Source organism: Peribacillus sp. FW305-BF15, from assembly GCF_058783805.1.
On sequence record NZ_JBYSYV010000014.1, the window covers coordinates 57,672 to 143,007 of the forward strand.

Below are 85,336 nucleotides of genomic sequence, written 5' to 3' on the forward strand. Positions count from 1 at the left end.
ATTGTCCCCATCCCGATCACTTGCGTTACAGTCAGCATGAATGTATAGATAACAGAGACAAGGGCACTGATCAATCTTGTCTGAGAGTTATAGCGTTTCTCAAGCATTTCACTGATCGTCAATACTTTTAAATTAAATATCTTATTTGTTAAAAACAGCCCGATAGCGATAATGCCGAGCCCGATCATCACCACTAGCCAAATACCGGATATCCCAAACTGATAACCTAACTTTGCTGTTCCTAGAGTGGAAGCCCCCCTAATATCACAGCAGCTAAACAGGATAAATACATAAAATGACCAAGATTGCGTCCTGCCACAATGAAATCATCTGCTGTTTTTGCCCGTTTGGATCCGATTACTCCCACAATGATCAAAACAGAAAAATATAGAATCATGATCGATATATCCAAAATATGCATGTACACATCTCCTTTTGGGCTTGTATTGTTCTTATCGCTTTGTAAAAAGGGAAGAAAGGACTTACAGCTTCCTTCCTTCTCTATAATTAAATGAGGAAACTAATTATTAAGCTGCGTTTCCAAATCTCCTACTCTCTCTGTCTTCTCCATTTTCCCTTTTTTTGCGAGTGCGATGAGTGTGATGAATTCATAGACAATATTAGCAGCTGCAGCAGCCGTTATTTGTCCGTGATCGTATGATGGTAAAACCTCAACAAGATCGAATCCAACAAAATCTATATTCGTCAATCCTCTTACCAAGGCTAAAGCATCATCAATGCTGGCACCGGAAACTTCTGGAGTCCCCGTCCCCGGGGCATAAACCGGATCTAAAAAATCAATGTCAAAAGATAAAAACACCGGACCATTCGCAACACGCTCATGAATGACCCTTAGCATCTTCTCGACCCCGATACGCTTATAATCGTTTGTCGTGTAAACTCCCAAACCTAAATCCCGGGCATCCTGAAGATCTTCGGGTCCGTACAGACCGCCCCTCATACCAATTTGAAGAGATCGCGATACATCGATGAGCCCCTCTTCTATTGCGCGTCGAAAAACGGTTCCGTGATTATACTTTTGATCAAAATAACTATCCCAAGTGTCAGAGTGGGCATCGAACTGAAGCAGGGCAACGGGTCCATGTTTTTTTGCGATTGCACGTAACTCCCCTAGTGTAATGGAATGATCGCCTCCCAATGAAATCGGAATGATCCCTTTTTCAATGACGGGAGTAAGCTCTTCTTCGATCTTTTTATATGTTTCCGAAATATACCCCGGGATGATCGGAACATCGCCATAATCAATTCCTGATATATAGTCAAAAATATTAATATCTTGTTCTGGATTATAAGGACGTAAAAGGATTGAAAAATCGCGAATGGCTTCTGGTCCGAATCTCGCACCCGTCCTAAACGATTGCCCGGAATCAAAGGGAATTCCCGTAATGACAAAATCCATATTTTCATCTATCTGTTCAACAAATGGGAGCCGCATAAACGTACGCACTCCACAAAAACGGGGTGATTTGAATGAGTCTTTCGGTTGATACTTCGTCATGTAACATCCTCCTAAATTCTAATTCTACTATTAATTTTTTCAATCCATTGCAATTGCAGATGTCATACAAACTTCCACCTTTACTAATAGAATGGATATTCATAACACCCTTGGTTGGAAATTCCCTTCTTACCTTTTACATAAGCAAGATTCAGGCCAACTATTTCGCTGCGGTATATAAGGCTTTTCATTATTTTGTTTCATCAAATGATTAAAAACTTAATCATTTTCTTATTTCTTGATTTAAATTTTGATTATTTAGACTTTTTGATTTATATTTTAATTAAGCAGCATCCCAAAACCCAAAGGAGCGTAACGTATGTACGATGATATGCTGGAGGAAGAACTAAATAAAATTATTGAAACATCGAATAATAACATTCTCATTACCGATCAAGATGGAATCATTTTATATTCCAACCCAAAGCTTTGGGAGATTTATGGTATGAAAAGTGACTCTTATATCGGTACCTCCGTCTATCAATTAGAAAGCGAGGGCCTTCTTGCACCTTCCATCAATGCGATTGTTTTAAAGGAAAAGAAAGCGAAACGCATAATGCAAGAAACAAAAACGGGTCATGTTGTCATGTCTACTGGCTATCCCATTTTTAATAAGGAAGGACACCTCGTTAGGGTAATAAGCTATGGTCAGGATCAAACCGAGATCCTGCAATTGCAGGATCAATTTGAACAATTACAACGAAAAGTTAAAGGCTACCAAACGGAAGTTGAGGATTTAAGAGAAAAAGAACTGGATAACCATTATCTGATTGCCAGAAGTAATGAAACGAAGCATATTTTAAAAACGATCCATAATGTTTCAAAAACCGATGCCACGATTCTCTTATTAGGACCTTCCGGCGTAGGGAAAAGCACTTTTGCCCGTGCTGTTCATGACCAAAGCAACCGAAAGAAAGAACCCTTTATCGAAGTGAATTGCAGCACCATACCTGAAAGTTTGTTTGAATCAGAAATATTCGGCTATGAGCCGGGATCATTTACAGGGGCAAATAAGCAAGGGAGGCAAGGCCTGATCGAGCAGGCTGACAGCGGTACTCTTTTCTTGGATGAAATTGGGGAACTCCCACTTGCCATGCAAGCTAAATTACTGAATGTACTACAGGAGAAAAAGATAAAGCGCATCGGTGGAAAAAAAGAAAACCATATTAACTTCCGCCTAGTTGCAGCGACTAATCAAGATTTGAAGGAGATGGTAAGTCAAGGTAAGTTTAGATTGGACTTATTTTATCGTTTGAATGTGATTCCCATCCAAATTCCGGCATTGCATGAACGTAAAGAAGATATCCCTCTCCTAATTCAGCATTACTTAGAAAAAACCAATGATAAATACCAGAAATACAAAAAAATCCATCCATCGACATATGAAGTTTTAACCCATTACCATTGGCCCGGAAATATACGGGAATTAGAAAACTTAATTGAACGGTTAATCCTGACCATCGAAGAGCCAATTATATTTCCCGAACACCTTCCGCAATCCATCACAGGGCAAATTGAACAGCCTGAAGACTCCAACTTCCTTGCAATCGAACAGGATTGTGAAGAGAATTTCGATTTAAAAAAGACACTGGAAAAGGTTGAAAGGCAACTAATTGCAAAAGCATGGAAAAAATGTAAAACCACATACGAAATGGCAGAACATTTAGGCGTCAGCCAGCCAACAGTCATCTATAAATTAAAGAAATACAAACAGTATTTGTAATCTGGACTGAAATCCCCCGTAATCCATGAATGGTCCTTGGCCTTTAGCCATAGATGCTGTTCAAGCTAAGGGCGCTTTTTAATATTTGCCGGCAATTCGAAGTGAAACGTATGAAGATTATCGGCCATTATTTCAATATAAAGGCCATCAAAAAAATCCACATTCAAGTTGAATGGGATTCACAATATCACGTTTCCATATTTTAATGTTACAGCTTTTTAATTCAAACGGATGATCTCCGTGAAGCTCCTGCCACACTGTACATGATCCAAATTTTGGATTCCCGCTCCTGTAGATCCTGTTGCTCCCGCTTCTCCTGTCGCTTTCCCCTGGCCCTGATTGATCCGGTTATTCCTTTTACTCCTGTGGCACCAGCTGCTCCAAAGATTCGCGGATGGATCAACGCATCTTGCAGAATGAATTTTTTCTTTTCATGGTACCGCCTTTCATTGTGGGCAGTAATGATTCTGGATGAATCGACTTCATGTACTTTATAAGGAAATCCCGATATCAATTCCCCCCCAGCAAAAATGATATTGTACTATATCAACAGACTTGGAATTACATAACCTATCCCGAGATTTCATCAATAAAAAGAGGCACCCATAATGGGAGCCTGAATTTTAGTGAAGGTAAGCTATTATATGTGAACGGTAACCTTTCCGTATCCTTATGCTAACAAGATGTTTGAGAAATGGGATATTCCACCCAGTTACTTATTTGGACGGAATTTAAAACAGGCTAGTTTAAGGTCAGTTATTTCACTGCCTTTTTAATCGCCTTCACTTCATATAATGATCCTTCCGAACTGACGATATATTCAGGCTTTGGTTTCCCTAGGTTTGCTTTATGGCCTGCGATATGGGCTTCACTCTTTTCCCACTGCTTCCAATGCGCCTCAGACTCCCAATTGATCATAATGATGACCTCTTCATCCTCGCGTCGCACTTTTTTCACCATTACACTTAAATCGATGAATCCTTCCTGCTTTTCTATGATCCCTTCCCCGCTGAACCGTTTTACTACTTGTTCTGCATTACCTTCCTTTACCACCATTTTTCTCATCTGAACGAACAATATGAACAACTCCAATCGATATACTTGTATTGAATCATTTTATTCGATAACGATTCTCATTGTCAATTAATGAGACTTTTACTTAAGTGCACTACTTAAAATTCTGATTACCAAAAACAAAATAAAAAAAGGATCAGGAAGTCTTGCATATCTTCCTGATCCTTTTTTTATTGTCACTCACCTTTTATCTTTAAGACTTTTGGGAACATAGTCATTCAGTTTGTTAAATAAAGAAGTAATGTAGGAGCTGAGTTCGAATCGATCCTCCTGAACAAATTCAGCTAAAGACACTCCATTCTTTTTCATAACTTTTCCCCCTTTAAGTTTTTATCCCGGTGCATGAACTTTTCAGCAACTAATACCTGTGAATCCCGCCATTAGCGCACTTACACTCTTCTCTCCATCGTTTCTTTATTTGATTATACAAGAAAGCGCTTACAATGTAAAATATTATAATTCTATAGATTGCTATTTACTTAGTATGTTCCAGGTAAATGAAGTTTTTTCATCGGCATATTTATGGTTATCAGCTTTGCTGGCTATTCAGTGTACATTCCATATCCTAACTACTTGTCTTGTTCACAGAGAATAAAATTTCAGGAAATGCCCTTCAATATTTCAGTTAAACGTAGGAACTCTTCCTTATCACGATTTCTTAATGAGTCATCGATTTCTTTTTCGATTTGTGCTTTCCGGTAATCACTAAGGGCCTTTTTTAAAACCATTTCAGCCATCTCTTCAGGTTCAAGCGATGTTCCTGGCAATTGCTTCTCCATACGAAACCAACTCCTTAACCTTTTTTCTATTATACTAAATAACTTGGAGATTATTATTATTTATTAAAATCTTATCCTTTCCTCTTTTTCATTTTTCATTTCCTTATCCACATGATTTCCACTTTGCCACTCTTCTATACACAAAATTTCTAAATATTCAGTTTTCTAGCCAGTGACATATTTTCTTTTTATCCACTTAGTCATTTTACCCGGAAAGATCGGATCGTTTATTTCCATTACTTTAGAATTAATTATATGCCATTACAGGTGAAGGGAGCTAAGTTATTTGCTTCATTTTTTTCAGAAAAGTCAGAAATATATTGACCGGTATGGATAGTCCCTCTAAAATAATCTAAATAATCCAGTTTTTTACTTATATTCATTTACCATCATTTTTGTTCATTTCGGCTTTATTTATCGTTGAAAACAATTTTGATGAAAAACTTTGCATTAAAGGAGCATTTATCATGAAAAAAAGTCGAGTTCTTTTCGCAAGTTTAGCGGGTTCCGTTATTGAGTGGTACGATTTCTATTTATACGGAACAGCAACGGGCCTGGTTTTTACGACGCTATTCTTTCCCAATCATGATCCAGCGATTTCACTTCTTCTCGCCTTTGTCACATTCGGGGCTGGTTATGCAGCCCGTCCAATCGGCAGCATCCTGTTCGGGCATATGGGTGATCGCATCGGACGGAAGGCAGCACTCATGTTCACCCTTATTGGTATGGGAGGGAGTTCAATGCTAATCGGTGTTCTGCCCACTTATGCCCAGGTTGGGTTGGCCGCCCCCGTCATCTTGGTGGTGCTGAGGTTGATTCAAGGAATTTCCTTGGGAGGTGAATGGGGCGGAGCCATCCTATTGGCAACGGAATCTGCTCCTAAAGGTGTTCGTGGGTTATATGGATCCATTCCCCAACTAGGGGTCCCCATCGGCTTGGTTGCCGGCTCGTTCAGCCTAACCCTCATCAGCTCCTTGACAACCGATGCCCAATTTTTATCTTGGGGTTGGCGGATTCCATTCCTTTTAAGCGGTGTACTGATCGGGTTGGCAATTTGGGTAAGGAGTGGCATTGAAGAAACGCCGGAATTTAAAGCGCAGAAAGATAGCGGCGATCTTGCGAAAGTTCCCATTATTGAAACGTTGAAACACGATTGGAGAAGTGTGCTGCAAGTGATCGGACTAAAAATTGGGGACGGCTTCTTCAATGTATTCATCATGTCCTATGTTCTCGTCTTTACTACGCTGTATTTTGGTTATTCCCAAGATTCAGCTCTTACCGGTTTAACGATTGGCTGCGCTACAATGCTGATTACCATTCCTGTCATTGGTTACATTTCAGATTTCATTGATCGAAAAATCATCTATTTTGGGGGCCTGACTCTCCTTTTCGTCTTGGCCATCCCATATTTCACAATGATTGGGCGTGGGGTTGGCTGGTTCTACATGATGCAGGCAGTTGTACTCGGTGTCATCTGGGGAGCCATTTTTTCCACACAAGGGACATTATTCTCGGAGCTCTTTCCAGCCAAGGTCCGTTATACTGGATTATCCGTCGGTTATCAGGTCGCGGCAGCCATTGCGGGTTTCGGTCCGCTCATCTGGACCGCCATGGCAGAATCATATGGCCCATCCCCTTTGGTATTTGGCGGATTCATGATGGCAGGTCTCGCGATTTCCCTGGCGCTTTGTATATTATCCCCGCATTTCAGCAGAAGAAAAGAAAAGGATCAAACACTCAAACCACATAAGCTGGATTTGAACTGATTCTAAAATCTCTTGCATGAGTAATAACAGAGGCTGCACGTCTATCACTCGGACAAGCGGCCTCTGTTTTTTTACAATGCATATACCACCCTATACTTGTTTACTTCCTACAATCTCCAAAAGATCAGTGAGCGTCCGGATTTCATAGGTGGGCTTGATTCCCAGATCATTATCCTTTTGATGGGGATTGTACCAGCATGTATCCATTCCATAATTCAAGCCGCCCTGTATATCTGAAGTCAAGGAGTCACCCACTATCAACGCTTTCGATTTATCTGTGATCTTTAACTTGGAAAATGCATAATCAAAAATCCCTCTATCAGGCTTCTGAAACCCAGCCTCTTGGGAAACTATCAAGGTCTCAAAGGTGTTGCAAAGGGCTGACCCGCCGATCCTTGCTGTCTGCACTGCCGTGAAGCCATTTGTTATAATAGCAAGCCGGCATCCTCCAAGCTTCTCGCAAACCTCTATAGCCCCGGGCAGAAGATGTATTTCCTTTCCCAAATGTCCCAGGTACGCACGGCTGAACGCATCCGCATCCATATCAAGCCCATGCTTCAGGAACAACCGCTTGAACCTTTCCACTCCCAGAATGGTTAAATCTATATGCCCCTGTTCCAAATTCCTCCATAATACCTTACTGATTTCTTGGTAGCATCGCGCATAATCCTCCGCCCCTGTTGGCAAACCGAACTCTAAAAAAGCTTCATGCAGCGCATTCTTTTCCGATATTCCAAAGTCTAGCAAAGTATCATCAACATCAAATAAAATAATTTCGTATTTCATCGCTGCCCCCATAAGCATTTTAGTCCAACTTAACACATTTCCTTTAATTACGTATCGAAAATATATACTGAAAGCTTGGAAAACTACAAAAAGGATAGCTCAAAGGCTATCCTTTTGTATGGTTCTATATAGAGAGTCATGGAAGATAAGGAGCATGGGACGTTTTCTACATACCAAGCATCTTTGATCAAGAAGTGATTATTCGTTTAACCGGCTCTTCTTCCTGAATCATTTGCTGGTCTTTTCTTGTGAAAGCACTGACAGCCAGCATGACGATAAGGTTAAAGGTAATGGCGACGATCCCTATATCAAGATCCTGTATGAAATGGGGTGCCTTCGGTAATAAAGTGGCCATTGTTGCCTCTGCCAGCGTAAAGTAAGCGACTAACACCACCCCTAAAATCATTCCTGCAGAGGCCCCCGCTTTACTTACCGGGTTTCTCTTAAACAAGCTGAATACTAAAGGAGGGAAAAGTTGCAGGACAAAACTGTAAGCCATGGTCAGTAACGCAATCATCGTATTACCTCCATAGAATGTAAAAATTAACGATACCAATGAAACGATTGGAACAAATATACGGGTTAGTTTGGCAAGCTGTTCATTCGATGTGTCAGGCTTAACAGCTTTATAAATATTCTTTGATAAAATCGTGGCTGCCGTCAAAATTAACATCGAGCATGGTACAAGGGCTGCAAGCATGCCTGCTGCTCCGACAACGCCAACAATCCAGGGCGGGAAAGCATCTTTCGCGATTTTAAATAAGGCAAGGTCCGTATCTCCGCCTTGTAGATTCGGTATCTGCAAAACCGCAGTAAAACCGATAAAAAGAATGAAGACCAGAATGATTTGATACAGAGGTAAAATGGCAGAGTTTTTCCTGAGAGCTGATTCGTTTTGGGAAGATAAACTCGCTCCAAAGCAATGCGGCCACATATATTGGCCCAATGCGATGGTCAGGCAAAGGGAAATATACCAAGAGATGCTAAACCCTTCATCCGGAAGCAATAAGAATCCCGGTTTTGTTGCTTCTAGAGTTTCGAACATTGGTTGTATTCCACCGAAGTAATGTATGGGCAAATAAATGCCCAGAAACACAATTACGACAAGAATGAGGATATCTTTCAATACTGCCGTCCAAGCCGAACCGTGAATACCTGACACATATACAAAAACAGTTACGCAGAGCATTCCAATCCAAACAGCAACCGTTGGGGGAATCAATCCATATGATGCTTCGGAAACGATGATTTGAAAGCCTTTTAATTGTAATACGATATAGGGAATCATTGATAGGACCCCAATAACAGCAACCAGAAGTCCCAATGGCTTACTATTATACTTTTTTGTAAAAAAGTCAGATTGCGTCAGCACATTATGTTTTTTCGCATAGCGCCAAATAGGGGGTAAAATCCAGAAAGGAACGATGTAAGTAAGAGCGCAAAATATATAGATAGTGGGACCGCCCATACGGTATGCCGCTCCGCTGGCGCCAAGAAACACAAAAGTCGAAAACATCTCTCCTGCCATCAGAACGAACATGATTAAAGAACCGAAGTTCCTCCCCCCGACTGCCCACTGGTCAAGCTTCATTTCGCGCCCCTTTCTTGCACGGATACCTAAGTAAAAAGCCAAAACAAGAGTCATGATGATGATTAATATGGAACTGTTCATTTATTCTCCTCCTGTCTATCACAGATCACACTGCTAATATAAAGGCAGATGGATGTCAAAATAAGCCAGGCTGTGGACCAAAAGATAATGAAAGGCAAACCGAATATATATGGCTCCACACGGTTAATCACGGATAATGAGCCAATCGCGGGTATGACGCTGAGCAGCACAATGATTTTCTTCAAATTGAAGTCCCCCTCTTAATAAATCTGTTAATGAAACGACTGTGAAAGCGCTTAAAAAAATGGGTTATGCACCTTGTTCCTTAACCACCTTCACAATGGCAGTAGCTTCACTACTAACCTAAAAAAAAAACAATATTACAAATTTTCAAACTACTATTATCATTTTCTCTCTAATTAAAGTTGCAGGTCGGATTCCAGTGTAATCACCTTTTCCTTGGCTTACATATAGCATAAGAGACAAAATTATGCATCATCTGTTATGTCATTTCCTTATGCCTGGAATCTATTATAATGGATGAACTTTCCCCCCTTCATATTATTATTTGCAAGAGTTATGCCAATTGCTTTTATTCATAACGCTTCACCCTTTAAACCTATTAATACGAGTGATTTGAGAATCCTAAGGCTTTTATTAACCTTACAATTTGTTTTTATATTATTGAGCATCTGTTTCTTGAGTTCTAATCACCTCACCTGAACTGTTTTTAACTCATAAAACAAGTGACAATGTTGAAAACCAAACATAAGGAAGTCTCTCCTCCCTTCTTTTATAATCAGTTTTCACTTGCAGGAATGATTGGCAATAGAATGCGAGAAGGAAATTCCTTGCTATGATAAATCATTTGTCTGGCCGTTTTCGTTTCACTGCTTTCGATCATTGATTTCCCTGTATTCGGATTGGGGGCATATTGTGGAAAACTGCTTGATGAAATTTCAAGCAAGATTCGATGACCCGGAAGAAAGACATTGCTTGTAGCCCACAAGTTAATTTCGTATTCAACGATTTCCCCATTCAGTTCTTTTTCAGCACGATGGCCGTTCCGGTATTTTGCATTGATGATTCCCTCGGTTAAAATAATCGCTGTGCCATCCGGTGATTCATCCACAAGCTTTGCAGTAAAATCAGTGTCCGCAGCGTCCGTTGATGCAAACAACTTCAGTTTAACCGGACCTGTTACTTCAAGTGCTTCTTTCAATGGCTCTGAAGTATAAACGAGCACGTCGTTCCGCTTTTCGATGTCGCTCTGATCATATGGACCCATTGTAAGTGGGCCGGAAAAAAGTGTAGCTCCACCTTTTGTCGGTACAGGGTTTAGGGGATCATATATATATGAATCCGTCTTTTCACCTTCCTGCTCATCCGTGCTTAAGCGCCCATCACCTGTTTTCGTATTCGCCTTTCCCTTACTGTGCAAATAATAACTCGTATATTCAGTCCGTTCAAGCGGCCATTCATTTTCATCACGCCATTCATTAATCCCCATTATAAATATTTTCACGGGCGGTTCCTTCTCAATACCATTATCGATGCCTTTCAGCCAGCGATTGAACCAGCGAATATGAAGGGCGGTAATATCTTCTTCAAGGTTGATCCAATCCCCGGACGCATGCACTCCAAAAGAGCGTTCACCCTGGTTCGAAGAAAAAAGGCCATGGCTCCATGGTCCAATAATTAGTTTTTGAGTATGGCTAAGGTGGTCATTCACTTTGTTCATTTCCACGTAATTTTCCAGGGTAGGGCCGATAAAACAATCATACCAACCTCCCAAATGAAAAGCAGGCAGCTGTATCCTAGCAAATTTTTCAGTAATACTTGAGTTCTGCCAATAAGTTTCGTCTTCGATTGGGTGATTCAAATGTTCAAAGAAAAAGTTATTTTCGTCCAGAACCTTTAATGGCGGCCAATCATTAATAGGTGCATATGCATACAATTCCTCAATATTGTTGAGGGAGTCAGCAAGCTTACGAAAAACCGAAGTTCTTTCCTTATTTTTTTCATACCTTCGCTTCAGCAAATCAGGTACAATTGACTCCAATGTCCACGTTTCAAAAAGGCCGAGAGCAAAAGCCCCATTACGATAAACCGTTCCATTTCTTTGGTCATTCAGCGTCATTGCTGGAAAAATGGCGATTAAGTGTGGAGGTTTTTTTTCCGCTGCAAGCAGCTGGGTGTATCCATAATAGGATAGGCCAAACATGCCCACTTTCCCTGTTGAATACGAGAGTGAAGCCGCCCATTCCACTGTGTCGTATCCGTCATCCGCTTCCTGGCTGAATGGTCGGAATTCTCCTTCTGACTGAAATCGTCCTCTCACATCCTGAATGATGACAACGAACCCATTTTCAACAAGACGATTAGTGTCCAAATAACGATGGGAGTAATTCGGTAAGTCCTTACTGTATGGAAGCCTGGTCAATAACACAGGAAATTGCCCAGGAAAATTGGGTCTGTATACATCCGCATAAAGGACGGTGCCGTCCCTCATGATGCATGGCACATTTTTTTCGACAACGATTTCAACTTTTTTCATCATGACCGCTCCTCTTAGCTATACCATTGATTTGAGTGATTTTGCCTGTGTATTAATGATCACCATTCCGGGTTCCTTGCTCGTGAAAATTAAGAGACCAAGTGCTTTTCTTTCTAAGCCTTGGCCTCTTGATTTTGTATAAACGATTGGCTTAACACCCTGGATGCATCATTATATTGAGGTGACCATTCAATGAATATTGAACGTTCCCCATATCCATTCAAGTCAGACCTTGGATAAAATGATTGACTCGATGATTTCCGTCACCCTGTCCCCCACTTCGGAAGTGGACGCCGTTCCATGCATATCAGGCGTGAGCACCCGGTCTTCCAGCAACAGTTGCTCAATTGCTTCAAGAACAATCTTACCATGTGATTCATAGCCAAAAAAGTCGAGCATTTGGCTTGCTGACCAAATGGAGGCAAGTGGGTTTCCGATGCCTTTGCCGGCAATGTCAGGAGCTGAGCCGTGAATTGGTTCAAACATCGATGGAAATTCCCTATCGGGATTAATATTGGCACCGGCAGCAAGGCCGATTCCTCCAGCAAGCGCAGCCCCTAAGTCTGTTAAAATATCACCGAACAGGTTCGAAGTGACAACGACTTCAAAGCGCTTCGGGTCTTTGATCATCAGCATTGCCGCTGCGTCGACAAGATATGAGGCCGTTTCGACTTCAGGATATTCCCTGCTGACCTCTTCGAATACTTGATCCCAGAAAACCATGGAATAATTCAGGGCGTTGGCTTTAGAGATGCTCGTGAGCGATCTGCCTTCATTTTTCGCGGTTTCAAAAGCATAACGGATGATTCTTTCCGTCCCTTTACGGGAAAACACACCGTTTTGCAGAACCACTTCATGTTCCTGCCCTTTAAACAGCCAGTCTCCAGCGCCTGAATATTCACCCTCGCTGTTTTCGCGGATGAACAGCATATCAATATCTTCACGTTTCACATCAACAAGAGGCAAGTGTGCCCCTTTTAACAATGTCACGGGCCGGATATTGACATATTGATCAAAGCTTTTACGGATTTTCAATAATAGCTCCCATAGTGAAATATGGTCTGGAACGCCCGGAAACCCGACCGCTCCCAAATAAATTGCGTCAAAAGCTTTCAGCTTTTCAATCCCATCATCATCCATCATTCTACCATTTTCGGCATAAAATTCGCAGCCCCATGGGAAGTATGTGAAATCCAATTGAAAACCTGAATCCAGTTCAGCCACTTTTTTTAATACCTTTATGCCTTCATTAATCACTTCAGGGCCAATGCCATCTCCTGCGATGACTGCAATTTTGAATTGTTTCATAAATGATCTCCTCGATTTCAGTCTTGATTCCAAACAACCAATTTCATTTCGGTCATTTCTTCCACAGCGTATTTAATGCCTTCACGGCCAGTCCCGCTTTCTTTTACTCCGCCGTATGGCATTTGATCGACACGATAGGTAGGTACATCATTGATGATTACACCGCCTACATGCAATTCCCGTGAAGCGTATAATGCGTTTTTGACATTGTTTGTGTATATACCGGCCTGCAAACCAAAGCGGGAATCATTCACTTGATCAATCGCTTCCATCACTGAACCCACTTTATTGACAATGACAACCGGTGCAAATGCTTCCTGGCATGAAACTTTTAACGTATGATCCGCATCTGTAATGATTGTAGGTTCAAGAATGTCCCCTTGCAATGCCCCCCCTGCAGCGATCGTTGACTTACTGTCTTTAGTTTCCTCAATCCAGCCCATTACACGTGCCGTTTCCCCTTTGGAGATCAGGGAGGAAATATACGTATCCGGATCTAATGGATCGCCAATTCTAAGTTTTTTGGCCGCTGCAGTGAATTTTTCGACAAACTCTTCATACACTTCTTCATGTGCATACACACGTTGCAATGAAATACAAACTTGCCCTTGATTGGAAAAGGCACCCATGATGCAGCGATCAATAATTTTATCGATATCTATATCTTTATCAATGATTAAGGCCGAGTTCGAGCCAAGTTCAAGTGTGGTCTTTTTCAGCCCGGCTTTGTTGCGGATCCCGATTCCAACGCTTGGGCTGCCTGTGAATGTGATCATGCTCACCCGATCATTTTCTACAATCGCTTCCCCAACCGTGCTGCCCGGACCCGTAACCACATTTAATACGCCAGCCGGCAGACCCGCCTTTTCAAAAATTTCTGCGATGAAAAGTGCCGAGAGTGGAGTTTGCGAAGCTGGCTTCAACACAATGGTGTTCCCAGCCGCTATTGCCGGTCCGACTTTATGCGCCACTAAATTCATCGGGAAGTTAAACGGGGTGATGGCTCCAATGACCCCGATCGGCTCTCTTAACGTGTAACCAATTCGGCCAACCCCGCCTACGGCTGCATCAAAAGGAATCATTTCACCGTGAATCCGTTTAGCCTCTTCAGCCGAGAACTTATACGTTTCGATGGTCCTTCCAACTTCCGCTTTTGCAAACATGATCGGTTTGGCTGATTCACGGGATATGATTTCTGCCGCTTCTTCCGCATTCTCAACTAATAACGCGACAGCCTTCTCCAATATATCCGCCCTTTGATAAGCTGGCATTTTTGCCATGACTTCACGTGCATTGTAGGCGGCTGCAATCGCCTTTTCCGTCAGCTCTTTATCCGCCATGGCAATTTGGGCGATTTCTTCCCCGGAATAAGGGGAATATAGCGGAGCATAACTTACCGTTTCCACTTTTTCACCATTGATCATTAGATATTGTTTCATTGATTTTAGTTGATTCGCTATTTTACTCATTTAGGGCCTCCAATACCATTTCATGAAATTGAACAATTGCTTTTTCCGAAGAGGAATATCTGCCTTTATTAAAGGCACGGGAGCGGAAACCTATTTGTTCCAGCTCAACTAGTTCCACATCTTCCTGTCGGACTTGTTCGGCAAACGTAACAAGATCTTTCTCTTCCTGAGTCAAATTCTCATCGCGGAAATAATATGTGTAAACAGCCAAAGTCGTTTCGTGATCAATCGGGACCATTTGAATGGTTGCCATATTTCCGGGGCCTGGATAAATGGTCAACATCAAGTTAGGCCACAGCCAGAAAAAGGATCCACCTTGCATTTCCGCCTGATTTAAATCGACCGTTCCGTAATTTTTATCTGGTTTAACGATCGAACCTTGCAGTGAATAGTTATCGCAAGTAATGATTTGGTAATCATCCATATCGAGTGCTGCAACAAAGCTTGGATGTGCGACATGGCAATGATCACATTCTAAATAGTTATCAATGAACGCTTTCCAGTTTGCCTTGATCACCCTCGTTTTTTGACTTGTTCTTTTTAACTCACTTAAAAACGGGTATTTACTTAAACGGTCAAAGAAATCGCCATAAGATTCGCTAAGCGGTTTCGCATGATCATCCAAGTTTACAAAAATTAGGGATTCCAAGATTTCCATGCGTACTGAGCGTAAACAGGCATCTTGAACACATGCTTCATCTTCGCCTTTGAAATTCGGCGCTTTGTTCAACTTCCCATCCAATTTGAATGTCCAACCATGATAACTGCATTGCAAGATTTTCTTCTTGCCTGATTCACTTTTTTCAAGCTTAGTAGCACGATGAGGACATACGTTATAAAAAGCGCGAATCACCTCATCCTGGCCGCGGTTCACGATGATCGGCTCATTGGCTACCTCTGTCGTAAAGAATGATCCCACTTTTTCCAATTGGCTGACATGACCCACAAGCTGCCAAGACTTAGAGAATACTAGATCGATTTCCTTTTCGAGAACTTTCGGATCCGTGTATTTGTCATACGTCAATGTCCTTTCAAATGTACGATTCGTAACATTTTCCACCTTGTTATAAGCCATCATTATTTCCCCCTAAAAAATGATTACAAGCATTCCTGATATTTAGATTAATATCCCTTAATTGATCCGGCCTTCCGCTTCAACCGGCTGTCACTGGTATATTGGCAAAAGGTTCCGCCGCCAACTTAATTGAATCTGTCGGACAGCCATCAAAAGCATCTTCCAAGTCCTCCTCCAGATCTTCGGATACTTCAGTTATTCCTGTGTTGGCATCCAGGATTGAAAAAGCGATCCCTTCATCGTTATAATCGAAAATTTCCGGTGCAGTCGCTCCACATGCCCCGCAAGCGATACATGTCTCCTGATCAACCATTGTGTATATAGCCATGTGGCTCCCCCCTTTCACATAATTAAACGGATGTTGCGCTTTTCTCTTTTCCTCCCATTGTGCTCGTGCTGTGCAGCGGCTGAACTTTCGCACCCGGGTCGATATGAACTTTTGCATTACTCACTGCTGTAGGCGCTTCACCGAACCCGCTGGCAATCAGCTTCACCTTCCCTTCGTACGTGCAAATATCTCCTGCGGCGTATATGCCTTTGATATTCGTTTCCATTTTAGAATTGACAACGATGGAATTGTTCTCAATTTCAAGGCCCCAATCCTTTATTGGCCCTATTGATGATACGAATCCGTAATTGCCGAGAACGTCATCGACTTCCAATTCAAGCTGTTTTCCACTCTTTGCATCCGTCACAATCACTTTTTCTATTCTTTCTTCCCCAATCAGTTCGTCAGGGAGATAAGGAGTCAAGACCTCAACCTTGGATTGTTTAAGCTGCTCTACACTGTGTTCATGGGCACGAAATTTATCCCTTCGGTGTATGAGTGTCACTTTTTCAGCTATCGGTTCAAGCATTAGCGACCAGTCGACTGCCGAATCGCCGCCACCGAACACAACCACTTTCTTATCAGCGAATTGACTCATATTCTGAACAAAATAATGAAGGTTGGCATTTTCAAATCTTTCTTCGCCTTCGATTTTTAATTTTCGAGGCTGAAATGCCCCGTTTCCGGCAGTGATGATTATCGCTTTCGTATAATGTGTTTCTTCGGATGTAGTAATGGCAAATATCCCATCCGAAGTACGAACAATGGTCTCTACAGATTGATTAAGACATATATCCGTTTTGAATTGGCCCATTTGTTCCAGTAATCGATTGATGAGCTCTTGGGCCTGAATTTTTGGGAAACCCGCAATATCATAAATATATTTTTCAGGGTACAAAGCAGACAGCTGCCCTCCCAATTGAGGGAGACTTTCAATGATTTTCACTGAAGCTTGGCGCATCCCCGCATAAAAAGCGGTAAACAAACCAACCGGTCCTCCCCCGATAATAGTGATGTCAGTGACTTCATACTTTTCTTCCAAACTCATTCCCCCCTGGATGTCTTACGTAATACGATTCCATTTACTAGAATCGCTTTGCTTACAAATGCATGCAATAATTAATGACATGCAAACCTAGCCAATCGTCAATTTCAGCAATTGATAATTTTATATATTGCAATATGCGTGCCAACCACGGAAACCGCCTTTCATATACTAAATATTTAGAATTCTTTTTGAAAACGCTGTCATATTGAGTTATAATTAACTCAAATTTGATGAAACGTTATTCAGAATTCACTCATTCCCTTTTGAAAAGAGAGGATTACCTTATGAAAAGTACGGATTGTACTGAAAGTGTCGAGATGACACTCCAAACTCTATTAAAAATTCTTGATCATTCCTCAGATGAGATTTTCGTCCTTGACGGTGAAAAGCGGATTCTTTACGTCAACAAGGCATGTGAGCGCCATTATGGGCTGAAGCCTTCTGATGTCATCGGCAAAAATAATGTGGACTTATTTGAAAAAGGATACTGGACGCCCTCCATCGTGCCTGAAGTATTTAAAAGAAAAAAGCCTTGCTACATGAAACAGCAAACGTATATTGGGGCTGAATTGATGACATCGGCGATTCCAATTTTAAATGATGCAGGGGAAATTGAACTGGTGGTTACTACATCCACAGAAACACAAACGTATAAAATGTTAAAAGCAAATGAAGCAAGTAGTGAGTCGAAATTGACTCATGACGAAGATGAAACGGGGAGATTCATTACTAACAGCGGTAAAATCAACCGCATCCTCACTTTTTGTGAAAAGGTGGCACCAACGGATTCCACGATTTTGATCCAGGGGGAGTCTGGAACGGGTAAAGGTGTGCTTGCCCATTTCATCCACCGGATCAGTAAGCGGAAAAGTAAACCTTTCCTGACGATCAACTGTGCAGCCATTCCGGAGGAACTGCTCGAATCCGAACTATTCGGCTATTCAAAAGGAGCATTTACCGGTGCAAATAAAACTGGAAAACGCGGATTGATTGAATCCGCAGACGGCGGCACTGTCTTTCTTGATGAAATTGGGGAAATACCGCTCGCTCTGCAGGCAAAGCTTCTCCAAGTAATCCAGGATAAGCAATTCATTCCCGTCGGCGGCAGCGAAATGAAAAAAGTGGACATCCGCATCGTCGCCGCAACAAACCAGAACTTAATAGAAATGGTCAATGATAAAAGATTCCGGGAAGATTTATTTTACCGTTTGAATGTGATTGATATTCAATTGCCTCCATTGCGGGAACGTAAAGAAGATATCATTCCCCTTACGTACAATTTTTTAAATAAGTTCAATGAAAGGTATCATGAAAATAAAGTCATTTCGGAAGAATGCTTGAACCTATTAATTCATTATTCATGGCCTGGCAATGTACGCCAGCTCGAAAACTTGATTGAACGGTTGGTCTTAATAAGTGACTCCGTTATCCTGATGTCCGACTTGCCTGAAATGATAACCGAGAACGTTGAACAGGTCACACAGATTGATCTCCCCACTACTCTCGATAAAGCACTTGATGAAACGAAACGGATATTGATCAGGAAATCTTACCAAACATATAAATCATCAAGGAAAGTCGCGAAGGACCTCTCTATCAGCCAAACGAAAGCCTCAGCGTTGATCCGGGAGTACTGTGGGGACTTAATGAATAAATAGGTATCATGGAAATGACAATGCTTGTTTAACTTTAAACAAGTCCATTTTCCCCCACCCGGCATGCTGGTTATTCGTTGCTAGTGATCATGGTGAATGGTAAACACTTATATTCCAATTCAAATGAGCTCCCATTGTTAATCGCGGCGACTTCTTCTTGTTTAAATCACTTAGCTATTAAATTCAGGTACGAACAGAAAATAAGAGACTTCCCCTTTGCGGGAAAGTCTCTTATTTTCAAGAAGATCCTACTATTTTTTCGCCTCTCGGCTTTGTACTATTTGCATCTGGTTCTCTTGTGATGCCAATTTGATTGAATTTATCATCTATGGACAGTTTGTATGTCAATGATCCTGTACCTGCTTCATCAGGCTTGAAAGTTCCTGCATTTCTCCGTTTTCCATCTTTCAGCAACCACACCTGATACACCTCGGACTCTTGAAGGCTAGGCAAATTCTGAATCTGAACGATTAACCTTCTTTCGTCACCTTGCTGCAAAATGTATGCAGCCCCGTCCGTATTCATATTTACAGCGGTCTTATCGGCAGGCTGCAAAGATAGCGACGTTTTAACCTCCATTGGCAGATTGATAGCTGCAAGTTCTTTTTTCAGTTGAATATTGGAATATAACAGCACAAACGCCAAAACCAGAACAGCCAACAAAAGACCTGAAGTGACTGGTGTAAACTGCTTAAAGAAAAAACTACTCCAATTCTTTTTCCTTCTCACCGGAACTTCATCGTCAGTCTCAAAGACAAAATTCATGACCTCTGATTTCAGGGAAGAAGAAGGTTCCATTTCTTCGAAATCCCATTTCAATGAATTCCAGGCTTCTGTCATTTGTTCATACTCCCTAGTGCATTCAGAGCATTGCATTAAGTGTTCCGTGAATGCTTTTTTTTCTTTTTCTCCCAGTTCACCCGATAAAAATGAAAGCAGGTTAGCGCACTCTGTATTCATTTACAAACCACCTACTTCCAAATGCTTTTTCAACAATTTAAGCGACTGGTGAAGTCTGCTCTTGATGGTACCAACCGGTTCATTTTCAATTTTGGCAATTTCCGTTAACGAGTACCCTTTCCAATACAGTAAATCAATCAGCCTTTTTTGCGGCTTGCTTAACTTACTTTTTGCATTGGCAATTTCACTGTGTAATAGCCCATTTTCTATATCATTATTAGGATCTTCTATGTCAATTGGATGACTCATGTCCATGTGATTGTTATTCCGGATATGAACGCTGTCTTTACGGACATAATCCACACTCACATTTCGTGTAACGGTCAAAAGCCAGCTGACAAAGTGCCCCTTTTCGGGATTGTAACTGCTTTTTGTGGTCCAGAGCTTTAAAAAAACCAACTGCACAATCTCCTTTGTTTTTTCAGCATTTCCATTTGTGAACTTAAAAATATAACCATAGATTAATTTAATATAGCGGTCATAAAGTTCTTCCAGAGCAGGACGATGCTTTTTCATGACTAATGCCATCAATTCCTTATCAAGTTTTTCTTTCAATCGCACCTGCAACTCCTCACAAGTAAATTTGGAAAAAATGTGTAACAGGAACGACCATCACTGATCGCCCCTTTTTCTTATTTCGGAAAAATAGTCTTATTATTCACAATATACCAAACATTTTTCACACCTTCACCATTGACATCTCCCGCTGCCTTATCATTCGCAAAATAGTAGATTGGAAATCCTTTGTACGTCACCTGCTCTTCCCCTGTATCTTCCCTTTGAATGGTTCCAAAGTCATTTTCCTCAAATCCTTTAGGGACAGCAAAATCGCTTTCCATGAACGGCGGCCATTTTTTGAGACAATCACCCATGCAATTGCTTTTTCCTGATTTATCATTCTTGAAATAGTAAAGTGCCATTCCCTTGGAATCAGCCAGGTATTCGCCTGTTGTTTCACTTTCCAATAATTTTAGGGTTACCGCTTTTTCATCGGCAGTACCACTAACAGCTTGATCCTTTTCGGGTGAATTCTTCGCTTCATTTCCACATGCCGCCAATACTAAGACCATCATAAAAACTGAAAATACCATCCACTTTTTCATATACTCTCACTCCTCATAAATTTTACTTCCATCCCCATTTTTGAAACACTTGATGGGATTCTTCCGTTTTAAGATAAGCAATGAATTGTTTTGCCTTTTTCTTGTTTCCACTCTTACTTGTTATGCTAACCGGGGTCCCTCTATAGAGCTTGTCTTCCTCAGGGAGTTGAACCAGGTCCGTCACATCCGCCAGACGGTAATGCCAGGATTCATATGTAATCCAGGCGTCCAATTTTGAATTTGCCTTCCATAAATTAATAGCTTCTGCACTGGACTTCACTGAAATGTCAATATTCCTGCTAATTCCAGGAATCAATCCTTTTCTTCCAGCTAAATCTTCCCATAGCCCCAGTTGCCCGGCTCCATTAACATCCACAATCTTTACGCCCTTCTTCGTTAAATCCTCCAATGACTGGATATTCTTTGGGTTTCCTTTTCTAACCAGGATTCCAGCTGACCGTGCATACAATTCTGTACGGTTTTTTCCATCAAGGACCTCCGGATGATCATGCATGAATTCTGTTAGCATATACTCGGACCCTCCGTATATGATATCCGCATCCTGTTTGGCTTGATTAATCCATTTTTCTTCGGGTCCCGCTGTTACTTCAACTTTTATCCCCGTTTCTTGGGTGAATCGTTCCGCCACTTCCTTGATAGGTCCAAAAGGTCCTCCTGGTCCATATACTTTTACGACATCGTTGACAGCTTGCCCCCGATTCGAACCCATTTCCGATGAAAATCCTAACAGTACTAGCATCAATGATATCCACCCTACAAAAATGACCTTTTTCAAGTCTTTCTTCTCCCCCTTCTAAAAAGCCTTTGTACTATAGATAACGGGACAAACTTCCAAACGGTTTGAAAAAAATTATTAATTATTTTTAACTTGCTGTATAATACATCTGGTGATATTAAGCTATTCTTCTTTTTTCTCATAAAAAAACCATTCGAAAAGTATCTTTTTTCGAATGGGGCATGACTTTAATTACATACTCTTTCAAGTCTCTAAAACCAGTGACAGAAAAGGTTAGCTTGAATTGCTTCCCTTTTTTCTCTGTCTATTTCTTTTAACAACAGCTATCACCAACAATAACAGAGGAATCAACGTTTGCATCAAAACCCCATAAAAAGGGAAGGCGATGATATCAAAACGACTGACATCCATAGCGCTAGGATACGACCAAAAGCTGAATTCTACAATCAAAATCCCTATTGGCCATACAACAGGACGATAGTCGGAGAGATTCAGCCACTGCGCGGTACCCAAAGCAGCCGCATAATAAAACACAGAAATTTTGACAAACGCTCCTACTATCCATACGGCCATGATGGCGGACTCCAAATGTTCAAAAAAGTCGGCAAAACTGATGTACCGAGATACATTCATCAGAGGATAATTCTTGGTGGATGTTGTTGATCCGAGTACAAAAAGAACGATAAGATTCACCACAACTAACGTCATCATTACAGCAAACACAGTCCTCATCCCATATTTCATTCCTTTTTTCATATCCGTTAAAAAAGGGAGTAGAAAAATCATCAGAAAAAACTCGCTGAACCATCCACCTGGTACAATCGAACCCTTGATTGGAGGCATAATTCCATTCCCTAATATCGGGAATATATTCTTAAATTCGAGATCAGGGCCCAGTAGGATGATTAAGAGGAGGATTGGAATGATAAAAACGGGAACCAACAATTGGGCAGCTCTCCCCAACACCTCTATCCCTCCGCGTACGATAAAGGCACAGAGGAGTATCATCGATGCCATGACCACGCTAATTGGGGTTTTGACCAGAAAAGAGTCGACAATATATTCTCCGTAACTTCTTAGGATTTGCCCTGTGATCGGGATATAAAAAAACAAGAATAAAAAACCGAGAATTTTCCCCGGAATCCGACCAATGATCTGTTCACTGAATTGGATAACCGTTTGTTTCGGATAAAGTTTGTGCAGTTTATAAGCGATATACACCGTCACATACCCGATGAGAGACGCCACAATGGGGGAAAGCCATAAATCAGTTTTGGCATATTTCGCTGTGATGCTTGGAACACCGAGAACAGCCGTTGCCACAATCGTCGGATACATCATGAATGCCATCTGTAAAGATGAAATCTTCCCTTTCTCCATCATCTTCCTCCTTTCTGTGATAGTATGTAAATCTGGAATCACGCAACCCACTGATAGAATTACTTTTTCATAAACTCTTCAAACGGCTTAATAAAGAGATTAATCCATTCAGTACGTCCTGCCCACTGCACGAGTACGAACTTGTGTAGCACCAAAACGATAGGATATTTAGCATAAAAAATGCCCAGTCAGCTAGTTTTGGTTCCTTTACGATTTCTTTTCCTTACAATAGCAATCACCAACAATAACAGAGGAATAATCGTTTGCATCAAAATACTTTGTAAAGGGAAGACGTTGATATCATTACGACTGACATCCACAGAGCTAGGCAACGACCACAAACTGAAAATGACAATCAAAATCCCTATCGGCCATACAACAGGACGATAGTCGGAGAGATTCAGCCACTGCGCTGTACCTAAAGCAGATGCATAATAAAAAACGGAAATTTTCACAAACGCCCCCACTATCCATACCGCCATGGCAGCGGATTCCACATGTTCAAAAAAGTCGGCCAAACTGATGTATCGAGATGCATTCATCAAGGGGTAAAGCTTTGTGGACGTTGTTGACCCAAGTACAAAAAGAACCGTAAGATTCACCACAATTAACGTCATCATCACGGCAAAAACAGACTTCATACCGGATTTCATCCCTTTTTTCATATCCGCCAAAAAAGGAAGAAGGAAAATGATCAGGAAAAACTCGCTGAACCATCCCCCGGGTACAATCGCACCCTTGATTGGGGGCATTATACCATCCGCCAATACCGGGAATATATTCTTGAATTCGAGATCAGGAATCAGCAAGAGGATTAAGATAAAGATTGGAAAAATGAAAACAGGTACAAACAATTGGGCAGCTCGCCCCAACACTTCTATTCCCCCGCGTACGATGAACGCACACAGAAGCACCATCGATGCCATGATCACACTAATGGGGGTACGTACCAGAAAAGAGCCGACAATAAATTCTGCGTAGCCTCTAACGATTAGCCCCGTGTTCTGGATATAAAAAAACAAGAGTAAAAAACCGAAAATTTTCCCCGGAATCCGACCAATGATCTTTTCAGTGAATTGGATCACCGTTTGTTGTGGATAAAGTTGGTGCAGTTTATAAGCGATATAAACCGTAAGATATCCTATGAGCGCAGCAAAAATGGGGGACAGCCATAAATCAGTTTTGGCATACTTCGCTGTGATGCTGGGAACCCCGATAATAGCCGTTGCCACAATAGTCGGATACATCATGAATGCCATCTGTAATGATGAAATTTTCCCTTTCTCCATCTGCTTCCTCCTTTCATTAATAGGATGAATTGAGTAACGCAACACCCACTAACAGATTCATTTTTCCATAAACTCACCAAATGGCTTGAAAAGAGTTTCGATCCATTGAGTGGGTCCTGACATCTGTGGGAGATTGAACATGGATAGAACCAAGCCAGTGAGGAGCAGTGTAAGAAATGCCACTTTATCTTTTTTAGGATTTTGTTTCATTTTCGGCCATTCATACAAAATGATTAAAGCTACGATCACGGTTGTACAAATAAAAGCCCCCCATCTCACTTGTCCTTCACCTCATTTTCAGACAACCCCGCCGGTTTGTTTATATAGCCCTGTCTTCGAATATGGGCCGCAACATCGACTTCCACTTCCATTTCCGCGAATATCTCATCCCAGTGGTTATCGACCTTATTAAACTGTTTAGGATATTTACGATAGAAATCTTTACCTAAGCCTAAAATGTCCGCTTTCTTATGCTGGGTATTCAGAAAAGCCATCTCGATGCGTTTTTCTATATCTTTTTGATATGCTCGTTCTGCAGCATTTAGAGACTTAGGATTTGAAAGGTTTAAATTCGTTCCATTCTGTATAACAGCTCCATCTGTAATTACCTTCACCGATAATCTCCATTTTTCATTGATAATTTGCGGAATGATCTTGACTTTGGCTGACACTGGACTTAAAGATATCTCCCCTTTTACCCCTTTGGGTTTTATGGTCACGGTATATGATTCCACTTCATCCCTTAACCACAATAGCCCTCTTGTTTCTTTTTCCGTCATCATCCCAGTCATTTTATCCTTTTTGAACACAGCTGTCCCGGCAATGTAAGGAATTCCCTGTAATTTCGTTTGCCCTTTCGCTGGTGGTAAAATTTTAACGAATGGAAGTGCAGCCGCTTGAGGTATACCCGTTAACATTTCATCTAAATCCTGCATAGTGACCAGCATCCCAATATGTAAATCAGATAGTTCCCTAAGCACTTCCCCTGAATAGTTTTCCAGGGGTGGTAGAGATTCAAGGATAGGCTTCGCTTTCCCCATGCTGACATATACATTTGCTTTCTCTCTAGGCTGCGGATGGCGCAGCAAAAAATCCAGCTGCTCTTGAATTCCTTCCTTCGCTAACTGTTCACCGAATACAAATACTTTACAATGTCCCCAAAATACTTTTCGCGGAAGCTTGCTTTGAAGCTTGGACAATGCATCTGAAATATTGGAGCCTTTTTCATATCTCACCAATGTCGTAACCGCCCCCCCTCCTGGACTGGTCCCTCCTCCTTGACCACCGCCTCCACTACTTATTGAACTTGGAATAAAGACTTGGACGGATAGTTCTATTTGATTATTATCCTTCTTATCGATGGCGGCTGCTGTGACAATCGCCAAATCAGTGATTTCTGTTCGATCCCAACAACCGCTTAGAAAAGGGGTTGTTCCACTAATACCGAGAAAAAGAAGGACGCTTTTCAAGAAATGACGCCTCTTTACTTTCTCCAATATCTTTGTTCGCCTCCAGCAATTATTCACTCCGTTTCACTTCCCCTTTTTGGATTTGGTCCCTGCTCCGGGGGTTGACGGTATACATTAGAATCCCCTGTGAGACGCGGGCGTGTATCCATCCTCCACCAAGGAGCTCTCCACAGCACATCTTTCAGCTCTTGACCTTTTAACGGTGCCAGTGGCGTTAAGTAGGGAACGCCGAAGGAACGCAAGCTGCATAAGTGAATGACTATGGCAATGATCCCCATCATGATACCAAGCAGTCCTAATGTACCGGCAAGCAGCATCATTGGAAAACGCAGCATCCGGAAAGCAATTCCGGCAATATAACGAGGCATCATAAAAGAAGCGATTCCCGTAATCGCAACCACAATGACCATTGGCGCTGAAACCAACCCCGCTTGTACGGAAGCTTGACCAATCACTAGCGCGCCAACAATGCTGACAGCAGAACCTACCTGCTTCGGCAATCGAACCCCTGCCTCTCTTAGTGCTTCAAAGGTAATTTCCATAGCCAATGCCTCTACTATTGCAGGAAAAGGGACCGATTCCCGTGATGCCGCGCTGCTTAGCAGGAGTGAGGTTGGGACCGCCTCATGATGGAACGTCAAAATAGCAACATATAGGGACGGAAGCAAAAGAGATAATCCCATAAAAATATAACGTAACCAGCGGATAAAAGTGCCTGCCATAAAACGTTGAGCATAATCCTCTTGTGATTGAATCAAAGAAAAGAAGGATATGGGTGCAATTAAAGTAAAAGGGGTTCCTTCTACAAGAATGACAGCCCGTCCCTCCAGCAAACTGGCACAGGCTACATCCGGCCGTTCTGTCGTCATGATCTGAGGGAAAGGTGAATACGGATTGTCCTCAATCATTTCCTCGATGTACTCGCTTTCTAAAATACCGTCTATTTTAATTCGTTCCAACCGAGTTGTAATCTCTTCAATCAGTGTTTTATCCGCAAGTCCATCAATATAAGCAATCGAAACATTCGTCCTGGTATAAGTTCCGATCTTCATCGATTGTATTTTAAGGGCAGGACTTTTAATAATACGTCGCAATTGGGACGTATTTACCTCTAGAGATTCAATAAATCCCTCTCGTGACCCCCTTACTCCCCCCTCTGCCATAGGTTCTTCAATCGCCCGCTTTTCCCATTTGGACAATCCTAAAGAAAATCCATCACTTTCCCCTTCATATAGAAGGATCGGGTTTCCAGTAGAAATTGATTCAATGCAGTCCGCCAACATATTCACTTTTACCACTTTAGGAACGGGCATTTTATGTTCAATAAACTCATTTAATGACTGTGGCTCTTTTGATGACTCCTGCATGAGTGGAGATAGCACATATTGCTCTATCGCCTCGATGTCTGAGAGTCCCGCAATGTAAATAAGCATGGCTCGCGTTTTTCCGAAAAGTAAGAACGAGCGGAACATGACATCCGAGCAATTATCATAAACAGAACGAAGTGTTTCTACATTTAGACTGAAATTCGCATCAAGTGCATCTGCAGGCTTAGAATCTTGGTAATTATTCTGTACACTGGATTTTTTTTCTTTCGTTTTCTTTAACAATCTACCCACATTACGAATCAAGCTGAATCCCCCCATTTTTTTGCAGGTCGCTCTAACTCCATTTTTCTATGTTTCTTCATTAAGGGTATTTTATACAGAAAATCCTGTTTCCGACATGAACTAATTTTCATGGAAAAGCCATGTCATAAGTTGATTTTGAATAAACCGTAAACTCTTGTGATATCCTGTTTGTAATTAATAACTAAGGGGTATATCAAAAACCGAGGCTATTGTCGAAAATACTGTCTCTGGCGGAGTATTGTTTTTTGAATAAGCTACACAGGACCATAAAGTAGGGGTTACTTTTTTAAAGAAAGGATATTGTTTTAAATACCTTTTTTATATTGCATGGGCAATCAGACTAAAACATTAGAAGATAAGGGAGATTCTATGTCATTCTTAATCACATTGCTCGGATTATTGGTGTCCACAATAATCGCTACAATATTAAATGCTATATGGCCTCGTATCCCACTTCCGATATATCAAATATCCATGGGAGCAGTGTTCTCATTATTACCATTTCAATTATCATTTGATTTTCATTCAGAATTATTTATGATCTGTGTCATTGCTCCGCTGCTTTTTACAGAAGGAAAAAATACGTCTCGTAAAGAAATGCTAGAATTGCGTAAGCCAATTCTGTTATTGGCCTTTGGGTTAGTATTTGTGACGGTTTTTGCAGGAGGCTTTTTCATCCACTGGTTAATACCTGATATGCCGATGGCTGTGGCTTTTGCTTTAGCCGCAACAATTACTCCAACGGATGCGGTAGCGGTACAATCGATTACAAAAGGATTGAAATTGCCTGGAAACATGATGCCCATCCTTGAGGGTGAATCACTTTTCAATGATGCTGCCGGAATCGTCGCTTTTAAAGTTGCCCTGGCAGCTGCCTTAACTGGAGTGTTTTCTATAAAAGATGCATCGCTTAATTTTATATTTGTAGCTTTAGGCGGCATCTTTATAGGGATCCTATTGGGCTATTTAATCGTTAAATTACGATTATTTTTACGGGTTCATGGACTTGAAGAAATCCCAATGTCTATTGTCATTGAACTAATTACGCCTTTTGCCATCTATATGGCAGCTGAAGAATTCCATGTTTCCGGAATCTTGGCAGTGGTTGCTGCAGGTGTCATTCATGGCATCGAGCGGGATCGCCTTCAGAGTTCCACGACTAAATTGCAAATTGTATCAACTAATACATGGTCTGTATTAGGTTATGTCTTGAATGGACTTGTATTTGCTTTGTTAGGATTTATGTTGCCGAGTGTTTATCAGGAAATTGAGTCCAACTTAAATAGGGGCATTCTTTTTGGGATAAGTGTCTTAATCGTTCTTTTATTATTGGTGATCCGTTTTATATGGGTATACATCCTGCATGATACTTTTACGAAAAACAGAGTGAATCCATTAGAGCAATTCATTATGTCCAGGGTTCATCCAGAAGATAGCAATGACACCGATGAGGAGAATGTTTCAAGATCCCGATTTGCATTTTTGACATCCGTTTGCGGCATTCATGGAACCATTACATTGGCTACAGCTTTATCCATACCATATTTCATGCGGGATGACACTTTATTCCCGATGCGTAATACAGTCTTGTTTATCGCAGCTTGCGTTATATTGTTAAGCGTCACCTTGGCTACGGTTCTCTTGCCATTACTGGTAAAGACACCGATTGAATTCAAAGATGAGCGTCTAACCTCTGAGGAGGCTTATAAAATTGTTTTAAATAAAACGATCCATCAACTGAGCAAAGAAGCAACCATCGAGAATCAGAAAGCGGTCCATCAAGTAATGGAAGATTTAAATGAACAACTGATAGATTTGGAACGGGGAATAACGAATCGACCGGATGATCGGACAATACGCGAATTAGTGGAGCTAGGAGCCAATAAGGAATTGGAAGTCGTTTCTGGATTAGTCGAAAAAGGGACTATATCTGAAACAGCCTTTGAACTATATAAAGTGTATCTTTCAAGAACCTCGAATTATATGCAAAAATCCTCCCTGAAAAGGGCTTGGATCAATTTGCAGGCTATTCTTTTCAAGAAAAAGATCAATGTCAAATGGGATAAGAAATGGGAAGCGAAATTAGAGGACTCCATCGTTAAAAATGCGGACCTGATCAGGGAGTTTCGTAAAGCACAAAAAGAAGCTTCAAAGGAAGCCATTTTATTGATCAAACAACAAACTGCACCTGAAAACCGCCATGAAGTCATGCTTGTCATCCAAAGATATAATCGTTATTTGAATCCGTTCGGAACCTTAAGTGAAAAAGAAGCAAAACGCTTTGAAGAGATGGTAAGTCAATTTCAGTTGAATGCGATGCAAATCGAACGTGATATCATTGCGCAAATGGTTGAAGATGAGCAAATATCCATACAAACAGCAACTGAGATTAGACAAAACTTAATCTACGATGAAATGATAATGATACAAAATTGATAAAATATTAAGAGACTCCGATGCAACAGGAAGCGGTGTCTCTTTATTTACATTCCAAGGCAAGGATGAATACCTCAGGAAAAATAAAATGAAATGACTGTAGATCGAGCAGGTATAAGGGCTTTCATCGAAATTCCAGAGGATTCATGGCATCTGTTCCCATTATTCTTTATGGCCCTCACAATGGAGTTAAATCACCGTTTTGCAGCTTTTACAATTGAACCTAAATCAGTTCATAAAAGTATCATGAAGCTGGCAGGTCAATACAACGAACTCTTCTTTGAATTCAAGATGCATCGTAATGACAATGAAAAAAAGCATGTTCGTTTCTGTGTTTCACGAGTATTCGCTCCAAACTCACGAGTATTCGCTCCAAATTCACGAGTATTTGCTCCAAACTCACGAGTAAAAACATCAAATTCACGAGTAAAAGCATCAAACTCACGAGTATTCGCTCCAAACTCGCCTCTAAAAGCACCAAACTCACGAGTATTCGCTCCAAACTCTCCAGTAGAAGCCCGATGCCCCCTTCCAATTTACTCGGTTGATCAATCCTCTGTGCCGATCCTTCTCAATCCCTTCTTTATCAATTCCTTCATTCATTATTTTCACTTGGAAGCGAAAGTAGAGATAGAAAGCTTTCGAAAATCCCCTGTTTCGTCCGCACCATTATCGAATCTTGCTCTGTGAACAAACAGATGATTTCTTCTGCCCGGAAAAACATGCTGCATTTCTCCTTTTCTGCCGACAAAATACGGTCTTTTCCTCTCCTTCAAGCATTCCATCAATACCTACACTTCCTCATTCCATTCACGATTGCGGATAAGCAACTCTATCGCCTTGATCTCCTTATCTATCTCTACGTTTATTTTCATCCATGCAACCTCCCTTTGCTTATAATGTAAGTATATTAATATCTTAATATTTGGCTTGTAATTTCCAGCTACATGCCCCTTTATTACGATAACATGCTTGAAATGGATACTCAGATACACTAAATAACCGTCCAAATAATTGGACGGCCCTTTGATAGTGCATCTAATTCCGGATTCGATGCGTTTACATAAATTAAGATCACTCTTTACTTGTAAAAGTACTTGGCATCACCACAGCGATTACCTCTCCACGGGCGCAAAGTTTATCGAGTGCAAATACCTCTGTTTCGATTCTCCATTTCTTAGGGTGAATTTCATGAATCGTCCCAACAGCCATTAATGGCACATCATTTGGGGTTGGCTTTACGAACTCCACATTCAGTGACGCAGTCACGAACCTGGGTGGTTCCACTCCATCTCCAACTTCATGACCGTTTTTACGGTGTAAAGCCAATGCAGCGGAACCTGTTCCGTGACAATCAATTAAAGAGGCAATCAAGCCGCCATAAACAAATCCTGGAATTGCAATATGCTCTGGACGTGGTGTATAGATAGTCCTTGTTTGCTCGTCTTGCCAACCTGTTCGAAAATGATGACCATCTTTGTTCAAGCGACCGCATCCATAACACCAGGCAAATGCATCTGGATAATCATCTTGAATCGCTTTTATCACATTCTCCTCCATCATCTCTCCCCCTTTTTCAGAATATTATAACATCATTAAAGTATAAGGGGTCTATTTGGATACATGCTGAAAGGTTAGTTTTTTGAAATTCCATGAGTCTTTATTGAGGGTAATACCAAGTTTTAATTTTCATAGAATAGTAACCTGATGCAGCTTTAATCGAAAACACACATAAAAAGTTTGCAAGAATCCCTGCTCCTTTTACTCGATATAATTGACAAAGGCCCCTGTAAGCCAGAAGCATTCAGGAGCCTTCCTTTGACTGATATAGAGTTAAGAAGTGTCTACCATTCTATTGCAGGCTTACCTTCTTATTAAAAGTTAAGCCTTTTTCTTAAATCCCAATACTTGAATGTCATTTTACCCATTTTCGACTTTGAAAGTGAATTATATTTACGTCCAAGTGCTTGATTTTGTTTTTCTAGCTTAGTAATTTGTTTAAGTTGAACTGTGTTCAGTTTTTTTAATTGCTTTACTTCTTTAGCTAATTCCTTATTTTTCCCTTTCATATCATATTTTTCTTTATCAACAACTGCCCGTTCTTTGATTGAAATCTCCACATCTTTTGGTTTTAGCTTTGGATTGCCAAAGGTTTCAAATCCTATCGTTTTTAGATAAGGGACGTTATTTTGAAAATTTCGTTCAAAGTTTCCATACCTTTTATGGATGTGGAGAAATGTATAACATCCAGCTTTTTCTGCTGAAATGATTTGACCATACCCAGACAGTTTAAACAGTTTTTCGACTCGGTTTATTTCTTCAGGTATGTTTTTGACAATATAGATGAAAACTTCGTCAACATTAAACTCCGCAGGCAATATTTTCACTTTTTTTAATGATGTATGCCTAATCAGTTCATCAAAGTCATCTTCATCAATATAAAACATATTCGCACTTTCATTCACATAATCGGTAATGCGCTTGCTCCATAATGGTCCTTGCAGTTTTTTTATTGCTTCCGAAAATAAAAACTGCCTGCTAACTTGATACATTCGTTGGGCCGCAAACTCATATATATCCTTATTACATAATGCTAATTTGACAGCGTCACGGAAATCCTTCTCTGTAACAGCATATAACGGGTAATCTTCGCCAAAAAGCTTCATATGCATTTTGGTTGGATTCATTATTACAGCCTTCCTTAAAATCCCATACTCCAATAGCTTTGTAGACAGTTCCAGACTGCTGTCCATTTCCTCACTTCTCCAGGTTATCCCAATATCACTATTCACGATTAATTGTTGGGCATTCTCCCTTGTCAAAGCACCGTACCATGTAAGCCCATCCGTATTTTTAAGGAGGTATGCCGCCTCTTCCTTAAACTGAGAATCATCTTTAACCCATTTGAATTTATCCCCCGCCACATCAAGTGATAGATTCGGGATCTCACGTTTTAATTCTTTAAAAGCAGTAATAATGGGAATGGTCTTCCAATCCGGGTCGAATTTCCCTGTATATACAAGCTTGTTTTTTAACCGGGTCTGCCATTCCGCTGATTCAACGTTTGGTATCATCGGGGTAAGCAGGGAAACTTTGTTTTTTTCTTTATTCAAATTAAGAATTTCGATGACAAATTCGCACATCTCTTCTGTTTGACATAAGAAATACGCACACTGATCATATATATTTTTGATGCTCTCGAATTTCTCTTCATTAACATCCTGACCTATGTGAGTCAATCCTGTAGCATAAACTAATGTATTCTTTATGATATGCTTATGCTTTGCGATTTTTTCAACAGTCTCAATGCTTCTGACAAATAGCCAATCATATTCCTTTTGACTCCAATAATGAGAAATGAGCATTTCAGCTATATCGAAATCAATGACACCTTTTTTTACCCATTCATCACCGGCGGCATTAAAAAAAGGATCTACAAAAGGATTGAGAATGGTTATATTATCAAATTTCTCTAGTGGCTGAATTAAGATATCACGTTTGACCGGACTAGCTAAAAGTAAGTCAACTTCGATGTTGGAATCTAACGCAATGGTCGATGCTAAGGAAGATAAAAATACTGCAGATCCATCCATTGAATTCATGTCAATAAAGCCAAATAGAAGTACCTTCATTTTTCTGTTTTCAACTAGTTCATGTGAATTCAAAGTTTTCACTCCAATGACTGAAATCTGATATGAATTTTTATTTCTTTATTTGTTCTTTAATAGATGATTTAAGCGCAAGATATTTTAATGTGAATTTCCCTGCATACGTAACGTTGAATTTATGTTCTAACAACTTAAGTCTTCGTATTTCTTTGTTAAGCTTAATATTTTCCTTTTGGGCCATCTTACTTTTTTCTAATTCTTCTCGCAGCCTATTATTTTCTTTTGTAACTTTCTCAATGGTTTTTTGTTTTTCCATGCCGTTGCTCTCTATGAGCTCCAATGTCATGGACATCATGTCTTTCATTTGTAATTCGAGTTCCTCATACATCGTTTTCCAATATTCGTTTCGCTCGTCCATATTGAAAAAACTCCCCTCCATTAACCTTTGATGATCTCCAATTCTCTTTTTATAACAACATCTACAGCGCATTTTTCCCGAATCGACTGAGAAGCTTGTTTTGACACTCTTAAAAATACGTCCGAGTTGTAATATAAGCGCTCTATTGCATCGGCAATATCGGTAGGAGACTCAGGTTTTGTTAGAAGGCCAGAAACGTCATGTTTAACGAATTCCGGGATTGCCGTAATATCTGTTGAAATTGGCACTAGTCCGCTCGACATTGCCTCACACATGGAAACCCCTTGAGAATCCAAACGGGTCGGGCAAAGGAAAATTCCATACTTCTTATGTAATGCAGCGATTTTCTCCTGAGAAAGGAAACCTTTATGAATCGTTACATTCTCAAAATCCCGGATTGGCTCAACGGTTTGATCGAACAATTTTCCATCGCCATAAAATGCAAATTCCAACTTATCGAAGTATGGTCTCTTCGATAGTTCCAGCACTGCTTTCACCGATAGGTCATTGGCGTATTTTCGTGAAGCGTATGGCCTGATTGAAAGGACTTTTGTCCGCATTTCAGCTGGCTTTTCAATAAAGGTAAACAGATTGTCATCTATGACATTAGGAATGATTATTGAATTTTTCGATTCTGCTCTTGCATCACATTCCGCTATATGCTCTTTGAACCATTTGGATATATGAACAAAGGTTGTATCCAATTCAGTCGTTTGATAAAACCAATTCATAAAAGAAAGCTGTGATACATAATAATCGTCCGACATTTCAAGTATCTTCCTCAAGCTTTCAGGGCTTTCAAGAAAATTAAACCATCTTCTATGCCATGCCTCCGTTTCAAATCCATGTATCCAGGTGATAATCGGTAAATCCGTGTTCGTTTCTTTTATCGCTTGCACCATTTTTGGATTAACAAAATGAATGAGCGCTTTTTTATGTATTTTATGATTTAAGAAAATGCGCAAATGCTGTTCAGTTCCTCGATAAACAGGCACATCTTCATACGTATACTTTTCCGCTTTTTTATAGGCAGGATGCAAAACAAAGACATCCACCTTCAAACCCTCATCCAGATAAGCCTTGACTCTTCGGTGGATAAACCCATTCCGATATAACTGATCTTCATGTGGATAAGCATTCGTAATGATCACATATCTATCTTTTTCACTAAATGTAAGCTCATATAGATTTATAGATTCCTCCATTTTTGTTCACTCCTACTATTCAGTCATCTTCAATCAGCCTGCTACTTATCTGTAAATGAAGGATTTTAAAAAAAAGACCCTTTTCCAACCACTTTTTAAAACCGTCAATCGATTATAACAAACATGTATTACTGAATATTGACATCAGTGTGAGAATTCTGTAAATAAAAGTAAAGTTTTCATGAACTTTTATATGTTTTTGTAAAGCTTCAGTATGTATAAACAAGCAAAATAAAGAAGGACGATCCAGTTACCGGAATCGCCCTTTCATATATTTCCCAAAAGCTTAGACTTGATTATTTTTATATCCATAATGGGGTTATTGGTATAGTTACCAGTCAGTTACTTTTTTCTACTTCCAGAATTATTCAAGCATGTTTTTGTAAGAATAGAATAAAATCGAAAAAAGACCAATTTGCTGAAGAGAGTGATATAGATGGAGGCAATTACCTTTAAAGCATGTGCAATCAGTAATGAAATCGATTTGAACAAAATCGCCATTCATTGCGGCATCCCCAAAAAATTCACCTGGGAAGAGCCTTTAATTCTTAAAGGCGATATTCTACGTTCCATCCTTTATAAAAATGTGGACGAATCGCAGCAGGTGCTGGTTTTTTCCTTTGGCAGCATCGTCTTCATCAATTACTCACATGAGGATGAGATCAAGGCATTTTCCTCCTTTATCCAATCATTCGAGCCCGACATTGATCTCGTCAATGTAGATAGATATACGGATGATTACAGCCTTCACTTCAGTGAAACTGAAAACATCAATTTGACAGACGAATATGTAGTTGTTCCTAAATATGAATTTTTCTACCCTGAATTAATTTCCACCATTCTCGCAAAATCGGTGGCACTTGAAAAGACGGAGGAACAACTAGGAAAAATCCACGACAAGCTTGAAGCCATGATTGACCGACTGGAAAAAGGCAAGCTCAGAATCGGTAACAAGGAACTAGCGAGGACTACGGCAAAAATCGTACGTCACGAGTACAATACCCTGGCATATATCATGATTCTGGATAAACCTGATATTACATGGACAAGCAGCATTGCCGGCGAATTTTATGATAGAATGCTTGAATTTTTTGAATTGAATGATCGGTATAAAATCTTGAAAAGTAAAACCGAAATTTTATATAACATCATGGATGGGTTTTCTAACATCAGCCATTCGATCAGGGGACTATTCGTTGAATGGATTATTGTAATTCTCATTGTCTTTGAGATTCTTCTGACGATTTTAGAAATTATAGGATGGATTCCATGAATTCTTAATCATATCGTTTGGAATATCTTCAAAAAAATAAGCATCGTTTTGATGCTTATTTTGCGTTTAACCACTTCATCATATTTAAGCTGACTGTATACTGTCGTTTAACTACATGCTTTTCCTATCGGGACAAAGCATTCCAGAAGTTAGCTAAATCCCCCTTGATCCAGAGCAAAGTGGAAAATGAATTCCTCCCCTTCTTCCCCGTTAAATCTGTATCCTTTGTCAATGAATCCAACTTTCTTATACAAATTTATCGCTGGGATATTCGAATGATGCACCGTTAGAATAATCTCATCTTTATCTGGATGACTTAGTTTGATCATATCAGGAAGCACTTTTAACGCCTTAAAAGCTATGCCTTTTTTTTGATGGCGCAAATCCAAGGAGAATGATTTAAGAAGGATCGCATTCTCATTATTTGTATATTGATTTCCCGCTTTATCCGTATATAAGGCAAAACAACCAATCAAATCCTCATCTAAATAAATGACCATGGGGAGATTATATTTATCCTTCCTGAAGTCTTCGATAACTTTTAAAGGTATAGAAGTATAGATTGCTTGTTCTATAGGTAAACAATAATTGCTCAGCGCCTCAAGGTCACTTTCCATAAAAGGTCTAATAATTAAGCCAGCCATCATACTTGCACCCCATTTTCATATTTCAGATAAAGCCATATTAACAGAAACTAATGTTTTACACTCCAAGTAAAGTAATTTTCAAGAAAATTCATTCACACAAAAAAGGAATGGATTTGTTTACCACTCCTTCAGACTGTGGATAAGCTCAATGAAAACAAGTTTACCTGCATTTTTTATTTGAATGGTTCTGTTGATTTCAGAAATCCGCTCCCTTTCCGCCGACTGTCTGCCAAGCCTCCTCGGCGCAAGCGTCTCCGGGGTCTCCGGCTAGCCAGTTATTGGGCTGGAATGTCGCAAATCTCTTTAATCCAATGAGAATTACAGGAAAAAAAACACCAATGAAAATCTAATCTTGTTTTAATTTCATGGTTCGGGGTGGGACCAATTCGAACACCCTTTTGTCAATAAATTGTTGGAACAGCCAGACTGTAGACGAATTGGAAAAAAGCCTGTTTCCCTACAATATCACTTTTATAAAATTCCAGTTGATTGGAACGGAAGGTACGAGACTCCTGCGGGAAAAGCGTAGCCAGGGAGACCCCGCAGGCGAGCGCCGAGGGCGGACCGCCCGCGGAAAGCGAGTGCCTGGAGTGGAAATCATTACACATCCCCCCTTTCGGAAACCCGCTCCCTTTCCGCCGACTTTCTGCCAAGCCTCCTAGGCAGAAGCGCCTGTGGGGTCTCGGCTAGCCAGTGATTGGGCAGGTGTGTCGCAAATTTCTTCAATCCTATGAGGCTTACAGGAAAAAAACACCAATGAAAATCTAATCTTGTTTTAATTTCATGGTTCGGGGTGGGACCAATCCGAACTCCCTTTTGTCAAAAAATTGATGGAACAGTCAGAATGTAGATGAATTGGAAAAGAGCCAGTTTCCCTACAATATTACTTTTATAAAATTCCAGTTGATTGGAACGGAAGGTACGAGACTCCTGCGGGAAAAGCGTGGCCAGGGAGACCCCGCAGGCGAGCGCCGAGGAGGCTCCCGCCCGCGGAAAGCGAGTGCCTGGAGTGGAAATCATTACACATACCCTCTTTCGGAAATCCGCTCCCTTTCCTCCGACTGTCTGCCAAGCCTCCTAGGCAGAAGAAGGAGTTTCCAATCCTTTTTTCTTCTGTTTTTGAACGCTTGATGTTAAATCATTTAGGCGCTGATAATTCGCTTTCGGTTACCCATTTATGGTTCTTCACTTTTTCTCCTCCCGTAGTCGGTGTGAAATCGACCATATAAACAGTCGTTTTTTCGGCAGATTCAACTTCAGCGACTGCCCCGTTCATCCCTTCCATATGAGAAGCATTTACTGTGACCTCCGCTCCGGGTTCATACGCCACTTCACCTGCATCTTTGATTTCTTCGTGAATGATCCATTTATGATTTTCCACTTTTTCTCCGCCAGTTGCAGGCGTATACGAAATTGCATAAGCAGTCGTATCAAAGGCACCCACTATTGTTGCTTCCGCCCCTTTCATGCCTTCCATATGACCTGATTCGATAATCGCTTGACTTCCAACTTCATAGGTTGGATTTTCTGCCGGTTTTAATCCCTCCGGAACATCATCCGAGCTAGAATGGTTCATGTCCATTTCACTATGTTCCTTTACTTCTTTCTCTTCTTTGTTTTTATCATCGCTGTTGGAACATGCTCCAAGGACTAAAAACAGGGCTGCAAATAATGATAAGATGATAGGCAATTTTGTTCTTATTTTCATATTGAATAAAACCTCCTTTATGATTACATCCATCTTACCAATTAAATATGCAGAAAATATGGAGTACACTCGTGACTGAATGTAACCTGATGGCGATCATATTAAAGGTCTGGATAAAAGTGAACAGCATGCCATCGAGCGTGGTTTAACGAGGAAAAAGAATGGTTTAGTGATAGAGAGGGTATTTGAGGTATTCATTCCTGCCGGATCGTGCTTGGAAATCAAGCAAGAAGGACTTGGTCAAAAGTCCTTCCTCTGTCTAGTCTTCCAAAGTTGATTGTTCGATTTTTTGCATGATATGTGAAAGGTTCAGGGAGGCATGTTTTTTATAATCCCTGCCTATGGATTTGAATAACCCTTTCGCTATACCTATTAACATGATTTTCGTATGTCCATCAGAAATAATGGACTTATTAGGGAAACTTGATTCAGCATGTGCACCGCCAATTTTATTAGCTGTTTCCTTAATAAAATCAATGACTTTAATTTCCTGGGTTTTTCCTTCGATGTCGATTTTATAGATAATTTGATTTCTCCAAAGCTTTAGCTCAATCCTTTGTTTAGTATAATCGAAGAGTTCTTCCGTAATATGATCATGATCATTGCTCATTTGATTGGAGTCTTTAATGGGATACAATTTCGGGTTAGGATTGATTTTCTTTATTAAGGATTGGTCAATTGTGACCTTTTCCCGCTTTATGCGCGTATTTTTCGTTTCACAGAGAATCAGCCTTAACTGTCCGGCAATTATATTGTTGAATTCTTGTAATCCAAAGAATTCAACAAGCATTACACTATATTCCAAAATGGTGATGGCTTCATCGAATTTTCGTTTAGCAGCTGCATTCGATCTAGTAAAAACCAATCGGTTCTTCTTCTCCATATCCTTCTCACCCCACTGAATTCGAATGTATTGAATAAATAGTAAAACATCCATAATGGATGTTTCAGACTGTAGACAAATTCGTAGTAAGACAGTTTGCCTACAGTTTTCAAGTGTTCTCAGAAATTCGCTACTTTTCCGCCATAAAGCATTCAGCGGGTTCTCTACCGGCCAACTATTCGGCAGGAGTGTCGCAAATTAATATAGTAATAGTTTTCTAAGTCTTGCATATCCATGACATCCTATGGAAAGACCATTCTATAAAAAACTGTCTAGAATGGACAATCTTTCGATAAGGATGCCTTTGATATTCAGATTTTTTTATACTATCTATCGAAGTGCTGTTTCATTAACTCTTTAAATCGTGTTCCATCTATTTCTTCTTTCGTCATTTTTCCATTTTCCCACTGTGTAAAGGAAGTATCGGTTAAAGTGATGTTCCCGCTGTTTGTCAAACGGGTGATTAATGGATGTTTATTGAATGGCGATTGGGGATTTTCCCTGATGATCGTTTGGACCTCATTAAGTTCCGCTACATTTCCCACGGGTTGTGAAGAATCGAAAGCATAGCCTATTCTCCAATCGCGATCTTTATGTTTCAGTTTTAATTCAAGGATATGATCTCCGTGGTTAGTACTTTCTTTTTTTATCCTGAATTCGCCATTTCGGGAAACGACCGTTTCTCCGTTCAACGGAACTGGTTTTAATGGCAGATTCCCGCCAAAACCCGTATCGATCAAATAGGTTTGGCCCTCATGGTTCAATAGAATGGTGACATGTGTCCTTCCTATGGTCATCCACCCCTGATTATAGATGACACCACGAACCAAAGATACATCAAAGTCATTTTCCAACAGGAAAAAATAAAGGGCTGAATTCAATTCATAGCATAATCCCCCCTCATTCCTCAGGAGGACTTTGTTCATGATATTCGCTTTATTGATATCACTCAGATGGGATGCCATGATTGATAAGTTTTCAAAAGGAATGGTTTTCGCTGTCTTATCAAGAATTTCGTCTAATTTTTCAAATGTCAGTTTCACATCTTCCTGGAGCCCTATTCTTTTCCTGAATAATGCATTCAGTTCATTCATTAAGATTCCCCCCTTAGACAGATACCGGCGAAGCGTATCTTGACTTTGTATATATTCATTATACTTTGTCCATATTTCATCCTTCAATCAATCTGCCATCAGCTCCACCTTTTGCTTATCACCTGAAAAGAGGTCGCCCAATATTGTCCTTATCCTGGGCAACCTCCCCCATTCATGCACCGAGGCAGTTTTTCTTTAATCATTCATTTACCTGTAAGATTATTTTACCTACATTCTTATTGGCTTCCATATGTTCATGCGCCCTTTGTACCTCTTCAAAAGGGAAGACATGGTCCACGATTGCCTTGATTTCATTTTTGCGGAATAACGGCATTGCCTTTTTAACGAATTCTTCCGTTAACTCTTTTTTATATTCATCACTCCGGGGAGTTAGTAGAGTGCCTTTTAATTGAACTCTTTTTAAGAGAAGTTCCATCAGGTTCACCTTCTCGACTACAGTTCCGCCTAGAATGCCTATCAGTACCCATCGTCCATCAGTTTTTATGCTTTTAAGGTTTTTCTCCCAGTAAGAAGCACCGATGAAATCCAGGATAACATCCACTCCTTGATTATTTGTAGCTTTCAGGATTTCCTCATCAAAAGCTTGTTCTTTATAGTTGATACAGATATCCGCTCCTAGTGAGTGACAGAAATCCAATTTTTCCTTTGAGCCGGCTGTAGTGATGATTTTCGCTTTTGTCAGTTTTTTTGCCAGTTGGATAGCTGCAGTGCCTACACCGCTTCCGCCAGCATGAATCAATACCGTTTCTTGATCCGTCAATTCACCTAACCAAAACAAGGTTTGGTACGCAGTCAAGAATACTTCAGGAATCGCTGCCGCTTCTTCAAATGACAGGTTATCCGGTATCTTCATTGCACGATCAGCCGGCATCAAGGCATATTGAGCATAACCGCCGCCGTTTACAAGGCCCATCACCCTCGTCCCCGTTTGTATATTTGCTCCTTCCCCTGTTTCCACCACTTCCCCGGAAACTTCAATCCCCAATATTGGATTGGCCATATAACCGGATTTCCCTTCCCGGGAAACAATATCCGTTCTATTTATCGCAGACGCTTTAACCTTTATTAATATTTCCCCTTTACCGGGCACGGGCTTTGAAAAATCTTTAAATAGTAATTGTTCTGCACCACCCGGTTCTTTAACCACTACTGCTTTCATTTGCCCCACTCCTTACCATTAAATTAGTGACCATCCTTTTAAAATGGTTTGTCTTGAAGATGGAAACTATCCTACTCCAAAAAATATCCACAAGCAAATAATTAGGTTTTGGCAAACAAGGCAGAATAAAAAAAGTCGATGTCCCTTTCGGGGCCATCGAGCTTTTTTTGAAAAGTTTATATTATCTTTTATTAAGCGATTGACTTCTATCCAGGTCATGATGCAATTGTGCTGCCGGAACCTTAGGGTTAGGAATCTGTCCTTTTGCGACTGGTTCAGCTACATAAACAAAATCTCCCGTACCATCTGGGGCGCTTCCTGTTGCCCATAGGCCATCTGCCGATTCATTACCTTCCGATAAGTTCCAGAATTCGTACGCTTCCGGTTGAGATTCCATTTCCGCTTCCGGTGGGAATGATGCGGGAACAACCACGCCATTTTTTTCTTCAAGTTCTGCAATGGCCGCCATCCATTGATATTGGTGGTAACGATCACGGGCTAACATTTTACGGAAGGTAGCACGTACCCCTTCATCTTTTGTCATATGATATAAACGGGCCACTTGAAGGCGTCCTTGGCTTTCAGCATGCAGATTGGATCGCATGTCTGCTAATAAATTTCCGCTGGCTACGATATAAGATCCGTTCCAAGGCACCCCATTCGAGTTGGTTGGCAGTCCGCCAAGACCGCTTACAAGCAAATGCTGGGGATTGATACCACCCATGATCGCTGCTGTAGCAGGATCTTTTGCGGCTTCTGCTTGATCTTCTGGAGAAGCGCCATCAAGCAATTGACTAATGAGTGAACAAAGCATCTCTACATGTCCAATTTCCTCTGTACCGATATCCATCAGCATATCTTTGTATTTTTCTTCTCCACGGCAGTTAAATCCCTGAAAAAGGTATTGCATCATGACAGTCATTTCCCCAAACTGTCCACCTAACACTTCCTGAATTTGACGGGCAAGCATCGGATCTGGTCGATCTACCTTAACTTCAAATTGCAATTCTTTTTGATGGCGAAACATATTAACTCCTCCTTTTTTTATATGATGTACGGTTTTTTATTACCCGCCTGTACATGCTTAAAACCATAATTCAGTTATAATGAACAATAATTAGAAGAAATTTACATACCATTAACATTGATGACTGAACTAATAAGCCAAGGATTTTCTTTGTGCTATGAATCGCTCAATAAATAAGATATATAAAAGGTCCATTTACCTGTCTATAACTTTAAAATACAGGGTAAAGTAGAAAGAACCATATATAGGAAAAAGGAGGATGAAAAATGGATTTCAAGCCCCGAAATCAAAGAGATCAATCCATTTCAGAATTACGTTATACTTATTCCGCTCGTAACCTATGGTCCGGTTTTCTATTCGGGATCGGATTGGTTGCATTCATCGATGAAGCCATCTTTCATCAACTATTACATTGGCATCATTTCTATGACAAATCCACAACCAGTATCGGGCTTATCTCGGATGGTTTATTTCATGCCCTAAGCTGGTTCGCAACGGTCGGGTCGTTATTCATGTTCGCTGACCTTCGCCGTCGAAAGGGGTTATGGCTGAAAAGGTGGATAGGGGGAGTTTTGCTCGGGGCAGGTTCTTTCCAGTTATATGACGGAATCATTCAGCACAAGCTCATGCGCCTCCATCAAATCCGTTACAATGTCGATATTTTCCCATACGACTTGACTTGGAACATTGCCGCTACAATCATGATCTTGATTGGCATTACCCTCGTCATTCAAACAAGGCGCAGCTTACTTAAAATGAAAGAAGATGCCAGCAATGCACAGTAATGGACATATTCATGATAACGGAACTGGTTTTGAACCGATTTTATTGATGCTACTCATGCCGGGTTTAGTGATTTATATCGCAGCTGTCATCATTTCGAACCGCCGCTATAAAAAATGGCCATTATACCGTACCTTCTTTTGGATTCTTGGCACTCTCTGTGCAGCCTCTGCAATCATAGGCCCAATAGCCAATCGTGCGCATATGGACTTCACGGCGCATATGGTTGGTCATTTACTGCTTGGAATGATTGCACCCATCCTGCTCGTGCTTGCTGCACCCATTACGCTTGCACTGCGAACACTTGATGTACAATCAGCAAGACGCCTTTCAAAGGTGTTGAAAAGTTGGCCGCTGCGATTTTTAAGCAATCCAATCACTGCCTCTGCGCTTAATATTGGAGGGCTTTGGATCCTTTATACGACTGGTCTGTACGGGTTGATGCATCAGAATGCCCTTCTGCATGCATTAGTGCATTTTCACGTGTTCATAGCGGGCTATCTATTCACTGCGTCTATGATTTATATGGACCCTGCACCCCACAGGTTCAGCTTTATGTTTCGAGCTATCGTATTTACAATTTCACTGGCCGGCCATGATATCCTTTCTAAATATATTTTTGCCCACCCGCCAAACGGAGTCACCAAGGTACAAGCGGAAAATGGCGGAATGTTAATGTACTATGCTGGTGATGCGATTGACGTTGCACTTATATGCATCCTTTGCTATCAATGGTTCAAAGCCACCCGGCCCAAGGGGTCACTTGCCTTGTAGGAAGGCGGTTCCATGATTACTTCGGTAAACTCCTGCGTTTCTGTTTAATCGTCCAACATTTAGCTCATACTAATTTTTGATGAAAAAATTTTGGATGGAGCTGAATGAAAAATGGAATATGAAGCGAACAATTCTACTGAAAATGCTCTTCGTGATTATAAAGCTGGAATCGGTGTCTTTACGCATAAAATGCCAGATCTTGCTGAGAAATTCAATTCATTTACGGAAGAGTGCTTTAAAGAAGGTCAATTGTCCAAGAAAGAAAAACAGCTTATCGCACTAGGAATAAGCTTATATTCACAAGATGAATACTGTATTATCTATCATACAAAAGGATGTCTTGATCAAGGCTGTTCCGAACAAGAAATTCTTGAAGCCATTGGTGTGACCGCGGCATTTGGCGGAGGAGCAACCATGAGTCAGGCTGTTACCCTCATCCAGGAATGCATTCAGGAAATAAATCAGATGAAACAATGATAAAGAAGGGATAGGAGAATCAGTCCTATCCCTTCTTTATGTTATTAATAACTGCTTTTAATGACTCATGTTGTTGTTATTTCCTTGTGCGGGGGCATACGAATTCATCATTTGTTGCATATCCTGCTGTGCAAGCTGCGGAACTTGGTAATAATGATGTTTGTTTTGATATATCGAAATCTCATAGGCCATTTCAATGCAGTTCGGAACGGAATCTGCAAATACGCGGCGAACCACCGGATTCGTTATTTCAAGCGCTGCCATCGCCTTCATGGATGCCGCAGACTTAACAGCCGCAAGCATCAAGCCTGAAATGCATTCATCCGTAATTTCCGATACGGATTGCAAAGGTTTTTTTGGCTGAGTTGGTGTCAATCCATATATAAAATCGTTACCTTGATTCATTTTGTAGCTCTGAGTTGGTTTAGAAGGATCCTGGCCCGTTTGGAAGCACTCCAATGAAATATTATATTCATCTTGGATGAACTGATATTGACGATCCAGAATGTCGAGTAATTCCTGATCTTGGACATGCTGACGCAAAAGAGTATACGTGTTTAAAGTACCGATCGCTCCCGACAGCACTTCATGTACATCGAATACTTCGTGACCACCGTGATTCAATTGTGGGGGGATAGCACCCGTTTGCATGTTCTGGTGTACTTGACCTTGTTGATATTGGTTTTGCATTGTATTTCCCTCCTCATTTTATCAATCAAGCGAACACGTTTAGTATGTTAAACCCCAACCGGATTATTCAATCTAAACTCTTCCAAGAAGACCAATAAACTGCTGCATCATTTTTTCTGTATAAAAAAACCGTGGCGCTTTAAACTATAAACACTTTATATACATGGGAGGATTTCTAATGACACATCAATGCTTCTATTGTAGTGATGTCACGGAAGAAAAAAAAATCCATATAGTAACATTTCAAATTACTGACACGGATAGAAACGAAATGCTGTGTGATGAATGTTATCAAGAATGGCTGCAAGGAATAAAAGGGTAAGCATTAAAAGCCCTCTAACATTTCCCAAACACCAACGATGCATGCTTGGATGAATTCAGGGTAACTTAAATTCGTTAATGAATTTCAAGGAGGATGGTTATGGGAATTTTAAGCGGAAATCCGAAAGATGAGCCTATGCATTACGGAGAGGTTTTTGGAACATGGGCATTTCTAACAACTACAAAAGGGTTGATTGCCTGTCATCAAACCATGCTTAATCATACTGGCGACAAGGACCTGTATAAATTGCTTGTTGAAGTGATCGATCAAGGGAAACAGGAACATGACCAACTTGAATCATTATTAAAAGAAAATAACGTAGGACTGCCTCCCTCACCACCTGAAAGGCCTAAAGCTAATTTGGAGGATATTCCCGTCGGGGCACGTCTTCAAGATCCTGAAATCTCCGCTTCAGTATCAATCGATATTAATGCAGGATTAGTTGCTTGCAGCCAAATGATGGGTCAATGCATCCGCGAAGATATTGCACAGATGTTTGCGCAATTCCATACCAACAAAGCTGCATTGGGTGCTGACTTCCTAAGATTGAATAAGGAAAAAGGATGGCTTGTCCCTCCTCCCCTTCATATCAATAAAACAAGTATGTAAATAGTAATGATAGATCCCCTTAATCATGTTTTGTAATCGAATCAACATGATTAAGGGATTCATTCCAAAAGGACGATTAAGGAATCATTACCATTGAAGACTTTCGATCAAGTGGCACTTTGTACATTGTTGACTATAATCATTTTTCACAAATTCATGGTTGCAATTCTCCCGAAAAATATTCAGCTCCCTTTTCAGCTGCTCCAATTGAGTTTCCAACTGTTTCATTTCAACTTTTATCTGGATTACCCGATTCATCGAATTCTCCCTCTCGTCGGAATCATTGATAGATTTCCCCATCCGTTTTCCTAAATTCATTCGCTTTTTCTTTAAGCCCTTCATCAATTACCGACTCAAAGCCCAGACCCTTTTCCTTCGCCAAATCACGGATGTCCTGAGAGATTCTCATACTGCAGAATTTCGGTCCGCACATTGAACAGAAATGGGCTGTTTTGGCACCTTCTGCCGGAAGAGTTTCATCGTGATATTCAACCGCCCTTTCAGGATCAAGGGAAAGATTGAATTGATCTCTCCAACGAAATTCGAATCTAGCCTTCGAAAGGGCATCATCCCGTTTTCTTGCCTGCGGATGGCCTTTTGCAAGATCAGCTGCGTGTGCTGCAATTTTATAAGTAATGACCCCTACCCGAACATCCTCTTTATTCGGAAGTCCCAAATGCTCTTTCGGTGTCACATAGCAAAGCATGGCCGTTCCAAACCATCCAATCATGGCAGCACCAATCGCAGAAGTGATATGGTCGTATCCAGGAGCTATGTCCGTCGTCAATGGTCCCAGGGTATAGAATGGTGCTTCTTGACAGACTTCCAGCTGTTTATCCATATTTTCTTTAATCAAATGCATCGGTACGTGACCGGGTCCCTCCACCATGACTTGAACATCGTGCTTCCAAGCAATCTTCGTCAATTCCCCAAGTGTTTCCAATTCCGCAAATTGTGCCTCATCGTTTGCATCTGCAATGGATCCCGGACGGAGACCGTCACCTAATGAGAAAGAAACATCATACGTCTTCATGATTTCACAAATCTCTTCAAAGTGTGTATAGAGAAAGCTTTCTTGGTGGTGGGCCAAGCACCATTGTGCCATGATGGAGCCTCCCCGGGAAACAATACCCGTAACTCGCTTTGCTGTCATTGGGATGTATCGCAAAAGCACACCAGCGTGTATGGTGAAGTAATCGACACCTTGCTCAGCCTGCTCGATTAAAGTATCCCGGAATACTTCCCAATTTAAATCTTCCGCGACCCCATTCACTTTTTCCAATGCTTGATATATCGGAACCGTCCCAACAGGCACAGGTGAATTCCTGATAATCCATTCCCGCGTCGTGTGAATATTCTTTCCTGTGGAAAGATCCATTATGTTGTCTGCACCCCATCGTGTAGCCCAAGTCATTTTCTCCACTTCAGCTTCGATCGATGAACTGACAGCTGAATTTCCAATATTCGCATTTATTTTCACGTGAAAATTACGTCCGATGATCATGGGCTCACTTTCAGGATGGTTAATATTTGCCGGAATGATTGCCCGCCCGCTAGCTACCTCTTCCCTTACAAACTCAGGGGCTACATTTTCCCTGATCGAAATGAACTCCATTTCTGGAGTAATGATCCCTTTGCGGGCATAATGGAGCTGGGTTACGTTTTTCCCTTTCACCGCACGCAATGGTTTTCTTTTCAATCCCGGAAAAACTTCGGCATTGGATTGTGACTCCACTTTTCTATATCCGTTATCTTCCGGCTTTATTTCACGCCCTTCATACTCTTCAACATCTTCCCGTTCCAGAACCCAGCTGCGTCTAATCGGGGCAAGGCCTTTATGAATATCAATCGGATATTCTGAATCCGTATAGAAGCCGCTTGTATCATATACACGTAAAGGCGGATTCTCCTCTTCTCCGAATGCCCCTGTCGTCGGACTTAGCTCAATTTCACGCATAGGTACTTTAATATCGGGTCTAGATCCCTCAACATACACTTTTTTACTCCCGGCAAAACTGGACATAATTGAAACGTTCATGTCATTTACTGAATTACTCTTCATGATTTCATTTCTCCTTTTTAAGTTCATTTAAAAAGGACAAAATCCAATCCATTTCGCACGAAAAAGCCAGGTCTCATATTTAAGACCCGGCTAACGTTAGTATGACTACAGAAATGACCAGTTGAAAGGTCATCGTTAAGTAGATTCTAACTTCCCCACGCTGGTATGAACCAGATCAGGTCCTGAGGGTTAAGAAGCTTAAGCGCTTCTCTCTCAGCCCAACTTTTATTGGACACCCCTAGTCTGAATAATTTAATTGATTACAGGGTAACTATATCTCACCCTTTTCATTCTGTAAATAATTTAAAAGACCTAGTATTTTCTCTGCAATCATCTAAAATTTGTTATTTGGAGGAGGACCGCCAATTAATTCCCCAGGCTCCCAAGGATAGGAAAAAGCTCCTCTAAATGCGTGATTTCGTAGGTTGGAATCACTTCATTCCGTTCCTTATCATGGCGATTTATCCAAACCGACTTTATGCCTACCCGTGATGCTCCAAGGATATCGGTCATTAAATTATCGCCGACCATCAATACTTCATCCTTATCTAGCTCCATGATTTCCAAAGCATGCTCAAAAATGGAGGCATCAGGTTTACCTCGTCCAAATGCGCCTGAAATCACGATTTGGTCGAAATAAGGAACCAGTTCAGGCGTTATTTCAAGTTTGGTATTTTGCAGCTCAGGAGATCCGTTCGTAAGCAATAGCAATTTGTACTTTCCTTTTAATTCATCCAGAACACGGAATGTTTCTTCATAGATAAATGGCTTTTTGCGTCTTTCGGCCGGGAAACGTTCTGCCAGTTCAAGCCCAAATTCCGGGTCATCGATCCCTAATGCCTTCAAGCCCCTCGTCCACGCTTCTTTCCGATAAGCCGGTACAATCCCGGCCATCTTCCGGAATTCATCATGATCATCCCGAAAATTCCCCCATAGTCCCTCAAATGGGTTGATTCCGATCATTTGAGTGAATGCATATGTATCGTAAGAAGAATAAAGATCACGCGCTTCCTTCCGCACCGCTTCTTCAAACTCTTCGACATTCAGACCATATTTCTCCTTGGCAACTTCGCATGTGGCCACAAAAGCCTCTTTTACACTTTTCTGATCCCATAGTAATGTATCATCTAAATCAAAAAAAACTGCCTTCAGCAAAATGTCCACCCCTCTTTCCCCAATATTGAATTCGTAAAAATTACACTATTACAATAATAAACCACAACCAATAAAAAAAGAATAACTATTCGGAAAATGCATGTCTCTTTCTTCGCAAAATGGCTTACCTTTTCCGGTGGGAACCATATATTCATTTCCCTTTTCCGCTTTCAAATACATACAATTTTCCATTTCTAGCAATCTTGAACTTTGGACCGGTGAACCCCCGTCGGATCAGCTCTTTCCTCATATATACCATGAGGGCGGCATGACTCACGATCAGAACACTCCTTTCCCCCTTTGCAAAGACTTCATCCAATACTTTATTGATTCTTTGCTCAGCAAACTTAATTTCCGCCCTTGTCTGCTTGTTGATCACCGAGCAGCAGCGAATCCAGATGGCCCAAAGGATGAACGGCAGCTTAATCCTTCCTCTCAGAGGGGGAGAAGGTATTTCCCGCAGCTCCTCCATCCGATGAACCGTGCCTGGAAAGATGTGTTCCGCTGTCTTGACGGCTCTCGACATATCACTGCAATAACATTCCTGCCATTCCTCCACGCCAAATAAAGTCGTTCCATAAATAATATCCGCTGCATCATAGTCCACAAACCATTGCTTCATATCATCCGCCGTCACAGCTTTCCCAATAGGAAATTCATGTGCCACCTTAAAATGCCGTACCAAACCAATTTTCATATATTCTCCTTTTTATCTTTTAAAATATTCGTTTCTATTTCTTATAAAAGCCCTTAACAATATATTAACCTATGTAAAGCAATATAATAAATGCAAGTTGAAACCATTAACTGAGCGCCCCTTGTGTATGGTTAAAGGTTCTCACAGATTGTGTCACTGCAAGAATTTGATTATCATAAGGAAAAATATTATGGCCATATGTAAAAAAGAGAAAGCATATCGCCTTCTCCTTTCGTTTAATCTATGAATTGGAGTTCTGTTATCGTACATCTTTTCCTGAATTTATATTTCCCGCTCAAATCACTGAATTGATAATCATTTAGGGATTTCCCCAGTTGTCCCTTTAGTTTATCCGCCGTGATGGATTCCTCAACTGTCTCTTTCCAATTTTCATTTCCCATTATCTCTTCGAACGGAATGGTAGTCAGGACTTCATCATATATCTGGATGCTTTGATCGATGCCGAAGCTGCCATAGATACTGCCATTTTCATCGGCAAAGATATGCTCCGATTCCAATTCTTCCACCAATACTTCCAGATATCCCTTTGCCTTAACAGGCTTGATGGCAATCTCCGCTTCTGCCTTTACAGGTCCCAACCTTTTATCGATGATCTCTATCGTCAATTTAACGTGAACGGGCGGATAACCAAACCCTTCACTAAGTTCTGCTGCCGAGTTATATACCATCTGAACATCCTCCTTTTGTCACTATCATTATATAATATAAATACTCCATTTCATTACCAAAAACCCTTATTCAAGTTCACTTGGCATATTCTCCTTCATCAATTGAAGGGTCAGTCGTCACATTTCCGGATTCCCCTGAAACGCATCCACCCATTATAGTAAAAAAAATCAGTGTAAACCTGATTTCTTCGGTTCAAAGGCATAACTATCATTCATATTTCAAACCTCTTTTATACTTTTTTCCATAATACACCATTAACTATTTATGAACATAACCAAAAAGTCCAATGCAACTCCATGCATTGGACTTTTTATGAGCTTCAGATTACGGCTTTAGCACCACTTTAATACATTCATCTTCATGATCGTTAAAGATTTGATAAGCCTCACTCGCTTTTTCGAGAGGGACTTTATGGGATATGATTTCCGTGGGGTCGAACTTTCCAGCCGTGATTTCATCAAAAAGCTTTGGCATGTAGTGAATGACTGGTGCTTGTCCCATTTTCAGGTTAATGTTCCGCTCAAATATATTGCCTAATGGGAACATATTATATTTCGAACCGTATACGCCAGTCAGTTGAATCGTGCCGAATTTACGTACGGCGTTAAGGGCAATCTCGATCGCACTTAACGTTCCACCCTGAAGTTTCAGCTTTTGCTCAATCGCCTCTATCGTCGATTTCTTCCCATCCATTCCCACACAATCTATAACTACATCGGCCCCGCCTGAAGTGATTTCCTTAATGTAGCTGCCCATATCGTTATATTCATCGAAGTTATACGCCTCTACCTTATTCATCCGTTTAGCCTTATTGAGTCTATAAGGTAGATTGTCGATGGCAATGACTCTTTTTGCTCCTTTCATCCAAGCGAACTTCTGAGCCATCAAGCCAATCGGTCCACAGCCCAATATCGCTACCGTATCATCTTTATTGACGCCAGCGTTCTCTACACTCCAATATGCGGTTGGCAGCACATCGGACATGAACAAAAGCGACTCATCTTCTAGTTCGCATGACTCTGGGATGACAAACGGCATGAAGTTTCCATATGGTACCCTTAAATATTCTGCCTGCCCGCCTGGATAGTTCCCATATCGTTCCGTAAAACCAAAGTACCCGCCTGTATCCACCGCTTCATTAGGGTTGGAATTATCACATTGACTCTCCATATCATGTTCACAATAATAACAGTGCCCGCAAGAAATGTTGAAAGGCAGGACAACCCTGTCTCCTTTTTTCACCTTTGTCACTTCCGGACCCACTTCTTCGACGATGCCCATCGGTTCATGGCCAATGACATAATCTTTATGCGTCGGCAAAGCACCCTGATATATATGGAGGTCGGACCCGCATATAGCTGTTGAAGTAACCCGGACGATGATATCATCCTTTTCCTGAAGTTTCGGATCTTCAACTTGTTTTACCTGTATATCTTTTGCTCCTTGAAAAGTTACAGCCTTCATAATCAACCTCCTAAAATTTTCTTGATTTATTTTATATACCCGTCCGAAAGACTACTAAGCCTATGGACATCTAATTTCCCCAAGAATTAATCGCCCATTAGCTGCACCTGGATACAAAAAAAAGCTCCGGAAACCGGAACTCACATTTGAAACCATTTATTTAGTAACTTTATTTCCATTATCTTTGTGCTTATACTCACTTAGTACCTCGTTGAACACATCGGGATAATTCGTAAACAGCCCCGTTGCACCCCACTCAAGCGCCTTTTTCATATCGGCTCTTTCATTTACTGTATATGGATGGAATTGGAGGTCATGGTTTCGAACCATCTTCACATATTGTCCGTCAACTTTACTGAAGTTCGGGCCAACGCCAACTGCATATTCCTTTATGGATTCCAATTCTTCATCGGAAATGGTTGCTTGGGTCTTGTATGAAAAAAGTTGCACAAGAGGTAACTTTGGATTCAAGTCATGAACCTTCATAAGGCTTTCTTTACTGAACGATTGTATTAATACATTGTTTGTACGGCCCTTCGAATCCACCATTTTATATTCTTCCAGAACCTGCAGAAGTTCTTCTTCCATCCCTGGATACACATCAGGGGACTTTGTTTCGATATAGTAATTGGCCTTCTTTCCAAACTTCTTAAAGACTTCTTCAAGAGTAGGGACCTTTAACCCTTCATATCCCTCTTTTGCCAATTGTGGATATTTTTCATTGAACCAAGTACCGGCATCCAGTTTCTTGATTTCTGCCAGCGTTAAATCCTTCACAAGTCCAGTACCATTCGTTGTACGATCCACTTTTTCATCATGCATTGCTACCAATCTACCATCCTTGGTCATTTGAAGATCGATTTCTATGTAGTCGCCTTTCATTTGTTCTCCCATTTGATAAGCGGGAATGGTATGTTCAGGTGCATAACCAGAAGCTCCCCTATGTGCGACATTCACAATTTTCTTCTCATGAATAGATGAATTGGAATGATTTCCATTTGCAGCGGAGGCCCCCATTGAAGTAGCCTGCAATATAAAGGCCGCGCTCATCATACAAAAACCGAATTTCTTTAGATTCGTTTTCATTTCCCTCTCTCCCTCCTATTATTACCATTATTTTAAAAGGGGAATGTGAATCTACAGCGAATATAATGTAAAGAAATAATATAGTAGTTAAAATGGTTAAAATAACCTATCAAAAACAGGGCATTCACGCAGTTCGTTCTACCCAACCAAAAAGTTGAATGAAAACTTTATTGTTTGATTGATGATAAGAAGCCTCCTAAAAGCCTCTTTTTCTAAAAAAATATAAAATGTTTCTTGGCATGTACATATTGAAATAGTAGAAAAAAACGATCGTCCAAATGATTATAACTAAATATTTCCAAACCCTCCGCATTTCTTAACTCCTTACTCCGCTTTTATGCAAGTCATGCTTCTTATTCAAACAATTTAAGTCTTCCATACCTATAATAAACCAAACTTCCAGACGATAAATCCCATATATCGGAAAGGACGCACCAATGTTGGCACACCTTTCCCTTTCCATAATATAGATAGAAAGGTTATCGATGACAAAATCTATCTTTTTCTGATTTACAAAAAACTAGTATCATATTACTATTAAGCAAACAGAATATTAATACTAAGGGGAATTATGTTAAAAAATTATCAATATTATCAAAACAAACACCGATTTATACTGAAGGCTTTCATGGCAATGATATCCTTTTTACTATTAGTTGGGATTTCTGTATCACCTATAAGTTGGAAAGATAATCCCTACGAGATGACATTACAGGTCATTTTAATATCGGGGATGATAATTTCTCTGTTATTTTTCTTAAAAACAGAAGTCAATTTTTATAAAACCCTATTCATTTTCTTAATTACTGTTTATTTTTATAGCAAGTTTTGGATATTCCCGGATACTGCCATCATGCTGGCCTTATTTGCTATAGCACCCTTGTTTCCCATTTTTCTCTTTGATAAGATCGGGTTTTATATTGTGGCCACTTTAAATATCATATTAGGTCCCGCTTCCATCTTGATCATTTCAAAAACGGATCTTCAACACACTTATGAATATGTCGCTTTGGATAGTTTCGGCAACACGCTTAATTTCATCGCTATACAAATCATATTGGTATTCGTATTCATAGGAACCAATAATAGGATGGAATCCAATAATGCATTTCATAAGGAAATACAGCAGGCCAAGCAATTGAACTCAGTCGGACAGCTAGCTGCCACCATTGCACATGAGATACGTAATCCGATTACAGTCGTTAAAGGGTTTGCCCAGCTATTAGATCAAGAGAAGGAACTGAATGAAACGGAAAAATTTTATGTACAGACCATGCTTACGGAACTTGAATATACACAAGTGATTATCAATGACTATTTGTCTTTAGCTAAACCGCAAACGGATAATGTACAGGTCATTCCTTTAAATGATGAAATCCAAAAGATTTCCGACCTATTGACCAGTTTTGCCAATAATCGCAACATCGGCTTTCTTCTCGATTTCCGTGACGACCTGCACATTAACATGAATCCCATCGAGCTTAAACAGATACTGGTCAATATCATGAAAAATGGAATTGAGTCAATGAACAAACCCGGATTCATCAAGGTGGAAACAGAGCAGGAACGCACTATGGCAAAAATACGAATAACGGATACAGGAATAGGTTTATCAAAAGAGCAGCTTGAAATACTTGGCACCCCATTTTACTCGCTTAAAGATAGGGGAACCGGTATCGGCCTGACCGTTTGTTATTCCATCGTTCAAAAATACAAAGGGAAAATCGTGGTACAGAGCGAAGTGAACAAAGGAACATCGTTCACCATTTATTTGCCCTTATATAATAAAATAGATTAAACATACATACCTAATAAGAAAAAGGATGACCCCCCATCACCGGGCGGTCATCCTTTTTCAATTACGCTTTAAAGCTATCTTGCCATTTCAGCAAATGATTTTCTAAAAGGCGGACAAACGAGTCTGAGATTTTACCAGCGAGGGCAAATATGATGATGCCTACGAATACGACGTCCGTTTGCATGAATGAACGGGCATCCTGGATCATGAAGCCGACCCCTCTATCCGCACCAAGCAATTCAGCGACGACCAGGCACATCCAAGCCGCACTTAAGGCTAAACGGATACCAAGTAATATGTTAGGCAATGCTGCCGGAATCATGAGCTTCGTTATTTGTTCCCGACGGCTAAACTCCAAGATTAGGGCAACATCGTAGAGTTTTTTATCCACATTCCGAAGACCCAAAAAAGTTTGTAGATATAGAGGAAAAAAAGCACCTAAAGCAATAAGCAGCACTTTTGATAGTTCACCAAACCCGAACCACATAATGAATAAAGGCGTGATCGCGAGTAAAGGAACCGTTCGTAACATTTGAATGCTTGGGTTAAGATACTCTTCGGATTTTTTTTGCATCCCAACGATGACACCAAACAATAAGCCTAAAAACCCACCTAAGGCAAAGCCTAGAAAAGCCCGCGTTAAACTGATCTGTAAATGCATGCCCATTTCCCCCGACTGGACGAGATCAATGAACGTCATGACGATCAAGAAAGGGGATGAGAACAATTGGGCAGGCAGGATGCCAACCGAACCTAATGCTTGCCATGCAATCAACACGACAACGGGAAGGACCGAACCCCGCAATGCCGATTTGGCAAGTTTGGATTGTTTTGTCGTTTCCCTTATGACAAGGTGCTTGTTTTGTGCAACGGTCTGTGTAGACATAATTTTCATCCTTCCTTTTTCAAAAATTCAATTAAATGCTCCAATCTTCCACCTCTGCTGGATGATGTTCAAGTTGTGTTAATATGACGGACCTGAATTCCTGGAACGCTTTGCTTGTTCGGGTTCTTGGGTATGGCAAATCTATCGGAACGATAGCTTTAATCCGTCCAGGCTTTGCATCCATGACGACCACCTTCCTCGATAAAAAGATGGATTCATCAATATCATGGGTGACAAGCACCATCGTTGTCTTATTCCTCTCCCATATTTCCAGTAAAGCCTCTTGAAGATGCGTTCGCGTGAATGCATCCAATGCACCGAATGGCTCATCCAGCAATAAAACTTCAGGATTACGCAATAAGGCCCTGGCAATGGCAACACGCTGCGACATTCCTCCGGATAATTGGCGTGGATACGCCTTCTCAAAACCTTTTAGTTTAACAAGTGATATCAAATCATCCACCCTTTTTCGAATGTCCGGTTTCTTTAATGGAAGGTTACCTGCAATATTCTTCTCCACGTTTAGCCATGGAAATAATCGGTGCTCCTGAAAAATGAAACCACGGTCTTTAGATGGGGCGCTAACCTTAAGATCCCCTGCCATGATCGTGCCATCAAAGTCTGAATCAAGTCCTGCGATCAACTTTAATAATGTGCTTTTCCCGCAGCCGCTCGGACCAATGATGGTTACGAACTCACCATTGTTGACGGTCAAATTTAAATGATCCAAAACATGGACACTTTCATTCTCATTCTTAAATGTTTTGCTTACCTGATTAATTTCTAATGTCGCAACCAATCCCCTCACCCTTTCTCAAATAAAAAAAATAGAGATCCAGCAATAAGGCACAAATTGTCCCTTGCTGAATCTCTAGTTAACTAGTCGATTCAATATTTCATTTTATATTAACTTATCGATTATTTATAATCAACACCTAATACCAATTTATTTTATCGGATTAATCGTAAAAAAATAATTGACAGATAATTCTAACAGCTGTTAAGATGCATTCATACACAAATCCGCTTCACACTGGAGCCAATTAAATAAAGGTCATGTGAATCAACTGGACTACCGGAGATTCAATGAAGAGTAACCAAGCAAACTCTTCGTTGAATCTCTTTTTTGTCATTAGTCTGGCTATCCAGATGTGTATAGCTGTAAAAAAGGAGGGAATTCATGAAGGAATATCGTAAACATCTAACCGCAGTACTACTTGCCATCATTAGCATCGCTGTATTGGCAGGCTGTAATTCCGATGCCGGCAAAGCTTCCGGGAAAAGTGATCCACTGAAAGTTCATATTGCCTTAAATGGCAAGATGGGACCATTGGTCATTGCAAAGGAAAAGGGATTGTTCAACGAAGAGTTTTCTAAATTGGATGCCCAAATCGAATGGAGTGAATTCCAGAGTGGCCCCCCGCTTTTGGAATCCCTTGCTTCCAATCGGGTTGACCTGTCCTTTTTAGGGGATGGTGCACTGATTGCCGGCATTGATAAGAATCTGCCATTCGAAGTGATTGCACAAACAGGCCGGGGTGAGTCATCTGTCCGGATCCTGGCTCAAGCGGAAGGTAATATAAAGCAGATTGAAGACTTAAAAGGAAAAACGGTCGGCGTTGCCTCGGGGACAACGGGTCATGTGTATTTAATCAAGGCATTGAAAGCCCATGGCTTAACGACTGATGACATTAAACTCATCAATTTGCAACCAGATGATGCTCAAGCGGCTTTTGAAACAAAAAAATTGGACGCCTGGGCAATATGGAACCCTTATTACCTTAATAATATTGAAAAAGGGAATGCTGTCGCACTTAAAGTAAAAGGAAAAATATTAGCTCCTGGTGCAATCATTGCACGTAAGGGCTTTGCCGAAGAGCATCCTGAAATTGTCGAGGCCTATTTAAAGGTTTATAAAAAAGCAGCCGACTGGCAAATTGAAAATCCAGATGAAGCATCTGAAATTTATTCCAAAGAAACTAAATTGCCAGTCGATACGGTCAAGACAATAATAACGGCCGAAGAACCAAATATCTTCTTTACCGAAGATGCCATCAAAGCACAACAAGAATCCATCGATACTTTAGCTGGTGTGGGTTATATCAAGAAATCATTTAATTTTAAAAATCAGATCAACAATGAATACATTGATGAAGCCTTTAAAAAATAAAAAACTAACCTTACAGGAGGAGATTGATTATGACGGAAACTAAAACACAACAATTGAAAGTGGTACCGGTAGCAGGAAGGATTGGAGCGGAAATTCAAGGAGTGCAATTAAACGGAGACTTGGATTTAACTATTTTCAATGAAATCAAACAAGCGTTAAACGATTATAAAGTCATATTCTTCAAAGGTCAAAATCATTTGGACGATGCCAGCCAAGAAGCATTTGCCAAACTATTGGGTGAACCTTATGCACATCCTACAGTACCGGTCAAAGATAATACTAACTATATTTTCGAGCTTGACTCCGAACGCGGTGCTAAAGCAAACCATTGGCACACTGATGTCACTTTCGTTCCAGAGGTTCCTAAATACTCTGTTTTAAGAGGGGTAACCATCCCTGATGTTGGCGGAGATACAGTTTGGGCCAATACGAATGAAGCATATGAGGACCTGCCGGATGGATTGAAGAAATTAGCGGACGGACTATGGGCAATCCATACAAATGAATATGATTATGCTCAATTCAAACCAGCCGAAAACATTGATGATGAGGTTAAAAAGAAATATCGTGATATATTCGAATCGACCATTTATAAAACAAGGCACCCAGTCGTTCACGTACACGCCGAAACCGGAAAAAGGCATTTGTTATTAGGTGGCTTTGCTGGTAGAGTGGAAGGCTATACAACAAGTGAATCCGAAAGATTATTAAGCATCTTCGATTCATACGTCACGCGCTTAGAAAATACCGTGCGTTGGCAATGGAGTGAAGGCGACGTGGCCATTTGGGATAACCTAGCCACGCAGCATTACGCTATTGCCGATTACGGGAACCAGCACCGCGTCGTTCGCAGGGTCACAGTAGGAAAAGACGTTCCCGTAAACAAGGAGAACGAGTCCAGCAGACTAATTGTTAAGAAATAAAACTCCTGTATCGAAGGTAAGCTTCCATTACTTGACTGAACCATAAGCGAATGAAAACATTCAAACGGCCTTATTGCAGGAAGTTTGAGTGTTTTCTTTATTGAGCAGAACTAGCCAACTCGCCCTTTGGCATTTTCAGTACTTTCCCCTCATTTAAAATTAACTTCAATGAATTCAACCTCTTCTGCCCGACTTAATGTTCCATGGGCTTTTCCAACGGTGCCTTCTTTATCTTCCCAAAAGAAGTTATGGTCCTGAACGATCGTGCTAAAATCAAAATCTCGCCACCGGGCAGCGATGGACAGCAATCTATCTCTATGCTGAAAATCACTTGAATCCACTATTTTATAAACTTCTTCTATAATCTTAGGGGACATCGGTATAGCTCCCCATTTATCTTGCGAGCGAACCTTTTGATGAGTCATTTTATGCATGACGTCCATGACTTCCGTTTCGGTTGAGCCCTCATCAAGTCCCGTTTCAAATTCAATCCCATCATATATCGCCGTTTTCGCTTCAAGTTCCGCAGCTTTAGCTTTCGCTTCCCTTTTGGCTTCGATTTTTTCATCTTCTCTTTCTCTTTCAATTTGTTCTTTGGCTTCCCTGGCCTCCATTACGAGTTGAGCTTTTTCGTACTCATTGGAGTTCTCCATGATTTTAAAGGAAGCAACCCCCACCCCGAATAATGCAACAGCAGAGATTCCACTAATAAGTAAAACCTTTTGCGGTTTCTTCATAAAAACTTCCTCCAAGATTAATAATGTCAGATACTATTTATTTTAACATATTAAATGGATGGACTATCCAGAAAAGGAAGACATCCAAACCCAGATATCGATAATTACCCAACATACCATTCCATTTTATCCAGAAGATTCATTCGTCACTTATTGCATACTGGATGACACATATAATGCAGCAACAGTATACAAAGACAAATTGATAATACCGGGTGCCGGGCATTGTGAAGCTGAGGTAGTGCATTTTGAATAGTATTGAAACAAGGTATGGGGTTTTGTGAATAAATAGATGGAGTAATGTAAAAAGGGTAAAAAAAACTGCCAATCTAATATCGGCAGTTTCTTTTCGTTTTCGTACAGCCGGCGTCTTTATCAGAATTAATTATCCTGATCGATTATTTCATCGATTATACCGTAATCCTTCGCCTCATTTGCACCTAAGAAGTAATCGCGATCTGTGTCCTTCGCCACCTTTTCGATAGGCTGACCGGTCCTTTCGGAGATGATTTGATTGATATGATCCTTTAGCTTCAAAATCCTTCGGGCAGAAATTTCGATTTCCGTTGCTTGCCCCCTCGCGCCACCAAGCGGTTGATGAAGCATGATTTCACTATTTGGCAAAGCGCACCTTTTCCCTTTCGTACCCGCCAATAAAAGCATGGCACCGAATGATGCGGCCATCCCCGTACATACAGTCCGGATATCAGGCTTAATATATTGCATCGTATCATAAATGGCGAAACCGGCACTGGTCGATCCCCCGGGACTGTTTATGAAGATGGTAATTTCTTTATCAGGTGCATCTGCTGCCAAGAATAACAATTGGGCAACCACACTATTGGCTAAATGATCGGTGATTTCTTCCCCAATCATGATGATACGGTCTTTTAGAAGTCTGGAATAAATATCGTACGAGCGCTCACCCTTGCTGGATTGCTCAATTACATATGGAATGGTGGTCATATCTCTTCTTCCTCCTAACAATAATATTGGCTATGCAGCCATTGAGAGTGTGTTTGAAGGAGTGAAGCTTGATTTGGAAAGATTCGAACGATTCATCAGTTTAGGAATCATCGACTCACTGTTCAGGGATTTGAAAGATGGAATGCTTTTAATGAGGATATCAGGATTTTGGGCTTTTATAGCCTGTGTCATCAGGGACATGAGACGCTGCTCCTCCTCATCCTGCCAAACTTCCACGCAAGACAACCTACGATCTTCAACGTCATTCTCAAAACGCTTCTTCACACGGTTCAAGATTGCCTTTACAGCCGTTTCCGTGGTGTTCAAGTAATCTGAGATTTCTTTTGACCGGTAGAGGAATCCTTCCTTTAATATGAACACTACCGCTTGTTTCGGGGTAAGGGATTTTATTATATATTCAACAGTTTCAAAGACATTTCCCCCAACTGCCCCCAGTTGTTCGGTATCCAACAGATCGTCTAAAGATTCTTTTTTCCTTTTTCGTATCGTATCAATCCAGGAATGTCGGGCTATCGTCTTCAATAAAGCTGTGGTTATCACCGTTTTTTTCCCATAGCCCTGCATTGCCTTCAATATCGTTTCCTGAGCCAAATCATCCCCATCCCAATTATTTTGGGTCAGAAATCGGCAAAACCGAATCAATTCAGGATAAACTTCACGCAAAATTGTACCGTTATCCTTTTCTTCAGAAATATCTTCCCTCAATTTATTTATCATTTTTCTCACTCCTTCAACACCCTCTATCCTCTAAACGTTTCAGAAAGAGAAAAAGATATGGGGGTGAAAAATTTTCCTTCATGCTTCATTATATTCTATTCCATTTTTTCCATTGGATTTCCTTTCATACTAAAAACCTGTTTGGTTAAGATCCAAACAGGCTAATATAGGCCTCCCCCGCTGTGTACCCGGCTCATCACAATCATTTCAGTGTAGACCATTACTCCCGTGCATTCCGCTCCATTCCAATAAGCCCGCCAGACGCTTGGATGTAAAGTATCTGATGCCTTTGTGTGAATCCTTAATTTGTTCATAGGAACTCTGCTGCTATTCCAAGTGTTCAATACATTCGACCGTGTATTCGCTAGGTTCCATTTCGTTTACTTCCATACCAAACCAACTGGAGGAGCGACTCTCATTAGCGCTATCTTTACAATAGTTCACCATAGAACCTGCTGGCTTTTCTTCAGACTCTTGATCGCTCATCTCTTCAAAATTCACCGACCGCACGTTATGACGCTCGCTGTCTGACTTTTCACTATCCAGGTCTGCGAACATGAACATGCAGTAAAAAACCAAAACCATAATTGCCATGGTAATCAACCTTGACATTATAGGCAGTAATTTTTTCAATATAGCCAAATCTCTCTTCATGTTGGTTACTCCAATCCTGCTAAAGCATATTACATTCAGAATGAATTAATTCATCTATTAAATATCCATCAATAACACTAGTTTAGAAAAATATTACTATTTTCATTATATCAAGTTCCAGAAGTCTTTATTGCCATTATTCAATAAACAACTAAAAATACTCCGATTCCTATAAAATGGACAGTCCAAAAAATATCAATATACCCCTCAAATTGACTTCCCTCCTTTGACAGTGTTACTCTTAAAAGTATACATTCAAAATACTGATTCCATTGGCGTGAATTAAGGGTGATCACTTTTGCCAAAAGAACATTTAATAGACGTTCAACCAATCAGATCATCGGAAAAATTAGATGATATGAAATGGTCATTGAAAAGACATTGCAGCGAGAGAGACTACATATTGTTCTTGTTAGGCATCAATACCGGCTTACGGGTGACTGATCTATTATCGCTGAAGATAAAGGACATTGAAGGCAAGATGGAGGTCATCATCAAGGAAGGGAAAACAAAAAAGCCAAGAATGATACAGCTTAATACCATATGTAATGAATTGGCCGCCTATATAGCCACCATTGATGGTGAATGGCTATTCCCCTCACGCAAGGGCGATAAGCCAATAAGTAAGATACAAGCATACAGACAGCTTAATAAAGCAGCGGACATGGTGGACATCGAGGGCGTCGGTACACATACCATGCGGAAAACATTCGGGTACTGGCACTATAAACGTAGTAAGAACCTCGCTGAGTTACAAATGATCCTTAACCATTCACACCCTGTAATTACACTTAAGTACATTGGGGTTGCTGATGAAGGAACAGAGGGCAGCTTATATGACTTTACACTATGGGAGGACGGAAGAAATGTCACTGACTGAATACAATGCAAAATATGAATCTATCATTCGCAGCAATATTTCCGACAGACAAAAGGCATTGAAGTTAGCTGATCTAATGATCGATATGGAAGGCCAGCTAAAAAATGAAATCGGGGAACATCGAAATAAAGAGGTAAATGCTTTATATAAAAAAGTATCCCTTTTCTCCAACTTGTTATGAAATAGTCCTAAGACCTTGCCCTTATGTGCAAAGGTCTTTTTTTTGCCTTGAAAGTAAAATTTGTTTCCTTAAGGCTATACACTGAACTCAATTAACATCCGACTGACTCGGTACTGGTTTCCATGTTTACAAATTAAACATACTTAAGGAATACTTTTTCGCCATCATTTCCAAGATTTTTATCCCGGCAACGCTGTTCCCCTTCTCATCCAGCGCTGCACCATAAATTCCAATCCCGCATTTTCCGGGGACGGCCCCCATGATTCCCCCTGACACACCGCTTTTAGCCGGTATGCCAACATTAATGGCAAATTCACCTGATGCGTTATACATGCCGCAGGTAACCATGAATGTCTTGCAAATACGGGCAATGTCCCCTGGGATGATTTGCTTTCCCGTCAGTAAATCTTTCCCATTCATGGCAAGCACACAGCCTATCCTCGCTAAATCCTGACTGTCCATTTCAATGGCACACTGCTTCGAATACAATTCGATTAACTCCTCCACATTCTCATTTATTACATGATGCTGCTTTAAAAAATAGCTTAACGACCTATTCAAGTCTGCTGTATTATATTCTGACCGGGCAACATCTTCATTAAAGCCGATATTCGGATTTTGCGTCAACTCCCGGATAAAATGTAAAATACGCTGAAATCGCTCGGTTACACTGGCACCCTCAATCATGTGAGTCACAGTCAATGCTCCTGCATTGATCATGGGGTTTAACGGCTTGGATGGCTTGTTTGTCTCTAGCTTGGCAATCGAATTAAAAGGATCCCCAGTGGGTTCCTTTCCTACATAGGAAAAAACATGATCCTCCCCTTTTTCCATTAATACAAGAGCAAGTGTCAAAACTTTTGATATGCTTTGAAGGGTCATTTTACCGCTTACATTCCCCGCACAATATCCTTTCCCGTCAGGATAATAAATAGCAACAGACAAATCCTCAGGATTCGCCTTTTCAAGAGCCGGTATATAGTTTGCCACTGTTCCGTTACTCGTATATTTTTTTGCCTCATCAACCAGTTGCTGTAATTCGTCATTGGACCTGCATTGACATCCCATATTGTTCACAATTCCGCCCCTTAGAAAATTTGTTTTGTGAAGTATTCTTTGATAGTGTTTTTTTATTTATTGCCATATTCCATCGATATTATTAAAAATACTGCTAAGCGGCTACTTTTCTGGTCTTGGATTTCTTATATAATAATTCTTTAAAGAAATTTTTATATGCTCCTCCATTTATTATTTACTGAATTTAATTCACCCTTTATAAGGTCTTCCTATACCTCACTCCTGTTTAATGCACAGGTTCTTTTTTAAAGAATAAAGAAAAACAACAACATATATAACAAAGGTCAAGCTGTAAGACAGGTGGTCTAACGCCTTGTAAAAAAACAGGGGCAACCTTCTCTGTTCTTTAAAGATTTAATTGAAAAAAGAAGGAATTAGAAGCGATCAGACGGAAATATAGAACATACGAATATTATTGCATAAGCTTTTATATGTATTTCACACTTGATGGAAAGTAGGAAAGGTCATGGGAAAATCAAAAAGTTTACAAGAAATCTATAACGCCAACCGTCCAGAAAATAATGAACTTTTCCGAGCGATACAACAGCAGCTACAACTGAAGCATCCAGACAAACGAATGACAGCTACGAGAACCATGCAAATAATTGTGGCTGATAGTGTTTCACCTGGAGAGCTGCGGAATGTGGGAGCCCGCCTTCTTTACAGTTTATAAGGATCTGTTGATTCCTAAGCCCTTTAAAATTTTCGAGCACAGAAACGATCTCATCATTGAAAGAATTTCTAAAAAAATGGCGTTGAATAAAGTAAATAGAAGAAGTATATAATCAAACTGGTTATGATCGAGCCTGAGATCTAACGATCGAGCTTGAATCAACATGGTAGATATAATTTGGTTCGTTTCGTAAAAAAACTTCATTCTTTCGCCTACGTCGTGCACCCGGTGCAATGATTTTTGCCTTTGGAAAAGTCTCAGATATTTTATTACTCAATTTCAATATATACCTACTTTCAACTGGTGAGTAAAAATGCTCAAAAGATAAAGATTGACAACATTTTTAGAGTGACTCATACTAGTAATGACTCGGGTGACAGAATATTATGAATAGTGGAGGGGTAATTATGAATAAGATTTTCGTTCCTAACGCAATCGCCACTTTAACAAGGCTTTTCTACAGTTCGACTACAACGAATGAGTATTTAGCTATGAGAACCGCTCAATTCTACATCGAAGACCTGAAGTTACTGCAAGACGTGGAGGCTGTTGCCTTGGCGATCGAAAATCAAAATGCCTTCGCATTAATGTCTAAATTCAAATTATTTGATTATAAGGCTGCTGAAAAAATTGAAATCGCACTCTCCGCTTCTGGCTATACCGAAGCAGACTTGAATGCTATGAATATTGAATTCTAAATCATTTATCAAAGTTAACGAAACGAATGGCAGAGTTAATACTCTTTGACCATTCGTTTTTTTTTAATCGTAGTAACAAACGTGCTCCTTAATGGAGAATTCATGTATCGTTTTGTGGCTTCAATAGGCGTCTGTCACAGTGTATCACATGATATCCTAATACCCTTAATCACTCCCATGATGTTTGTTTGCTCCTTCGTTTCACTTTTCCTTCATTCTTGAGTGATGGAAAATCATTTGATCTTGTAGTGTCATGAACACAAAAAAGCTTCACACAATTAAGTGTGAAGCTTTTTGTAATAGCAATCCTTCGCTATTGGTGATACCGGTGGCCGGGGTCGAACCGGCACTCCAGAGGAACACGATTTTGAGTCGTGCGGAAAGTATCTACGTTAAATATATCCGTTAAAACGCCGTCACCATTGGCGTTAGATTGTTCGGCAAATCAGACGGATTCAACCGTCGCGTACGACCGTATCAGATTAACGATAGTATACCCGTAAATGTCGAAATATGCAAACGAATGTCGTCGTACTATATAATAGAAGAAAGGCGGAATAATTGCGGTCGCTTTTTCTACCTTATTGGGCGTTCGTTTACATCGTAAACATATACCGTGAAATCTTCTTCGATAGTTAAATCACCCCTGCGCTCATCCAGTGCCTCGTTTACAGCGTCCTCAATATCGTCAGCCGTCTGGTTGGCGTACTGCTCTGTGCGGGGAATATCGAGGTGTACCGAAATTGATTCATATTCATATTTAACTTCGACGCTTTTTACAATGTCCTGCGACTCCAGTTCCTCCATTAGAACAGCATTATCGTTCTCAGCACGTTCTTCCGCAGTCATTCCGGATGCTTCCATCGGTTGCTGTCTATTTAGTGCCGTATATATTGGCCATACTAAGCACATCCCGATAATTATTACGATCAGCTTCTTATCGCTCATATCATCGCCCCCATAATTACAGTATAACGGCAATCTATCGGAATATGACAGAGTTATTTCCATAATAATCCAGCGTGTAACCTTCGTATACTTGCGTTAGAATTGCGTAAATTGACCCCCTGAGAATAAATTTTTGCTGCGAAATTTTTTACAGCTAACGGGACCCCCCAAAGTGAATTTTTACTTCGCGGATTGTTAGTACAGCAGATGCAGAGATATACGAACGGGTGTTCGGGGTAATTCCGTATATCTATCCGCGTTGGCACGGCAATTGCACGCTCGTTTTATACATTGCGTTGTATTTCGAATACAGAAATCTTTAGCTTTAGTTTACATAATAGAGATTAGTGGTAGTTCTCCCCTATCACAAACCGCGCCATTACTACGTTAGTGTAAACGCAATTATTATCGGATTATACATTATCCATACATCGTTGGTATACCGCAGTTTATACCGTATGCTCTCCGCAAGATGATCCGCCCGTATTGCATACGATAACCCCCTGAGTTTTACCGCGTTATCTCCGGTAGGTAACCCGTGCAGCCTTACGATATATTACCGTTCTCAAAACGTTTTAGGCCGACGTCCGCCAGGAGCACCGTGCAGTAAAAATGTACGCAAAAGTGGTGTTTTGTAACTACCCTTCGCGTAAGTATATCCGTCGATAAACGTTGATATAACGGCATTTATAACCACATTCAGTCGAATTTAGCTAATTTCCGATTATTGGACACCGTTGTGATTCCGTACCCCATCATAAGAGATTGTGCGCCTGCATTATGCGGATTATAGACGTAAGGTCGCCCTTCAGCGCCTGCTTTACTAATGTACTATTTCGAGGTGATTTCGCATTGAGCCATTGCCTCGAATACTTGGCGCGCTCCTTCTCGAAGTCCTTCCGTTGTTCCCAGCGATATAATTGCATTCGTGATACTCCGACTATGTCCGCAATTTCTTGACGTGATAGCCAGCGTCTACGATTTTTCTTCTTATCGAAATACGGCTTCGACATTAATTCTATCGCCATGTAATGACGCCTATCTAACGGCGGAACCTGCGAAGGTTGCTTGCTACGTTTCCTCATGCGTTTCCTCCTCGAATATATAAAAGCCGCCTAATAGGGCAGCCTAATCGTATTTTCTATAACCATTTCTCATCGCCTCAATTATCGCCAGCACCTTTTTATTACCCTTCCTTATTTCATCCTCCCACCATTGCGCTTGTTCTTCTTTTGTTAACTTAAGTAAATCCGAATGAATGATTATGGTAGTATTACCGCTCTTCATCGTATACTCAAAGGGCTTCTTCTTTTCTTCTTCCACGTTAATTCCTCCTAAACACCGTTTCTTACAGCGTTTCTCTAGGAGGGAAGATATAAACCACTATGTCCGTTTTTCTATTCGTGAACCTCCAACGCAATTATCTCCGTCATCTTTACGCGTTCCACTTCGTCAGTTTCCGTTTTAAGCCGTACCTCCCTTTTTATAGGATCAACGTAATGTACGCGTCCAACTATTTCGTAATTAAAGCCGTCCACCCACTTCGTAATCTTCACGGCAAAATTAAATTCCATTGCGTAGCATATACGCTGATCAAACTCTTCGAATTGAAACTCGTCAATAATCGGCTTTTGTTGTCGGTGATAATCCGTGTCCAAGTCACGCAGCATCTTCGTATATTCCGGTAGAAAGGCGGCCGGTGCCCACTTTAGTTTTCCGCGGTCACGTATTGTCATTTCCGTCATTCCCTTCGTTATGGATAACGATATTATAACACGAACAAACGTTCTGTATTTAAAATAAAATAAAAACCCCGACCGAAGTCGAGGCATAATTTATCTTTTTTCAATTTTAATAGAAATTTTATAATCCCAAATTAAATTAGCGATTGATATTGCAAGTACCGATTGAATTATAGGCTGATTAAAGAAATCTAATAAAAAATCCATAGCTATACACGCTCACCTCTCTCCACTTTAAAAATCAAAGTTTTAAGCAGGTCTGGCCTGACTCGTGATTATCCTACTTTGAGGTCACTAAACTGTATCGATGAACACAGCCCGTCACTCATTTCGTCACACTTACAGTTGCGTTAACAGCTCCGGGATTTAACCGGATTTCCCCTTTTCAGCCATCACTGGCACTTTTACTTATATAATTATGAGTCAGATAAACTTATAAAACGCTACTATTTCGACCTTTTAAAATTTATCCACAACTCATTTTCATGAAAATCATACCATATTTAACCTTTTATTTCAATGTTTTCAATAAAAAAACGAAGCCCCCGAAGGAGCCCCTACGTTATTAAGCGCCTGCTTCGGCTGCTTTTGTGATGTTCCGTACTAGGAATTCAGAAAAACGATTCATCTCTTGCTCATCCATTCGACCGCCACCCGAATAATTAACGGTTAGGTTGATTGGTTGGCCACCGCGTCTGTTTCTACGGTTATTTGCTTCCTCACGTGGCAGTACTGTTTCGCCTTTGTGAAGCAATGCCGGATAACTGTCGTAAGGTACGTAGTCAAGTCCCCCATTATGCGCCCGTTGTCCTGCGATTGGGCGGTAGGTATTCTTCTTTTTCGACGACGATGTGCCTGGATTACTATCTCCGAAGGCCTCTGCGATTTTTCTTCCGATTGTTCCGCCAATCTGTACACCGGCCATTCCCGGAATTTTTATATTACTAAGCCATCCGTCAACAGAGGACTTGATCTCCTTACCGGCGGCTGAACCGAGCGCCTTTCCGATCGCAATGCCGATATCCGTAGCTACGTCGACAATGGGCCCTTGCGCATCGCTTAATCCGGCTGCAGCTACTTCCATAAGGAATTTCGTGGATTTCTCCAACTGTTTTCGACCGGTCCCGTCCATCCAATCCCTAAATGCTTCGAACACGTCTTTAATGATAAAGCTTACCTTTGCAGAAAGGCTTGTTTTCGATTTGAACTCGTCAGACGCTGTCAACGCGGAAAACCAGTCGTACACCCTAATTGCGCTGTTCGTCAGGCCGGTTAGGATGTTATCAATCCACTTAGCTCCGATATTCGAAAAGCGTTTTATATCCTCTCCACCCAACCGATCGAGCGCATTGTTTAAGAAATTGGATACTGTTTTCAACGCTGGCTCACCCATATCACGCAGCACTAGTTGGAATTTCTCCTGCACTTGGGCCCATAATCCGAGCGTTGTTCCGCCCATGTCATCGATAAGCTTTGTAGTCATTCCTATACGGTTGAAGTACTTATCTAACGCAGATAGCTGCTGCTCTAATGGTAATTTCTTAATCTCGTTCATAATTTTCCGCGGCATTTCAAATCGCTCAACCATCGACTGTGAATCGCCAGAAAATAACTCACGCAAAGCGAAAACTGATCCTTCAACGCCTTGCATAGGATCGACTGCGGACATACGCTGTGTGAGATCCCACATTTTTTCGAGTTGCCCGATATTTTTCGAAGTTTGAATAAACGACTTAGAATTCCCGTACATATCCTGCGAATTCATAACCGGAGAGTTTGCCGCGAATTTATCGACCATATCCGTATACTGCTTCGATAGCTTTTTGCTGTCGAACATGGCGCCGATGGTTATATTCGACTGCTCAAATTTTGCAGCTTCGAGTACCGTACTTTCGAATACTTTCTTTGCTCCTTCGACGGCAGCGAATCCGGCAGCAACGCCCGCCAGTCCGGCAGTCAATCCGCCAAGTCCTCGAGTCATTGATCCTACACTTCCGCCTATGCTGTTAAAGGTTCGCCCCGTCCGGTTCGTTGTCCGTTCCATCGAATCCATTGCTTTTTGGGTTCTCTTCGTTGCTTTTTCCGCACGGTCCATTCCTGAGACGAATTTATTGCCATCAAGGGAAAGGACTGCTTTTAAATTAAATGCCATTATCGTTCACCTCCAATCCGTCCATATAACGATCTCCTTCCTCGTGGATGCTTTGAGCCTTTTCGAAGTGTAGTCGCGCGGCTTGCGTGTTTCCTTCGTTTACTGCATTACAATACGGAATAAGCTCGTCTAGAATAAGTAGTTTGTTGGCTGCGATTTTACCGACCAGCTCGTCGTCTTTTGCAGACATTAAAGCAAGCCGAGAATCTTTTAACTCGCTTATCAGCTTATTCGATATCTTTGTTCGTCCTGGCTCCGTGATTTTCTGCGCTAGAATCGTAAAACTGATTAAACGTTTCAGTCTTGCGTGTGATAATGCTTGATACTCCATTTCGTCACCCCTTTTTAATTTGCGGCATACGCTCTCCGGACGTTGCCAATCGTCCGTTCATCACGTCTAATACCTTTATTTCTCGAATCGTACGTACTATACTTACGTTAAGGTCGGCGCCGTATTTGATTCGTGTCCAGCGATGAGCTACGGCTGTCGACGTCCTATTTCACACCCGTCATAATGGCGAATGGTGTTATTTGCCATTTCCGGATAAATAAAAAAGACGCCCGGGGGTAATCGGACGTCCAAAAAAAACTCAGGGGCCATTATTTCCCTCTTCGCTAATCATGGCTAGAAATAGCGTTCATCGGGGCGATTAATTACCTTGCGTCCAGGTCTTCGGAAGTAACGTAATACCAGCCGTCATTTGATGCTGCGATAATTTCAAGCTTCTTAAATGGCATTGTATGTTCGCTAAACTTTTCTCCATTTTTTAATGTAAACGTTTCAGTCGTATTTTCCGTATATATTTTGAACGTAAGGGATGCGCCCGTACATCCAACAACTGCGCCGACTTGAAATGTTGGGAAGGTAATTATTTTATTTCCTTTACCCGTTCCTTGGCGTTGCGGTTCGATTCGATTTCCTCTTTCTCTCATAAACTCACTCCTTTTCATCTATTTTTCCCCAGTCTTTAGTTTAAAGCTTGGTCAACAGCTCATTCTGGTGGTTTTTAGAACAACGCAAAAAGCCGCCCGTTGGGACGACTTAGATTTTAAAATGGGCTATATAGTTTCATCAACCAAGTACCCTTATTATTTACTGTCTCTACCCTTATTCTCTCCCGTAAAAAAGGCGACAGTACCTGTAACAGCACTTGAAATTATAGGTCCAATTATCACCCAAACATCTTTTGCACTAGCTGGATCTTTTAAAATAGATACCCCACCAATTATAGTTAAAGATAAACTAATAATACCCACAAACCATAATATCCCCAATCTAGTTTTTACTTCTCCAGAAGCCCGAATTTGAGCAACTGTTTGTGGCTTAGGCACAACATATTGATTCATATAAGCTTCTTGGGCTGTTTTATTGGTGGCTGAAGATTGATTTAACCTTGTTGTTGAAGATGTTCCTTCACTCATTGAACTAACTCCGTAATACCAGACAACTTAAAATCATTTTTCTTCGATAAAATTATAGATATAACATCTTCAATATTCAATTCACTTTCTGGTACATTGTTCATGTCTCTCTGTAAAAAAACACCTGATTGTGGAGATTTTCCAGTTTCAGAAAGTTCACCTTTACTGATTTCTACAATATCATTCATTAAAAGACCCTTCATTTCAAATCTTTTATTGTATCTAATAGATAGCTCTTCTAATTCCCCTAGGTTCTGTTTTAAATACTTATTTTGTATTTTTTTTAATGGGTCCTTATTTTTGAAAAAGTAATGACCCACAAAGCCAAACCTAACTATATCCTTATAACCAAATACTAACGCAGAGAATGATCTGATTTGATCAAGGAAACTTTCTAGGAGAACAGAAACTGAAGTAGTAGAACCCAAATAATTAACTGTATAATCAATTCGTGATTTACCTATATTACACCCGTATCTCCCATCAGCACTTTTCATTATAACTCTCGGAACTTCTGGTGGTGCATCTTCTGGAATCGGTAATATGGTTGGCATTTGATCAAATATGCCCTCTAATGCATCATCAATTTTGTTCATTAATTTATCTGGTCTTTTCTCTTCTTCTTCGAAAAACAAGACTATTTGTAGCTGAATTAATTGTTCCTTAGACATTGCTTATCCCCTTTTTATTTTATAAAAAGAGTATAGCTTATAAAGCCAAGTAATTATATAAAATTTTCATTAAAAGGTAAAATATTATTACAACAGATGGTGGCAATAAAACAGCAAAAAGATAGCATTTTAATGTGTACTTGCTCAAATGTCGCACCTCTCCCCCCTAAATATATTTATATTAAGGTACGCTCAAACAGTTACAATAAATCATTAATAATGCGGCGGCACCAACATTCACCTCAATTCACCCGTAGTTATCGTTAAACTCCATCCCTAATGCATCATCCTTTGGCGCTATTGGTGAAGTCATAAAATTCTCTTGTTTTTTCACAACTCATTCAATCCTCCCTTTTCTCAGTTAATATAAAAAAGCCACCCGTGAAGGGCGGCCGTTTAGTCGACTTCGCTTGCAGCTTCCAAAATTACTTCTTCTTCAGTACGCATTTTTGTATTTATTTTCTCAGTACCGGGATACTCCTCGAAAAAAGCGTCCGGGTCGTTGAGGTACTTTTTAGCTTCGGCGTGGACTTCGATTACTCTGTCCATTACGGCTAGGCTGAAGAACTTTTGACCACTCATTCCCTCGGCTTGCTCCATAAGTTGCTCGGCTTCCATTACCTCTGCGCCTTTTGCCTTGCGTTGAGTATGCTCGAATAAATCTATAAGTTTATTTTTATCTTCTTGCTTGGCCTGCCCGATTACAGGCGCAATGATCGAAGAAAACTCGGCGCGTATCCGGTCAACTAGCGCCGGCTCTTCTGTTCCCTCTACAAATTCATTAAGGATTCTGATTGCCTTTTCCGGAGTTGCAAGCATAACTGCGGTTTTAAGCTCTCCGAATGACTTATCGAATCTTTCCGCAATTGCTTTGTCTACTGCGGCCGGTTTAGAGTCGGCAACCCTTCTCGCTTCCTTTTGTGCTTCGCTCAGTATACTGCGATATTGGTCATGTTGAGATTTTGACAACTTCATAAGTTCAACGGTCTTCCTTTCGGCCAATAATTCTTTCAGTTTGAATTTACCACTGTCCGTTAAATTGCGATTTTTGCTGATTTTATTAACTTCTGCCCTGTAGTCGTCCTGCCATTTGCGATAAACTCCTGTTGATGCGTGTTTCAAGTCGTATGCTTGCTCGATTTTTTCTTTAATCGTTTGTAAGTTTGTCATTTTATTAATCCCCTTTTTAGTTTAATTTTGAATTGCATTACTCCACTAAATTTGCGCTATAAATCATATGACGTAACCACACTCTTTACAGCATTTTAGAAAAAACGTCATCCTGGTTCGTCCTCCCTTTTCGCCAGCTCGGTTATTTTGCGATTGTACTCCGCAATCTTCTGGCGCTGCTTTTCATAATACTCAACGTCTGGCTCCTGACCTTTTATGGCCTCCAAAACTACCTGGCCTCGGATCTCGTCTTTAGCTATGGCGATTTTTTCTAGGTAGTCGAGTTGTTTCTCGGTATGCATTTGTAATTCCCTCCTGTCACGCTTTTAGAGTGCAAATTTCCGACAAGTAGGGTATTCATAGCCACTACTCGTTTTTTGTATTTATAAAGCCTTATATATCAACGTTTCTAGCGTCCTAATCCCGTGACATTTCCCTGCGCTCTTTCTGCTTTCTAGCCCTGGCTTTATCTCGATCGTTTAACGCCCGACAATCACCGCAATACTTGGCTGCGTTTCCGCCCTTTTCGAAAGATTCTCCGCACCGTTTGCAATCGGACAGTTTCGGTTTTTCATTACGTAAAGCGTGGCCCTTCGGAAAAGTATCTACATACTCGGCATGAAGCTCCGGAACTGCGGGCAATACTGATCGAACAAAATAGCCGCAAACATTACCGGGCATTGAATCCGTTTCAATAGCGACGATGCACTGTCCACAACGTTGAACCGCGCAAGCGCCGTCTTTATAACTAGCACACTCGTTTTTTGCGAGGCGCGATAATTTACTGCGCATTGACTTCACTTTGCGTTGATTCATTTGATTCCCTCTTCCCCTTCCTCTTCTTCTCTTTTCACAGGTACATACTCAATCTTTCCGGGCCCAATGTAGTAAGCTAATCTTTCCGATACAAAGCTGTTGCCGTAATATTCATTTACAGTAATTAATTCCATCACGCACCTCCGATTTAATTTAGTAACGCAAATAAGCGCCCTTAGCCGGATGGCCTTGGAACGCATTTTTTAAAATATTAAATAATAAATAATTGCCTCTTTCTATCTCCCTACTTACCTTAAGTATAGGTTAATATTGGACACCTATTTCCCTAAGCGAGCTTTCATCCTTTGAATGTTCTTGACAAATGACTCATAGGAAACACCTATTGCCTCAGAAGTTTGGCGATAATTCATTCGGTTGTGCGGGTATTTAGCGTAAAATTCTTCCTCTGTTAACTGTGAAACGTCGTCTCTGACTATATTGTTTAGATTTATTAATAACCTTACTTGCGGCTTAGTTAAAAGTGGGATCATCTTCGTCAAGTCCGGGAAATTGCCGTTTGTTTGAAAAATACACTGCATCACATCGTTATCAGTAAAATCGAAATCGTTCACTTCTTTAACGTAATAATATTCCCATTTACCGTTAACCCTTCTACGGTTCATACCTTGGCTTTTCGCCCTAGCTTCAAGGAAAGACGTATGGAACGCCTTACTAATATACGAAACTAATTCTCTATCCGATCTCTCCACGTCTGCTTTCTCGAAGGCATACCGTAATGCAGGCCGTGCCCACTCACCGAAACTCTCCTCGAATAGCCTACGTTTTTTGTCATCCTCGATTTTGTGCAGCACGTTAAAAAAGAATATATAATCCTCCAAGGCGAGAGCACGTTCCGACTCCCAATGATTTTTAACCCTTTCCGGCATCGGCCCGTAGTTGTTCGCCCTGGTTAGCGTTTCTGAGACTCCGAAATACTGCAGCAATTCTTGAAACTCGACCCATTTCGGATAATGTCCGCGTCTAGCCTTACGTGCCAGGCGAAGATATGGCGTAACTTGACTACTAACCTTTGCGGCGATATAGTCCAGCAGGTCATTCCGGCGTGGATCCTCTAAATAGTTAATGTGTTTGACGCGTTCCCCAATTACATCGATAAGGCCTTCGGGGTTCTTCTTAATCATTTCTCTGATTTTAGCGTTTTCCATTCCATTTCCCCCTTAAATTTCGTAGTTTGACCAAGCTTTAAGCAAACCGCGCATACGGTTGGACGGTATATATAAATTAATAGGCTGACCGTTCCGGATTTGTGAGCGCCATATCCACTGTAATAAGTCGCTTACTGCGAGTAAGTCCTCATTAACCGTTACGCCGTTATCTTGAAAGAAAGACGATTCAGTCGGATTCATAAACCGATTGTAAACGTAGGCCAACGTGTTCCGGTCCGAGTAGTCGTTAGTAGCCCGAAGATTCAGCGCCGTAAATCCTTTCGAGTAGCCCTTTCCACTGAAATCAATTTGATAGTCCTTTAACGTCGTCCATAGAACGTCATTTGACTTCGCCTTTGCAACTCGGCGAACATAAGAGTAAATGCTCTTTTGAATCGCTTCTAATTCGCTTTCATCTCGGCGACCGAGCCAGCCTTTAGATAATGCCGTGCGTGCTTCCCCGTGCTTGTTATGATCGCCCTCATATACGTCGATTAGCTTGAATAACTCCCCACGATTATCGATACGGTGGTCATACGCGACGATTTGGCCGTCTTGGATACTATTTAACTCGTAAGGGATGTCGTATAGCTTGAAATAATAACTTTGAATCTGCGCCTCGAAAAGATATGTCATTACGTATACCTGGCTGAACGCACGGAATACCTCGGACGGAAACGCCCAAATAAGAAACTTGTCACGGTGATAAAAAAGCGTGCCTGCCTTCGCTAATAGCCGGATATCATCGAACTTCCCGTATTCATACTCGAGCTCGCTGGCGATCCATTCAACGCGGTTTTCTTCTATACGAATAAAGTGCTTTTCGAGTAGGATCCGCATGTCAGACGGCGAAACGGACGCCCTTGAAATCGGAGACATAACTTCGTCCAGTATTAATGAGTAGTTTGACGCTTCGAGTAGCTGGATCAATTCATCGTCTGCCATTTCGAATAAGGAATGCGTAGCTGCGATATTATCCCCGTTTTCAATCTGACGTTTAAGGCTTGTTAACTTACGGCCACCTTCAACGGCGTTAGTCGGCGAAACAAACTTCCGGCTCTTGACCGACTTCTTCACGCGTTCCACTTCGTCCAAAAACGGCGTAATATAGATAAACTTCTGATGTACCGGAGCCTCGTCGATATAATCCAACATAAACGTAGTCTTTCCTGCGCCCATTACTGCGTCGATAACTTTTACTTTTTTCATTCCGTTTCCCCCTAGTTAATTCCGATTGTTTTAGTAGGCAATAACCTTACTCCGTTAAATAAAGGCGTGCACTTTTACGTATACTCCCTATAAGGAATTGCGTTCAAAACTTTGATATGACGGGCTTTACGGAGGTAGGCGTGCACTTTTAAATGCACCGTCTTAATTCCGTAAGTAAAAAGATAAGAGACTGCGCTTTGTTCGCCTACGGCTCACTCACGCCAACTATCCCTTTTTCGTATATTACTTTCGTAAGAGATAGCCGAATAAAATAATAGGTAGGCAAGTCGACACGCTCTTTGTCGGATTGCAGTCTTTTAGTGGTTTAATTCACACTTTTCACCTCTTTTTTTTGGGCTTTCGAAAAAAAAACCTACATATAGATATAGGCGCGAGTACCCCACTTTCGCCGTCACTTTCCAAAATTTTTTTATATTTATATAAATAATGCCGCCAGAGCAAACGAAATGGAGCACATTTTCAGTAAATAAATTTGAATCTATAAAAAATATGTCGCGCGAGATGCTATTTCGGACCGGTTTTTCGGATAATTATTTTTACCCCTTTACATATATGACGAACGGGTAAGCTGTTTACGCCACTTTTTTTTAAAAAACTTACAAATAATTTTAAGAATGAGCAGAGTAATCCGCGCACCCTACATTTATCTATACAGTTCGAAAACTAATCCCGCGCTACTTTTTTTATTTAGCATTTACGAACAAATGTTCCTGCGTTATTATGAATATAACAAAAGCCGACCGCGTTGCCGCACGATCGGCCTTTACTTAGATAACCGGTGCCAGCCGATTATTATACTTCTAACGCGGCAAACACGTCTTCTATATTCATCGTCACATTAAGCGACTGAGTAATTTCGCTGCTCTTACGGACTGCACGGTCGTATTGATCGTCCATTTTCCCGATTTCGGACCGAAGCATTTGATAAACCGGCTGTAACCGAACGAGCTCATCTTTTATTACGCGTCGTTGCTGTAACGTTACCTTTAAATGCTTTGCGTAGTCGTTACCTTCCGATTCCGAGAACTCGCCACTTTTCTCGATATCATGGTAAATCGCCGATACCTTGCGGTCTAGTGCGGACTGTAGCCCGTTTAACTTTTCGTACGCCGCCCTTACTTCACTAAATAATCCGTGTATCTCACCGTAGAATTTCTCTGATATACTCATTCCGACTTCCCCTCTCGTAATGGCGACTATTGCCGTAGCCGTGCCGTTTATTTATTTTTTCAGCAGGCGCCTATAGCTTCCATTACAGGGCCCGAATTCTTTAAATAATCATTGTCATTTACGTCCAAATTAACGAGATAAACGTTCGGGTCGCTTGTTGGAGTTGCTTTATAAACAGCTAACCGTTCGTCAGTTACGAAAACTTTATCGCCTGATAAAAGAAGGCCAGGTGTATTTTCCGTTGGATAAATCTTTCCCTCAAATAAGTAAGTTACCGTGATTCTCTTAGAGTTTTTCATGTATAATAACCTCCAGAATATTTTTGTTTTTGGCTCGTTAGGTATTGCAGTACCTTGCGGGCCTTTTACTTTGCTAATTGTTCTACTGCCTCTAAAAACGTAGCTCCACGCAACCAGTCCAAGTCCGGAATTCCTTTATCCCAAACAATCTCAAACCGTGGACATAGTCCGATATCAAGTACGGGTATACCATTCGCCAGCTTGCCGGTTAGTTTTTTAAAAATAAGGAAACCCTCTTCTACTTGAACTGTCCAATTGTCGCCAAATATCGGATAGTCAGATACTTCGTTTTCCCAGCACGGATCGCCAGTTGCTATTACGAAAACCTTCATAACTTAACACCTCTTCTTTATTACTAATTACTAATGTGTAATTTATTTCTTGTCTTTATATTACTAATTAGTAATCAGAAAGTCAACCCTTATTGACGAAAAAATTTCTAATGTGTAATATGTAATTATAAGGAGTGGTTCTGATGGCGAATCAATCAAAGAATACACGGTTTAAAGCTAAGCCAAAAATGAATGAAATACGCAAGGCAAAGGGGATTAACGGGAAGGAATTGGCAGCGCTTGCCGGAGTTACCGAGCCGACAATTAGTCGCTTCGATAGCCAATCACGCTATGACATAGATGTCTTGGTTTCCGTCAGTAAAGCGTTAAACGTTACGATAGAAGAACTTTTCGAAATAAATGAACACAAAGAGGAGGACAGCCAATGACGGCTATCCTCTTTTTTATTTGGCTCTGTTATTGGACGGCGCACTATCTCATCTATTGTAAATTATATCCTTTCAGTGTATTTTTAATTTAGTAGAAATAATTTAAGGAGATATAAGATGGATTGGACACCTGCCATAACAGTTACTGGAGCGTTTATAGCTGCATTCATAGGCCAATTTTTAGCCCATATATACTCACAAAGGAGAGAAAATGAAAAGTATAATAAAGAACGTTTACAACACCTTTATTCACCCCTAGTATTTAAAATTATTGAATATTTGTATCGTGAGCGCGAAAAAGCAATTGAAACAGCTAATCTTAATCTCAGTGAGGAGTATGTTCCTAATCCCTTTGGAATTCACTTGGAAGACACTAATCAACTCTTTATAAATGTACAAAATGTCATTCGAGAAAACATTTCATATGCTAACCATGATTTAATAATGCAATATGAAAATGCGAAAAAATTTGGTAATTATAACTACGGTGAATATAATGCAAAACAAATTATTACATTGTTGCATAGAACAGAACTATGTTCAGCTTTTTTATCAGAGTATCTATCAATCAATAAAACTTTATCTAAACTAAAAAAAGTGGAATTAGAAGGCACTTTTTTCTTCACCCAATTTTTACTTATTTTATTTAAACTTGGTTTGTACGAACTAGCTGTAAATTGTGCTTTTAGGTCTTTAATTGAAATTGAAAATAGTATAAAAGGTAATAAGTCTTTACTAAAAAGATCAGAGTTCATACTAAAAAATTTTGATGATTTCAAATTAGCTGAATATAGTAGAGAAGGTGTTGGAAGTGCTAAATATGAAGAGCTTAATGCTACTGCTCACGTATTTATTCTTGATCTATTAAGCGAAATGGAACTAGTTGTTCCCGAAACTGTGGAAATGTGGCGAAACGAACTACAAAAGCACCATGACCAATTTCATGACCTAACAAGTCACATTAATTAGTCTTTTATCAGATAAGTCTTAATCAACTAACCGGTAACGTTAGTTCCATAGGATACACTAAAGAAGACCACTTAATAGGTGGCCTCTTTTATTTGTTCGAAAATCAACTTTAATCTTTAACAAAGCCTTTTATTTAACAACGATTCGTACTCCACGTTCGCTCGGTCTACTTACTGGCGCACTTTTCAGCGATGCCACAAACTCCGTAAACGATTCACTCTGAAAGACCTTGAAAGGGTAAATATCGTCGATTGCATAGCGCTGATCCGAAAGTATAAGTACATGCGGAAAGGGCTTCGCTATGATTCCACTTTCGTATAGCTGGACATAGCGCTCGAGCTTTTCGTCCATTTGCTTCGTGCTATAAACGGTTTTCTGCACCTCGATAAAAAACGGAGTGCGCCGAAAGTGTGCGTATATGTCCGGCTCACAGCATCCGTCCTTTTTCCGTCCATACTTCGGCTCGACTAAAAACGATTCCAGGTCGCCAAGCTTCAGCATCTCTTTATAAACGTTTAATATCGCGAGGAAGTGTCCGATTTTTTGGCTTTGTTGCTTCATCAGTATATTTGGACCGAAGTAACAATACGGAATAAAGGCGGTCGACCTTTGTATCTCTCCGTCCCTAAGTAACCGCAGCAAGACATTATTCGCCGCATCCTTCGGACTCTTTAAGCCTGCGAAGAATAACTCCGCAATAGAATCACGATCCATCACCCTAAATTTATCGAGCGCCTTAATTATCTGCTTATCTCGGTTAGTCAACGACATCAATAAAACACGTCCTTCTCCGTTAATTCCTTTTTGGCCGGTTCCTCTGGCGTAACTTCCTTTACGGGACCTTTCGCCACTACGAACGGATTAAGGAGCTCCTTCGCCTTTTTAATCGTCAGGTATGGCGCCTGCAGCTCGTAAAGCTTATCGCTGTTCATTATAAATCGGCCGACCTCTTCGATTTTTTCGGCCCCTGGCGTATTAACGATCCGCGACTCGATAACATCGCGCAGTTTAAAGCCCATACTGACGGTCAGATTCGCACGGATTGTCGTATCGAGAACTTTCGAGTTTGGACGTTGCATGGACAGGACGGCAAAGACGCCCAAAGTTCTACCGATGGCAACCAGTTCCGTAAGGATATCCATTATCTCTTCGTCCTTACGTAGCATTACAAATTCGTCAATACATACGACTAGGTAAGGTCTGCGATGTTCTGCCGGAAGGTCGTCGACGTGACCAACTTCGAATATCTCCGTCAAGTCGCTCCGTTCGTCCAGCTCCTTTTTAATACCGCGTAACATTTTCCCGATATCCTTTGCGCTACTCAATACGCATTGAACGTGCTCCACTTTGCGGAAAATATGGAACTCCGATTTCTTACAATCGCCGAGGTATAACTTTAATTCCGAGGGTTTTTTAGTGAGGATAAGCGTCGTTAATATAGAACGTAGCTGCGTGGATTTACCGGAGCCAGTTTCGCCAGCAATCAGGATGTGCGGCTGCTTTAATAAATCGAACGCATTATACTGATCGTTTCGGTCCTTCCCGCAGATGATGCCGAGGGTAAATGGCGAAACAGCTTCGCGTACCCCTTCGACTTTGTACGGCAGCTCTTTTGGCATTGAGGTCGCGTAAATGGTCAGAACGTATTTCTTTAAATCGCCTTCAAGGGAAATTGACCGGCCAAAGTGCTGACGGAATACAAATTCTTTCTTTTTTACTTCCTTCGGATCCATTCCGTTAAGCAAAGTAAACGTATATCGGAGCGTCTTATTTACTTTGTCGAGGTGTATGTCGTGTATTTGCGGAAATATAGTGCGCTCGGTCCCGCCTTTACTTTTATACGTCTTATGAAGCTCGGCACTCCGAAACGCCTTGATTAGTTCGGCTTTCGCTTTCGATTTATACAAAAATTCTTTTATCATGCGATTCCCTCCTCAAAGTGATAATAAGAACCATGCGATGGAACTGAATCCGCCAATCGTAAAAGCTAACCTCGTCATTGTTTCGATAGCCCACGCAAGCTCCTCACGGCCCGAACTCGCTGCGAAATTCTCCAAGCAATGCGATAGCATACCGATAGCAAATACACCCAATACGACCGCATATATGCCGGCTACGTCTGGCGATAAAAAGCTACTAACCGTTATGGACGGCATGAAACCGTACACGCTTGTATTAAGGCGCTTCGGCTTCCGGTATGTCCCCGCCATGAATGTTTTGATGTCGATTACTTCTAGCTGTTGTTTTCTAAACATTTCGCTCATCTCCGTTTATTTGAATTATTTGAATAGTTTCTACCCTCCCCCGCACCCCCTCCCAACTCTCTCCCTCCGGTCCTTCCTTAACAGGTTTCCAGATTCCTATTACACTGGCTTTATAGCCCGTATAAGTGTACTTAAGTAAATAAGTTGAATCTGTTTCGAAATTGAAAATGAAAATATTCGATAGTATGGCGCTACCGTTTTTCAACTATGTTGCTTTCATGTTAGTAGCCTATGTCTTACCGATTGTCCACGTTTACTTGTCCGCGAAAATAATTTTATCCGCCGGTAAGTATAACTTGTTTCATCGGCGGGCATAACTGATCCTACTAAGCGAATGAAAGGAAGATTAATATGTTTGGATTATTCGGAGGTAAACCGCGTTCGAAATTAGGTCGCTGGCTAGATGATCGGGGAATATCGCAGGAATGGCTGATAAAGAAATCGAAAGTTAGCCGGACCACTATATCGGAACTGTGCGCAGACAAACGAGAACCTACCGTTCAGACAATAAAGAAGATAATGAAGGCTATTCGTCAAGTTGACCCGGATGCTCGCAGCGATGACTTTTTTGATTTATAACAAAAAAAACGCCACCCGAAGGTGACGCTTTCTTAGTAATTCCGTTTCTTTAACGTATTTAATGGAGAAAACTTCCGGTGCTGCTCTTTTACATCATCCGCGAAAAGGTTAACGTAAGTCCTTACCATATCAAACGTAGTATGCCCCAGTATCTGTTGCAGCTCAAATATCCCTGCGCCATTCTTAACGCTCATCTTCGCGAAGGTATGTCGGAACGTATGCGGACTGCATCGCACGTCTTTAATGCCCGCCTGCTCGCCGTAATCATGTATACGCGATTGTACCTGGCGCTTCGTCAGTGGTGTATCGTCTACGGTTACAAATAACGCATTACAATCGACTATGGATCCGCGTATAGAAAGGTAACGGCGGAGCGTATCTTTCATGGTCGGCGACAACGGAACAAAACGCTGCTTGTACCCTTTCGTATTACGGACGAGCATCGTTGACTCCTCCCACTTAATATCACTCACCTCGACGCCTACAAGTTCGTTAGCACGTACGCCAGTTTCGAGCAGCAATAACATGTACGTATAATCCCGAACGCCTGTAAACGTCTTTAAATCGGGCTTTCCGAGTATGTCGTTTAACTGCTTCGTCGAGAACGTTGCGATTACGTCTTTCCTATCGCGAACTAAGCTCAGCGCCTTAACGGGATTCTCCGGGATATAGTCGTTCTTATATAAGTAATTAAAGAACGCACGGATCGCACGTAGCCTCGTATTTATAGATACTGTTTTAAGACCTTTCTTATCGCGCAAATAAAGAATGACGTTCTCTTGAATAATATCCTTCGTAATCTCACCGGGATAAGTCGTAACGTCTTGATCGTCTAATATGCGTCGAAATGACGAAAGTTCATTCCGGTAGTATCGTATCGTATGTTCGCGGATATTTCTTATTTCGCCGTCCTTCAAAAACAACGCTAGCGCGTCGTCGAAGTCGAGGAAATCTGACCGCATGCTCCCACGCAGTTTCGAAATATCCTCCGTTGCTAAATCGTTATTCCTTCTTTTTCTCGCCAATTTTCGCCACTCCAGTACGGTTAATTACCCGATACAGCGCGTACGATTCGCCGCGTACGACTTTAACCTACAAAATCGTGCGCAACAACGAAAAAACGGCGACCTACCATTGCGGGTAGATTGCCGTCAAATCGACGTTTATATTAACGTATGTGATACCGGTGGCCGGGGTCGAACCGGCACTCCAGAGGAACACGATTTTGAGTCGTGCGCGTCTGCCAATTCCGCCACACCGGCATGTATGTTGGAGGCGGCAACCGGAATCGAACCGGTGGTAAAGGTTTTGCAGACCTCTGCCTTACCGCTTGGCTATGCCGCCAACGTTTTTTGGAGCGAAAGACGGGATTCGAACCCGCGACCCCAACCTTGGCAAGGTTGTATTCTACCACTGAACTACTTTCGCATATGGCTGGGCTAGAAGGGATCGAACCTTCGCATGACGGAATCAAAATCCGTTGCCTTACCGCTTGGCTATAGCCCATTAACGTTGTAATCATTATATCATATTTTTTAAAATGGGGCGACTGATGGGAATCGAACCCACGAATGCCTGAACCACAATCAGGTGCGTTAACCACTTCGCCACAATCGCCATTATATAATTAAAATTGGCAGGGGTAGTAGGACTCGAACCCACACTGGAGGTTTTGGAGACCTCTGTTCTACCTTTAAACTATACCCCTGTAATAAAATGGTGGAGGGGGGCAGATTCGAACTGCCGAACCCGAAGGAGCGGATTTACAGTCCGCCGCGTTTAGCCACTTCGCTACCCCTCCGCATATGGATGAAACATGGTGCCGGCAAGAGGACTTGAACCCCCAACCTACTGATTACAAGTCAGTTGCTCTACCAGTTGAGCTACACCGGCACTACTATGGTGGCTCAGGACGGAATCGAACCGCCGACACAAGGATTTTCAGTCCTTTGCTCTACCGACTGAGCTACTGAGCCAAACAATAAAAATGGCGGTCCCGACGGGAATCGAACCCGCGATCTCCTGCGTGACAGGCAGGCATGTTAACCGCTACACCACGG

At 41.0% G+C, this 85,336-nt stretch carries 91 protein-coding genes, 9 tRNA genes, 2 pseudogenes and 2 riboswitches (1 of these 104 running past the window's edge); of the genes and pseudogenes, 22 read left to right on the forward strand and 80 right to left on the reverse strand.

What is annotated here, in order from left to right; all coding sequences use genetic code 11:
• Nucleotides 1–421: pseudogene (locus tag AC3WLU_RS16035) on the reverse strand (sodium:solute symporter family protein) (it extends 1,018 nt beyond the left edge of the window).
• A 99-nt stretch (nucleotides 422–520) separates the two neighbouring features.
• Entirely contained in the window at nucleotides 521–1,519 is a 999-nt protein-coding gene (gene speB / locus AC3WLU_RS16040; protein ID WP_400450852.1) for an agmatinase, read from the reverse strand.
• Nucleotides 1,520–1,838: 319 nt separating this feature from the next.
• Here speB and AC3WLU_RS16045 point away from each other — a divergent pair, with 319 nt between their 5' ends.
• Entirely contained in the window at nucleotides 1,839–3,242 is a 1,404-nt protein-coding gene (locus AC3WLU_RS16045) for a sigma-54 interaction domain-containing protein (protein WP_369315836.1), read from the forward strand.
• A 223-nt stretch (nucleotides 3,243–3,465) separates the two neighbouring features.
• Here the strand turns inward: AC3WLU_RS16045 and AC3WLU_RS16050 are convergent, their stop codons facing one another.
• The 4 genes from AC3WLU_RS16050 to AC3WLU_RS16065 form a co-directional block, all read right to left on the reverse strand.
• Nucleotides 3,466–3,756 carry a hypothetical protein gene (locus tag AC3WLU_RS16050; protein ID WP_106026775.1) on the reverse strand — a complete coding sequence of 97 codons (291 nt, stop codon included), beginning with the start codon at nucleotides 3,754–3,756 and terminating at the stop codon, nucleotides 3,466–3,468.
• A gap of 242 nt (nucleotides 3,757–3,998) precedes the next feature.
• Nucleotides 3,999–4,319, reverse strand: a complete 321-nt coding sequence (locus AC3WLU_RS16055; RefSeq protein ID WP_492597543.1) for an antibiotic biosynthesis monooxygenase — start codon at nucleotides 4,317–4,319, stop codon at nucleotides 3,999–4,001.
• A 177-nt stretch (nucleotides 4,320–4,496) separates the two neighbouring features.
• Nucleotides 4,497–4,625 (reverse strand): hypothetical protein, encoded by a 129-nt coding sequence (locus AC3WLU_RS16060; RefSeq protein ID WP_255294635.1) that lies wholly within the window; start codon nucleotides 4,623–4,625, stop codon nucleotides 4,497–4,499.
• A gap of 290 nt (nucleotides 4,626–4,915) precedes the next feature.
• Nucleotides 4,916–5,095: an IDEAL domain-containing protein gene (locus tag AC3WLU_RS16065; protein WP_034315231.1), complete on the reverse strand. Its 180-nt coding sequence runs from the start codon at nucleotides 5,093–5,095 to the stop codon at nucleotides 4,916–4,918.
• Between the two features lie 467 nt (nucleotides 5,096–5,562).
• Between AC3WLU_RS16065 and AC3WLU_RS16070 the strand changes: the two genes are divergently transcribed.
• Complete coding sequence (locus tag AC3WLU_RS16070; RefSeq protein ID WP_095678283.1) at nucleotides 5,563–6,861, forward strand: MFS transporter; 1,299 nt, start codon at nucleotides 5,563–5,565, stop codon at nucleotides 6,859–6,861.
• Nucleotides 6,862–6,951: 90 nt separating this feature from the next.
• Here AC3WLU_RS16070 and AC3WLU_RS16075 read toward each other — a convergent pair whose 3' ends face one another.
• The 9 genes from AC3WLU_RS16075 to AC3WLU_RS16115 all read right to left on the reverse strand — a co-directional run bounded on the left by AC3WLU_RS16075 (nucleotide 6,952) and on the right by AC3WLU_RS16115 (nucleotide 17,038).
• On the reverse strand, nucleotides 6,952–7,647 hold the full coding sequence (locus AC3WLU_RS16075) for a YjjG family noncanonical pyrimidine nucleotidase (protein WP_098864948.1): 696 nt from the start codon (nucleotides 7,645–7,647) through the stop codon (nucleotides 6,952–6,954).
• Nucleotides 7,648–7,834: 187 nt separating this feature from the next.
• On the reverse strand, nucleotides 7,835–9,319 hold the full coding sequence (locus AC3WLU_RS16080) for a sodium:solute symporter family protein (protein ID WP_089363538.1): 1,485 nt from the start codon (nucleotides 9,317–9,319) through the stop codon (nucleotides 7,835–7,837).
• Nucleotides 9,316–9,504, reverse strand: a complete 189-nt coding sequence (locus AC3WLU_RS16085; RefSeq protein WP_089363537.1) for a DUF3311 domain-containing protein — start codon at nucleotides 9,502–9,504, stop codon at nucleotides 9,316–9,318. The genes AC3WLU_RS16080 and AC3WLU_RS16085 overlap by 4 nt, the downstream gene beginning before the upstream one ends.
• A gap of 554 nt (nucleotides 9,505–10,058) precedes the next feature.
• The gene (locus AC3WLU_RS16090) at nucleotides 10,059–11,819 is read right to left on the reverse strand and encodes a CocE/NonD family hydrolase (RefSeq protein WP_278089258.1); all 1,761 of its coding nucleotides are present in this window, start codon (nucleotides 11,817–11,819) and stop codon (nucleotides 10,059–10,061) included.
• A gap of 222 nt (nucleotides 11,820–12,041) precedes the next feature.
• Nucleotides 12,042–13,124, reverse strand: coding sequence for a tartrate dehydrogenase (locus tag AC3WLU_RS16095; protein WP_278089257.1), 1,083 nt, complete (start codon nucleotides 13,122–13,124; stop codon nucleotides 12,042–12,044).
• Between the two features lie 17 nt (nucleotides 13,125–13,141).
• The gene (locus AC3WLU_RS16100) at nucleotides 13,142–14,593 is read right to left on the reverse strand and encodes an aldehyde dehydrogenase family protein (protein ID WP_278089256.1); all 1,452 of its coding nucleotides are present in this window, start codon (nucleotides 14,591–14,593) and stop codon (nucleotides 13,142–13,144) included.
• Nucleotides 14,586–15,668 (reverse strand): aromatic ring-hydroxylating oxygenase subunit alpha, encoded by a 1,083-nt coding sequence (locus AC3WLU_RS16105; RefSeq protein ID WP_063596645.1) that lies wholly within the window; start codon nucleotides 15,666–15,668, stop codon nucleotides 14,586–14,588. The genes AC3WLU_RS16100 and AC3WLU_RS16105 overlap by 8 nt, the downstream gene beginning before the upstream one ends.
• Nucleotides 15,669–15,747: 79 nt before the next feature.
• A complete protein-coding gene (locus tag AC3WLU_RS16110; RefSeq protein ID WP_268936479.1) occupies nucleotides 15,748–15,996 on the reverse strand; it encodes a ferredoxin in 249 nt (82 codons plus the stop codon).
• Nucleotides 15,997–16,018: 22 nt separating this feature from the next.
• Complete coding sequence (locus AC3WLU_RS16115; RefSeq protein WP_492597544.1) at nucleotides 16,019–17,038, reverse strand: NAD(P)/FAD-dependent oxidoreductase; 1,020 nt, start codon at nucleotides 17,036–17,038, stop codon at nucleotides 16,019–16,021.
• Nucleotides 17,039–17,328: 290 nt separating this feature from the next.
• On the opposite strand from AC3WLU_RS16115, the gene AC3WLU_RS16120 reads away from it, so the two are divergent.
• Complete coding sequence (locus AC3WLU_RS16120; protein WP_336058289.1) at nucleotides 17,329–18,702, forward strand: sigma-54 interaction domain-containing protein; 1,374 nt, start codon at nucleotides 17,329–17,331, stop codon at nucleotides 18,700–18,702.
• A gap of 234 nt (nucleotides 18,703–18,936) precedes the next feature.
• Here the strand turns inward: AC3WLU_RS16120 and AC3WLU_RS16125 are convergent, their stop codons facing one another.
• From AC3WLU_RS16125 to AC3WLU_RS16165, 9 genes are all read right to left on the reverse strand, one after another.
• Complete coding sequence (locus tag AC3WLU_RS16125; RefSeq protein WP_492597545.1) at nucleotides 18,937–19,659, reverse strand: anti-sigma factor domain-containing protein; 723 nt, start codon at nucleotides 19,657–19,659, stop codon at nucleotides 18,937–18,939.
• On the reverse strand, nucleotides 19,660–20,214 hold the full coding sequence (locus AC3WLU_RS16130; protein ID WP_492597546.1) for an RNA polymerase sigma factor: 555 nt from the start codon (nucleotides 20,212–20,214) through the stop codon (nucleotides 19,660–19,662).
• Between the two features lie 77 nt (nucleotides 20,215–20,291).
• The gene (locus tag AC3WLU_RS16135; protein ID WP_492597547.1) at nucleotides 20,292–20,762 is read right to left on the reverse strand and encodes a hypothetical protein; all 471 of its coding nucleotides are present in this window, start codon (nucleotides 20,760–20,762) and stop codon (nucleotides 20,292–20,294) included.
• 22 nt (nucleotides 20,763–20,784) lie between these two features.
• Complete coding sequence (locus AC3WLU_RS16140) at nucleotides 20,785–21,558, reverse strand: extracellular solute-binding protein (protein ID WP_492597548.1); 774 nt, start codon at nucleotides 21,556–21,558, stop codon at nucleotides 20,785–20,787.
• Nucleotides 21,559–21,792: 234 nt separating this feature from the next.
• The gene (locus AC3WLU_RS16145) at nucleotides 21,793–22,899 is read right to left on the reverse strand and encodes a GerAB/ArcD/ProY family transporter (protein ID WP_492597549.1); all 1,107 of its coding nucleotides are present in this window, start codon (nucleotides 22,897–22,899) and stop codon (nucleotides 21,793–21,795) included.
• A 188-nt stretch (nucleotides 22,900–23,087) separates the two neighbouring features.
• A complete protein-coding gene (locus AC3WLU_RS16150; RefSeq protein WP_413002609.1) occupies nucleotides 23,088–24,188 on the reverse strand; it encodes a GerAB/ArcD/ProY family transporter in 1,101 nt (366 codons plus the stop codon).
• A 57-nt stretch (nucleotides 24,189–24,245) separates the two neighbouring features.
• Nucleotides 24,246–24,467 carry a hypothetical protein gene (locus AC3WLU_RS16155; RefSeq protein WP_413002611.1) on the reverse strand — a complete coding sequence of 74 codons (222 nt, stop codon included), beginning with the start codon at nucleotides 24,465–24,467 and terminating at the stop codon, nucleotides 24,246–24,248.
• Nucleotides 24,464–25,684, reverse strand: a complete 1,221-nt coding sequence (locus AC3WLU_RS16160; RefSeq protein WP_413002613.1) for a Ger(x)C family spore germination protein — start codon at nucleotides 25,682–25,684, stop codon at nucleotides 24,464–24,466. The genes AC3WLU_RS16155 and AC3WLU_RS16160 overlap by 4 nt, the downstream gene beginning before the upstream one ends.
• Nucleotides 25,685–25,710: 26 nt before the next feature.
• Nucleotides 25,711–27,303: a spore germination protein gene (locus AC3WLU_RS16165; protein ID WP_492597550.1), complete on the reverse strand. Its 1,593-nt coding sequence runs from the start codon at nucleotides 27,301–27,303 to the stop codon at nucleotides 25,711–25,713.
• A gap of 354 nt (nucleotides 27,304–27,657) precedes the next feature.
• Here AC3WLU_RS16165 and AC3WLU_RS16170 point away from each other — a divergent pair, with 354 nt between their 5' ends.
• Together AC3WLU_RS16170 and AC3WLU_RS16175 are read left to right on the forward strand one after the other, a co-directional pair.
• Nucleotides 27,658–29,724, forward strand: a complete 2,067-nt coding sequence (locus AC3WLU_RS16170; RefSeq protein WP_492597551.1) for a Na+/H+ antiporter — start codon at nucleotides 27,658–27,660, stop codon at nucleotides 29,722–29,724.
• Nucleotides 29,725–29,817: 93 nt separating this feature from the next.
• A complete protein-coding gene (locus AC3WLU_RS16175) occupies nucleotides 29,818–30,414 on the forward strand; it encodes a hypothetical protein (protein ID WP_492597552.1) in 597 nt (198 codons plus the stop codon).
• A gap of 384 nt (nucleotides 30,415–30,798) precedes the next feature.
• Here AC3WLU_RS16175 and AC3WLU_RS16180 read toward each other — a convergent pair whose 3' ends face one another.
• The 4 genes from AC3WLU_RS16180 to AC3WLU_RS16195 all read right to left on the reverse strand — a co-directional run bounded on the left by AC3WLU_RS16180 (nucleotide 30,799) and on the right by AC3WLU_RS16195 (nucleotide 34,955).
• Nucleotides 30,799–31,284, reverse strand: a complete 486-nt coding sequence (locus tag AC3WLU_RS16180; protein ID WP_492597553.1) for a PaaI family thioesterase — start codon at nucleotides 31,282–31,284, stop codon at nucleotides 30,799–30,801.
• A gap of 314 nt (nucleotides 31,285–31,598) precedes the next feature.
• Entirely contained in the window at nucleotides 31,599–33,389 is a 1,791-nt protein-coding gene (locus AC3WLU_RS16185) for a glycosyltransferase family protein (RefSeq protein ID WP_492597554.1), read from the reverse strand.
• Between the two features lie 37 nt (nucleotides 33,390–33,426).
• Complete coding sequence (locus AC3WLU_RS16190) at nucleotides 33,427–33,750, reverse strand: hypothetical protein (RefSeq protein WP_252279881.1); 324 nt, start codon at nucleotides 33,748–33,750, stop codon at nucleotides 33,427–33,429.
• Nucleotides 33,751–33,770: 20 nt separating this feature from the next.
• The gene (locus tag AC3WLU_RS16195) at nucleotides 33,771–34,955 is read right to left on the reverse strand and encodes a glycosyltransferase family 4 protein (protein WP_336058278.1); all 1,185 of its coding nucleotides are present in this window, start codon (nucleotides 34,953–34,955) and stop codon (nucleotides 33,771–33,773) included.
• A 436-nt stretch (nucleotides 34,956–35,391) separates the two neighbouring features.
• Between AC3WLU_RS16195 and AC3WLU_RS16200 the strand changes: the two genes are divergently transcribed.
• Nucleotides 35,392–36,228 (forward strand): RMD1 family protein, encoded by an 837-nt coding sequence (locus AC3WLU_RS16200; RefSeq protein ID WP_492597555.1) that lies wholly within the window; start codon nucleotides 35,392–35,394, stop codon nucleotides 36,226–36,228.
• Nucleotides 36,229–36,377: 149 nt separating this feature from the next.
• Here the strand turns inward: AC3WLU_RS16200 and AC3WLU_RS16205 are convergent, their stop codons facing one another.
• From AC3WLU_RS16205 to AC3WLU_RS16230, 6 genes are all read right to left on the reverse strand, one after another.
• The gene (locus AC3WLU_RS16205) at nucleotides 36,378–36,875 is read right to left on the reverse strand and encodes a GNAT family N-acetyltransferase (protein WP_492597556.1); all 498 of its coding nucleotides are present in this window, start codon (nucleotides 36,873–36,875) and stop codon (nucleotides 36,378–36,380) included.
• A 1,138-nt stretch (nucleotides 36,876–38,013) separates the two neighbouring features.
• On the reverse strand, nucleotides 38,014–38,583 hold the full coding sequence (locus AC3WLU_RS16210) for a YdhK family protein (protein WP_492597557.1): 570 nt from the start codon (nucleotides 38,581–38,583) through the stop codon (nucleotides 38,014–38,016).
• A gap of 259 nt (nucleotides 38,584–38,842) precedes the next feature.
• Nucleotides 38,843–39,466: a hypothetical protein gene (locus AC3WLU_RS16215; protein ID WP_057275559.1), complete on the reverse strand. Its 624-nt coding sequence runs from the start codon at nucleotides 39,464–39,466 to the stop codon at nucleotides 38,843–38,845.
• 326 nt (nucleotides 39,467–39,792) lie between these two features.
• Nucleotides 39,793–40,560: an arylamine N-acetyltransferase family protein gene (locus tag AC3WLU_RS16220; RefSeq protein WP_063577307.1), complete on the reverse strand. Its 768-nt coding sequence runs from the start codon at nucleotides 40,558–40,560 to the stop codon at nucleotides 39,793–39,795.
• 199 nt (nucleotides 40,561–40,759) lie between these two features.
• Nucleotides 40,760–41,740, reverse strand: coding sequence for an NAD(P)H-quinone oxidoreductase (locus AC3WLU_RS16225; RefSeq protein ID WP_492597558.1), 981 nt, complete (start codon nucleotides 41,738–41,740; stop codon nucleotides 40,760–40,762).
• A 181-nt stretch (nucleotides 41,741–41,921) separates the two neighbouring features.
• Complete coding sequence (locus AC3WLU_RS16230; protein WP_034305265.1) at nucleotides 41,922–42,767, reverse strand: manganese catalase; 846 nt, start codon at nucleotides 42,765–42,767, stop codon at nucleotides 41,922–41,924.
• Between the two features lie 266 nt (nucleotides 42,768–43,033).
• On the opposite strand from AC3WLU_RS16230, the gene AC3WLU_RS16235 reads away from it, so the two are divergent.
• The 3 genes from AC3WLU_RS16235 (at nucleotide 43,034) to AC3WLU_RS16245 (ending at nucleotide 44,801) form a co-directional block, all read left to right on the forward strand.
• On the forward strand, nucleotides 43,034–43,552 hold the full coding sequence (locus AC3WLU_RS16235) for a DUF2243 domain-containing protein (RefSeq protein ID WP_057275556.1): 519 nt from the start codon (nucleotides 43,034–43,036) through the stop codon (nucleotides 43,550–43,552).
• A 46-nt stretch (nucleotides 43,553–43,598) separates the two neighbouring features.
• A complete protein-coding gene (locus tag AC3WLU_RS16240) occupies nucleotides 43,599–44,324 on the forward strand; it encodes a cytochrome c oxidase assembly protein (RefSeq protein ID WP_376708696.1) in 726 nt (241 codons plus the stop codon).
• Nucleotides 44,325–44,435: 111 nt separating this feature from the next.
• Complete coding sequence (locus AC3WLU_RS16245; protein ID WP_098864922.1) at nucleotides 44,436–44,801, forward strand: carboxymuconolactone decarboxylase family protein; 366 nt, start codon at nucleotides 44,436–44,438, stop codon at nucleotides 44,799–44,801.
• Between the two features lie 57 nt (nucleotides 44,802–44,858).
• Here the strand turns inward: AC3WLU_RS16245 and AC3WLU_RS16250 are convergent, their stop codons facing one another.
• Entirely contained in the window at nucleotides 44,859–45,491 is a 633-nt protein-coding gene (locus AC3WLU_RS16250) for a spore coat protein (RefSeq protein WP_063577311.1), read from the reverse strand.
• Nucleotides 45,492–45,669: 178 nt separating this feature from the next.
• On the opposite strand from AC3WLU_RS16250, the gene AC3WLU_RS16255 reads away from it, so the two are divergent.
• Both AC3WLU_RS16255 and AC3WLU_RS16260 read left to right on the forward strand, forming a co-directional pair.
• Nucleotides 45,670–45,813, forward strand: a complete 144-nt coding sequence (locus tag AC3WLU_RS16255; protein ID WP_176548603.1) for a hypothetical protein — start codon at nucleotides 45,670–45,672, stop codon at nucleotides 45,811–45,813.
• A 99-nt stretch (nucleotides 45,814–45,912) separates the two neighbouring features.
• Nucleotides 45,913–46,422: a DUF3231 family protein gene (locus tag AC3WLU_RS16260; RefSeq protein ID WP_411739523.1), complete on the forward strand. Its 510-nt coding sequence runs from the start codon at nucleotides 45,913–45,915 to the stop codon at nucleotides 46,420–46,422.
• 87 nt (nucleotides 46,423–46,509) lie between these two features.
• On the opposite strand, the gene AC3WLU_RS16265 is transcribed toward AC3WLU_RS16260, so the two are convergent.
• The 7 genes from AC3WLU_RS16265 to AC3WLU_RS16295 all read right to left on the reverse strand — a co-directional run bounded on the left by AC3WLU_RS16265 (nucleotide 46,510) and on the right by AC3WLU_RS16295 (nucleotide 53,576).
• Nucleotides 46,510–46,680 (reverse strand): hypothetical protein, encoded by a 171-nt coding sequence (locus tag AC3WLU_RS16265; RefSeq protein WP_153246124.1) that lies wholly within the window; start codon nucleotides 46,678–46,680, stop codon nucleotides 46,510–46,512.
• A gap of 22 nt (nucleotides 46,681–46,702) precedes the next feature.
• Nucleotides 46,703–48,484, reverse strand: a complete 1,782-nt coding sequence (gene thiC / locus AC3WLU_RS16270; protein ID WP_048684249.1) for a phosphomethylpyrimidine synthase ThiC — start codon at nucleotides 48,482–48,484, stop codon at nucleotides 46,703–46,705.
• 135 nt (nucleotides 48,485–48,619) lie between these two features.
• Nucleotides 48,620–48,734: riboswitch (TPP riboswitch) on the reverse strand.
• A gap of 116 nt (nucleotides 48,735–48,850) precedes the next feature.
• Nucleotides 48,851–49,639: an HAD family hydrolase gene (locus tag AC3WLU_RS16275; RefSeq protein ID WP_492597559.1), complete on the reverse strand. Its 789-nt coding sequence runs from the start codon at nucleotides 49,637–49,639 to the stop codon at nucleotides 48,851–48,853.
• A 151-nt stretch (nucleotides 49,640–49,790) separates the two neighbouring features.
• Nucleotides 49,791–50,336: a histidine phosphatase family protein gene (locus tag AC3WLU_RS16280; protein ID WP_492597560.1), complete on the reverse strand. Its 546-nt coding sequence runs from the start codon at nucleotides 50,334–50,336 to the stop codon at nucleotides 49,791–49,793.
• A gap of 236 nt (nucleotides 50,337–50,572) precedes the next feature.
• Complete coding sequence (locus AC3WLU_RS16285) at nucleotides 50,573–51,025, reverse strand: hypothetical protein (protein WP_440438647.1); 453 nt, start codon at nucleotides 51,023–51,025, stop codon at nucleotides 50,573–50,575.
• Nucleotides 51,026–51,350: 325 nt separating this feature from the next.
• A complete protein-coding gene (locus tag AC3WLU_RS16290; RefSeq protein ID WP_098864918.1) occupies nucleotides 51,351–52,490 on the reverse strand; it encodes a zinc-dependent alcohol dehydrogenase in 1,140 nt (379 codons plus the stop codon).
• Nucleotides 52,491–52,646: 156 nt separating this feature from the next.
• Complete coding sequence (locus AC3WLU_RS16295) at nucleotides 52,647–53,576, reverse strand: glycerophosphodiester phosphodiesterase (RefSeq protein ID WP_057275547.1); 930 nt, start codon at nucleotides 53,574–53,576, stop codon at nucleotides 52,647–52,649.
• Between the two features lie 628 nt (nucleotides 53,577–54,204).
• Between AC3WLU_RS16295 and AC3WLU_RS16300 the strand changes: the two genes are divergently transcribed.
• Nucleotides 54,205–55,374, forward strand: coding sequence for an ATP-binding protein (locus tag AC3WLU_RS16300; RefSeq protein WP_197483726.1), 1,170 nt, complete (start codon nucleotides 54,205–54,207; stop codon nucleotides 55,372–55,374).
• Between the two features lie 61 nt (nucleotides 55,375–55,435).
• Here the strand turns inward: AC3WLU_RS16300 and AC3WLU_RS16305 are convergent, their stop codons facing one another.
• Both AC3WLU_RS16305 and AC3WLU_RS16310 read right to left on the reverse strand, forming a co-directional pair.
• The gene (locus tag AC3WLU_RS16305) at nucleotides 55,436–56,269 is read right to left on the reverse strand and encodes an ABC transporter permease (RefSeq protein ID WP_413002646.1); all 834 of its coding nucleotides are present in this window, start codon (nucleotides 56,267–56,269) and stop codon (nucleotides 55,436–55,438) included.
• 22 nt (nucleotides 56,270–56,291) lie between these two features.
• Nucleotides 56,292–57,059: an ABC transporter ATP-binding protein gene (locus AC3WLU_RS16310; protein WP_063577319.1), complete on the reverse strand. Its 768-nt coding sequence runs from the start codon at nucleotides 57,057–57,059 to the stop codon at nucleotides 56,292–56,294.
• A gap of 381 nt (nucleotides 57,060–57,440) precedes the next feature.
• On the opposite strand from AC3WLU_RS16310, the gene AC3WLU_RS16315 reads away from it, so the two are divergent.
• Together AC3WLU_RS16315 and AC3WLU_RS16320 are read left to right on the forward strand one after the other, a co-directional pair.
• Entirely contained in the window at nucleotides 57,441–58,430 is a 990-nt protein-coding gene (locus AC3WLU_RS16315; RefSeq protein ID WP_492597561.1) for an ABC transporter substrate-binding protein, read from the forward strand.
• Nucleotides 58,431–58,459: 29 nt separating this feature from the next.
• The gene (locus AC3WLU_RS16320) at nucleotides 58,460–59,353 is read left to right on the forward strand and encodes a TauD/TfdA dioxygenase family protein (RefSeq protein ID WP_492597562.1); all 894 of its coding nucleotides are present in this window, start codon (nucleotides 58,460–58,462) and stop codon (nucleotides 59,351–59,353) included.
• A 149-nt stretch (nucleotides 59,354–59,502) separates the two neighbouring features.
• Here the strand turns inward: AC3WLU_RS16320 and AC3WLU_RS16325 are convergent, their stop codons facing one another.
• Nucleotides 59,503–60,090: a DUF6241 domain-containing protein gene (locus AC3WLU_RS16325; protein ID WP_098186835.1), complete on the reverse strand. Its 588-nt coding sequence runs from the start codon at nucleotides 60,088–60,090 to the stop codon at nucleotides 59,503–59,505.
• A gap of 160 nt (nucleotides 60,091–60,250) precedes the next feature.
• Here AC3WLU_RS16325 and AC3WLU_RS16330 point away from each other — a divergent pair.
• Nucleotides 60,251–60,346, forward strand: a pseudogene (locus tag AC3WLU_RS16330) (alpha/beta hydrolase); the annotation flags it as partial.
• A gap of 125 nt (nucleotides 60,347–60,471) precedes the next feature.
• Here AC3WLU_RS16330 and clpP read toward each other — a convergent pair.
• The 3 genes from clpP to AC3WLU_RS16345 form a co-directional block, all read right to left on the reverse strand.
• The gene (gene clpP, locus AC3WLU_RS16335) at nucleotides 60,472–61,056 is read right to left on the reverse strand and encodes an ATP-dependent Clp endopeptidase proteolytic subunit ClpP (protein ID WP_413002655.1); all 585 of its coding nucleotides are present in this window, start codon (nucleotides 61,054–61,056) and stop codon (nucleotides 60,472–60,474) included.
• A gap of 30 nt (nucleotides 61,057–61,086) precedes the next feature.
• A complete protein-coding gene (locus AC3WLU_RS16340) occupies nucleotides 61,087–61,794 on the reverse strand; it encodes a sigma factor (RefSeq protein ID WP_492597563.1) in 708 nt (235 codons plus the stop codon).
• 327 nt (nucleotides 61,795–62,121) lie between these two features.
• Nucleotides 62,122–62,448 carry a hypothetical protein gene (locus AC3WLU_RS16345; protein WP_413002657.1) on the reverse strand — a complete coding sequence of 109 codons (327 nt, stop codon included), beginning with the start codon at nucleotides 62,446–62,448 and terminating at the stop codon, nucleotides 62,122–62,124.
• A 358-nt stretch (nucleotides 62,449–62,806) separates the two neighbouring features.
• Here AC3WLU_RS16345 and AC3WLU_RS16350 point away from each other — a divergent pair, with 358 nt between their 5' ends.
• Both AC3WLU_RS16350 and AC3WLU_RS16355 read left to right on the forward strand, forming a co-directional pair.
• A complete protein-coding gene (locus tag AC3WLU_RS16350; protein WP_052137229.1) occupies nucleotides 62,807–63,328 on the forward strand; it encodes a tyrosine-type recombinase/integrase in 522 nt (173 codons plus the stop codon).
• Nucleotides 63,315–63,509: a hypothetical protein gene (locus AC3WLU_RS16355; RefSeq protein WP_098864911.1), complete on the forward strand. Its 195-nt coding sequence runs from the start codon at nucleotides 63,315–63,317 to the stop codon at nucleotides 63,507–63,509. Before AC3WLU_RS16350 ends, AC3WLU_RS16355 begins: the two co-directional genes overlap by 14 nt.
• Nucleotides 63,510–63,635: 126 nt before the next feature.
• Here the strand turns inward: AC3WLU_RS16355 and glsA are convergent, their stop codons facing one another.
• The gene (glsA, locus tag AC3WLU_RS16360; protein ID WP_413002669.1) at nucleotides 63,636–64,577 is read right to left on the reverse strand and encodes a glutaminase A; all 942 of its coding nucleotides are present in this window, start codon (nucleotides 64,575–64,577) and stop codon (nucleotides 63,636–63,638) included.
• Nucleotides 64,578–65,052: 475 nt separating this feature from the next.
• Between glsA and AC3WLU_RS16365 the strand changes: the two genes are divergently transcribed.
• Both AC3WLU_RS16365 and AC3WLU_RS16370 read left to right on the forward strand, forming a co-directional pair.
• Nucleotides 65,053–65,259 carry a hypothetical protein gene (locus AC3WLU_RS16365; protein ID WP_492597564.1) on the forward strand — a complete coding sequence of 69 codons (207 nt, stop codon included), beginning with the start codon at nucleotides 65,053–65,055 and terminating at the stop codon, nucleotides 65,257–65,259.
• Between the two features lie 407 nt (nucleotides 65,260–65,666).
• On the forward strand, nucleotides 65,667–65,957 hold the full coding sequence (locus AC3WLU_RS16370) for a hypothetical protein (protein ID WP_034305321.1): 291 nt from the start codon (nucleotides 65,667–65,669) through the stop codon (nucleotides 65,955–65,957).
• 576 nt (nucleotides 65,958–66,533) lie between these two features.
• On the opposite strand, the gene AC3WLU_RS16375 is transcribed toward AC3WLU_RS16370, so the two are convergent.
• The 18 genes from AC3WLU_RS16375 to AC3WLU_RS16460 form a co-directional block, all read right to left on the reverse strand.
• Nucleotides 66,534–66,905, reverse strand: a complete 372-nt coding sequence (locus AC3WLU_RS16375; RefSeq protein WP_492597565.1) for a hypothetical protein — start codon at nucleotides 66,903–66,905, stop codon at nucleotides 66,534–66,536.
• Nucleotides 66,906–67,660: 755 nt separating this feature from the next.
• Nucleotides 67,661–67,990, reverse strand: coding sequence for a phBC6A51 family helix-turn-helix protein (locus tag AC3WLU_RS16380; protein WP_492597566.1), 330 nt, complete (start codon nucleotides 67,988–67,990; stop codon nucleotides 67,661–67,663).
• 43 nt (nucleotides 67,991–68,033) lie between these two features.
• Nucleotides 68,034–68,228, reverse strand: coding sequence for a hypothetical protein (locus tag AC3WLU_RS16385; RefSeq protein WP_492597567.1), 195 nt, complete (start codon nucleotides 68,226–68,228; stop codon nucleotides 68,034–68,036).
• A 74-nt stretch (nucleotides 68,229–68,302) separates the two neighbouring features.
• On the reverse strand, nucleotides 68,303–68,641 hold the full coding sequence (locus AC3WLU_RS16390; protein ID WP_492597568.1) for a YolD-like family protein: 339 nt from the start codon (nucleotides 68,639–68,641) through the stop codon (nucleotides 68,303–68,305).
• A gap of 241 nt (nucleotides 68,642–68,882) precedes the next feature.
• Nucleotides 68,883–69,068: riboswitch (cobalamin riboswitch) on the reverse strand.
• Between the two features lie 144 nt (nucleotides 69,069–69,212).
• Nucleotides 69,213–70,799, reverse strand: a complete 1,587-nt coding sequence (locus AC3WLU_RS16395) for a tape measure protein (RefSeq protein WP_492597569.1) — start codon at nucleotides 70,797–70,799, stop codon at nucleotides 69,213–69,215.
• Complete coding sequence (locus AC3WLU_RS16400) at nucleotides 70,789–71,130, reverse strand: hypothetical protein (protein WP_492597570.1); 342 nt, start codon at nucleotides 71,128–71,130, stop codon at nucleotides 70,789–70,791. The genes AC3WLU_RS16395 and AC3WLU_RS16400 overlap by 11 nt, the downstream gene beginning before the upstream one ends.
• 323 nt (nucleotides 71,131–71,453) lie before the next feature.
• Complete coding sequence (locus tag AC3WLU_RS16405) at nucleotides 71,454–71,732, reverse strand: lipocalin/fatty acid-binding family protein (RefSeq protein WP_492597571.1); 279 nt, start codon at nucleotides 71,730–71,732, stop codon at nucleotides 71,454–71,456.
• A 156-nt stretch (nucleotides 71,733–71,888) separates the two neighbouring features.
• On the reverse strand, nucleotides 71,889–72,221 hold the full coding sequence (locus AC3WLU_RS16410) for a hypothetical protein (protein WP_492597572.1): 333 nt from the start codon (nucleotides 72,219–72,221) through the stop codon (nucleotides 71,889–71,891).
• Nucleotides 72,218–72,892: a hypothetical protein gene (locus AC3WLU_RS16415; RefSeq protein ID WP_492597573.1), complete on the reverse strand. Its 675-nt coding sequence runs from the start codon at nucleotides 72,890–72,892 to the stop codon at nucleotides 72,218–72,220. Before AC3WLU_RS16415 ends, AC3WLU_RS16410 begins: the two co-directional genes overlap by 4 nt.
• A 396-nt stretch (nucleotides 72,893–73,288) precedes the next feature.
• Nucleotides 73,289–74,062 (reverse strand): hypothetical protein, encoded by a 774-nt coding sequence (locus AC3WLU_RS16420; protein WP_492597574.1) that lies wholly within the window; start codon nucleotides 74,060–74,062, stop codon nucleotides 73,289–73,291.
• Nucleotides 74,063–74,169: 107 nt separating this feature from the next.
• Complete coding sequence (locus AC3WLU_RS16425; RefSeq protein ID WP_492597575.1) at nucleotides 74,170–74,364, reverse strand: hypothetical protein; 195 nt, start codon at nucleotides 74,362–74,364, stop codon at nucleotides 74,170–74,172.
• A gap of 115 nt (nucleotides 74,365–74,479) precedes the next feature.
• Nucleotides 74,480–74,878, reverse strand: coding sequence for a cysteine-rich VLP protein (locus tag AC3WLU_RS16430; protein ID WP_492597576.1), 399 nt, complete (start codon nucleotides 74,876–74,878; stop codon nucleotides 74,480–74,482).
• On the reverse strand, nucleotides 74,875–75,012 hold the full coding sequence (locus AC3WLU_RS16435) for a hypothetical protein (RefSeq protein WP_492597577.1): 138 nt from the start codon (nucleotides 75,010–75,012) through the stop codon (nucleotides 74,875–74,877). Before AC3WLU_RS16435 ends, AC3WLU_RS16430 begins: the two co-directional genes overlap by 4 nt.
• A gap of 144 nt (nucleotides 75,013–75,156) precedes the next feature.
• Complete coding sequence (locus AC3WLU_RS16440; protein WP_492597578.1) at nucleotides 75,157–76,044, reverse strand: hypothetical protein; 888 nt, start codon at nucleotides 76,042–76,044, stop codon at nucleotides 75,157–75,159.
• A gap of 12 nt (nucleotides 76,045–76,056) precedes the next feature.
• Nucleotides 76,057–77,253, reverse strand: coding sequence for a DEAD/DEAH box helicase family protein (locus AC3WLU_RS16445; RefSeq protein WP_492597579.1), 1,197 nt, complete (start codon nucleotides 77,251–77,253; stop codon nucleotides 76,057–76,059).
• 813 nt (nucleotides 77,254–78,066) lie between these two features.
• Entirely contained in the window at nucleotides 78,067–78,444 is a 378-nt protein-coding gene (locus AC3WLU_RS16450) for a hypothetical protein (protein WP_492597580.1), read from the reverse strand.
• A 59-nt stretch (nucleotides 78,445–78,503) separates the two neighbouring features.
• Nucleotides 78,504–78,743, reverse strand: coding sequence for a hypothetical protein (locus AC3WLU_RS16455; protein ID WP_492597581.1), 240 nt, complete (start codon nucleotides 78,741–78,743; stop codon nucleotides 78,504–78,506).
• Between the two features lie 65 nt (nucleotides 78,744–78,808).
• The gene (locus AC3WLU_RS16460; RefSeq protein WP_328150562.1) at nucleotides 78,809–79,075 is read right to left on the reverse strand and encodes a hypothetical protein; all 267 of its coding nucleotides are present in this window, start codon (nucleotides 79,073–79,075) and stop codon (nucleotides 78,809–78,811) included.
• A 143-nt stretch (nucleotides 79,076–79,218) separates the two neighbouring features.
• Between AC3WLU_RS16460 and AC3WLU_RS16465 the strand changes: the two genes are divergently transcribed.
• Entirely contained in the window at nucleotides 79,219–79,464 is a 246-nt protein-coding gene (locus AC3WLU_RS16465; protein ID WP_492597582.1) for a helix-turn-helix domain-containing protein, read from the forward strand.
• Nucleotides 79,465–79,581: 117 nt separating this feature from the next.
• A complete protein-coding gene (locus AC3WLU_RS16470; protein WP_492597583.1) occupies nucleotides 79,582–80,433 on the forward strand; it encodes a hypothetical protein in 852 nt (283 codons plus the stop codon).
• Between the two features lie 129 nt (nucleotides 80,434–80,562).
• On the opposite strand, the gene AC3WLU_RS16475 is transcribed toward AC3WLU_RS16470, so the two are convergent.
• Genes AC3WLU_RS16475 through AC3WLU_RS16485 form a run of 3 tightly spaced genes read right to left on the reverse strand, consistent with a single transcriptional unit; the run spans nucleotide 80,563 to nucleotide 82,688 of the window.
• Nucleotides 80,563–81,204, reverse strand: a complete 642-nt coding sequence (locus tag AC3WLU_RS16475) for a hypothetical protein (RefSeq protein WP_492597584.1) — start codon at nucleotides 81,202–81,204, stop codon at nucleotides 80,563–80,565.
• Nucleotides 81,204–82,355: an FtsK/SpoIIIE domain-containing protein gene (locus tag AC3WLU_RS16480; RefSeq protein ID WP_492597585.1), complete on the reverse strand. Its 1,152-nt coding sequence runs from the start codon at nucleotides 82,353–82,355 to the stop codon at nucleotides 81,204–81,206. The genes AC3WLU_RS16475 and AC3WLU_RS16480 overlap by 1 nt, the downstream gene beginning before the upstream one ends.
• 12 nt (nucleotides 82,356–82,367) lie before the next feature.
• Entirely contained in the window at nucleotides 82,368–82,688 is a 321-nt protein-coding gene (locus AC3WLU_RS16485) for a hypothetical protein (protein ID WP_492597586.1), read from the reverse strand.
• Between the two features lie 360 nt (nucleotides 82,689–83,048).
• Between AC3WLU_RS16485 and AC3WLU_RS16490 the strand changes: the two genes are divergently transcribed.
• Nucleotides 83,049–83,276, forward strand: coding sequence for a helix-turn-helix transcriptional regulator (locus tag AC3WLU_RS16490; protein WP_492597587.1), 228 nt, complete (start codon nucleotides 83,049–83,051; stop codon nucleotides 83,274–83,276).
• Between the two features lie 32 nt (nucleotides 83,277–83,308).
• On the opposite strand, the gene AC3WLU_RS16495 is transcribed toward AC3WLU_RS16490, so the two are convergent.
• The 10 genes from AC3WLU_RS16495 to AC3WLU_RS16540 all read right to left on the reverse strand — a co-directional run bounded on the left by AC3WLU_RS16495 (nucleotide 83,309) and on the right by AC3WLU_RS16540 (nucleotide 85,252).
• Nucleotides 83,309–84,238, reverse strand: a complete 930-nt coding sequence (locus AC3WLU_RS16495; RefSeq protein ID WP_492597588.1) for a tyrosine-type recombinase/integrase — start codon at nucleotides 84,236–84,238, stop codon at nucleotides 83,309–83,311.
• Between the two features lie 219 nt (nucleotides 84,239–84,457).
• A tRNA-Leu gene (locus tag AC3WLU_RS16500) sits at nucleotides 84,458–84,538 on the reverse strand.
• An 8-nt stretch (nucleotides 84,539–84,546) separates the two neighbouring features.
• Nucleotides 84,547–84,620: transfer RNA gene (locus tag AC3WLU_RS16505), tRNA-Cys, on the reverse strand.
• Between the two features lie 9 nt (nucleotides 84,621–84,629).
• A tRNA-Gly gene (locus AC3WLU_RS16510) sits at nucleotides 84,630–84,704 on the reverse strand.
• 3 nt (nucleotides 84,705–84,707) lie between these two features.
• Nucleotides 84,708–84,782 (reverse strand) — tRNA-Gln (locus tag AC3WLU_RS16515).
• Between the two features lie 35 nt (nucleotides 84,783–84,817).
• Nucleotides 84,818–84,893, reverse strand: a tRNA-His gene (locus AC3WLU_RS16520).
• Nucleotides 84,894–84,910: 17 nt separating this feature from the next.
• Nucleotides 84,911–84,984, reverse strand: a tRNA-Trp gene (locus AC3WLU_RS16525).
• A 9-nt stretch (nucleotides 84,985–84,993) separates the two neighbouring features.
• Nucleotides 84,994–85,077: transfer RNA gene (locus AC3WLU_RS16530), tRNA-Tyr, on the reverse strand.
• Nucleotides 85,078–85,093: 16 nt separating this feature from the next.
• Nucleotides 85,094–85,169, reverse strand: a tRNA-Thr gene (locus AC3WLU_RS16535).
• A gap of 7 nt (nucleotides 85,170–85,176) precedes the next feature.
• Nucleotides 85,177–85,252 (reverse strand) — tRNA-Phe (locus tag AC3WLU_RS16540).
• Between the last annotated feature and the right edge of the window lie 84 nt (nucleotides 85,253–85,336).

Coding starts and splice junctions, on each gene's coding strand:
- speB (WP_400450852.1), bottom strand. CDS start 1,519: ATGACGAAGTATCAACCGAAAGACTCATTCAAATCACCCCGTTTTTGT.
- AC3WLU_RS16045 (WP_369315836.1), top strand. CDS start 1,839: ATGTACGATGATATGCTGGAGGAAGAACTAAATAAAATTATTGAAACA.
- AC3WLU_RS16060 (WP_255294635.1), bottom strand. CDS start 4,625: ATGAAAAAGAATGGAGTGTCTTTAGCTGAATTTGTTCAGGAGGATCGA.
- AC3WLU_RS16065 (WP_034315231.1), bottom strand. CDS start 5,095: ATGGAGAAGCAATTGCCAGGAACATCGCTTGAACCTGAAGAGATGGCT.
- AC3WLU_RS16070 (WP_095678283.1), top strand. CDS start 5,563: ATGAAAAAAAGTCGAGTTCTTTTCGCAAGTTTAGCGGGTTCCGTTATT.
- AC3WLU_RS16075 (WP_098864948.1), bottom strand. CDS start 7,647: ATGAAATACGAAATTATTTTATTTGATGTTGATGATACTTTGCTAGAC.
- AC3WLU_RS16080 (WP_089363538.1), bottom strand. CDS start 9,319: ATGAACAGTTCCATATTAATCATCATCATGACTCTTGTTTTGGCTTTT.
- AC3WLU_RS16090 (WP_278089258.1), bottom strand. CDS start 11,819: ATGATGAAAAAAGTTGAAATCGTTGTCGAAAAAAATGTGCCATGCATC.
- AC3WLU_RS16095 (WP_278089257.1), bottom strand. CDS start 13,124: ATGAAACAATTCAAAATTGCAGTCATCGCAGGAGATGGCATTGGCCCT.
- AC3WLU_RS16100 (WP_278089256.1), bottom strand. CDS start 14,593: ATGAGTAAAATAGCGAATCAACTAAAATCAATGAAACAATATCTAATG.
- AC3WLU_RS16105 (WP_063596645.1), bottom strand. CDS start 15,668: ATGGCTTATAACAAGGTGGAAAATGTTACGAATCGTACATTTGAAAGG.
- AC3WLU_RS16110 (WP_268936479.1), bottom strand. CDS start 15,996: ATGGCTATATACACAATGGTTGATCAGGAGACATGTATCGCTTGCGGG.
- AC3WLU_RS16120 (WP_336058289.1), top strand. CDS start 17,329: ATGAAAAGTACGGATTGTACTGAAAGTGTCGAGATGACACTCCAAACT.
- AC3WLU_RS16125 (WP_492597545.1), bottom strand. CDS start 19,659: ATGAATACAGAGTGCGCTAACCTGCTTTCATTTTTATCGGGTGAACTG.
- AC3WLU_RS16135 (WP_492597547.1), bottom strand. CDS start 20,762: ATGAAAAAGTGGATGGTATTTTCAGTTTTTATGATGGTCTTAGTATTG.
- AC3WLU_RS16145 (WP_492597549.1), bottom strand. CDS start 22,899: ATGGAGAAAGGGAAGATTTCATCTTTACAGATGGCATTCATGATGTAT.
- AC3WLU_RS16150 (WP_413002609.1), bottom strand. CDS start 24,188: ATGGAGAAAGGGAAAATTTCATCATTACAGATGGCATTCATGATGTAT.
- AC3WLU_RS16165 (WP_492597550.1), bottom strand. CDS start 27,303: ATGGGGGGATTCAGCTTGATTCGTAATGTGGGTAGATTGTTAAAGAAA.
- AC3WLU_RS16170 (WP_492597551.1), top strand. CDS start 27,658: ATGTCATTCTTAATCACATTGCTCGGATTATTGGTGTCCACAATAATC.
- AC3WLU_RS16175 (WP_492597552.1), top strand. CDS start 29,818: ATGACTGTAGATCGAGCAGGTATAAGGGCTTTCATCGAAATTCCAGAG.
- AC3WLU_RS16180 (WP_492597553.1), bottom strand. CDS start 31,284: ATGGAGGAGAATGTGATAAAAGCGATTCAAGATGATTATCCAGATGCA.
- AC3WLU_RS16190 (WP_252279881.1), bottom strand. CDS start 33,750: ATGGACGAGCGAAACGAATATTGGAAAACGATGTATGAGGAACTCGAA.
- AC3WLU_RS16195 (WP_336058278.1), bottom strand. CDS start 34,955: ATGGAGGAATCTATAAATCTATATGAGCTTACATTTAGTGAAAAAGAT.
- AC3WLU_RS16200 (WP_492597555.1), top strand. CDS start 35,392: ATGGAGGCAATTACCTTTAAAGCATGTGCAATCAGTAATGAAATCGAT.
- AC3WLU_RS16205 (WP_492597556.1), bottom strand. CDS start 36,875: ATGATGGCTGGCTTAATTATTAGACCTTTTATGGAAAGTGACCTTGAG.
- AC3WLU_RS16210 (WP_492597557.1), bottom strand. CDS start 38,583: ATGAAAATAAGAACAAAATTGCCTATCATCTTATCATTATTTGCAGCC.
- AC3WLU_RS16215 (WP_057275559.1), bottom strand. CDS start 39,466: ATGGAGAAGAAGAACCGATTGGTTTTTACTAGATCGAATGCAGCTGCT.
- AC3WLU_RS16220 (WP_063577307.1), bottom strand. CDS start 40,560: ATGAATGAACTGAATGCATTATTCAGGAAAAGAATAGGGCTCCAGGAA.
- AC3WLU_RS16225 (WP_492597558.1), bottom strand. CDS start 41,740: ATGAAAGCAGTAGTGGTTAAAGAACCGGGTGGTGCAGAACAATTACTA.
- AC3WLU_RS16230 (WP_034305265.1), bottom strand. CDS start 42,767: ATGTTTCGCCATCAAAAAGAATTGCAATTTGAAGTTAAGGTAGATCGA.
- AC3WLU_RS16235 (WP_057275556.1), top strand. CDS start 43,034: ATGGATTTCAAGCCCCGAAATCAAAGAGATCAATCCATTTCAGAATTA.
- AC3WLU_RS16240 (WP_376708696.1), top strand. CDS start 43,599: ATGCTACTCATGCCGGGTTTAGTGATTTATATCGCAGCTGTCATCATT.
- AC3WLU_RS16245 (WP_098864922.1), top strand. CDS start 44,436: ATGGAATATGAAGCGAACAATTCTACTGAAAATGCTCTTCGTGATTAT.
- AC3WLU_RS16250 (WP_063577311.1), bottom strand. CDS start 45,491: ATGCAAAACCAATATCAACAAGGTCAAGTACACCAGAACATGCAAACG.
- AC3WLU_RS16255 (WP_176548603.1), top strand. CDS start 45,670: ATGACACATCAATGCTTCTATTGTAGTGATGTCACGGAAGAAAAAAAA.
- AC3WLU_RS16260 (WP_411739523.1), top strand. CDS start 45,913: ATGGGAATTTTAAGCGGAAATCCGAAAGATGAGCCTATGCATTACGGA.
- AC3WLU_RS16265 (WP_153246124.1), bottom strand. CDS start 46,680: ATGAATCGGGTAATCCAGATAAAAGTTGAAATGAAACAGTTGGAAACT.
- thiC (WP_048684249.1), bottom strand. CDS start 48,484: ATGAAGAGTAATTCAGTAAATGACATGAACGTTTCAATTATGTCCAGT.
- AC3WLU_RS16280 (WP_492597560.1), bottom strand. CDS start 50,336: ATGAAAATTGGTTTGGTACGGCATTTTAAGGTGGCACATGAATTTCCT.
- AC3WLU_RS16285 (WP_440438647.1), bottom strand. CDS start 51,025: ATGGTATATAACTCGGCAGCAGAACTTAGTGAAGGGTTTGGTTATCCG.
- AC3WLU_RS16290 (WP_098864918.1), bottom strand. CDS start 52,490: ATGAAGGCTGTAACTTTTCAAGGAGCAAAAGATATACAGGTAAAACAA.
- AC3WLU_RS16295 (WP_057275547.1), bottom strand. CDS start 53,576: ATGAAAACGAATCTAAAGAAATTCGGTTTTTGTATGATGAGCGCGGCC.
- AC3WLU_RS16300 (WP_197483726.1), top strand. CDS start 54,205: ATGGCAATGATATCCTTTTTACTATTAGTTGGGATTTCTGTATCACCT.
- AC3WLU_RS16305 (WP_413002646.1), bottom strand. CDS start 56,269: ATGAAAATTATGTCTACACAGACCGTTGCACAAAACAAGCACCTTGTC.
- AC3WLU_RS16315 (WP_492597561.1), top strand. CDS start 57,441: ATGAAGGAATATCGTAAACATCTAACCGCAGTACTACTTGCCATCATT.
- AC3WLU_RS16320 (WP_492597562.1), top strand. CDS start 58,460: ATGACGGAAACTAAAACACAACAATTGAAAGTGGTACCGGTAGCAGGA.
- AC3WLU_RS16325 (WP_098186835.1), bottom strand. CDS start 60,090: ATGAAGAAACCGCAAAAGGTTTTACTTATTAGTGGAATCTCTGCTGTT.
- clpP (WP_413002655.1), bottom strand. CDS start 61,056: ATGACCACCATTCCATATGTAATTGAGCAATCCAGCAAGGGTGAGCGC.
- AC3WLU_RS16340 (WP_492597563.1), bottom strand. CDS start 61,794: ATGATAAATAAATTGAGGGAAGATATTTCTGAAGAAAAGGATAACGGT.
- AC3WLU_RS16345 (WP_413002657.1), bottom strand. CDS start 62,448: ATGAAGAGAGATTTGGCTATATTGAAAAAATTACTGCCTATAATGTCA.
- AC3WLU_RS16350 (WP_052137229.1), top strand. CDS start 62,807: ATGAAATGGTCATTGAAAAGACATTGCAGCGAGAGAGACTACATATTG.
- AC3WLU_RS16355 (WP_098864911.1), top strand. CDS start 63,315: ATGTCACTGACTGAATACAATGCAAAATATGAATCTATCATTCGCAGC.
- glsA (WP_413002669.1), bottom strand. CDS start 64,577: ATGGGATGTCAATGCAGGTCCAATGACGAATTACAGCAACTGGTTGAT.
- AC3WLU_RS16365 (WP_492597564.1), top strand. CDS start 65,053: ATGGGAAAATCAAAAAGTTTACAAGAAATCTATAACGCCAACCGTCCA.
- AC3WLU_RS16370 (WP_034305321.1), top strand. CDS start 65,667: ATGAATAAGATTTTCGTTCCTAACGCAATCGCCACTTTAACAAGGCTT.
- AC3WLU_RS16375 (WP_492597565.1), bottom strand. CDS start 66,905: ATGAGCGATAAGAAGCTGATCGTAATAATTATCGGGATGTGCTTAGTA.
- AC3WLU_RS16380 (WP_492597566.1), bottom strand. CDS start 67,990: ATGAGGAAACGTAGCAAGCAACCTTCGCAGGTTCCGCCGTTAGATAGG.
- AC3WLU_RS16390 (WP_492597568.1), bottom strand. CDS start 68,641: ATGACAATACGTGACCGCGGAAAACTAAAGTGGGCACCGGCCGCCTTT.
- AC3WLU_RS16395 (WP_492597569.1), bottom strand. CDS start 70,799: ATGGCATTTAATTTAAAAGCAGTCCTTTCCCTTGATGGCAATAAATTC.
- AC3WLU_RS16400 (WP_492597570.1), bottom strand. CDS start 71,130: ATGGAGTATCAAGCATTATCACACGCAAGACTGAAACGTTTAATCAGT.
- AC3WLU_RS16405 (WP_492597571.1), bottom strand. CDS start 71,732: ATGAGAGAAAGAGGAAATCGAATCGAACCGCAACGCCAAGGAACGGGT.
- AC3WLU_RS16410 (WP_492597572.1), bottom strand. CDS start 72,221: ATGAGTGAAGGAACATCTTCAACAACAAGGTTAAATCAATCTTCAGCC.
- AC3WLU_RS16415 (WP_492597573.1), bottom strand. CDS start 72,892: ATGTCTAAGGAACAATTAATTCAGCTACAAATAGTCTTGTTTTTCGAA.
- AC3WLU_RS16420 (WP_492597574.1), bottom strand. CDS start 74,062: ATGACAAACTTACAAACGATTAAAGAAAAAATCGAGCAAGCATACGAC.
- AC3WLU_RS16425 (WP_492597575.1), bottom strand. CDS start 74,364: ATGCATACCGAGAAACAACTCGACTACCTAGAAAAAATCGCCATAGCT.
- AC3WLU_RS16430 (WP_492597576.1), bottom strand. CDS start 74,878: ATGAATCAACGCAAAGTGAAGTCAATGCGCAGTAAATTATCGCGCCTC.
- AC3WLU_RS16435 (WP_492597577.1), bottom strand. CDS start 75,012: ATGGAATTAATTACTGTAAATGAATATTACGGCAACAGCTTTGTATCG.
- AC3WLU_RS16440 (WP_492597578.1), bottom strand. CDS start 76,044: ATGGAAAACGCTAAAATCAGAGAAATGATTAAGAAGAACCCCGAAGGC.
- AC3WLU_RS16445 (WP_492597579.1), bottom strand. CDS start 77,253: ATGAAAAAAGTAAAAGTTATCGACGCAGTAATGGGCGCAGGAAAGACT.
- AC3WLU_RS16450 (WP_492597580.1), bottom strand. CDS start 78,444: ATGAGTATATCAGAGAAATTCTACGGTGAGATACACGGATTATTTAGT.
- AC3WLU_RS16455 (WP_492597581.1), bottom strand. CDS start 78,743: ATGAAAAACTCTAAGAGAATCACGGTAACTTACTTATTTGAGGGAAAG.
- AC3WLU_RS16460 (WP_328150562.1), bottom strand. CDS start 79,075: ATGAAGGTTTTCGTAATAGCAACTGGCGATCCGTGCTGGGAAAACGAA.
- AC3WLU_RS16465 (WP_492597582.1), top strand. CDS start 79,219: ATGGCGAATCAATCAAAGAATACACGGTTTAAAGCTAAGCCAAAAATG.
- AC3WLU_RS16470 (WP_492597583.1), top strand. CDS start 79,582: ATGGATTGGACACCTGCCATAACAGTTACTGGAGCGTTTATAGCTGCA.
- AC3WLU_RS16475 (WP_492597584.1), bottom strand. CDS start 81,204: ATGTCGTTGACTAACCGAGATAAGCAGATAATTAAGGCGCTCGATAAA.
- AC3WLU_RS16480 (WP_492597585.1), bottom strand. CDS start 82,355: ATGATAAAAGAATTTTTGTATAAATCGAAAGCGAAAGCCGAACTAATC.
- AC3WLU_RS16485 (WP_492597586.1), bottom strand. CDS start 82,688: ATGTTTAGAAAACAACAGCTAGAAGTAATCGACATCAAAACATTCATG.
- AC3WLU_RS16490 (WP_492597587.1), top strand. CDS start 83,049: ATGTTTGGATTATTCGGAGGTAAACCGCGTTCGAAATTAGGTCGCTGG.
- AC3WLU_RS16495 (WP_492597588.1), bottom strand. CDS start 84,238: ATGCGGTCAGATTTCCTCGACTTCGACGACGCGCTAGCGTTGTTTTTG.